Origin of the sequence: Candidatus Nitrotoga arctica (assembly GCF_918378365.1) — a bacterium.
GTDB classification, from domain to species: domain Bacteria; phylum Pseudomonadota; class Gammaproteobacteria; order Burkholderiales; family Gallionellaceae; genus Nitrotoga; species Nitrotoga arctica.
The window spans coordinates 748,103-863,445 of sequence record NZ_OU912926.1; the positions used below are offsets into that span (position 1 = coordinate 748,103).

The following is a 115,343-nucleotide window of genomic DNA, read 5'->3' on the forward strand; positions in this document are numbered from 1 at the left end:
CCTATTCCCATCAATAGTTTGAGTGCCTCAGCGGCTTGCATGCTACCGATAATGCCGACTAGTGGGGCAAACACCCCCATTACCGCGCAACGTGTTTCTAAAGCATCAGATTGTTCTGGATACAGGCAGTGATAGCAAGGGCTGTGAGGATGGCGCATATCAAACACGGCTACTTGACCGTCAAAGCGGGTAGCCGCGCCGGATACAAAAGGCTTTTTTAATTGTACGCAAACTTGGTTAAGCGCATAGCGCGTGGCGAAGTTATCGCTGCAATCCAGTACTACATCGGCTTGGTCAATTAGCTCAAATAAACGTGTTTGATCTGCGCGTTCATTCAGGGCTATGACGCGAACATCGGGATTGATTTCAGCGAGCAAGGTACGGGCAGAATCTACCTTAGCTATTCCGATGCTGGAAGTGCGGTGTACGATTTGGCGTTGCAGATTGGTCAGGTCTACAGTGTCACCGTCGCACAGAGTCAGGGTGCCAACGCCGCTAGAGGCAAGGTACATGGCAGCGGGAGAACCTAGTCCGCCAGCACCTATTATCAGTGCGTGCGCATCCCGTAATTTCTGTTGCCCTTCGATGCCAATGTCAGGCAACAGGATGTGGCGGCTATAGCGCAGTAACTGTTCGTCATTCATGCGATATGGAAGAGGAGTTATTGTTACTCGCTTACTTCCCTTGCAATATATTAATACCCTTTAACAAATTTATAGCTTGATGTAACTGGTAGTCTTCTTTTGATCCGAACTCGAGCATTTTTGGTTTTGTTGCATCACCTTCCTCGCGTTTGGTCGGTGACTTAGCTGGCGTAGCCGGAACTGCGGGCTTTACGGTGACGCCTACCTTCACATCAACAACCTCCTGACTGTTGCTCAAGTGACGTTCCAAATCGGCCTCGCGCATGCGGAAAGTTTGATCTTCGACCGTTGCCGGATCTTCCACTACGATATCAGGGACGATACCCTTGGCTTGGATAGAGCGGCCGCCAGGCGTGAAATAACGCGCAGTGGTGAGCTTGATTGCGGTATTGTTGCCTAGCGGCAGAACTGACTGTACTGAGCCTTTGCCGAAGGTTTGGGTGCCCATGATGACAGCGCGTTTATGATCTTGCAACGCACCTGCGACGATTTCTGAAGCGGAGGCAGAGCCGCCATTCACCAGCACTATCATCGGCACTGTTTTGACTGCCGCAGGCAGATTTTTCAGGTAATCTTTCTCGTTGTTGCGCAGATAGTCATTAGGAACGGCGGTCAGGCGCATCTTGGCATCTGAGTTACGCCCTTCGGTATATACCACTAGAGCGTCTTTGGGCAGGAAGGCGGCAGATGCTGCTACTGAACTATTGAGCAAGCCACCTGGATCGTTACGTAGATCCAATACCAAGCCTTTCATAGTGCCTTGGTTCTGTTTGAACAGGTTGTTAAGCGCAGTGGCGAGGTTCTCGCCAGTGTGTTCCTGAAATTGGGTGATGCGAATAAAAGCATAGCCAGGTTCGACCAGCTTGGATTTTACACTTTGCACTTTAATAATGGCGCGAGTTAAAGTAAAGGTCAACGGCTTGGGCGCGTCCTTGCGAATCACGGTTAAGATAATTTTGCTGCCTGGCTTGCCGCGCATGCGCTTAACTGCATCACCTAGCGTCAGGCTCTTCACCATCACGTCGTCGAGTTTGATGATCAGATCGCCGCTCTTCATGCCTGCATGATAGGCAGGGGAATCTTCAATTGGCGAAATAACTTTCACCAGTCCGTCTTCCATCCCTACCTCAATGCCTAAACCACCAAATTCGCCCTGTGTGCCGATTTGTAGTTCTTTGAACGCATCGGCATCCAGGTAGGCGGAGTGCGGATCCAGGCCGGTCAGCATGCCGGTGATGGCTTCGGTGATAAGTTTTTTGTCGGTGACCGGTTCTACATAGTCACTCTTGATGCGGCCAAACACCTCTGAGAAGGCACGCAGCTCTTCAATCGGTAACGGCTCAGCGCTGTCCTTATCCGCGATGGCAGAGAATTGCAGGCTGATCAACACACCTGCGATCAGCCCTAGTCCGATTAATCCAGTTTTTTCAATACGACTACGCATGTCTGACCTCTAAAGTTGTTTTGTTGCAACATGATTCTTCATGAGTAATTTCATCGGGCTATCCACTTTATAGGGTCTAGAGGCTCGCCCCTGTGGCGCAGCTCAAAGTATACACCGGAATCTTCATTTCCGCCGCTGTTGCCAACGGCCGCTACGGTGTCGCCCCCGCGCAGAATGTCGCCTACTTGCTTGTATAGCGTTTCATTATTGCCATACAAGCTCATGTAGCCTTTGCCATGATCAATGATCAATAAGTTCCCGAAGCCGCGTAACCAATCGGCAAATACCACACGTCCGGCCGCTACCGATTTTACTGGCTGACCGTTTGCTGCGCGCAATAGTAAACCTCTCCAAAGTACGGTACTGTCTGGACGTGCGCTGCCGAATTTATTGACCACCTCACCCATTACGGGCAGCGTCAGCTTGCCTTTAAGTTGCTCGAACGGCTTGCCGTCGAAGCGATTATCAGGCAATTTATCATTGTTGAATACCCCTTTGCCTTTTTTCTGCGTCAACATTTTGGAGAGCTTGGCCACCAGTTGCGACAAGCGGTTTTCGTCGCGTTGTAGGCGACCGATTTCGTGGCGTTGTTGTTTGAGTTGCTGGGCGAACTGATTGATTACTTGCTGACGCGCAAGCTTGTCTTTTTCCAATATTTTCTGCTGCGCATTTTCTTCTGCTTGCAGCGCCGCAATTTCCCCGCTCTTTTGTTGAGTGAGTTGGACGACCTCGTTCAGCTGCGCAAGATTTACGCGTAACATATTGAGCCAAGTCGAACGGCTGCGCGCGATATATTCGTAATAGCGCATTTCACGTGCGGTTTGATCGGGGTCATGATTGTTGAGCAACAGCTTGAAGTATTCTTGTTTGCCGCCCAAATATTGCTGGTAGAGCAGCTTGCTGAGCATGGCCTGCTGACTCTGCATATCCCTTTCTATTTGCTGCCCTTGCTGTCGCAGTTTCTCCAAGGTGTGGTCTGCAGCACGGTGTTGCGATGACAACTCAGCGAGCTTACGCTTGCTATTACTGATAGTGCGTTCTGATTCACGAAGCTCGTCTGCTGCTTCGGATTGAGATTCAGTGGTTTTTTCCAATTCCTTCTGCAACACAGAGATGTGTTTGCGCAGGTTATCCAGTTCTTCCTGCTGTAAGGCATGAGTGCTGTTTATGCCTGCCACCAAGCAGATACACAGCAATAACGCGTGGCGGATCAGTACGGTCACTGGATTGAGATAAGCGGCTGACCTGTCATTTCAGGCGGTTGTGGCAGACCCATCATGGCGAGCAAGGTTGGGGTAACATCCTGAAGCGAGCCACTGTCAGCTATATGCGCCTTACGGCCGACATACAACAATGGGACCAAGTTAAGTGTATGTGCGGTATGTGCTTGTTGCGTGGTGCGATCCAGCATTTGTTCGGCATTGCCGTGATCAGCGGTAATTAGCACCTCACCGCCATATTCCAGCATGGTGTTTACTACCCGTCCGATACATACATCCAAGACTTCAATGGCCTTGACTGCTGCTTCCATAATGCCGCTATGGCCGACCATGTCGCCGTTGGCATAATTACAGATCATGGCTTGATACTGCCCACTACGAATGGCCGCTTCCAGTTTGTCAGTGACCTCAAAAGCACTCATTTCTGGTTTGAGGTCGTAGGTTGCCACTTTGGGAGATGGCACCAGGATACGATCTTCGCCGGGATAAGGTTGTTCCTTGCCGCCATTGAAGAAATAGGTGACATGTGCATACTTCTCCGTTTCTGCGATACGTAATTGTTTCAGCCCCAAGCCGGAAAGGTACTCGCCAAAACAATTGTGGATAGTTGTGGGCATGAATGCAGCTGGGAGATGGAAGTCCTCACCGTAGTTGCTTAGTGTGACAAAGCTCGCCAGCTTGGGAAAATATGCACGCGTAAAGCCGTCAAACGTCGGATCGGTCAGTGCGCGGGTTAATTGACGCGCGCGGTCCGCGCGGTAGTTCATGAACACCACGACATCTCCATCTTGCATGATAACGGGTGATTCGGTGGGCGAGGTGATGATAGTTGCTTTAACGAACTCGTCATTTTCTCCGCGTGCATAGGCTTGCTGCAATCCATCCTGAGCATCAGATGAGCGGAACTCAGCCTTGCCTTGAGTCAATAAGTCGTAGGCTTCCTGTACTCGCTCCCAGCGGTTATCCCGGTCCATTGCATAATAGCGGCCGATAATGGAAGCAATACGTCCAACGCCCAAGGCGACAAATTTTTCCTGTAGCTGCTGTAGTGAATGCGCGGCGCTTCTCGGCGGTGTGTCACGACCATCGAGAAAGGCATGGATAAATATTTTGCGCAGTCCAGCGCGCGCTGCCAGTTCCAGCATGGCGTGGATATGATCTTCGTGACTATGCACCCCGCCGGGCGACAGCAGCCCCATGATATGTAGCGCAGTGTTGTGCTGCTTGGCATGTTCAATCGCTTGCATGAACGCCGGATTGCTGTAGAAGCTTCCGTCCTGAATGGCTGCATCCACCCGTGAGAGTTCCTGATACACCACGCGACCCGAGCCGATATTGAGATGGCCAACTTCAGAGTTACCCATCTGGCCTTGGGGAAGTCCTACTGATAATTCAGACGTACTAATTAGCGTGTGTGGATAATCACGCCATAGCCTGTCCCAGTTCGGTTTGTACGCGTGGGCGATAGCATTGTGGTCAGTTTCTTCACTGTGGCCGAAGCCGTCGAGGATTAGTAAGAGGACAGGGGTGATTTTCATACCGGACTTTGGGGAAGTTTAAATATTAATTGGTTACTGATTGAAGGATATCATTTTAGCTGATTTCTGGACTGTCAGGCTTCTGAGCATCGCACAATGCCAAATTAAAAAATAAAAGAATAATGGTAAAAAAATTTTTGAAAAATTAAATAACTACTAGGGTGACGATATTTTGCCAGCCTAGTTAAATTATTGTATTGGCGGCCCGCCCTCTCAGCTGACAGGAATGATTCGCGATGTATTTTGATCGGCGGGTTTCATGCGTGTATTCGGAGGGTAGTATTTTGAAGTGTGACGACATATAGTCTGTCACCTTACATAAGTGGAGCCATATGCACCATTACAAAATGCGTAAAACAGTGCGATATAGTATCAATATGGGGTTTTCGCAATGAATCTTAATATTTATTTCACTAATCGGTTGCGTTTGGCTTACTCCAAATCCTCCGCACTGCTCGCCAAGTTTTGGCAAAAAAAATTCTATCTTTATCTTGCAGCACTGTTCACGTTGTTTGCCGTGCTGGATACCGTGCAATTGCATATCATTTCTGGTATGCGTCAGCAGGCTTTCGATGCGATGGTGCGCTACCGTATCATTGTGCCCAAGCCTGATAGCAATATTGTAATCGTGGACATCAATGAGGCCAGCCTTGCCGCTATGGCCAAGGACTACGGGCGTTGGCCTTGGCCGCGCCAAGTGCTGGGGGAGTTTATCGAGCAGGTCGAAAAGCAGCAACCTAAAGCAATAATATTCGACATTTTGTTCAGCGATGCGGACATATACAATCCTGACAGCGATGCTTATTTCGACTCCGCTGTTGCTGCCACCAACAATACTTATTTCCCCTTGCTGCGTCTTGATCCGTCAAGCGATCCCTTGAGCCTGGTGAAGCCCGCCATGATTCCTGGTGTTGTGCCATTATTCAATGATGCTCAGCCGGAAGCCACCGTCGCTGTGGTACTACCACAGTTCCCGGCAGCACTTAAAAGTGGGCGTCTTGGATTGCATAATATCTATCCCGACGCGGATGGCATTGTGCGCCAGTATATTGTTTACCGCGACGATTATGGATGGAAACTGCCGTCATTGCCAGCGCGAGTGGCGCGTGATTTCGGCTGGTCTGAGCCTGCTGCACAAAGCGTTCTGCTCAATTGGCGCGGCCCGCCATTCTCTTATAAATATGTCAGTTTCCACGACGTGTTCATGGACGGGGGCAGTAAGGAAAAAAAGCGCCCGCAAGACGAATTCAAAAACAAAATCGTCATTATCGGCTCCACTGCGCCCAGTTTGTTCGACATTAAACCCACGCCTATGAGCAAAATGCACCCGGGCGTGGAAATTCTTGCTACCGCCATAGATAACTTTAAACATAATGATTACCTGCGTTTTCCTGAAGCACGCGTGGTTTATTTTTTGCTAACACTGTGCATTATTTGGGCCACAGCTTGGGGCTTTTATAACAACGTCGGGCGCAGCAAAATAGACGTATTATTTGGCGCGTCGCAATTTATATTGATGGGTATTTCTTATGCCAGTATTAATTTTGCCGATACTTATATCAACATCACTGGGCCGGTGACATTAGGGCTTATTTATTTTGCCATCGCACGTGTGTATTCTGCCGCCACTGGCAAGATGCTGGAACAAAGCATGGTGCGTTATTCCACCGAGCGTGAGGGTGAATTACATGCCACGTTGTTATTAATTCGCCTTGACGTAGCTCAAAATATACTGACCGATGCAATGATGGAAAAAATCCGCTACGGCCTTGAAAATACTGGAATTGAACAGAAAAGCGTGGAAGTGCTGAGGGGTTATCAAAAAGGCTTGTGGGATTTATTCGAAAAGACATTCACGATTTCCTGGATAGTGAATCAGGAAGATGCGAATGGCGCTGCACGGGTGACAGAGGATGTTGCAGCGGTGATCGCTGCGTTCCCGCAACTGTTAAGCAAATGTATAATTGCCCCTGACATTGCGGTTAGCTGGTTTGTACATCAAGGGAAAATTTCCGGGGGCAAAGAGGCGCGCGATTGTTGGCGCGTGATGTTTGCTGAAGCATTGCTGCGTTGGAATGAACAACAAGAGAAGGCACTATGAGTTCGATCAAGTTAGGAATTGTTCTAGTCGCTGTACTGGCTATGCCTGCATTTGCCGCTGAAACAGGAAGTGTGATCAGGGCCGATGGAATCAAGGTCGAGCCGTTCCGAGATGCTAAAACAATTGCTACGCTATCGGTGGGCGATAAAGTGGAAATTGTTAATAAAAATGGTGGCTGGCTACAAATAAAAAGCCCAAAGGGCAAGGGCTGGGTGCATATGTTGAATGTTCGCAAAGGCGATATGCGTAAGGATTCTAGTGATATAGGCGGACTCTTGGGCATGGCGTCGGGGCGTGCAGGAACAGGAAAAGTAGTTGCCACTACAGGTATCCGCGGACTCGACGAAGTAGAATTGCAATCCGCTAAATATAATGAGACCGAACTGAATCTGGTCGAGTCGTATGCCATAAACCGAGCTGAAGCCCAAGTGTTCGCCACTCAAGGGAAGCTTGTTGCGCGTAAATTCGATTACCTTCCTTCCCCAGATGTCTCCCCAGAATAAAGGATCGCTCTGATGAAAGCGATAATGAAATACTTGTTGGTTACGATATTGACGTTTCTTTGTAGTGCTGTTTGGAGCTTTGATTTCGAGGAGGAATTCAAGAAAGTTCTTAAGGATGGCGTGCAAAAAAAGATTGAAGAAAAATCTGACGCCGCAACAAGTAGTGCATTATTAGTGGTTGTCGGGATTTCGCAGGAAGAGGAAATTACAATAGGTCGACAAATTGCGGGCAACTTGCTGGGTGCATCCGCGCTTGTCAAAGATCAGAACTTGCAGATATATGTCAATAAGGTCGGGCGTTGGGTGGCAAATCAAAGCGAGCGTCCCGATTTGACTTGGCATTTCGGTGTGATTGAATCGAGCGATGTTAATGCTTTCGCCGCACCGGGAGGTTATATTTTCCTGACTCGCGGGCTGTATAGCTTATTGCAAAATGAGGCAGAACTGGCCGGGGTACTGGGGCACGAAATTGGCCATGTTATCCGCAAGCATCATTTAAAAATTTTACAGAAAAGCAGCCTGGTAGACTTGGGCGGAAAATTAATTTCCAAGCGGATCGGCGGCAATGACAAAGTACAGAAACTGATTGGTAACGGTGCGGAAATTGTGGCACGTTCGCTCGACAAAAACGCCGAGTTCGAGGCTGACCGCATCGCGGTGGTGCTTGCCGCGCGCGCCGGTTATGACGCCTTTGCTTTGCCCGAAGTGCTTCAGCAAATAGGTCATTTTTCCAAAGATGACGGCAGCGTGGCGCTGCTGTTCAAAACACATCCCCATCCAGATGACCGATTAGAAAAGTTGGGGCTTGTCATGAATGCGCGCTTAGAAGATGTAAAAGGGAAAACGCTGGAGACGCGATTTTATCGCATCAAACCTTAGCTCCGCTTTGTTTATATTCTGTTCGTTATGCCATCCATTAAATAGAGAATGAGGAGATCGTTTGCCCAGTATCGCCCACATTAGTCTGACATTTGTCGGGTTAATGTGGGTTTTGCCGTTTTTGTATTATTACCATGCCTATCCGCTCACTACGTTCTATCAGGAATGGAGTGCCGCTGTTCTTGGGCTATGTGCCATGCCTCTGCTGGTGACAAAACGTTATTGGCTACAACCGGAACTTCCGCTCATCGTTTTGTTGCCTATAGGGCTGCTGCTGGTAGGCATGATGCAGTTTGTGTTGGGCAGGGTGAGCTATTTTGATCAGATTTTGTTGCTCGCCCTGTACTTGCTATGGGCGGCGCTACTCATGATGCTCGGTCAACGCCTGCGCGAGGAATTGGGTTTGCCTACATTGGTGACAGCGCTGGCTTCATTCCTGCTGGTGGGGGCTGAACTCAATGCTGTGGCCGGCATATTGCAACATTATCGCTGGCATACTTTTTTGGATGCTGTGGTTACCGTCAAGATTTCCGTAGCTGTTTATGGCAATGTGGCTCAGCCCAACCATTTTGCCAATTACATTTCACTGGGGTTAATCTCATTGGGTTTGTTGCACGTGCGCAGCCTGCTACGCGCCCGGTATGTTGCGCTGTTGGTCATGCCACTACTATTCGTTTTGGTATTGAGCGGCTCGCGTAGCGTCTGGTTGTATTTACTGCTTATGGCGGGTATGGCCTGGTTGTGGCAGCGTAGCGATAAATCTTGTTTGCCCCTTTTGCGTTATACCTTGTTGCTGTTGCTGGGCTTCGGTTTGATGCATGGAGTGGTGCAAATTCCTTGGCTGGAAGGGGCGGCCGGCAGTATTACTACGATGCGGCGTCTGTTTGGTGAAGGGACTGGCGGCAGCATCCGGTTGTATTTGTGGCGAGAAGGATGGCAGATATTTACCCAGTTTCCTTTGCTGGGGGCGGGTTTTGGCCAGTTTGCATGGCAGCATTTTCAGCTCGGCCCGGTTTTGCAGAACACCAGCATTGTCGGTCTATATAATAATGCGCATTCATTGGTAATGCAGATTGCCGCAGAAATGGGCTTGGCTGGCTTGCTTATTCTATTAGGTATGCTGGCGATGTGGCTAATTCAATGTGGTCGTTCACAGCGTACCGTTTACCATTGGTGGGGATACGCCTTGCTTGGCGTGTTGGCAATACACAGCCTGTTGGAATATCCGTTATGGTATGCCTATTTTTTTGGGGTGGCGGCGCTTATTCTGGGCATGCTGGATACCACCATTTTTCGCTTGAAATTACGCGGTATGGGACGTCTGGCGCTGGCGGCCATACTGTTGCTGGGGGCGTTCTCTTTAGTGCACCTGTTGCAGAACTACCGTAATCTGGAAATGCTAAGGGAAGTGAGGCAGGCCGTAAGCAAAGACGGTTATTTTTGGCATGAGGATCTAATGGCGGCACATGTGCAAATCCCGTTACGCCCTTATTTTGATTTGTTCAGGAGTGGAAATATAAAGGTGGGCGCCGACGATCTCGCTGACAAGCGTATATTGAATGAGAGAGTGATGTCTTTTGCACCGATTAGTTTAGTGGTGTACCGCGAGGCACTTCTGATGGCAATGTCCGGTGAGCAGGCGGCGGCACAATTGCAGATGGAACGTGCTATCTGGTCATATCCCGATGATTTCCAGGCGATGCGTAAAGAGTTGAGTGCGTTGGCACAGAAAAGCCCCGAGAACTTCGCTGCTCTGCTAGAATTTGCCCTCCAAAAATACGAGGAGCGGCAGCATGCAGTTCATGCAAGATAATATCTGGATGATTTTAGTGGCGGTGAGTAGCGGTTTGCTGTTGTTATGGTCGTTTATTGGCAACAGCATACGGGGGGTAAAAGAAGTAAGTAGTGCTGCCGCCCTGCAACTGATCAACTACAAGAATGCATTGGTTCTGGATGTGCGCGAAGCGGGAGAATTTAATGCCGGGCATGTTCTGAATGCGAAACAAATTCCGTTGGGCAAGCTTGATGAGAGTATTGGAGAATTAGAACGCTATCGTACGCAACCCATCGTAGTGATGGACAGCAGTGGTCTACGCTCGTCTGCAGCATGTGTGTTGCTAAACAAGCATGGATTTGAGTTGGCGTATAATTTGGTGGGTGGCGTGTCGGCTTGGCAAAAGGCTGGCTTGCCATTGAAAAAATAGCGATGCCCAAGGTATTAATGTATTGCACCGCAGTATGTCCGTATTGCGTGCTGGCCGAGCGGCTGTTGCGCGCCCGAGGTGTAACGGAAATCGAAAAAATACGTGTGGATCTGCAACCGGAGCAGCGTCGGCTAATGATGGAAATTACCGGGTGTCGCACCGTGCCGCAAATTTACATAGGCACACGCCTTGTTGGTACCTACGATAACTTGGTGGCGTTGGAGCATAGTGGTGAATTAAGTCAGTTATTGAATAGTTAATTTAAAAATGAAGGATAAATATAATGAGTGAAGAAGCAGCATCTGAACAGCAACAACCCCTATTCAATATCGAGAAACTGTATGTGAAAGACCTGTCGCTGGAAAGCCCTAATGCGCCGAGTATTTTTTTGGAACGCGAAAATCCGAAAATTGACCTGCAATTAAATACTCAGAGCCATTTTATGGAAGAGGGTCTATATGAAGTAACCGTCACTGTTACAGTTACCGCCAAACTACCGGAAAAAGACAAAGTGATGTTTTTGATCGAAGCCAAACAGGCCGGTATTTTCCAAGTGCGCAATCTGCCCCCGGAAGAGCTGGAGTCGGTATTGGCGATCATCTGCCCTAATATTCTTTATCCCTATCTTCGGGAAGTGGTATCGAATATGGCGATTCACGCCGGGTTTACGCCCGTGTTGCTCAATCCGATCAATTTCGAAGCGTTGTACCAGCAGCAGAAACAGCAGCAAGCACAGGCACAGGCCGCAACGAATACCCAGCATTGAAAATGAAACTGTCTGTCACTTTAACCCTGTTTATTGCTTTAGTTACAGCAGCAGGTTCCGCGCGTGCGCTGGACTATGCGTCTGTCGCGGTCAGTTCCGCCATTCTTTATGATGCGCCCTCGCTTAAAGCAAAAAAAATCTTTGTGGTTAACCGTTACTTGCCGCTGGAGCAGGTGGTTAGCTTGGATGATTGGGTTAAAGTACGTGACAGTTCCGGTAGCTTGGCGTGGATAGAAAAACATGCCTTAAACAGCAAGCGTTTTGTGGCAGTGATAACACCACTTGCCACGGTGTATCAGTCGGCAGAGACGGATGCGCCGGTAGCGTTCAATACACGTCAGCAAGTAGCGCTGGAATGGTTAGAGAGTTCGGGCAATGGCTGGGTCAAAGTACGTCATCCGGATGGTATGACAGGCTTTGTGAGGGCGACCGAAGTGTGGGGCGATTAGCCGTCTCCGTATACGATGAACATTACTATACTCGGTGCTGGCGCATGGGGCAGCGCGCTGGCTATCAATTTGTCTGCGCGTCATTGTGTCACATTGTGGGCGTGCGACGCGGCGCAAATCGAAGCAATGCGTGCCACCGGCTACAATCAGCGTTATCTGCCGGAAATTTCATTGCCGCAGGAACTGAACCTTACTGCTGACTTGCATGCCGCATTCACGAGTGCGGAATTAATATTGGTTGCTGTGCCCATTGCTGCACTGCGCGCCACGCTACAGCAGATCGCGACAATTTCCCTACCAATCCCGGTAATCTGGGCATGCAAGGGATTCGAGGCGGGTACCACACAGCTACCGCATCAAGTGGCCGCAGAAATCTTACCGCAAAATTTTCCCCGCGGCGTGCTGTCCGGGCCGAGCTTCGCTTTGGAAGTGGCGCGCAGGCTTCCCACGGCCATGATTTTGGCATCTATGGATGGCAAATTTGCCAAGCAGGTGGCGCAATCCCTGCATCATTCGTCCTTGCGTATCTACTCGAGCACCGATGTGATGGGTGTAGAAGTGGGGGGTGCTGTCAAGAACGTGCTGGCCATTGCCGCTGGTATCGCCGAAGGCATGGGTTATGGGCAAAATGCACGTGCCGGGTTGATTACGCGCGGGCTGGCGGAAATGACAAGGTTGGGATTGAAAATGGGTGTGCGTGCGGAAACCTTGAGTGGGTTGTCTGGCGCCGGGGATTTGATTTTGACTTGCACTGGACACCTGTCTCGCAACCGACAGGTGGGCATTTTGCTGGCACAACAGCAGGCGTTGCCGGATATCCTGAGCCAACTGGGTCACGTGGCGGAGGGAGTCTATACCGTTCGTGAAGTGCATCACCTGGCGCAACGCCTGGGCGTATACATGCCGATTTGTGCGGCGGTTTACAGCGTATTATATGAGCAGGTTCCGGCAGCGAGCGCGGTCGAGGCCTTGCTCAATCGTGCGCCCAACTCCGAATTTAACTCACTGCTGTCCGGTTAAACGAAAGGGCGAATCGCTGAAAGCCATGATGGACTCAGAATTCCAAGCAATGAAGGGTGTTTCCGATTTGAACGGCGAAGAGCGGTTCTAGTAGTCTCCCAGTTTTTCTGCCGGAGGCTGCCAGGAATGAACATCGACAAAACGCTGTTTGCTCAACTCATGGACTTCCTTCCCTGGAAGACCTTTCTTGCACATAGAAAGAATATTCCCCGGAAAAGCTATGCGCTATAGTAAGCTTCCTTTAGCCGTTGTACTTCGAACTTGAACTCATAGGGTAAGTTGAGAGCGGGTAAAATTCAACGCGCAGCTAGGCTTAGATTTATAATCTTTCAGCAACCAATCAATTTATGGAACGATCATGAACAAATACTTTACCGCCATTCTAGTCATGATGATCAGTATGTTGGGTGCTGTGGCATATGCCGCACCTGGTGAATACTGGGAAATCTCTTCCAAGATGGAAATTCCTGGCATGCCTTTCGCGATGCCCGCCACTACGACGAAAGTGTGCCTAGCCAAAGGTGGGGAAAGCGATCCCAGAAAGACCTCTGGCGACAAGAACTGCCAGATGACTGACATCAAAACCGTCGGTAATAAAGTCTTGTGGAAAGCACGTTGCGACCATAATGGTGAGGTGATGACAGGCAGCGGCGAGCAAACTGCTACCCCCAACAGTTATGCAGGCAAGATGCAGCTATCAGGCAAATCAGGAGGTCAAGACTTTAACATGAACATGGCTTTCAGCGGCAAGCGCATTGGAGGAGCTTGTGATTCGGAAGAGATGCTTGTTAAAGCAAAAGCGCAAATGTGTGACACTTCAGCTTACGACAGCACGGCTGCCTGGATTGGCAGTGCTGATCACATCTTTTCCAACTGCGCCGATCAGCGCAAAAAATTGTGCGATATCGTGCGCAAGGATGTCTCCAAAGATGCGCAAACCTATGCCCTACTACTTCAGCATGATCAACAATCAAAAAGCGCTTCTATCGCCAAAGAGTGCAAGCTGGATATGGCTGCCACCACCAAGACGATTTGCAAGGGGCTCAACAGCAATAATTATCAGCAGCTATCTGCATACTGTCCGGCAGAAGCCAAGGTTTATCGCGAGGAAAAACGCCGCAAAGAATGCGAGGGCCGCAGCTATACTGGCAAGACCAGTGCTGAGAACATTCGATTATGCATGAGCGGCATGAAAGACGTTGTGGATGACAACAAGCCAAGTGAAGCGGATGCTTCCCATGACTTGAGCAAATCCTCTGCAAACAACCCAGTCAACGACAAGTCCTCTGCAAACAACCCAGTCAATGGTATGTTGGAAGGTGTCAAAAAATTGAAGGGTATGTTTGGCTTTTAAAGCATGAAGTATCTGGTCGGGCTGCTACTGTGGTGCCACATCATGGCTGCACAGGCGCAGCCCGATCCTTTTCCACAGGCCGCTAATGCCTATCTCGTCAAAGTGGATGGTGCATCTATTTGGGAACATCGTCCCAATGACCGCTTGCCGCCTGCCAGCCTGACCAAGTTGATGACCGCGTTGCTGGTTCTTGAACAAGGACAGTTACAAGAAGCGGCGTCGATCAGCCTGGCATCTACACTTGAAACGGGTTCGCGTATTGTGCTTAAAGCTGGCGAACGCTTCCGTGTGCAAGACCTGCTCGCCGCTACGATGATCGCGTCGTCCAATGATGCCTGCCATGCGCTGGCCGATCACTTGGGCGGAAGTGAAGCAGACTTTGTGGCTCGAATGAATCGCCGTGCAAAAGAGCTTGGTATGCGCGACACACATTTCACCAACGCCTGCGGGCACGATGCCACCCAACACTATTCCAGTGCACATGATCTTGCGCGGTTGGCGCATGAGTTGCTTAAACACCCCTCATTGTTCGAGATTACCTCGCAAAAAAACTTGCAGATTGCCACGTTAGACGGCAAGAAGCTTTACACGCTGGTAAACAAAAACGCGCTGATCGGTCGCTACGATGGCGCAATCGGCCTCAAGACGGGTTACACACCCAATGCCGGCAAGTGTCTCGTAGCCTTTGCCAAACGGAGTGGCCACGAGGTGCTGCTCGTGATGTTGCATGGCAAAGACCGTTGGTGGGATGCTGTGGACATCCTCGATCTCGCTTTCGATCATGCCCGCGCGGCTCCCTGAAACGCACTTCGGCGTACTACTGTGGCTCATGCTGGCGGTATCAATTTGCTACGCGAATGCACTTAACGGCACATTCCAGTTCGATGACTACAACGTTATCGTCAACAATCCGAGCGTACATTCTTGGGCAGGCTGGGCAGAAGGCTTGTCTATCGGCATCCGACCCCTGCTCAAGTTCAGTTACACACTCAACTGGACAATGGGCACGGGTGTAATCGATTTTCATCTCACCAACCTGCTGATCCATCTGACAAATGCTTACCTGGTCTATAGGTTAGCGCAGGCCTTTGTGCAGCAACAATGGCAACAGGATAAACTCCAGCAAGTTCCGATTTTCGTCGCATTGCTGTTCTCTGCTCACCCCGTCTATACCGAGGCCGTCACCTATATATGTGGTCGTTCCACCTCATTGATGACGCTGTTCTATCTGGCAGGGCTGCTCGCTTACATCAGCGGACGCACGCAGCAAAACAGCGTCAAAGTGTATGGGCTGACTCCGCTGCTCTTCGTCATTGCCCTGGGCGTCAAAGAAACCGCCGTGACGTTTCCGCTGGCGCTGTTGTTGTGGGAATATTCTTGTGGCGGTAAATGGAAACGTGCCCTGACGCCGCAATGGCCGAGCTGGCTAGTACTGATTCTGGGCGCACTCATTTTTCTGTTCAACGACAGCTACCTGTCGCATATGGAACGCAGTGCCCAGCTCAACTCCCTGCAAGGCAATATAGCAAATCAAATTGCTGCCTTTTCCTATCTGATGCGGCAATGGGCTTTACCGTTATGGCTGAACATTGATCCGGACCTGTTGCTGCAAAACGATTTTTCCGCCATTTTGCTGCCACTGGTCTTTTTCCTTGCGCTATTTGTGATCATGGTAGCCTGCTGGCGTGTACGCCCGTGGATCAGTTTCGCCTTGGCGTGGGCGATGTTGCAGCTAATCCCGTTGCATCTGTTTCTGCCGCGTATCGATATCGCCAACGACCGTCAGATGTATCTGGCCGGATGGCCACTATCTCTTGCTTTGTGTATCGAGCTGAGGTTGTGGACGGACGGAACGAGAACCCAGGCTTTTGTTGCGTTACTGTTGCTAGGCTTGGCTTCCCTTACCGTTCTGCGAAATCAGGATTACGCTAGCGAGATCCGCTTGTGGGAAGATACCGTGATGAAGTCGCCTGACAAGGCACGCGTACACAATAATCTTGGTTATGCTTACCTGCTAGCCCGCCGCAATGATGAAGCACGGCGGGAATTCACTACTGCACTGCAACTCGATCCGCGTCTCTACAAGGCGCGTTACAACCTTTTTCGGCTGGATAAAAAAGTCAACTTGAGATAGTCCGCGAACGTGTCGCTATTTGACATCCGGTCGACATCCCTTGTCGTGGGAAGAACAGCGCATGGGTATTTATTGGGTATCTCGCCACCTAAATTCGCTTACCAAGGTTGCACTTCAGAGTTGAATCCGCCCAGCATAAAGACGTGAGGTCCGCTAAGTTTTTCTTAATATGTTATCTCCACGGAAGCGGTAACGATACTCCAAACAAAAACCCGGGCACCAACGTACAATCTCCGACGTTAATAACAAGGTGAGAGAAAACTAATGAACACACTCGCAATTGCAGCATCCGTAGCGGCATTGACATTGCCCTTAAAAGACCTGTATGAAACGGGGAAGCACAAATTTCAAGAGCAATTAGCCAAATGGAATAATGCGAAAAATATCAAATCTCTAGTCTTAAAAGTCACAGCATACGAACAAGTTATGACGATTTGGCAACGTGAGAAAAAAGTTAAGCTCTCTAATTTTTATTATCCTTCGAAGGTTACTTTCAGTACGGGAGTTACTAAAGCAATAACAAGTCTCAGAGACCTTCCTCAGAAAGGTGCATTAGTCATACAAGGCACGGTCGGACAAGGGAAGTCCATATTTTTACGTTATCTTTGTATTCAAGAATTATCCAAATCTACTGGACGAATCCCTATATTTTTTGAATTAAGGAAATTAGATCAGGGTTTAGATATTGAAAAAGCACTTCTTAACACACTGGAATCTTTGGGGTTTGAAGTAACGGACGCTCTATTTGATCACTATGCTGCATCAGGGAAACTCGTAATTCTATTGGATGGGTTTGATGAAATAGAAGAAAGTCTGGTTAAGAATGCAATCACATCCTTAGAATCATGGGCAGTTCGTTATCCCCAAATGCAATTCATTATCACCTCTAGACCCGGAGGAGAAATTCAAAAATCTAGTTACTTCTCAATTATTCAGCTTGCTCCTTTAAATGCAGATGAACATAAAGCATTTTTAACTAAAATTGGAGTAAAAGGTCCAACCTTAAATCACCTTCTGGTTGCAATTGAAGCGAGTCCAATTGAAATTCGTGGATTGCTGACCACCCCACTTCTACTAACATTATTAGTACTAGTCTATCAAAGTGAAGGAGTCATCCCCAACGAACTTCCAGAATTTTTTAACTTATTGTTTACTACAGTTTTTGTCAGACACGACCGCACGAAGCCAGCATTTACCCGTAAGCATAAATCTGGGCTAAATGATAAAAAATTAGAACAATTTTTTGAGGCTTTTTGCTTTGCAGTAATGAAACAAAAATTTACTGTAAATTTAAAAAAAGAACAATTCCAATTGGCATTTGACGATGCCATAAAATTTTCAGGAAAAACTTGTGTAATTGATGGTTTTGTACACGACATAATAAAAGTAGCATGTTTGCTTCAAGAAGACGGTTTATATACAAGCTTTGTTCATAAAAGTTTGTTGGATTACTACCCGGCTGCATTTATAAAAAGCTGCACAGATGAACAATCAATCAAAATTTATAACGTTATTGCACCCTTATGGCGGCAATGGCAACACGTACTCGGCTTTCTTTCCTATATCGATAAATATCGATTTACAAAATATTTTGCAATACCTACTATTGAGACTTTTCTAGATTCATACGGTGTAGTTAATGGACAGGTAACATTAGAAAACGCAAACACATTTATTGAAAAAACTTTCACCACCGAAACGCATTTCAGTTATGTCCAAGAAGCAGAAACTAAAGAGTTCGTTCAGAAAACTTTTGGACAATTTTTTCCTCAAGAAATGTATTTTCTAAAAGATATACATTGGTGGGTACTTGAAATCCATTTGTTACACAAACTGCCCATGCTCGAATGTGCTTTCACTAAGACTGTAGAAGATGGTGAGGAACGATTTATAGTCTTTTGGAAAGATTTATTATTAAAGCCAAATATGCTAAACAAGCTGGAACAAAAAGCCATGAATTTATTGAATGAACTTAATTCATTCCTTAATGAATATAAAATATTTATTAAAGACGAAGCTGATAAAGCTGATTTGTTATCCCAGTTTGATAGTTTGATTTCAGCTAATACAGTTTCCAAAGGAAATATGTCTCTTATATAAGTATAGCGGGCTACTCTCGCTCTCTTGCGCCCGAGCAAGTTCGGCCGCAAGAGAGCGGCTAGCAGGAGCGATCATTCGGTGGTCACACCAAAGACAGCTTGCAGGGAGTGGGGGGCTGCGCCAAAAAATAAATAAATGGGGGTCAGACTCTGAGGTCTCCCCTCAAAGTTGCAGCGCAGGATGCTCATAACGCAACCGTTCAAGGGCTGCACCCAACTCGCGCGGCGGGAATGCCGCCATACCATGTTGTATAAGCTGCAATGCCAAAGTAATCACAGAGAGAACCGGGCGCGAACGTCGCGTGTTGCTTTGGAATCTGAACTCCAACTGTCGCGCTTTACCCACCTCGCCAATCAAGCGCAGTACAAACGAGGCAAGACATGCGACCAGCAGTAACACACCCAAACGATTTTTCTGTGTGGATCGGCTAGCGGAGAATCCCAATCCAAAACGCTCGCTTTTCAAATCGCGGAATGACTCCTCAATCTGCATCCGTTGGGCGTACACGGCCACGACAGCTTGAGCACTCAAGGGATTAAGTTTTGGGCTGACTGCCAACAGCCATGGTTCGCGTTGCGCGCGGGCATTCTTCAGGCTACGGCTCGAATGGTCCAGCTTACCCAGGCGACTCTTCTTATGGCGCTTTTGATTTGCGTGTTTGATCAACACCAGACGGCATGGCACAGGATGATTTCGCACATAGTTGAATTGACCGAGTGACCTCGCTTTTGCTGTAGCAAATGGATAAAGTGTTTTGCAGCCAGCCCACGTATCAACATCTGCCGGACTGACCATGTCGCGGTTACGAATACGACCGATCCAATACCAGCCCATGCGGTTGACCAATCTGAACCACGCGCCACGAAAACCGGCATCGGTAATCAGAATGGGTACACAACCTGTCGGCAGCATGGTGGCGAGTTGCGTAAGAAACGCCTGATGCACGCGCGGTGATGTTGCCTGCGATTGCGGGTACAACTGCTCATACAGGGTTATGCTACGGCCTTCAACAGCAATCGAAGCGCGCAACAATTGCCATTGTCGATCAGGCGTTAAATCCGACCAGTCGATGATGATCAGCGGCATAGATATTCCATTCAAGCACTACCGGACAAGTGCCTCGTACAACTTGGATATTTCAGTGTGCAGCAAGTCGTTGCCGAGCAGCCGGTCAATGCGTTTGATGTTGTGCTTGACGGCGACCGAGCCGATCAGCCCGCGCCCCATATCGCTTAACGTCAGCCGACTGCCCGTTACCACCGCCTCGACAGCAGCCAGTAGACTGGCTAAGCGTTTGCGTGTATTACTGCGAAGCTGGTGGAAAGAATGCGGTGTAAGATTGTGATCGCATGCATGGTGGGTTCTCCTTCGGAGTTTGGTCGCTACGAAAGAGAGAATAAACCTGCCATGCATGTGCCGTTTTGAAGCAGAGAGTACGCCCTACTTATTGAAATGCAACGGAACTTTTAAGGGAGACCTCAGAGTCTGACCCTATTGTTTCTCAACACGTAATTTAAGGGAAAAATATGATTCGCCTCACATGTTCTGCGGTAATTTTATGTGCGCTTACATTAACCATTCCTGGTTGTATAAATCCGAGTGAAATGATATTGCACACACTGCAACATCAGACATTGCAACAGCAGACACTGCAACAGCAGAAAATGATACAACAAGCATTGCAACAGGAAGATAAAAAGAAAGAACAACAGGAGAAAGCAACGGTGGAACTAGTTATGCTGGAAACGGCAAAGTTGCAATCTTTGCTTCGTACCTGTGAAATAAATGGGGAAATACTACTTCGCAAAGACGGTGAGCTGATGTCTCAATGCCAAGCTATTAAGCTATTTATAGGTAAATGGCAGGGTACGTTGAAGTTTCAGGATGAATTGACTATTAATTTAGATATCTTTGGCCTTAAAAACGCTACCAAAGATAAAGTTATCTTCACAGCGAAAGCTGTAGTAACCAGTAATAATCCGAATACGGTTTACCAGCAGACTGCACTTCTTCTCAGTGGCATCTACGACTTTTACTTCTACCCCAGTAACGGTTTCATTCGCGCTCACATTCACAATTTTGGATCTCGATCTACCGGGTCTTTTCTTTCGTATTTCAATATGGGGCTTGCTCGCATGGATGGGAAGAATTATCTGTCTGGACATGCGTCAGTGTCTGGAGGTACGAAGATCCCCAACGGTTATCAGGAATTTGAAACCGAAGCCGAAGTCAGACTAACGCATTCTGTCCACCAGATTGAACAAATACCCGCTATTAGAGCCGATACAATCCTTGATCGCGAAACACGTCAAACATTTATGCTTTCCAAACAAGGGATCGCTTACTGGTTTAAATATGTCGAAAATCTGATTGGCGACGACATTGAAAAGCGCCTCTATTTGGCAAATAGTTTATTCGATATGGCTGAGGGTGGAGGTTGCGACCAATGTTATCACGGTGCAATAAGAAACTACTTGATCGTTGAAGGCAAGGTGCCAAGTGCCAGAGTACAACTCAGAATAAGCAAAAGCTATGACGGATTGGGAAATGTCAGCCTTCAGAAAGAGGCAAAACGTTGGAGAGATATGGCAGCGCCTGTGATGGCACAAGCGCAGGCTATATGTATGTCGCGGCCAGCAGTGGGATTAGCTACCGAGCGCTTGGATGAAATGAATTACCAACCGAGGGATAAATCTTTTAATGATGGAAGCGTTCACGATCACGCTGAGACTATTTTAATACTACTGAGTAGGCATTGGAAGTTTTCGAGCATATCGCCAGCGGAAGTTAGCGTTTTGAACGAGCGGTTCGTTTGCAATTACACAATGAAACGTCCAGCTTGGGATTATGAGACTGGTGAACTATCTAGGCAACCTTTCACTCTTGAGCAGAATTTCGATTACCTTACTTTAGGGCTTACTATAGTTCCGGAAGGAAAGCAGCACTATACAGCCAGTTGGGATGACACGTCTTCTCCTTCTGTAGTTTTCGATTTGAGCAAAGAGCGAAGGTAGCACTGCTATTGATCCGGCACGAATTATTCATGAAGCCGCGTAGGCGACTTTTGGGTCGCGGAAATAACGGCGCACGCGTTCGGGGTTTTGCTCAAGCATGGTCATGTGATCAGTCGCAGCAGCTCTGAGTTTTGCCTTGGTGCGCACTGGCACCTTTGAAGTGATGACGTGCTTGAGATCTGCATTCAGTCTTTCTTCGGGGTTGAGTTCAGGGCTGTAGCTGGGCAAGTAGAACAACTCGATTTTCTGTGCGTTCTCGGCAGCCCAAGCCTTTACAGGTTTGCTGTGATGAACTCTCAAGTTGTCCAGTATCAGAAACACCTTGCGGTCTGTATCCTTGATGAGCGCCTCCAGAAATTCAATGAGCTTGTCGGAGTTAAATGCCTCATCAATAATCATCCAGCGCGTTTTACCCTGATTGGTTACCGTCGCAATCATCGATAGCTTGTGGCGCGTGCCGCCTACTGCGAACGTCACAGGTGTCTTGCCCACCGGCGCATAGCTCCTGCCTCTGACATCCGTGTTGACTAGCGCCGTCTCGTCGCCCCAGTGAATTTCCGCACCTTCTGTTTTTGCTCTGGCTTCAATGGCCGGATATTGTTCATCAAGCCAAGCCTGGACGGCTTCAGGCCGCTGCTCGTATGCTTTTTTAATGGGTTTTTGTGGTGTAAAACCCCAACGTGCCAAGTAGTTGCCTACTGCCCGAATAGACAGCTTGATACTGTGCGCCAGCTCAATGTGCTGGCGCACAGCGGGCCTGCTCCATAGCGCAAAATCCATCTTGAGTTGTTCGGGGCGTCTGTCGCAGATGGTTTGTTGAATCGCCAGCTCTTGGCTAACCGTCAAGCGACGTCCACTGCCAGGTTTTTTACCCCGAACGCCGGGCTTGAGTGCCCCCGAACCTTCAGCCTTATACAACCGCAGCGCCGTATTGACTGCCGTCCAGCTCAGTCCCGTTTGCACCACGATCTCCATCACCGCCACACCTTTGCGGTGCATACGAATGACTTGCTTGCGTCGTTCATGCAGTACTTCTCGCGACTGCTTGCGGGCATCTTCTTTTTCCATACTCCATAGACATCGAAAACCAATAAAAATTCATTTATAAATCGTGCCGGGTCTATAGTATCAACATCTGCCGGACTGACCATGTCGCAGTTACGAATACGACCGATCCAATACCAGCCCATGCGGTTGACCAATCTGAACCAGGCGCCACGAAAACCGGCATCGGTAATCAAAATTGGTACACAACCTGTCGTAGTAGGGTGGCGAGTTGCGTAAGAAACGCCTGATGCACGCGCGGTGATGTTGCCTGCGATTGCGGGTACAACTGCTCATACAGGGTTATGCTACGGCCTTCAACAGCAACCGAAGCGCGCAACAATTGCCATTGTCGATCAGGCGTTAAATCCGACCAGTCGATGATGATCAGCGGCATAGATATTCCGTTCAAGCACTGCCGGACAAGTGCCTCGTACAACTTGGATATTTCGTGTGCAGCAAGTTGTTGCCGAGCAGCCGGTCAAGGCGTTCGATGTTTTGCTTGACGCCGACCGAGCCGGTTAGCCCGCGTCCCAGATTACTTAACGTCAGCCGACTGCCCGTTACCACCGTCTCGACAGCAGTAGCTTGGCTTCTTCTGTCATCCACTGCGTTAGCTGTTCTTCAAATTGCCCCAGCTTGGGGGCAGCGGGCTGTACCCGTACATACTTGGGTTCTTCAACAGGATTGAGATGCTTGCGCACCGTGGGTCGGAGAGTCCCATGTCGCGCGCGATTGCCGTGACCGTTTGTTTTTGTACCGAATGCCGCCTGCGGATTTCGTAAATGATGTCCATATAAAACACCCCAGATACCTTGCTGAACGCGCTAAAGTAGAAGGCGCTGAAATCCACTGGGGAGATGAAACTGGATTGCGCAGAGATGACGTGCGTGGACGTTCTTTCGCCCCCAAAGGAAAAACACCCGTGGTGCGGGTCAACAGTAAACGCGAGAACGTGGGACTTATCTCTACTATCACGAACCAAGGCAAGGTCAAGTGGAGGGTGCTGAACGGCGCGTTGGATTCAGATCAGCTCATCGTATTTCTGAAACGGTTGGTGAAAGATGCCAAGCGCAAGGTATTCCTGATTCTGGATAACTTACGAGTTCATCATGCCAAGCTGGTTAAGGCATGGCTCGCGAAACATCAGGACGAGATTGAAGTGTTTTATCTGCCGAGTTACAGCCCTGAATTGAACCCAGATGAAATGCTGAATGTCGATCTCAAACAGGCAGTGACGACCAAGGCACCTGCCCGGACAAAGGGGCAACTTCTCAAGACGACCACCAGTCACATGTGCAAGCTACAGAAAACACCCGAGCGTGTAAAAAGCTACTTTGAACATGCTCCTGTAAAGTATGCGGCTTAAGTTCAACAATTTATTGCCGGATCAATAAAATGACAAACCTATTGCTACCAAGCTACGGCAGTATCCTGGCTACGCGAAAACCAGCGAAGCTGTAACCAATCGGGGGCACGAGCATGCCACGCTCAGCCGCACGAGCGGAATAGTGCCACGCGCCGCCGCGAAGCTCATGCATCCCCCTGTGGCGAGGATGGTTACTGACTTCCAGCCATTCCATTACGTTGCCACTCATATCGTACAAACCAAAAGCATTGGGTTGTTTGCGGGCGACTGGATGAGTGGTATCTTCACTATTAGCGTCATACCACCCGACTTTATCTAAAATGTCGCTACCGCAATATTCCTGCTGTTTCCCAGCACGACAGGCATATTCCCATTCCGTTTCGCTCGGTAGACGATATTGCTTGCCGGTCATGGCGTTCAGCTTCTTAATAAATTCTTGTGCACTATCCCAGCTCACCTGCTCCACCGGGCAGTCATCGCCGCAACTGCTGAATTTGCTGGGGTTGCTGCCCATAACTGCACGCCATTGGATTTGTGTTACCTCTGTCTTTCCCAAGGCAAAAGCATTGACACTCACATTTCGGCCGGATTTTTCAATAGAACTACGATAACCCATCTTGAACTCGCCAGAGGGAATTACCACCATTTCCGGACAGGTGGTGCAATCCTTAATTATCTGATGCTCATCCTTTGGTTGTTGTCCATCGGCAGTTAAACGCACGGTCAACGCAACTTCTTTATTTTTAACTACACTGTCGCCTAAACCCAAATCAATTATCTTAGAAGCCAGTTTGTAGCGGTGATCTCCTAATGGCTCTATAACGAATGATTGTTGTTGATATGGTGAAATATCGGACAGATGATTGATGACAAAGGCAGTACCCTCCATAACAATTTTATATGACTCATCCCTGATCCAAGTATGTTGTCCGTTATGGATTCCATCGTAAACATAACTATTCGCGCCCGAGGCATCTGCGCTTCTACCAACACTGGTACCCTCGACCAAACAGATAAATGGCTTATTGGCAGATACCACTCCAGATGCTGATATCTTTTCCACCCGCATACTCCCTGGATCTACATGGAGACCTGTCATTCCGCCCATTAACATACCCCCAACTTTCCCACTTACTACCTGTTGTGACATGATGCTACTAATCACAGCAATGGTCTTTGGTGACACACATACTTCTGCGGCAACACGGTTGGTTTCGGACGCTAATTCCATCCATTTCTTGGCTTCCGCAGGATTGACTGGTGTACCTAGACCATTGGCGTACATACGGCCTAGTGCCGCTTGCGCTCTAGTATCGCTGGCCTTTTCGATAGCAGTCCGATAATTTTGGAGTGCACGCCGGTAGTCATCCGGCGAATTCTTTCCCTGTTCTTCGTAAAATGTGCCAAGAAGATAGTAAGCATCGTCATACCCTTTGCTTGCGGCAACATTCAGCCAGTACTCCTTGAAAACCTTAGACTTAGTCATTGACCTACCAAATGCTATTTGCCCGGTGATCGCGGGTAGTTTACTTGTGGTGATTCCATTTCCGTTAACCAGTACGATATCATGACAATCTTTAAAGCCATCGCCTTCGATCACACCCACCCATCCTTTCCCATCCCCATCACGACCAACGTCCAGATGTAAAGAAATTGATGGCGGTATTGGCGGCAGGCCAAATTCAAACTCTATTTCGCGGTTGTATTCCGCTATGTAATGCTCCTCCATTTTTTGTATTACATCGGGGTGATGCGCAACCATTGAAGCATATGTATAGGCTCCATCAAACACAAACGCTAGCGCCTCATATTCATCTACTGCTCGCTTTCTCCTTATATATTCATCATCAACCTCCTGTTTAGTCAACGGCTTGCTGCTGGAATTTAAATTTAGAAATCCTCCTGTCATTTCCCCTTCCATGGGTGTTTCAATAGCTATTGAAGATGTATTGTCAGAAATACTGGACGATCGGAATGTACCATTGATTTTGAACTTACCACCTTTTCCAAGCAACTTGGTGAAGTTGACATCAGCCAGAATGCCTTGCGTTGGCATAAAGCCATCATCTTTTTCATGCAACTTGGTGATGTGGACATCAACGCTAAAATTTTTGTTACATGCGCTACCTTTCAATGTGCCGAGTACCACCTTGCTTGCAACCAGTTCATCGGGACTCAATTTTTCAGGGGCAATCGCTTGCGCAATGCGAGAGTCCTTTAAGGACCGCTTAGAATAATCTTTGTCCTGTTTATAAGCGAGATGCGCATGCTGCTCTTTGAGGAATTTTATGTTTTTCTGGCGCATATCCGACCTAATATCCGAATGCGAGGTTATACTTTGAGCGAACAATGACGTTAAATCCGGTTGTGAGGTACGGTTCTGAACGAACAATGACTGGTAATTTGGAATACTGCAGGCGGTGGCTATAATCGCCAGTGTGCTTAACGCTATAAATTTATTAACAAATCTGAACATTAGTACATTCCTCACCATTGTTAATAAAGGGCGGATGCATGAATCAACCACAACAATTCTGGCAGTGTTTGATTGCTGGAACTGATCCAGTTTAGAGCTTGTTCTACCTGTTAAAGCAGATCACCTAAAACAATTGCCTTGAAATCAACTTGGATCCACTCACCCCGTTGATGGTGTAGGTCAAAGTACCAGCGCTACTGTTTTGAAAGGCGAAGTTGACGGTACCGACTTTCGTCACCACCTTAGTGGCATCGTTCCATGTCACGGTTGGCGCAGAGCCGCCGGTGACTTGGTATAAATCGCCTGCGCAGTTATTACCAGATAAGGGGCAGCTGGAGGCAACATACCAAACAGGATTGCCGCTGGCATCATAGGTGTACATGGTGGCGAAGATCATTCCATACTGCTGCGTGATGGCAACGCCCCAGCCGGACTCATTCTGATTCCACCAGAGCGCAGAATAGTTGACTGACGGTTGAACGGAGCCGGTTGCAAACATTTGCCGGGTAATCTGTTTGGTTCCATTTACGCCATTTACCGAATAATTTAATGTCCCAGTATTGTTGTCAGAAAAAGCGACCGAGCCCGTACCGACCTTGGTGACCACTTTACCGCTTCCATTCCAGGGCACCCCCAGCGGAGTGCCGCCTACCACACTGTAAAGATCACCCGTGCAGCCACTCCCAACCAACGGACAGGACGATATGACAAACCATGTCGGTTTCCCGATTGAGTCATAGGTGTACCACGCCAGAAAAGCCATCGAATCACGCTGGGTGAGACTCATCCCCCAGCCGGATTCATTCTGGTTCCACCATAGACCGGTTAAAGGCGAGGCAGGTACGACGGGGCCGGGGGTCACACCACCGCCAAGACCTATCACATCAACTGGGGTTGAACGTTTTGTGGCGGAACCGTCGCCGAGCTGACCGCTTGTATTCAAGCCCCAGCACTTGACCCCGCCTGCTGTGGTAAGCGCACAGGTGTGAGCCCCACCGCCTGCAGCGATAGCCGACACGCCGCTGGCAAGGCCCAACACATCAAGTGGTATCGAACTGGAACCTTGTCCATGAACACTGTTGCCGAGCTGGCCGTACTCGTTATTTCCCCAGCACTTGACCCCGCCTGCCGTGGTGAGCGCGCAAACGTGCCAATATCCTGCATAAATGGCCGACACACTACTGGCAAAACCTGTAACGTCAACCGGTGTCAAACAATTCGAGAGCATATGAACGGCGTTGCACACGTTGCCCATCTCGCCACCGATAGCTACGCCCAAGCATTTGATCTCGCCTGCCCTAGTGAGCGCGCAAGTAAAACCAGAACCTGCAGCAATGGCCATCACACCGGTGGAAAGACCCCGCACTTCTTCCGGCGTTCCATAATCTAATTCACCATAGTTATCAATAATCTCGCCAAAAACATTACTGCCCCAGCACTTGACCCCGCCTGCCGTGGTAAGCGCACAGGTGTGAAGCCCGCCTGCAGCGATGGCCGCAACGCCACTGGCAAGTCCAGACACATCCACCGGTGTCAAACGATTCATGTAGGAATCGTCGCCGAGCTGGCCGAGGTCATTTTTGCCCCAGCACTTGACCCCGCCTACCGTAGTGAGCGCGCAGGTGTGATCATAACTTGCAGCGATCGCTGCTACACCATTGCCAAGTCCAGACACATCCACCGGTGTCAAACGATTCATGGTGGTGTTGTCACCAAGCTGGCCGTAGGTATTGACGCCCCAGCACTTGACCCCGCCTGCCGTGGTAATCACGCAGGTGTGATCATATCTTGCAGCGATCGCTGCTACACCACTGCCAAGTCCAGACACATTCACCGGTGTCAAACGATTCGTGGTGGTGTTGTCACCAAGCTGGCCGGCGCTATTATCGCCCCAGCACTTGACCCCGCCTGCCGTGGTAAGAGCGCAGGTGTGACGCCAGCCTGCAGCGATGGCCACCGCGCTGCTCTCGGCTGCATGGCCTGGCATGCTCCCCAAACATCCAATAAAGACGAGTGGCAGTGTGTAAAAAAATCTTTTCAACAAGTGCGACATGGAACCTCCAGTAGGATAAGCATTTTGCAAAACAACTATTCAGACTGCTGAAAAACTTTGAACTTTGGTCTTGTAGAAATTTAGGGCAGGTTCAAGAACCAACCCCACCGCTCCAACAATTTTTGATTGCCAGAACGGTTTCAGTTCAGAGCTGGTTCTACCTGTCACAACAGACCCTTAAAACAATTGTCTTGAAATCACCTTGGATCCACTCACCCCGTTGATGGTGTAAGTCAAGGTGCCAGCGCTACTGTTTTGAAAAGTGAAGTTGACGGTGCCGACTTTCGTTACCACCTTAGCCGCATCGTTCCATGTCACGGTGGGCGCAGACCCGCCGGTGACTTGGTATAAATCGCCTGCGCAGCTATTACCAGACAAGGGGCAACTGGAGGCAACGTACCAAACAGGATTGCCACTCGCATCGTAGGTATACATGGTGGCGAAGATCATTCCATACTGCTGCGTGATGGCTAGCCCCCAGCCGGACTCGTTCTCATTCCACCAGAGCGCAGAATAGTTGACTGACGGTTGAACGGAGCCGGTTGCAAACATTTGCCGGGTAATCTGTTTGGTTCCATTTACGCCATTTACCGAATAATTTAATGTCCCAGTATTGTTGTCAGAAAAAGCGACCGAGCCCGTACCGACCTTGGTGACCACTTTACCGCTTCCATTCCAGGGCACACCCAGCGGAGTACCGCCTACCACACTGTAAAGATCACCCGTGCAGCCACTCCCTACCAGCGGACAGGACGATATGACAAACCATGTCGGTTTCCCGATTGAATCGTAGGTGTACCACGCCAGAAAAGCCATCGAATCACGCTGGGTGATACTCATCCCCCAGCCGGATTCATTCTGGTTCCACCACAGACCAGTCAAGGGCGAGGCCGGTGCGGCGACAGGGCCAGATGTCACGCCACCGCTAAGACCTATTACATCCATTGGGGCCAAGCGATTGGTGTTGGTATTGTCGCCGAGTTGGCCGAAATCATTCAAGCCCCAGCACTTAACTCCACCTGCTGTGGTGAGCACGCAAGCGTGTTTTCTCCCCGCAGCAAGGGCTGCAACGCCGCTAGAAAGCCCATTCACATTCACCGGCGTTAAATCCTTTTCATCAAAGGATTCAGAATAATTGGTGGAGCCAGGGCCGCCTTTTATGGTGACAAGCTTAGCCCCCCAGCACTTTACCCCGCCTGCCGTGGTGAGTGCGCAGGTGTACTCATCCCCAGCAGCAATGGCTGCCACGCCGCTGGCAAGACCCGACACATCCACCGGTTTCAAACTATTAGTTCTGGAATTGTCGCCGAGCTGGCCGTAGAAGTTATCCCCCCAGCACTTGACCCCACCTGCCGTGGTGAGCGCGCAGGTGTGAGCCCAGCCTGCAGTGATGGCAGCCGCGCCACTGGGAAGCCCCGTTACATCCACCGGGGTCAAATGCTCAGTGCTGGAATTGTCGCCGAGCTGGCCATCATGGTTCACGCCCCAGCATTTGACCCCCCCTGCAGTGGTGAGTCCACACGTATGAAAAAACCCTGCAGTGATGGCCGTCATGCCGCTATTAATATCCTTTACATACACTTCCGGAGTGGTGGCGAGGAGGGGGCTGTAGACGCCCCAGCACTTGACCCCGCCTGTCGTAGTGAGTGCGCAGGTGTACGCCCCACCGGTCACAATGGCTACCGCGCCACTGGTCAAATCCGGCATATCCACCGGCGTCAAATGCTTGACACCATTGTAGTGTAGAGGCTCATAAAGCTCACCCCAGCACTTGACCCCGCCTGCCGTGGTGAGCGCGCAAGTGTGCCGATACCCAGCAGCAATGGCCACAACTCCGCTGGCAAGACCTACCACATCCACCGGCTTCAAACTATTAGTGGTGGAATTGTTGCCGAGCTGGCCAGATTCGTTATTCCCCCAGCACTTGACCCCGCCCGCCGTGGTGAGCGCGCAGGTGTGATCATATCCTGCGGCGATGGACACCACGCTGCTCTCGACTGCATGGCCTGGCATGCTCCCCAGACATCCAATAAAGACAAGTGGTAGCGTATAAAAAAATCTTTTCAGCAATTGCGACATGGAACCTCCAGTAAAGTAAGCATTTATCAAAACAACTAACAGACTGCTGAAAAAACTTTGAACTTTAATCTTGTAGAAACTCAGGACAGATTCAAAAACCAACCCCAACCGTTCCGGCAATGTTTGATTGCCAGAACGGTTCCAGTTCAGAGCTGGTTCTACCTGCCAAAGCAGACCCCCTAAAACAATTGCCTTGAAATCACCTTGGATCCACTCACCCCGTTGATGGTGTAAGTCAAGGTGCCAGCGCTACTGTTTTGGAAGGTGAAGTTGACGGTACCGACTTTCGTTACCACCTTAGCCGCATCGTTCCATGCCACGGTGGGCGCAGACCCGCCGGTGACTTGGTATAAATCACCGGCGCAGCTATTACCAGACAAGGGGCAGCTGGAAGCAACGTACCAAACAGGATTGCCACTGGCATCGTAGGTGTACATGGTGGCGAAAATCATTCCATACTGCTGCGTGATGGCAACGCCCCAGCCGGACTCATTCTGATTCCACCAGAGCGCAGAATAATCGACTAACGGTTGAACGGCGCCGGTTGCAAACATTTGGCGGGTAATCTGCTTGGTTCCATTTACGCCATTTACCGAATAATTTAATGTCCCGGTATTGTTGTCAGAATAAGCGAAGGTGCCTGTCCCCACTTTGGTCACCACTTTACCGTTGCCATTCCAGGGCACACCCAGTGGAGTGCCGCCTACCACACTGTAAAGATCACCCGTGCAGCCATTCCCAACCAGCGGACAGGACGATATGACAAACCATGTCGGTTTCCCGATTGAATCGTAGGTATACCACGCCAGAAAAGCCATCGAATCACGCTGGGTGATACTCATCCCCCAGCCGGATTCATTCTGGTTCCACCACAGACCGGTCAAGGGCGAGGCCGGCGGCAAAATAGGATCGGGTGTCACACCTCCGCCAAGACCGATTACATCCACCGGGGTTGAACGATCCGCAGTGGAACCGTCGCCGAGTTGGCCTGCACCGTTCCAGCCCCAGCACTTGACCCCGCCTGCCGTGGTGAGCGCGCAGGTGTGTGCACCTCCTGTAGAGATGGCCGACACGCCATTGGCAAGACCAGACACATCCATTGGCGTGACACTGATAGAGACAGAATTGTTGCCGAGCTGGCCATTGAAATTCACGCCAAGGCACTTGACTCCACCCGCCATGGTGATCACGCAGGTGTGACCACCACTTGTATCGATGGCCGCTACGCCGCTGGTAAGGCCCGGTATATCGATGGGGGAGCCATTATTATCCCAGTATTTGACTCCACCTGCCGTGGTGAGTGCAAAGTTGAAATCAGCCCCTGCGGAGATAGCCGCTACCCCGCTGGAGAGTCCCGACACATTCACTGGAATAGAATTAAAACTAGGCGTGTTGGAAATATCGCCGAACTCACCCCAGCACTTGACCCCGCCTGACGTAGTGAGCGCGCAGGCGTGAGAAACACCTGCAGTGATAGCGGTCACGCCGCCGAGCCCTAGCTCAACCAGTGTACTGGGCAATATGGTGTTGGGGACGAAACATTCTACCCTGCCTGTCGTGGTGAGCACGCAGGTTTGACTAGTGGATGATGAATCAATGGACACTACGCCGCTGGTAAGACCAGGCCTATCTATAGGTATCAAACTAGCGTTCCCCCAACACTTAACTCCACCTGCCGTGGTGAGCGCGCAGGTATGTGCACCTCCTGTAGAGATGGCCGCTACGCCGCTGGCAAGGCCCAACACACTCACCGGTGTCAAACGATCGATGTTGGAGTTGTCACCGAGCTGTCCAGATTCGTTGCTCCCCCAGCACTTGACCCCGCCTGCCGTAGTGAGCGCGCAGGTGTGATTACGTCCTGCAGTGATAGCCACCACGCTGCTCTCAGCGGCATGGCCTGGCATACTCCCCAGACATCCAATAAAGACGAGTTGCAGTGTGTAAAAAAATCTTTTCAGCAATTGCGTCATGGAACCTCCAGTAGGATAAGTATTTATCAAACATCTATCTGTGCTTGCGCGTAAATTATTCGTCATCTGGATCTCCGATATTGATAGCAACTGCCATAAATTAAACACATTGATATCGGGTGATGGAATGCACAAATGCATAAGGTCAGATACGATTACTGCATTCGCCAATCCCTCCCATGCGTCCCTCATCAATACATTATGCAAAATTTAAATAATCAAGCATAATTCATGCCTAAAGTCAATATTAAAATATAATCACTATCCTTACATGCCTTTAGATATTTGTAGCACGGGTGGCAAACACTGGCAGGAGAGGTATTAAAGCGTAGGTGTAAAATTTTTCGACACCCGAAATATGAGGTTTATGGTATTAACGCTCCAGTTGCTTCAGGAAGTGCCAAGTTGCCAAGAAGGATAAATCCCTGAAGATTCGGCTATGAATATGTAAACAAATCCCTATAGGTCGTCAGTACAAAAAAATTGATACGACAGAACATAATCCAGTTCAGGCCTTAGGCCATTAAAAAAATCGAACATTCCCACTTGTGAAAGGGAGATTCTCTCTCTGCTAATGTTGTAAATAATCCGATTGATTCGTCCGCGTGTAAGCGATTGATCGGCATGATCGCTGAATGTGGCCTTTGCGGAGTTCGGTCTTGTTTCCGTGAACAAGGCCGAAGAGAAGAATGGCTCGGAGAGAGTGGATTGAGCAGTGAGCGGGCAGCCAAACCGCTTTGTGTTTCTGAATCCAAATCAACAAATTGCCGAACAAGACGAGCCAAAGGAGGAATATTTAGGCTCAAAATGGCAACATGAACGCAAGCATTCAGGCGGCATGATAGAGGGTGATCCAATGCCTAGATTGGCATTCGCCTCTGGGTTGATCAACGGGCTATTTATTAGCCCCCGCAAACCCGCACTGACGCCATGCTTCAAACACCGCTACCGCGACTGTGTTGGATAAATTCAGGCTGCGATTATTCGGTAGCATAGGCATGCGCAGGCACTGCTCCGGTGATAACGATGCCAATATATCCGCAGGCAAGCCACGAGTCTCTGGCCCGAACAGCAAGGCATCACCAGCTTGATAACATACCTCGTGATAAGACTGCTTGCCCTTGGTAGTAAATGCAAACAGACGCGCACCCGGCAGGGTTTGCAGGCAGGCAGCGAGGTCGTCGTGCACACGCAGATCGGCGTATTCATGATAATCCAACCCGGCGCGCCGCAGCTGTTTGTCATCCAGCGAAAATCCGAGCGGCCGGATCAAATGCAGTTGCGCTCCGGTGTTAGCGCACAGGCGAATGACGTTCCCGGTATTAGGCGGAATCTCAGGCTGGAAGAGGATCACATTAAACATTATGGGAGCCTCTGGTTTGAATAGATGCGCATCTAACTTTCGAATGATTGTGATATTTGCTGACAGGGGCTAGAAAACGCGTGACGAGCTGCTGTGGATAATAACCCTACGAAGCAGAATGCGGCAATGTCCGCGCAATGACCCAGGCACTGATTTCACGCGCGCCTGCTTTGCGTAAGGTTTGTGCCACTTCGTTCAGCGATGCACCGCTAGTCATTACATCATCCACTATGGCGACATGCTTGCCCGAAAAATCCTGCGTGCAAATGAATGCCTGACGCACGTTTTTATCTCTTTCTTTTCGTGACAACGCTGTTTGTGGCGGCGTATCGCGCCTGCGCTGGCAGGCATTCAGCAGGACTGGAATATCCATCTGCCGCCCAATATGTCGTGCCAGCTCAAATGACTGATTGAAACCGCGAGCACGTAAACGCACTGGATGCAATGGCATGGCAACAAGGCAATCAGGACGCACCGCAATACGCTGTGTCAGTTTGTCCGCAAGGCTGTTCGCCAGTACCAGTTTTTCATTATGCTTCAGCGCCTGCACTAGCTTGTTGAGCGGAAAAGCGTAGGCGAATATGGCCACTGTGCGGTCGAAATGCGGCGCTCGTTGTAAGCAATGGCCACAGGTTGCGCCGTCGTGCGTAGGCAGGGCACACACCGGGCAATGTGCCGCAGTTAAATAGGGTAAGTCAGCATCGCAAGCGGCGCACCATACACCATTGCGGCTGGCTGTGCCGCACAGAAAACAGGGTTGCGCGGGCAGGGTCTGCCACAATTTTGTGCGGATGTTCAGAAAATGGCGAGTCAAAATTGACAAGGTCGTGCCCTTTCACGGATGATGCCGGACCATTGTAATTCATTAGACTGCAAGCCATGACGACTCACACCGTACAATTTACCCGCACTTCCAAACCCTCGGCACTCGCTCAACCATCAAGCGAAGCGCAGTGCTGGAGCCTTGCCCAAGTTGAGGCGTTGTTCAGGCTGCCGTTTGCCGATTTGCTTTATCGCGCACAGCAGATTCATCGTGAGCATTTCGATCCTAACGCGGTACAGTTGTCCACTTTACTGTCCATTAAAACAGGCGGCTGTCCAGAAGACTGCGGGTATTGCCCGCAAGCTGCACGCTATGATACCAGCGTGAAAAGCCAGGCATTGATGGAGCTTAACGATGTGCTGGAAGCAGCCCGCGTTGCCAAATCCGCTGGCGCGACCCGCTTTTGCATGGGTGCTGCTTGGCGCGGCCCCAAGCAACGTGATCTGGAATCGGTTTTGACAATGGTGCGCGAAGTCAAAGCGCTGGGGCTAGAAACCTGCGCCACGCTGGGCATGTTGAAAGATGGTCAGGCTGAACAGTTAAAAGATGCTGGGCTAGATTATTACAATCACAATCTGGACACCGCGCCTGAGTTTTACGACGAAATTATTACTACTCGAGATTATCAGGACAGACTAGACACGCTGGAGCGGGTCCGCAATGCGGACTTGAATGTATGCTGTGGCGGTATCGTTGGCATGGGCGAAAGCCTTAATCAACGCGCCGGCTTGGTCGCGCAACTGGCCAACCTTGCCCCCTATCCTGAAAGCGTACCCATTAACCTGCTGGTACAGGTAGAAGGTACGCCGCTGGCCGACACCAAAGCGCTAGATCCGTTGGATTTCGTACGTACCATCGCGGTGGCGCGCATCACCATGCCCATGGCGCGCGTGCGATTGTCTGCCGGGCGACAACAAATGAGCGAAGCGGTACAGGCTCTATGTTTTCTTGCGGGCGCCAACTCAATATTTTATGGTGACCAGTTGCTGACTACCGGTAATCCAGAGGTGGAGCGCGATCGCGTTCTACTCAAAAAATTGGGTATGTATCCGCTTGCGTCAAAAACATAGAGTGTATTGATCAAACTATCTTGCTTGTGATGGAAAATTTCAATGCCTTTTGAAGTGCTGCAGCACGAACTCGATACCCGTGCAGCTCAAGGACTCCTGCGTCATCGTTGCTCGTTGCAAAGTGCACAAGGCACACGCGTCAAGGTAAGTGGCAAACCGCTGCTGTCTTTTTCTAGCAACGACTATCTTGGCTTAGCTTGTCACCCGCAATTGCTTGCCGCTTTGCAGATGGGTACGCAACAGTATGGATTGGGTGCGGGTGCATCTCATCTGGTCAGCGGTCATTTCAGCGCACACGACGAGTTGGAACACGCACTTGCTGAATTCGTCGGCAAGCCCGCAGCACTGTTATTTTCCTCCGGCTATCTGGCGAACCTCGGAGCGGTGCAAGCGCTGGTCGGCAGGAACGATAGAATCTTTGCCGATAAGCTTAACCACGCATCACTCAATGACGCCATGTTGTTGTCACGTGCGCAGGTGCGCCGCTACCGCCACAACGACATGGCACATCTTGCGCAATTATTGGAGCAGCCAAACAGCGGTCGCAAACTTGTTGTTACCGATGCGGTATTCAGCATGGATGGTGACCTTGCGCCGTTGCCGGAACTGTTGGCATTGTGTGAGCAAAATGATGCCTGGTTACTGGTGGACGATGCGCATGGCTTTGGTATATTGGGTGAACAGGGACGCGGCTCATTATTTCACCCGGCTGATAGCGATTTACCCGGTTTAGTCTCGCCGCGCATTATCTACATGGCGACGCTAGGCAAGGCGGTGGGCGTATCCGGCGCCTTCATTGCTGCGGAACAGGTGGTGATTGATACGCTGGTACAGAATGCGCGCAGCTACATCTATACAACCGCCAGTCCACCTGCGCTGTCCTGCGCGGTGTTGGCCAGTTTGCGCTTATTGCAGAAAGAAGAGTGGCGGCGTACACAATTATGGAAATTAATTGCGCAGTTGCGTGCGGGTCTGATCGGTCTCCCGTGGGTGCTGATGTACTCCGATACCCCTATTCAGCCATTGCTGGTCGGCAACAATAATGTTGCGGTAGCCTTGAGCGAAACGCTGCGCACACGTGGCATCTGGGTGCCAGCTATCCGTCCACCAACCGTTCCGCAGGGAACAGCGCGACTACGCATTTCGCTCTCTGCGGCGCATAGCGAGCAGGATGTAGCGCAATTGATTTCAGCCTTGCATGAGCTTGCACATTGAAAGTCGCGGTGCCGGAGCACCGCTGTTACTGTTACACGGTTGGGGTATGCACTGTGGCATTTGGGGCAATGTGGTGGCACAACTTGCGCAACACTTCCGCGTACACTGCGTGGACTTGCCGGGATACGGTGCCAGTTCGATCATCGCGCAATATGATTTAGATGGGCTGGTACAGCCGCTATCTGAGTATTGGCATGCTGAACATGGCGATGAGCCGCTGGCGCTGTGTGGCTGGTCGCTCGGTGGACAGATTGCGTTGCGCTGGGCGCTCCGTGCGCCGCACCAGATCGACAAGCTCGTGCTGGTTGCTACCACGCCCAGCTTTGTACAGCGTAGCGACTGGGAATGTGCGATGGCGGCGAATACCCTGCATGAATTTTCAGTTGCGTTGCTGGAAAATCATGCGCTGACATTGAATCGGTTTATTGCTTTGCAGGTGCGTGGCAGCGAACACGAACGCGAATTGCTGGCGGATTTGCGTACCCGCCTGTTCAGTCGCGGTGAACCGAATATTGCGGCATTGCGCGGGGGCCTGGAAATATTGCGTAATACCGATCTGCGTGCGGTGTTGCCGCAAATTACTCAAGCTGCCTTGGTCATTGCGGGCGAGCGCGATATGTTGACTTCACCCGCAGCATTAGGCTATCTCGCGCAGCAATTGCCCAATGCGCAGTTGTTCAAGATACAGGGCGCGTCACATGCGCCGTTTTTATCTCACCCGGATATTTTCGTGCAACGGATCGAGGCATTTTTAAATGGATGATTTCCTGATAGACAAACGCCAGGTGCGGATGGCTTTCAATCGTGCGGCCAAAGGATACGATACCGCTGCAGTACTGCAGCGTGAGGTGTGCAGCCGCATGCTGGAACGGCTGGATTATATAAAGCAGAAGCCAGCGGCTGTGCTGGATGTGGGCAGTGGGACTGGCTGGGGCACGCGCCAGCTGTCGCAGCGCTATCCGGCGGCGCATCTACTGGCGCTCGACATGGCAATTAGCATGCTCAATGTATCGCGCAGCAGGTTGAGCTGGTGGCGCAAGTTATTCGATACTGGCAAGCACAGTTATGTATGCGCTGATGTCGAAGCCTTGCCGTTGGCAGCCAACAGTATCGAGCTGGTATGGTCGAATCTGACCCTGCAATGGTGTAACGATCTGCCCGCCACACTTAGCGAGTTACATCGCGTATTGAAAGTGGAGGGTTTGGTGATGTTCAGTACCTTTGGCCCGGATACGCTCAAGGAACTACGCAGCGCGTTCCATAGCGTGGATGACTACAGACATGTAAATCGCTTTGCGGACATGCACGACATCGGTGACATGCTGAAGGCCAGCGGGTTTGCCGCACCGGTAATGGACATGGAAATTATCACGTTGACTTACGATAATTTGAAAGCGGTGATGCAGGATTTGCGCAATATTGGCGCACACAATGCCACTGCCGGACGTGGGCACGGCATGATGGGCAAAGCTGCTTGGCTGGCACTGCAAGAGAATTACGAACGATTCCGGCAAAATGGCAAGCTGCCCGCGACTTTCGAAGTGATCTATGGCCACGCGTGGAAACCAAAATCCAGGGTGACAACGGATGGTGCGCATATTATTCAGACACCATTTAAGCTATGAGGCTGAGGCGAATCAGAATTTTAATTCAGATTTTTAAGGGTGTTAAAAAATTAGAAAGTGAGCTGTAGTAACATCAGCTTACATCCATGAGTCGCAAGGGAGATTGACGGAGCAGCGCACCGTTAAATGCTTCTGGGGCACGTTCAAGAACAAGTAGGTTCCTTCTATGGATATTCATGTAATTATCTGTGTTTTCGTCATCATTGTTTTACGAGCACCACGAAACTATTGGCAGGGATCGTTACATTGAGACGACCTTGATTGGAAGGGATAGTGGCACCGCCATTACCCCTATTTTGGCCACCATAGATGGTGGCATCACTATTGAATATTTCCTTCCAGCCTGCATTGGGGATGGCCAGCAAGTCCTTTTCGATGATGTAACCGTCGGTGAAGGCAGTATTGTTAAAGCTGGCGACGATAATGACTTCCTCATCCCCGTGCCACCGCTTGAAGGCGATCACTCGGTTGGAATTCGACAGGTGGAGGATGTCAATGTCCTGGTTGCGGATCGAGCGCAGTCGGCGATTGAGACTTATTAGATCTTGATAAAAGTGAAACATTGCCTTGCCGTTACCAATCCGTTCGCCGATGATATTTTCGCGGTTCAACAGAAAGTGATCGAACGTATAGCGTTTCTGTGCCCCGATCTCATCGCCCATGAAGAACATGGGGGTGCCCGCCGAAAGCAGGGACAGGCCGAAGCATACACGCGAGCGTGCCTCCGCCGCGCTGCGCGTGGCACCAATGACAGGCGCACCATTGACGGCCGTTACCAGGGTCCGCGCCGTGCCACCGGCATTGCCGGCTTCGTCGTGAGATTCGTGGAACACGACATGGTCAAAACGGCTGTCGTAAAGGGCGCTGGCAAACCAGTCCATCTGTAGCGGCTCGTTGCCGCCGAATCCAGCCCGTTTCAAGAGGCGCGCCCGATTTCCAGCCATGTCGGAGTCGCCGATCAACTGGTGATAGAACGCCAACTCCCACTTTGCGTTGAAGCCCAGCCCTCCTTGCGCCGGTGGTTTCGTCACCGCGTCCCATCCTGTATGATCTTCTGCGATCAGCATCACCGTAGGCTTGATCATGCGCAGGGTGCGGCTCCACTCCCGCAGGAATTTTTGCCCGAAGACGTTGGCGTTGCCCATCAACCGTCCATCGGCATGAAGCGCGTTGTCGCGGTGAATCGCCTGGGTCAGATCCACGCGCAGCCCATCGACGTGCATTTCTTCAATAAGAAAGGCGGCACTGCTGATGAACTGCTGGTGCACAATTTCTTCCGAAAAACGCGGGGTGAAGCCGGTAGAGCCGTTATCAAGATAGCCGCCCTCCGGAAACGGGCTGCCATCATTTTTTCTGTAGTCGGACGAGTGCCCTTCATACCAGTAATAAATATTTTCTTCGGGCATGGTTGAATCATATTGCCACTGGGCGCGTTCTGCTTCGTTGTCATAATGGTTGTAGACCACGTCCTGGATGACTGCGATGCCACGCCGGTGACACTCGCGCACGAAATGACGGTACTTGTCGCGGCCTCCGGCGCTGGATTCGATACAGAAGTGGTGACTGTCGCCATAGCCCCAGGCGGCATTGCCAGAAAACTCTGCCATGGGCAGCAGTTCGATGGCATTCACACCGAGTTCAATGAGATGGTCCAGGAATTGCAGCGCGTCACTCAAATCGCCGGGGCCGGGCTTTCCGAACCCCAATGATCCGACATGTAATTCGTAAATAACCAAGTCTTCGAGGTGCGAAGGTACCGGCAGGCCGGGCGTAAATTCCCTTGCCCAGAATTCCTCTGAGGGAATGGTGTCCAGTTTCATTTCACGAGGCGTGGATTCAAAATTCCGGCGCATCACGTCGGCATCAATGACCACGCTACAACTCACGGACCCGTCCAGAGTTTCAACCGTCCCCGGCCAAGCAGTTTTGGCAGGGTTGATATTGCCTCTGCCGATCTGGCTACGGGAAAAGATGTCGGTGCGATAGACGTGCTGCCCTTGTGCGTTCAGGATGCGATACATATAAGGCAGGCTTTTGAAAGTCTCAAAACCCCCCTGTGGCTCGCCTTCCCAGATGCCATCGGCCAGGCGAGAAAGAGTGACCATGGGCTGTGCCGAATTCACTCCGGCGTTATCGTCGGCTATGTAGCCGCTGGCCGGATTTCCAAAGACCACTTCCACATTTTTGGCATTGGGAGCCCAAATGGCAAAACGTAGACCGGGTTTGGTGCTTCCAGCGGCGAAGTGTTTGTTGGCTCCCAAGTGACGGTTGTAAGTGAAGTAATAGCGTTCGATCTGGGGCATGGTTGCCTCGCGGATGAGCCGAAACTGGCGATGGCGCGCAACGGAATTAACATCCTGCACCTCAGTCGGAATGCCCCAGAAGTTGGCACCCTGAGGCCCGTCAAGGATAACCCCCCACTTGAAGGTATTATCCTGATCGGCAAGCTGAAGTGAGATCGAGGTCGTAAAGATTGGGCAGCCATCCACGCCGCTTTCCTCCTGCATCGGAGATTCCGTCCAGTCATCCGAATATTGGCCGCTCTCGTCCCAGCTACCGCGCAAGCGAGCGTTGCGAAATATCGCCCGTTTAAGGCCGGTGACGAATTGAAATTCCACTGTCTGTATTGTCATAATGATTTTTTATTCTTGACGATCAACATCCAAGTAATATCAAAGGAGCCAAGCTCAAGTTATTCCTCACAGACAAAGCGAAATTCGCAAGGGATGATCAATGGTGAATCGAATGGATTTGTGACCCCCAACCCAAGCAATTCCAGCGTTCTCGGCTCCGACAGGCTGCTGCTAGAGAGAACCTGAGAATGCCGAGACGCATGGCATCGAATCTGGCATCGTTGGCCATCAGGGTCAGCGCATCACTGCAGGCTTGCCTCTACGCGGGACGTTTTTCGGGAATGAGCTTCAGAACGCCGATGTCCGGATCGGCCTTCGTCGACTCGAAATAGTGTGGCATTGTTGCCGCGATGCCAGCCTCAACGAGTGTCTCCGCAAAAGAGACGATATCGGCCCGATACTGCGGCAGCAGATCAAAGCTGCCGTGGAGAATGAGCACTGCTGGACGTTTGCCCGACGATGCCGGTAGGAAGACTTCCAACGACACAGGTTGGCCGCCACTCGAAAAACTCTCGTTCGTCATTGCCATGAAGACCTCCATATGAGTGTTACGTTCGCCTTGGATGTAGTGCCCCGCGCGCACAGAGAACTCTCGTTCGATACCTCTCGCGTTTGATGGTCGATGTGACTTCATTAGAAGATGCGGACCACTAGCGCGTACGACTGCGGGAACTGGGCGACGCGGAAGGCGCGCACCCGAATGTTCACCTTGCCCGAAGTGGGGTGGTCCCATACGACCTGCTCGACGTTGTTGGTGCGGTCGAACGCGGTGGCGTTCGCAGGCTGGTTGCCGTGCCGCTCCACCCCGCCCGCGCTGCTAACGATCAGATCCAAATCGTTTTGAAGGCCCTCGCCTGGCGGGTCCGTCCAGACCAGCGTGACTTTGAGCGAAGTGGTTCCCACGGGCACGCTGACGGTAACCTTGTGCTCCTCGCCGGTGTCGAGGACGTCGGCCTCGTCCTGGACCATCAACTGCTCGTTGGGACCGAGAGGGCCAACGATTGCGGCGACATCGACGCGGCCGAAGCCCTGGTTGACGTTAGGAATCACCCCGGCCTCACTGGGAACGTACTGCCCTCCGATGTTGTGAGCGCCATTGATGAGCATGGCCTTGACCAGCGCAGCGCTCGGTTTCTTGATGGTCTTCTGCTTGATCGCGAACTCGCGCAACACCGCGGCACAACCCGCTACCAGCGGCGTCGCCATGCTCGTCCCGCCTTCGTAGAAGTAGAGGGGGTCTGCCGATGCACCCCAGCCGTCCCCCGACGAATCGCGCGAGTGGGTGGAGAGAATGAAGGTGCCGGGTGCCACTACATCCGGCTTGATCCGGTGATCCAGCGTTGGCCCGCGGCTGCTGAACGCCACCATACCCTCCGGGTTGTTCGCCACGCGGTCGATCGAGATTGGGTCGGCCGGGAAATCGCTCGGCCACGCGCTACCGTAGGTCAATGTCATGGTCGGGCGGTTGTTCTCCGTCGCCCCGACCGTGATGCAGTTCTTCGCGGTGCTTGGCGGCTTGATGGAGTTGGGATTGATCAAACCGTTGGCGTCAGAGTCCACGCCCTCGTTGCCTGCGGCGAAGCAAATCACCATGTCGCGATGGTTCCAGACGAAGTCGTCCAGTTCGTGGCACTCGGAGTTGTACTCGCCGTCGCCAGTCGTGTTGCTCCACGAGTTGTTGTGTACTCGCGCCTTGTCGGTCGTGTACGGCTTCTGGAACAGCGTCCGAAGGTCCGCCGGCAGGCCATTTAGTCCGCCGCCTGAGTCCAGAACGGACTGCAGCACAAGTTTGGCCTTGGGAGCGGTACCGCGTACCTTGATGCCAAGCGTCGGCGAGTCGCCATCTCCGAGAACGGAACCCGCGACGTGCGTGCCGTGCCCATCTGGATCGTTCTTCTTACCCGGCCGACCTAGGGCGTAGAGCTTGGTGACGCGACCCTTGAACGCGGGGTGAACGTCGGTGGTCGACCCCTTGTCTAGACCGGTATCGCACACCGCCACGACTTGGCCCGCGCCTTCAAGGACGGTCGTGTCGGCCAGCGGCAATCCCACGCGGAGAATGCCGCGCGCCACATCGTTCTGCAACTTCTTTGGCGACACCTGCTCAATGCTCCGGACCTCGTCGATCTCGGCCAGTTTGGGCAGAAATCGGGTGGGAACGGTCAGCCGGACCTTGTTGCCCGTGAACTTGATGTCGTCGGCGTCCACTCCGGCCGCGGAGGCGATTTTGGCGCGCACCGCCGCCGCCGTGGCGCCTTGGTGCAGGACGATGTCCACCAGGTAGGGCCTTACGATCCAGTGTACCCGACGCCGCAGCGTGGGCCGCCAGGAGGCCGCGCGTGGGCCGAGTATCGGGCGTAGAGATCAGCGCCGGATGGATCTTGAAACCGCGCAGATAGGTATTGACCCACGTCACGAACGGTAGGTCCCGGATCTTCTTGAGGTCAGTGCCAGGATTGTGGCAAACGTAAGTATCCTGCGGCACGAACTCCAGGATTTTCGCACCGGTCTTCTCGAGGACGGCGCGCTGTTCCTTGGTGAGCGGACCTTTGGTCTGCACCAGCAGGTAGTCCGAGTCGTGTGCGTCGGCAGAGAGCAGTTTCGCGGACTTGAGTGCGACCGCTTGGGCTGCGGGATCAAGCGTGACGCCGTTGATGGTAATTGTCGCCATGTGTGTTCTCCTCATTATTAATAAAATATGACGGTTCGCGTTCGGCGCGACCGACGGACAAGCTCCGATCTCAAGCTAAAACATACCGTTCCACTAGCCACATCTTGTCGATCACAGTCTTCATGTCGTGAATTGTGATCTGAAAGTCGCCCATGGGAGCTTCAACGTCATTTGCCACAAACGAATTCATTGTTCCTACGGATTCTCCAGGCGTGAATGGTAAGTCAAGCCCACCCTGGGTGACCGCAATTAAAGACAGCGGGAACACGGTCGGCACCTTTTTACCCTGCGCATCGCGAGTAGAACCTGAGACAAATAGATAAATGTTTTTCGCCAGGATATTTTTCTCTGAGCGTCCTTTGGTAAATACTGGCAGCTTCTCGTTCAGCTTGTCGATTGTCAGCACCCGCTCGGTTGCGCCCACGGCCGGATGGTTGGCGTTGTACCACTCGTTGGGGAAATCGTTCTTCAAATCGAAGACGGCGAAAAGCCCCTCCTCGCGACTAAGGTCTTCAACGCTCTTGATGTAATCCTGCACTGAGTCAGCCGCCGGAGCCTTGAGTTTGTCTCCGCCTTCCACCGACGTGTAGCGCAGGCGCATGACGACATCCGTGATCGTGTCGTAGTCGAACTGTTTGAACTTACTCGGCAACTCGATGCGCCACTTGCTGATGACGCCGGCGCCCTCGAACGGCAGGTATCGCTCATCGTGGAAGTTCAGCTCGAATACGCCGTTTTCGTCTTCCAGCGAGCTTACGGCGATGGAGCTGATGGGCACATTGACGGTGCTGAACCGGTCATCGGCTTGATCGGTGTGCTCGGGATAATCGCTTTTGCCCTTCGCTATCGCATTGATCCGGAACTTGTGCTCGAGCAGCCGGAGCGTGCAGTTCAGACTGGTATGTGCACCCAGGATGCAGGGGATTCGCAGGCTGACGGACTTGAGACGGCGCAGGTAGTGGCCGGGATAGTCCATGTCGAAAAGCACTTCGGGTAATGCGAATTCACAGGTTCCGGTCTCTTTCAGGTCGATCAGCGCCTTGGGGTTGATCTGGCGCAGCGAAATCGACTTCGAGACTTCGAAATCGTGACCGCGCTTTTCCTGATGCGCCGCTTCGAGTTGCTTCAGGCCGGTATACAGGCGTTCACCGGAAAATAGGCCGTCGTACGCGGCATCCCAGTATCCGTATTGGATGAAACTGGACGTAGTGAGGCCGCGCTCGAAGCGGAACACTTTCTCGACGCGCTTGGCCAGATCGTAGGCCAAGTTGTATGCCTGATGGTACAAAGTCCTTATCTGGCTATCCATCCATGAGTACAGGTCTTGATTGGTGTACTTGTTGCGCAGGAACTCTTCGACTTCCAGCGCGTTGTCGATCTGCTGTTGCTGGTTTCGCAACTCCTGGTTTGCCATACTGATGCGAATTTGCTGGGTCAGCATTTGCTTGTCGATGTTCTTGACTTCATACCCGGCAACATTGGCTTGCTGTATCCGGTCTTGCAGTTGCCGGAGGAAGCCGGCCTTGCGGCCCGCATTCGACGATTGATACGAAAGATGGTCGGCATAGATCCGCAGCCCCCGCGCCGCCGCCTGGGTCGCATTTGCCAGATTGGGAAACCCCCAGACGACATCCAAACCGATACCCAGTGGGTGTCCGTCGACATGCATCGTCGGCAATGCATGAAAAACGCTGGCCAGCGTTTCGACGATGCCGATCCCGGTTTGCCAGTCGGCGGCTGCGCTGGCCTTGTCCAGTTCCTCCTTCTCGTACGCAATCAGCTTCAAGCCGCTTTCGTCGACCGGCTGCTCGATCTGGTCAGGCACTTCCGAAAAGTCGGCATCGCCGTCCGGCAACCGGCCCAAGTCTTCGCCGATCAGCTTCAGGTAGTGCTGCAGCCGATAGACCGGCCCTTTGCGGCTTTGCTGCAGCGCCTCCAGCGCCTTGGCGGCTTCGTCCAGTTGCAGATTCTTCACTTCCAGCACCAGCTTGTGGATGCTGCTCTCGTGCCTGGCGCGCAACTGCGATAGCGCTTCCGCGTCGCCCTTCTCCTTCACCGACAGGAAGGCATTTCCGAGCGACTTGACCTCCGAACAGAGTTCCAGCGCCTTCTGCAGCAGATATGCGAAGCGGTAGTTCGGCATCGGGCTGTTCAGGTCATTGAGCACGCTGGACAAACTGAGTCCCTGGGCGGCCGCCTGGACCAGCAGCGCCGGATCGATGGGCGGCTCGAACAGCGGCAGATGACGAATCACGCCGTCGATGTCTTCGCAGTGCCGGATCTTGAACAGCCGGTCGTCGATGGTGTTGCGCAACGCCTGCAACTGCGGATTGTCCGGAATGCAGAAATAAAGCGTGCTCGCAAAGCCAAAGACATTGGCCAGCCCGACCACCCCGTTGCTCGAACCGGTGAGCAACGAGGTCTGGTTGCTGAATGGGAACACCAGTTCCAGTTCGACCATCGCATTGCCAAACGCGTCCCACTTGTCGAGCAACGAGTTGTAGGTCTGAGGCTGGATCTTGCCTCGCTTAGGGATCTTTTGCGCACGCGGCCCGTAACAATGCGATGCGAGGACGTAACATTGAATCGCCAGCGGGATGGCCTCGAGCGTGTTTTGGCGAAAGTAATAGTCTCCGTACGCGACAAGAATCTCTATGTACTTCATGGCCACCCACTTCATGTACGCGGATGGCCGCGAGCGGGCAATCGTGTGGGGCTGGAAAGGCTTGTTGCGCCATTCGTCAATCTGGCCATGGGCCGCGTCTGGGGTGTTCGACTGCAGGTTCAGGAACAGGTTCTCCAGTACATTGGTGGCGTCGATCTCCTTGAACGGCACGAACTGCCAGAACCGCTTGTCATCAGTCCCTTTCGCATACGGATTCATCACGTAGTGGCACATCTTCAGCGCCAGGTCGAATTGCTGCGCCTTGAGCAATCGGTCGGCCAACTGCATCGGCACGTGGAAGACGGCTTCCCAGTTGTACAGGGAGTTGGACCGCTTCAACTCGTTGTACAACGGCTTTCCGTTGGCTGATCCATATTGCCCGTAGGCTTCTGCGGGATCCTGCGTCAACTTGGCCGGTTTGCCGGGGTCGGTGTTCTCAACGTAGTAGCTGAACACTGCGCCGAGGTCGCTGCCTCCCAGCCGGCCCAGCAACTCGTGGACGAAGGGGTGGCTGAACAGCCATTGACTGGTCTTGCTGTCGACCTTGGCCTGCACGCTCGTCGTGTTGTCTTCGAAGAACGGCTCGGTGGTCGACAGAAACGGGTCGTTGGAGGAGCCAACAGCGACGATCGATTCCCGCAGAGAATGAATTCGCCTTGTTCCCTGTATGTAGTGGAAGTCGGTCAGCGCGCCGTTGAACCGCTTCGGCTCCGGTTGGACGTGGAGTTGGCTTCCGGTGAAGTGGAAGGCCCCTATGGCGTCTTTCTGAATGTAGGCCTCGACGATGACCTTGGGGTTGGCATCGTCGACGATCTTGTAGAGAAATGTGAAGAGTTCGATCTGCCAGTGTGCGGAGTAGATGCCTTGCGTCGTGACGCTCTTCTGCGTCCACTTTCCGTTCCTGTACTCGCTCCACGCCAGCTTGATTTCCCAGCCTTCGACCGGCTTGGCAACCGGAATTTCCTTGTTGGGATCTATCTTCTGCGGCGGCTGCGGGGGAACCGTTTTCTTGACGAATTGTGGGAAGAAGATCAACAAGCGGTTGCGCCACACCACAGGTATCAGATACGTGCCATTTTCGACGATGACTTCGGTTCGGTTGCCCTTGCCGTCGATGGCCTCCGCGTCGTAACTCGGAATATCCACCTGGACCTTTTCCCACGGATACCAGTTGCGCTCGGCGGTATGGAAGTAGCGGTAGAACAAGAGATGGGGCGCATTGCGGGTCCGCGCAAAGACGTGCAGCCTGGCGCCCGGGTCGTCGAGAAACAGGCCCACGACCTTCAGATTGGCCACCTGGTCTACCTTGAACAAGTAGCTTCTCAATGCATCTTCGACGGTTTGCGGGCTGATGTCCTTTTGCAACAGTTCCGCCTCGAGCTCTTTGTAGAACAGACTCTTGTCGTCGCGTAGTTCGGACTTGATCCAGTTTTCCGGATAAAGAAATACCTTGCGATTGGCCTCCCAGACGCGGTACTTCTGCATCCATTCCCATCGGCTGCGGCTGAGGACGTCGGTCGCTACGCCGTACTGCGCTTCGAGTCCCAGCATGCACCGTTGCACAAACAACTGCACCGTCGAGATCGCCTGCTTGATGCGCGACGTTTCCATGCAGGCATCCATCTGCACGTCGATCAGGAAAAACTCGAAGAGACTGTCGGCATCCACCACGCCCCAATCAATCAGGTCCGGCTGCACCAACAGGTAACTGATCAGCGCCTGCTTCTGGTCTTCGCGAAGTTGGTCGTTCAGTGGCTTGACGACTTGCTCCCAATCCTCTTGGTCGTAGCGGGCACGCAAGGTGGCGCGGATGCCTTCCGCAATTTGGTGGCAGACCGAGAACCTGGAAACCGGATTGGCCCACGCAAACAGCCGATCAATATCGGTGCCGATCGCAGCGGCAACTTGCAGCGCTTTTTGCAGCTTGAGCAGGTTGACTTCATTGCGGAATGCGTCAGGGCGATTGAGATCGAAATGTTCCGGAGCGATCAATTTTCCGATGTCACCCGGTTCCCATTGCGTCGCTTCGGCGATTTTTTGGCTCAGCGTGGTCGCATCCGGCTTGTTTGCCCACTGGAACAGACCCAGCAAACTGATTTCTGTTTTTGGCAATTTGTCGCGCAGGCTCGCGTATGCCTGTAGCCGACGCCAGTGTTGCAGCGTTACTGCGTTGAAGTCGAAGCCATCAAAATCAGCCGCGTGGCCTTGCCAATAACTCACTTCGTCAACCGTCAGGTTGAAACCGTTGACGACCAGGGCGGCTTTAAACAGCTTGATAAACACGTCCTTCGTACCGCTTGAAGAATAATCAGGCAACAAGACGGAGGCAGGGATAAGCGCCTTGGGCGAGGACGATGTTCTCCACTGCAAGTCGGTAGCAGGCTGACCCTTCACCTCCAGCCAATACAGTTGCCCGCTTTTGAGTGCTTGCGGGCTCACGGGGGCTGTGAACCAGACATTGGTTGGATCTAACTGCTGCACAGTAAACGGTATCGACTGGCCATCAATCACCATGTCCGGTGGTTGCTTGTCGTCAACCAGGCTGGTCGCGGCAAAGGTGTAGGCACCGTCTACTGTCGGAATCAGGTAGCCTTTCCAATCTTTGCCACTCGCTGCGGGTTTCTGATGAATTTGCTCCAGCACGTCGATGGCTGGTTGCCTGGATGCCCCAACCCACAATATGTCGGATAACAGAATATCCGTGACATCCATCGGCAAGCTTGCCGCCCCTGAAAGGTTGCTGACAATCAACCGATGCGCCAGACGCTGCCGCAGGAAGGGCAGGAAAAACTTGAGGAAGTAGAAGCGTTTTCCCAGTGCGGTGTTCGCATTGGTTACGGCAGGGTTGTTGGGGTCGGGCGGCACGTTAATGTCGCCTGCCAGCAAATTGACTATCGCGTCGGCGGAGTTGGAGAAAATCCCAAACACGTTATCGTTGAAGAATTGCTGCGCTTGCTTACCGACCCGATCAAGAGCCGGTGCCCAGCCGGCGTTGTTTGAAAACGTTTTTGCCTGCGTCTTTTCTGTGTCGGTCAGTATGCCCGTGACTTGAATCGCCGCACCGGGCGGTTTTGCCGGGTCTTTCTGCATGCTGTATTTAAGCTTGGTGAAAGTCTCCGGGATCACGATGGCCGGATCCACTGGGGCATTGGTTGTGTAGACGGTCGTTCCCTCCAGCAGCCCGATGATTTTCTCTACTGTGGCGGGTTCATACAACAGCCCGGCCTTGGCGCGAATCAGGTCAGCGGTTGCCTCGTCTTTCTTCTCTGGCGGCACATCCTTAACATCCTTATGTTCCTGGTCGATGGCGTTCAGGCCGTCGTAGAGCGTCTTGCTGATTTGCAGGATGGCCTTCTTTGCCGGGGCGAGCGGGCGCTTTGGATCGTCATGATCCTGAATCAGGTAGTTGAGTTGACGGAAGGTGAAACCCGCGTCCTCCATGTTTCCCCAGTCGCGCAGAAGCGCCAGCGTGTTTTCTGCGCTCGTGAATGGATCAACAAATAGGTTGAACACTTCGGCCAGGTCCGCGACCGGCACATGCAGTATTTTCGCGAGCAGGCTGTGGCGATAAAGCGCGGACACATTGTCCAGGGTCAAATCGTTGGACAGTGGGCGGGACGGGAACGCGACGATCGCCGTCACGTCGTCCGCCTTTATCTTCAATGCGGCCATCACCACCGGCATATGGTCGGATAGCTTGGCGGCTTGCGTCAGGTAGTTGCCGTTCGCGTCCGATTTGAAAACCTTGTCGATCCCAAGCAGGTTGTGCGTCAGGAACAGGCGGGAGTACAGCGATTTTTCACCGGCGGTGTTGATGTCGGCCCAGAATGACAGCAGCTTGTCCAGCGGCAGCCCGGTGAGGTCTAGCAGCTTCCGGATGGCGACCAGTTGATGCAGGAAATCCGTCGAGATATTTTCAGACAGCTTGGCAATTTCAGGGCATTTGCTGTCGTCATGGTGCTCCGGCGGGTTGCGGCAAGCGCCTTCGTCACCGTCGCCCACATCGCTGCAATCGGGCTGAAAAACATCGAACCCAATGGAGCTGCCATTGCCCGGCACCAGCGTTACGCCCGAACCAGGAAGCGAACCGATCAGTGCTCCGCCTCCCAGCCTTCCGGCGTTGGCAGAGCTAGCCGTCCCGATCAGCGCCAAATCGGTTTCCGCAATGGTCCAGCCCAGCTTGTGCCATAGACGGATAAAGCGTTGCATGCGGTCGTATTCATCGACCGACAGGACCGAGCCATCGAGGTGGGTCAGGCGGACTTTGTCGAGATTGCAGGTGTCGCGCGTTGGCAGCCAGTTTACAGCTGGCTTTCCATCACCCCGAACAGCTGTATCAACACGTCCTATCTTATTTCCATCGTCGTCAAGTATCCATAGCCAACTGGGAGTCGGGCCCGGGTCAAAAACAAAAGGCTTTCCAGCGATATCGAGGACGGGTGCGGCGTGCGCAACGGGCTGCTTACTCTGGTCGAATCCCGGCGTGACGCCGACATGTCCGATGACCGTTTTTCCCGTCGTATCGACGATACTTCCATCTATCCGCAAGCGACCGACTTCCTTTTTTTCGTCGTGATTGCTGACGAGTTTTCCCTCAATTGGCAACTTTGGCCCTTCACCAAATTCCAGGACGATCAGTTTTCCGATTCTCTCGAAGTAGCAGTACACCCAGTTGTGAAAATCCGTGTGCGGCAAGCAGTGTTCCGGACTCTGTTGATGACAAGGGTCTGGGTGCAACAGGGTGTCGATTTGAGGAACTAATGTTTGCGGTTTGTTCAGGAACTCAATCAGCTGGGCAAAGCGCACTTTGGGGTCGGTGCTGTCGACCACCAAGGTCTGCAGAAAGCGGTAGCTGAATCGTATGCTTTCCAATATCGCCAGCGCTCTGCCTTGAGGGAAAGCCGGATTGATAAAGCGCGTTTTCAGCAGTTCGACCAGATCGATGTATTGAATTCCGGTGCGTGGCAGGAACTGTTTCTTCACAAAAGTTAGACCCAGCATCGAGGTCTCGTCGATGCTGAGCATGTCCGCTTCGGCGCTGGCGCCGATGTAGCCGAAATACTCGGGCACCGGCCTGACGCCTATCTTCTGCTGGTATTCAATGTCGGTATGGACCTTCTGAAGAGTGAAATCAAAATAGGCTTTCGGCCAAAACGCCTCCCGCGTCAGGATAATGTGTTCTTCCTGGGTGATGCCGAGAAACTCCGCGTCCGCCGAGCGATCCAGAACCCTCGCATGCAGCTTTTGTAGTTCCTGCTGCTGAGCGGGTGTAAGAACCAGGGAAACGGTTTCGGTAGCCGTGAGGAAAGTATCCAGTAGTTCGTAACGACTCGTACCAAGATACTTCAGCCAGATCCGAATGACATCAATAGGTTGGTGGTACGGCAGCGTGAAGGGGTAAACCGCGTCCTTAAGAATGCAATAAGCCTGGTAGTTTATGTGTTGCGGCGATGCCAACAACTCGCTGGTGGTTTCATCCAGTACGTTGAAGACCTCCAGCGTTGCTTGCTTGGGCACGTTTGGATCAGTATGGTACTTGTCGAGGTGCACGACGAAGCTCTCCATCACCTCGTTGACCAGATCGATATAGGGCAGCACAGTGAAGGTGTTTTCGCAGGTGAGTTCGAGGCAGCCTAAATCTGGACGACGGCGAAAAAGCTTTTTAAGCGGTGTACCTTCAATGCCGGACTTGCCCGTATTCGGTTTGTCCGGATCAAGATTGTTGTTCCTCAGATACTGAAGTATCTCGACGAAATACGCGGCCGGGCTGTAGACGGACAGACAGTCCTCGCACTCGCAGAAGTCGATGCTGCCGAACAGCGCTTCCAGGTTCAGTGGAACTGCCTTCTCATCGGCCACCCCTTGCAGCTTGGCCATGCGCTCCTCCATCGGCTGCTGGCCATCGATGATCGCCAGGCCCGTTCCTCGCCACGCCTCGCGCATTGTCATCAGCGCGTGCTCGTTGCGGATGTGGGCGTTGATCGCACTCGTATAAACCTGCTTGGCCGCTTCCACACCCAGCATCGGCCCGTGAGCGCTCAGGAACGTGGATTCCGGTATTTCGGCGATCCGAAATGCCGAGGTCAGGTTAGCCTTCATCAACACCGGTACGGCGGCGGGTATGGGGCTGATCGCCTGCACGCGTTGTAGCGTCTTGAGGTGCTCGATGACCTCCGAACGATGCTCGTCGGCGATACCGTTGAAGGCGTCGGGGTGTTTCAACGCGGTGTAAACCGAGGTCGTGCGGATGTTGAAATCGGGTTGGTTGTTCAGAAAACTGCCGATGCCGGCGCGTACAGTCTTGTTCGCGATGGGCAGTTCCGCGTCCTGCACCATCCGCTGCAACACGGCGGTGGGTTCGGCGGTAAATAACTTGTTGCGCAGAATTGTCGCCGAAGCTTTGGCCTTGTTATGTGCCTGGCTGCCCTTTTTCGCGGTCGAGTTTACAAGTTTTGTAAGCCCTTCCAAGTTGAACTGTAGGGCCATGTCACGAAGGTTCGTCACTTTTGGATCTTCGACCAGAGCCTTGACCACCTGTACGTTGTCGTCGGACAATTCTGCGAGCGAGTGAGCGAATTTGAGTTTATTCAGCAAAGCTGCAGAGAGCTTGGCTTTTTTTAGATCTTTTAGCGCAACCGACCAATCGCCGCCCGCATCGGTAAGCGCTTTCCCGACCAGCTTCTGGTCGCCTTTGTCGGCTAATACGACGTTAAGTGCTTTAATCCTGGTTTCGACGTTAAAAATTGGCGTTGGCATGGCGTTACCTCAAAATGTTTGTTGTAGTGTTCAGATTTTTTGTTGCCCCGCAGTCATGCGGATTTTTTTCTTTTCATCTCAAGCAATTGTCGCGATATTCTTCCAACTCAAGGCCATCGGTTGTTTCGCCTTTGCCAGCCCAATGCAAAGGATAAAGGCCGCGTTCGACGTAACGATGGAAGGTCGAGTAAGGCCAATCCGCAACCTGTTGTACGTAACCGTGTTTGAGCGGATTGATGTGGCAATAATCAATGTGTGTCGCATAATCACGGTCATCGCGAATCACATGTTCCCAAAACCGGCGTTGCCACAGGCCGCGTTCACCGCATGCGATGCGCACCTTTGAACGCCGCTCGGTAATGGGCAAGGCTTTCGAAAATCTTTGTTTGATCAAGCGCCAGCGGTTGGAAAAATCATCATCGCCGGGCGGCAATGTCCACACGCAATGCAGGTGGTCAGGCAATACCACCCAGGCATCGATATGAAAGGGTCGTTTTTGTCGTACCTTAGTCACCACAGAACGCAGCAAGTCAATATGTCGAACCAGCAAATCGTTGGGGTAACGCTCCAATAAGTTAACGGTAAAGAAATACGTTCCACCTGCCACGCGATAACGTCAATAATCCGGCATGCCATTCCCCATCCATTTCGTTATTTCGTAGGGAGGAATAGCGATAGCGTATTCCGCCAATTTCAATTCCCCAGCCATACGTAAAGCAGATTGCGCAGTAATGGAATATTCACCGCTTCCCTTCACCTTCGGTGCAATACGCTCACGCTATTGCACCCTACGTCATTGCGCCGTACGCGGTACTTATTGCGCCGTACGCGCGGTGACCCCATTGATTTCGATCGTTCGTCAGCCACCGGTGACGACCCGGCAGCGATGCCGGTGAGTCGTAGACTTCGCGAAAAACCGAGTCGCTGACGGGAGCCCTTGTTTTCTGTTTCATTTCTACTCTCCTTAGCTAAGGAAGCGCTGATTAATTCGCGTTTAAAAATTTAACATATTTAAGAATCAATTTGTTACGCTCGAAATTCCGCGAAACTTTGAATTAATCAGCGTCTCCCTAAGTCATTCCTTGCACTTTCTACCTGGTTCGCCCTGCACCGTTCGCTCGCATTCAGGCTATTTCCTTCCAGTTTTCAGCTGGCTGTCCGTTGGCCATCGCATCCACTCCTTCCCAGTGAGATCTTTGTAAGACAAGTCGTAATTTTCGCCGTTGGGATCGAGAACATAAGTCGAGCCAGGAGTGCCTTGATTTACTTTGATCTCGCGGCCGTGAAGCAGCGCCGTACCAGTTCCATACCAATGTCTCGGCGCCACTAGAGAGTCGATTCCTTCCAACGCTTTATCAACGTCTTTGGTCACTTCCACTTCCTCATTGAATGCGTCTTTGCCCAAGCTCAATCTGTCGACATCACCAAATGGCTTGCCACTAATAAACTTCTGCTGCTTGTGAACGAGCTCGTGGAGCAATTGCGTGGTTGGACCTAACGCAGCTTTCGCGCGTGAAGAACTCGACTGCATTGCATCCGTCAAGTGGCCGCTATCTTTTACAGAAAATGTGTACGGATTGGCGACGATGTCAGGAGACTTGGTTACTCCAGCCCCACCGATTGCGACATTCTTTGTAAAGAAGCCCATTAGCGTCTTTCCGTTCAACTGCGTTTGTGCCGTGACGGTAACGTCCCCCTTCAAGGCTTCCAGCAGATAGTTTCTTACGGCCTCCGTCTTTTTTAGTTTTTCGTCAACGAGTTTCGAAATGTCAGCAGCAGGAAGGGTTGAGTTCGAGCGCTTGACTGACTCCGTCAGTCGTGTCTTTAGGGCATCTTTTGCCTTTGCCTGTGCCTGCGGATCAGACAGTGTGAGCCTGATTTCCTTGGCCCCGGCAGTTCCTGGGTTGCAACCGCCAGGATCATCCAGTTGTCCTGTTGTATGAGCCATGTCCGTCGCGATACCAAAATAGTCGTGCAATTCCGTTTTGGTTCTGTTCGCCATCTCGTAGGTCGCCGACATCAAGTCGGCTTCGCTGCTATCCGCAGTAGCACCGCCAGAAACGAACTTCAATCCAGAGTGCCCACTAGGATCGACTAGTCGAACCGGGTTGTCGGATACATACATGTACACATTTGCGCCGTCGGCGATTCCCAAGGGATCAGTCGAAATCCACCTACCAAGCCACGCCGCGTAATACCTTGCTCCGTGATACGTAAACCCCGTCTCCTCATCCCGCTCCTTCCCCGTATACCGGTACCGTTTCGCTGCCGCTTTAATACTCTGATCCACCGCCTGATACGAGGTGCTGCCGTACGGCGTGTACTCCTCATAAGAAATAACGCTGCCCTTGTCATCCAACTCCAAACTGGCCGACCCCAGGTGATTGCCGAACTGATAGCGGATGAGTTGTGGCGGTGAGCCGTCGTTGCCTTGAGTAAGGGTCTCCACCAAAGCAATACGCTGCTTATCATCCATAACATGCAGCGTCTCGCGTTCAAGCGTAATGCCAGTGCCATTGCCGTCGAACTCCCGATAAATCTCGAACCCCCCAAGATAAATCCGCTCTGCCTTGCGCGACCCATTCTGCCGCTCGATGATCTTGCGTAAGCGCTGCCCGCTGGAGTCGTACACATAGAAGGTTGTCTCCGGCACTTTGTCCGGTGGCGGAGTCGCATTGACGACCTGGCGCGACGTCGCGCTCAACTGATCTCTGAAATCCCACTGCATCAATGTGAGATGCGGCATACCGGTCATATTGCCGTGGGCATCGTAGCTGTAGGGCTCTGCCGTCGGGCCTACGGTCGTACTGCTCAGACGATTGCTCTTCTTGGCGGCCTCGATCAGGCTCGCTTCGTTATAGGCATAGGCGCGCGTCCAGTTGCCAGTGGCGGCCTGATGGATCAGTTTTTCGAAATTGCCGACCGCGTCATACAGATATTGCTCGGTGTAGTTGCGCATCGCCTTGCCGTCGCCGGGTTGGGGCAAATTGACGCGGAACTCATCGTTCCAGCTGGTTTGCGGCTGCGCGAGTTGACCGATGTGCTCGCGGCCGGTTGCGTTGATCAGCCGGTAGATAGCGTCGTAGGCGTAATCGCACTGTGGCGGTACGACTTGACCATTGAAAATAATCTTCTGCTGCGCGTCGTCGCGAATATGGGTGATGTTGCCGGCGGGGTCGTAGGTGTAGAACAAGTCCTGGAATATCGCGCTTCCCGGGGGCGCGGCCGCGCGGCTGGTCTTCAGATGGATCAGGCGGAAGGTTTGGTCGTCATAGGCATACTTGGTCAGCGCGCCGTTGCCGTATTCGATCCGAGTGCGTTGTCCCTTGGCGTCGTAGTCGATGTTGGCGACGGCATGTAGATTGGCCGACGCAGGATCAAGCAAGACGTTCGGTTCGGCGGCTTGCCCCAGCCAGGCATCCATACGTTCCAGTAAATTGGCCTCGTTGTAGCCTGGGCGGATGACGTTGATCTTGCTGTTGGCTTGGTTGCTGTGCGGCGCAGTCATCTGGATCGGCCGATTGAGCGCGTCATAGCGGGTGCTGCTGGCGAAGATTTCTGTTTCCAGAACAGGCTGTGGATTCTGCGACCAATCCGGTGTGGTCTTGTAGTCCTGTACAAGTTGCCGGATGCCGCGCAACAGGTTGCCCTTGAAGTCATGCGCCTCGCTGATCACGACACCGGCAGTGTCGTAGTGCTTGTAAGGCTTGCCGCGTAGATTGGCTTGCAGGATCTGGGCGGCAGTCAGCCCGCTACCGGCGGCTTCGCCATAGACGGTGTCCTCGAAGCGGATTTCGCGCGCTGGGTTCAGCACATCGGCGCCAATGACGAACGAGCGCAAGGGGCGGCGCAGCTCGTCGTATTCGGTGCGCAACCTGTGATCACGGCTATCCCAACTGCGGATCGGCTTGCCGGTGACATCGTTCAGCATCCAGCGCCGGCCTGCCTCCATGCTGGATTGATGGATGCGGTTGCCGAGCATGTCGTAGTCGTAGCGCATGACGATGCGGTTGTTGGCATCTTTGACTTCGCGCTGATTGCCTTCGATGTCCAGCGTCACACGGGTGGCATATTTCTGCACCGCGCCGCTGGCATCTTTGCCGTTGTCGGCGACCGTCAGCATGGGGCGACCCAGCGTGTCGAACCAGGCCACGGTGGGCGTTGCGGCGTGGGCGGCTGCTTTGTCTGCTGCGGCCTTTTCGTCCGGGCCCTTCTGCCCGTTGCGTCGCTGGTCATACCAGGTGGGCAGATAGTCCGCAGCGGGGAGAAGCTGAAAGAATTCGCCGACATCGGGATCGGCTTTGGGGTCGGATAGTGTCACCGTGTCGTTCACGTCCCAGGTTTCTTGCCGCCAGGGATCGAAGACGACTTTCTCGTAGGTGTGATTCGGATGTAATGTGGCGACCACCCGTTCCACGGGATCGTAGAACAGGATCGGCGTAACGCCGGTATCGGTCATCTCCGGTTCGGCTTCATACAGCTGTGTGCTGCTGAAGAACGACTCGTACTGTTTGACCGGTTTGCCTTTGTTGTTGTAAACGGTGCGGCCCTTGCCGACCCAGCGGGGATTCGCTGCGCCCAACACGGGCACGCCGTTGTTGAGCGTCAAGGCGCCGGGGCTGACATCGCCGCTAGTCAGCAGTACGTTCTTGGCGCGGATCGGTGCATCATCCGGCTCGGCTTGAATCTTCGATTGAAGTTCTCGCCCGAAGCCGTCGGAATACGCGAAGCTGACCTGAATCTGCAAGTCTTTGGGCGACACCGCATCGCTGACATGGGTTTCGCGCACCAGCGTGGCGGCGAAGGGCGGTTCGCCGCAGCGGCGGTAGCGATCGAGGTCGTAGACGAAGCGGCTGGTGGCGCTTTTGAGCAGCGCTGCCTTGAGGTCGGCGGGACGCGCGACAAAGTTCTGTAGTTGAGCCAAGGCGGGGTCGGCATCGAAGTCGTCGAAATCGTCCAGCGAATCGCCAAGCGTCTCGCTGCTTTTACCACGAACCGCCGTGGCGACCGCCAGGCCGAATGCATCGAAGGCCGCGAAAGAGCGATTGCCATTAGGGTCGGTCAGTTGCTTTGCCTGCAAGACCCGGTAGTCATGCAGTGCTTCAATGGTGTTGCCGAGTGCGTCGCGGGTTTTTGCGGGAAAGAGATCGTTCTCATAATCCACAAAGCTGCTGTGCGTAAACGGATTGCGGAAGCGCCGCGGCAGGAAGAAGTGGCCGGTGGCTTCCACCAGCTCATCTGCGGCGGTGGCAGTTTCGGTCGGATGGAAGAACATGCGCCCCGAAGGAATCCACCAGCGGCCATCGCCATCGAGATCGACATAGCCGCCACGGTCGGACGCCAGGCTGGTGTCCGCCAGAAGAACCGTGCCTGGATTGGGCAGCAGATTTTCCGTCGCCAGGCTAGCGTGCGGTCGCTGGTAAACGGTGCTCAATAGCCCCGGCGTAAGGGCCAGCTTGTAGCTCTCGCCCGGCAAGGCCAACGCCTGCAAAGTCCGCAACGGGAGCAATTGGCTCAGGTTGTTGCTGCGGTAGCGGGTTCGCAGGTCTTCGATGGGGCGCCGGTAGACACCGGCACCCATTGCACGGGTAGCCTTGATATCCTCGTAGGGAAGATCGTGTGCGCCATCACCCGCCTGAGCGACGAGGGCAAGCAGTTCATCGAAGCGGAACAGGTTGGTGATGTCGGGTTGTTGTGAGGCCGGACGCAGCTTGATCAACTCGTAAGTCTGTGCCTCGGCCGGTAGCGGGGTGCGATACGCGTCGACGGCAAGGACGGCGTTGGTAAAGCTGACTTCGGTGAGTGTCACGAAAAGCTGCTTCTGTTTTTTGCGGTCGGCATCGGTCTGCACCGGGTCGGTATCGTCGAAGCGGCGGCCATAGGCAATCGCTACGGACTGGCGCACGTTGCCGTAGTCGTCCACGTCCAAGGTCATGCTGTGCGTGACACGGGGATCGGCCAGCCATTGGGTGCCTGAATTCGAGGCCGCCGTTACCGCATCGACAATCTGGCCGTTCAAGACCGGAAACAGCTTGCGCTCGTAATGAAAGTCGATGGTCTCGCGCGCGTGGGTGAAGATGATGGAATGGCGGTTCGCGCCGCGCGGTTGCATGGCCTGAATGGTGTAGTTGCGCTCGGAGACGGAATACGGCCGGTCGGACGCGTCCTTGTCGTCGAGCGCGTAAATCTCCTGCCGTAAGATTGCGCCCTTGAGCGAGCGAATGGCTTCACGGGTTTCTCCGATTGCGAGGCCTGATGGAAGCACGGTGTCGTCGAGCAGCATCGCCTCGCGCTGAGTCAGGCTCAGTTCGCTACCGGGCTGGCCGGGGTCACCTTCGCGGTAATACTCGTCTTCGAGGTAACGCGAAATGCGCGCGCCGGCAAAGTAGGCGCCGGTATGAAACCATGTCTTGGTGAGCGTGGGCGGCACATGGAAGGCGGCATTGAGGTTGGTGGCTGGTGTAGCAACTTGAGACAGAACGCCAAACTCTTCGGTATCCCATTGATCGACGCGGCCAAAGCCGCGGAACTCTCGCTCGATGCCATCGAAATAACCGTGGTGGTAGGCAGAACGCGTAACGAAACGATTGCCGCTGATGAGATCGCGGGTCTCGGTCCGAGTCACGACGTGGACTGGGAAGGGTAGACGCGTGATCCAAGGCGTTCCGGCGGCCTTGTCTTCAAGGTAGAAATGCGTGGACGATGCGTATTCAATGTGCGTTTCGGCGCCAAGGTTGTTGCGCACCGTCGTGAGCAAATGTGGCTTGATGCCGCCCATTAGATCCAGATAGCGCAAGGATCGACGAGTATCACCCGATAAGGAAGACGACCAAAGCAGACAGGCCGTTCCTCGCCCAAGAAAATCAACCACGGAGACCGCTGTTAAATTATCGGTGCGCGGTACCCGGTTCAGTAGTCGCGCTTGGGACAGGCTGTTGCCATGTTGATTAAGATAGATACGCACACCGTCACGACCCAGATATACGATATCGGTGGGACCGGAGCCGTCGGTATCGGTGAGATGCACACGACGCTGGTCGAAGGAAGTGGGATCGTCGAACCAGGGTGCATTGTCCAGCGTGACCTTCGCACCGAAGCGGCCATAGCCGAGGTTGGGCCAATAGCAGACTTCGCTCACCTGTATCCGCACCAAATCGGACAGACCATCGCCGGACATGTCGGCGAGATAGATAGACTGCGTTCCATCGGCGAAGACCATGCGCGGCCCATCTTCCTCGTCGACCGCGAGTGGCACATGGAGGGCTGATCCGAATCCGTCCTCCGCATAGGACTCATGCCAAGTAGCGAAAACCTGATCATCTGTCACAAGGATATCGGCATGACCATCACCGGTCAGGTCTACGAAGCGCAGGTTTGGATCCTGCCAGTCAATGTTCGGTAGACTGAGGAAGGTGCGGAAACGGTCCCAGCCGGCATCCTCGGTACGCGAAAAGAATCCTGGTGTCGGTGCCTCGAAATCGACCAGATCGAGGTTGCCATCGCCCGCGAGGTCGAGGAGCTGTTGCCGTCCGCGGCTTAGCGCAGCCAGCGAGGGCCGGGGCGACACACATTCAACCGGACCGAACTGGCCTTCGCCAAGGTTGGGTTTGTAAAACCATGCGTCGGCCTGTTCGCTGAACACACCTGAGATGCCTTCTCCGTCCAGATCGACCCATCGATAACTGCTGCTGTCGATGCCGGATGGGAGGTTCTGCAGACTCAGTTCATCGACTTCCTGCAGCGGAAGTTGGTCGTAGGTCAGGTCGTCGAGCGGGCTGACCGAATATTCAAACTCAAGAGGGGGCAATGAACGCTTGAGGTAGCGCGGAGTGGGCTTAACAATCCGTTTGAAACCAGACTGTAGCGCCTGAGTAATGAAAGAGCCGTTGGGCTTTTCCTGGTAAGCAAACTCGGTGGAGCGTACCAGATAGTCGTCGATACCCAACTCGTCCGGGAAGTGATGGAACATAAGCACCCGCCGACACAGGCGGTAGCTACGTACCTCAAAGCAAGACCGGTAGGTAGAGAACGGATCGAGGCGCGTCGACCACGTTCCGCCGATGGGTGGCTTTAGCGTAGCCGTCGCGAAAGTCCGGCCATCCGCATCCGCTGGCATTTCCTGATAATGACCCTCGCCGTAGTCGAAAACGACCTCGAACATCCAGCCCGCGTTGTTGAAATCTGGCGCAGGTACGTGGGTCTGACGGAAACTGGGCTGGGTCGGGTCGACAAGCAGCGGCTGCCGGTTTCCATAGCGGATGGTTTTCAGGTAGCGGTTTGCCGAGCGCACGCGATTGCGCTCGTTGACATGGGAGAGATCGACGTTGTCATCGTTCTCGGCAACATACGCGTAAACAATTGCGTTGCCCTTGTCGTCATAGCTCTGGCAGATCAACCAACTGAAGACATGATCTGGGTTGGCTGGGTCGGCAATGCGCGATTCGGACGTGCTGCCATAGACAGTGAGGATATTGTCCTTAGAGATTGAGCGCCAATGGGTATCGCCGTCGGCGATGCGCGTCCAGCGTTCGATGCGGGCGAACAGTCCCTCGATGCGGGGCCGGTAGCGTTTGACCAAATAGCCGTTGCGCGAATCTTCGTCGTAAATCAGATTTCCTTGTGGGTCGTGAGTCCAGCTGCCATCGGGGTTCCTTTTGTAGACCGGCACCAGATCCTCGGCCCCAGAGAGGATAAAGACGTCGGACTCTTCGGCGTCCCGGTACTGTGGCAAGCCCTTGTCCGTCTTGCGTGTGATAGCAGGCAAGGACAAACTCCAGCCAATACCAAACGGACCGTTGCCGGCACCAGAATCGTATGAAAGACCCAACTGGGGGCCAAAACCGGCGCGCCCAGGTGAGGTGGCAATTGGCACGCTCAGGGAACCGGTGCCGGTAACGGGATTCGCCGTGAATTTTTCGCCCATGCCCCGGATGGCGCCGCCACCTTTGGGAAGCGAGACTTGCGGTGCGTTTACCGCAAACTTGTCGTCCGACTGGCTTTGCTTGTCGCCGGATGACGGTTTTTGTTCTTGCATCATGTTCCCTTCGCCAATTTTTTAGATTGGTTAGGTGCTTAGATTGATTAGGTGCACTGTACCGAACTACGGTAGCCATTAGCCGCATTGTGGGGTAACCGTCATAACAATAAAATAAGCAAATTGCTTATTTTTGATTAAGAAAAATCCTTAAAATATGCGGCGTATTAAAATTTTTATTGCTCCTGGCCTTACTTCGATGTACATGATGTAAACCCGCATTTACGCAGTGAGGGAAACGTGTCATACGACAATAGATATATATATGGCAACCTCCTGGAGGACAGTGCTTCCATTCGGTTACATCCGCGTAGAGCAGACGTGAGGGCGGTTTAGGTGGTTACGCTTTTCTTCCCAATTCTGATGGTCACAATATCGAGGTAAAATATTATGTACCGGAGTAAAAAATTGCCTATTGATCCGGCACTGTTTATCCAAGAAGTCGTTCGCATTGAGCTTGTCGAAATGTGAATGGCTTCTTATGCTTCGACAAGCTTGTATGGTGTTTCTGGCTCCTTCTTGAGAGACTGGAAGGAGCCGGGGTGGAGGGACATCGACAAGCCTCTGCCGTGCAGCGGACAGACTTAGTGAGAACTCTCCCACCCACACCCCGAACGTCGATGAAGAATTTAGCGGCTGTGCATTGACCGCCGATTTGAACGCAAGCTAACGTAGGTGTGTGCCACTCCAGCGTTGTTACTTTACTTCTGGAGGCTACTATCATGCAAACCTTTCCGAACATAGGTGTGGATGTTGCCAAAGACGCAGTCGTTGTGGCTTGCGCCGCGCAAAGTTTTTCTACTCACAGTGTTACAAACCAGCGCACTCCTTTGCTGGCATGGCTGAAATCTCTGCCCACAGGCAGCCGCATCGGCCTGGAATCCACGGGCGGCTATCACGAATTACTGGCCGATCTGGCACACGCGCAAGGCCATGTCGTATTCCTGCTCAATCCGTTGGATACCAAGCACTATGCCCGCGCCATGGGTAACCGCGCCAAAACAGACCGAGTGGATGCCGAACTGATCGCCCGTCTCATCGCTCAAGAACATACGCGCTTACGCCCTTACGCACCCCCTACAGCCGACCAGCGCAAGCTGGATCGCATGATCCGGCGGCGCGCCAATATCGTTCGCATCAAAAGCTCGCTCACGCTGACGATGAGCAACCTGAGTGGCTTTACCACCGAACTCAAAGCTGTCTCGAACAAGCTTGATGCCCTGATTGCCAAGATCGATTCCACCATGACCGCGATTGCGGCGCATTCCCCGCAACACAAGGAAGCGCAACAGCGTTTGCAAACCATTGCAGGTGTCGGCCCCGTGGTGGGCATGGCGCTGACCAATACGATGGAGCGCGTGCCTTTCCGCAATGCGGATGCATTCGTCGCATTCACTGGCTTCGACCCGAGAGCCAACGACTCCGGCAACAAAATTGGCCGCAGGCGCCTATCCAAACGCGGCCCCGCCGAGTTGCGTCGCCTGCTGTTTAACGCTGCAATGGCCGCCGCCAAATCCAAAGCTTGGAAACCTATCTATGAGCATTACCGCGCCCAAGGCTGGGGCACTACCGCAGCACTGGTAATCATCGCCCGCAAAATCGCCCGCGCAGCCTGGTCTATTCATCATTACCATTCAACTTTCGACCCGGAAAGGATTACAAAAATGCTTGACGCGAACCATAGAATCTCAGCACGAACGGCAGTCAAGTTCAATTCGTGCCGGATCAGTAATAAGGCAATTTATCGAGCGGCTGCGGCATTCAGTGATTTTTGACGCTAATGCGCAAACTTAGAGGAGTTATCCAAGTGAGTTTGAATTACAGGTGGGTTATATGGGTAGTTGTGGCGCTGCTCCTGACTTTTGTAGCGTTGCGAGTGTATTTGCACTTTTCCCCGGGCAGCAATCTTTATGTTGGTACATACAATATTCACCATCTTTTTATTGGTTTGCTTAATTACATTCGCGGGTTTGCCTCTTGTCCTGTTTCATGGTAATAGTTGAAAACTTGACGTAGCGGCTATAGCTTTTGGGGCAGGGCTGAGTATGGCTCTCGACGAGTGGGTATACCTCATTACCACCGATGGGAGTGACGCTTTGTATCTCCTGCCGATTTCCTTATGGTGTGGGGTGATAATGATAGGTTTGGCTGCAAGTTATGCGCTTGGCTTAGCGTTTTTTGCTCATCGGTGTGAACGCGCTAACTTGGCGTTCAATTCGGATGTGCAAAAAGGGCACGCACGTTAGCACCGCATTAATCATATGTAATAGTTATCTGAAAATTTGCCAGGCGAAATTGATGATGGTATTCAAAATTGGATTATTTCCTATTATATTAAGTATTATTTTGCTGGGTTTCTTTGCGGCCAAAGCGGCAAGAATGCGTGGCAAAAATCCGTTGCTGTGGGGAAGTTTCACCGTTGCTGTGATCACCGCGGTGACATGGCAACAGCTGCCAGTATGGGCGGAGACTATTTTTTATCGAGGAACGACAAAGCAATCGACTATCCCTCAACGGAAGGTTATCAGACTGGAAGAGGCTAAAAAAATCAGTATTCGCGTAAGTATGGATGGCGTTAATTTTGATGTACCGCTTGTATATAACTTTAATGGGTACAACCCGCAATTACACGGCTGGGGAAGTGTGCCGCAAGGGCAGATTGAAGGTAAGAAAAGGCCAATTGTAGATTTCATCAAAATTGATGCCATATTGCCGGAGCTTTCTCCGGTAAGTGATGAGAATCTAGCGCAATTTGAAAAATTAGCATGGGGACAAAACATGCACGCTTCTATTGCGCATATGAGACCGTGGGATTATTACTTTAAATATTTTTTCGAGAGATTGCAGCGGCAACCCGATTTGCCGAAATTGCCCGGGATGTTGCATTACTACGACCCATCAGGCAAGGCAGATATATTCTTTAGCCATGATCACCCTACGGACGAACTGGTGCGTATCCGGTGTGTTGATGAGAATTTTTTTCACAGTGCATTTCCAATTTGCGTAGTTGAAACCTCTTATAGTCCTGCGCCGGAAGTGGCGCTATCTAAGTCCGTAAAAAAGACGGTTTTCTATCTGAGGTATGAACTGCCCAGCCAATACATTGCACAATGGCAAACGATAGGTCAGAAGCTTAAATCTCGGTTTGATCAGATGGTTAGCATTAACGCTACATCGTTACATTGATTTGTGGCGAAAATTACGAGGCGAGTGGGTTACGAATACAGGAGGCTGGCTACGGCTTACGCTTAGTCTCATTAGAAGGGACTACATATGAATCCAACGTCAATTCAGGGTACCTCGTACCGCTATGAAGCTGTAGTATAATTTTTAAAGTTTTATCAGTTGCATCCATAATGAGTAAATATTTGTAATAACAAAGTATTTACCTAACATTCAATAATACAAAAAAATTAAGGGGAGGTAAATTATGAAGACTGTTTCTTTTAATTTCTGCCGTACAACCACTGTAGCGGTTGTTTCTATTTTCCTGGCGGGTTGTGCCAACATGCAGATGGGGTCTCAGGAAGCGAAAACAACTGCCACAGGCTCTGCGGGTGGCGCAACATCACAGAATGCCAACAGCAAGCTTGAAAAATGCACTGAATCGTTGGGTACCTTGGCAGTCGTCGAGGATACCAATGCCCCATGGTATGGCATCTTAACTGGGCAAATGAAACTAGGATCCACTACTCCCGTACTTAAGATGCTTGTTCAACAGTCTAACTGCTTTGTGATTGTAGACCGGGGGCGTGCGATGGGTAATATGATGGGCGAACGTGCACTGGCGGAATCGGGAGAATTGCGCAATAACTCTAAGTTCCAAAAAGGGCAAATGGTAGCGGCTGACTTTTCTATGAGTCCTTCCATCACTTTCAGTAACACGAATGCCGGCGGTGCGGGTGCTGCTATTGGTGGTCTTATGGGGTCATTTGGCGCTTTATTGGGCAGCAGTATTTCTGCCAAAGAATCCAGCACCATGTTGACCTTGGTAGATAACCGTTCTGGCGTTCAGTTAGCTGCCGCTGAGGGTAGTTCGCGCAATATGGACTTTGGATTCATGGGTGGCTTATTCGGAAGTGCGCTTGGTGGGGCAGGTGGAGGTTATTCCAACACTGCAGAAGGAAAGGTTATCGTTGCCGCCTTTACCGATTCCTACAATAATCTGGTGAAAGCCGTGCGTGCTTACAAAGCACAAGAGGTTAAAGGCGGGCTTGGAACGGGCGGTCACCTTGGTGTTCAGGGCGGAGGAAGTTAGGAAATAAATTTGTACTAGGAAAATTATTCTAAAATAAGTTTTCTACATGCACATTGCGATCTATTCAGGTTGCGATGTGCATAAATTAACGCTATGTAAAATTAAAGAGATAAGGTGTTAGTAATACAGAAATACTAAATAGCGTAATACAAAATGCGTCCCTTTTTGCATTACGCAGGGAAGAATCAACGTGCGTTACACCGCCGCCTGATAATACGTCAGGCAGCTTCATTTCGGTTTCGAGCTTGACACAGTTACCACACTCATTCTTTGGTTATAGGTGAACGTGATGGTTAAGCTTCTTGCCCTCATCATTAATTGCAGCCCTAATAGATCTCGCTGGAACCAGTTATTATGACCCTCCTGTGGCAGTTGATTTATCAGCGCCAGCCTGTTATGCATCGAATTACCCCAACCTGAGTGCAGGAAACCTGGAGATTAAGAGACAGGAATGAGTTATTTTATAACAGGCACTGATACTGGAGTCGGCAAGACGCTGATCAGTTGTGCACTGCTGTACGCTTTTGCTGCGCAAGGACAGCGCGTAGTCGGCATGAAGCCGGTGGCGGTGGGGTGTGACGACAACGGGCATAATCAGGATGTGAAACAATTGCAGGCGGCCAGCAATGTACTGGTGAGCTATGGCCAGATCAATCCCTATAGTTTTTTAGATGCTATCGCGCCGCACATTGCTGCGCGGAATGCAGGTGTGCGCATCGATTTCGCACGCATCCTGACGTCCTATCACGAGTTGGCATCACAAGCGGATATGGTGATCATAGAAGGCGCGGGAGGGTTCAGAGTGCCGCTGAATAACAATCAAGACATCGCCGATCTGGCTCTGCAATTGGGTTTGCCTGTTATTTTGGTGGTGGGCATGCGTTTGGGCTGTCTCAACCATGCGCTGCTGACAGCAAGCGCGATTGAGGCATGTGGATTAAAATGTGCCGGATGGGTGGCCAATGTGCTGGATGCCGATATGCTCGCGCTACAAGCCAATATTGTGGCGTTGCAGCAACGTTTGGTCGCACCGCTGCTTGGCGTGGTACCTTGGCAGCCGCAGCCGGATGCGAGGATGGTGGCCTTGCAACTCAAATTCGAATTGCTTGAGGAAATATAGCGGTTCAGTTCAGAGTTGAGAGGCTGTAATGAAATTGTTATTCCTTCAGAAGCAGCATGGCCTGTGGGCCGAATTGCATGCGCAGGCTAAAAATTGTTACTGCACATGGCGCGCCAGGATATCTTGAGCCGAGAAGGTTTTCATCTCGCTGTAAGATGTGATAGTCAAAAAATGGGGTATGAACGCACTATGGCGTTATTGAGTAGCAGGCTTGAAAAAACTTCTCCGCTATCAGGTCGGTTGGCTGCATTGCTGCGCGAATCGCGCTTGTTGCTGCTGGTTGCGGTGGTAATTTATTTAATCCTCATCCTGTATGGTTATGATCGGAACGATCCTGCCTGGTCGAATAGTGCCAGCAATGCTGTGCCACATAATTCGGGCGGCGTATTTGGTGCTTGGCTGGCGGATGTGCTGCTGTATGTATTCGGTCTTTCTGCCTGGTGGTGGATTGCATTCCTGTTGCAGCAGATATGGGTGGACTATCGCGGCATATCGCAAAACAGCCTGTTCGATCGCCGTGCCTTATGGGTAGCGCTGATCGGCTTTGTCGTGTTATTGCTGGCCAGCAGTTCATTGGAAGCGCTGCGGCTGCATACCCTGAAGGCCGCACTGCCACTCGCGCCAGGCGGTATGCTGGGCATGGTGCTGGGTGACGGGTTGGCGCACTTGCTGGGATTTACCGGTGCCACCTTGTTTCTGCTGGTGTTGATGGCCATCGGGTTTAGTTTGTTTAGTGGACTGTCGTGGCTGCGGTTTACTGATCGATCAGGGGCAGCTCTTGAAGCTTTTTATTTCTGGACGCAGAACGCTTGGCTGACCTGGCAGGACAAGCGTGTTGGTGCACAATCATTGAATGAGCGTCAGGTGGTGGTGGAAGAAGAAAAAAAACGTGTAGAGAACCATCTGCCGATTTATATCGAGCAGCCCCTGATTGAAGTGCGACAGTCTGCGCGCGTGTCGGAAGAGAAACAGGCGCCATTGTTTCCGGACATGCCTGATTCACCGCTGCCACCGCTGCATTTGCTGGATCAGCCGGTGCATGAAGTTGAAATGTTGTCTGCTGACACGCTGGAATTTACTTCACGTTTGATTGAACGCAAACTTAAGGATTTCTGTGTGGAAGTGAAAGTGGTGGCGGCCTATCCGGGGCCGGTCATTACGCGCTACGAGATCGAGCCTGCAGTGGGGGTCAAGGGCAGTCAGATCACCAGTCTGGTGAGAGACTTGGCGCGTGCACTGTCAGTGGTCAGCATTCGCGTGGTGGAAACCATTCCGGGAAAATCCTACATGGCGCTGGAATTGCCCAATCCGAAGCGGCAGATGGTGAGGTTGTCCGAAATTCTCAGTTCGCAGGATTACGCGGGCATGAATTCGCCGCTCACTATGGCAATGGGCAAGGATATTTCCGGCAAACCCGTAGTTGCTGATCTGGGCAAGATGCCGCATGTTTTGGTTGCAGGTACCACCGGTTCCGGCAAGTCGGTGGCGATCAATGCCATGATTCTGAGCCTGCTCTACAAGGCCACGCCGCAACAGGTACGGCTGCTGCTGGTTGATCCCAAGATGCTTGAACTGTCCGTGTATGAAGGCATCCCGCATCTGTTAGCTCCCGTGGTGACTGACATGCGCCAAGCTGCGTCTGCGCTCAACTGGTGCGTGCAGGAAATGGACAAGCGTTATCGTCTGATGTCGTCCCTTGGTGTGCGCAACATTGCCGGTTATAACCAGAAGGTGCGCGATGCCATTAAGGCGGATCATCCGCTGACCAATCCATTTACGCTTACTCCGGATAACCCCGAAGCGGCGGAAGAATTACCGTTCATCGTGGTGTTTATCGACGAGTTGGCCGACCTGATGATGGTAGTAGGCAAGAAGGTCGAGGTGTTGATTGCGCGTCTGGCGCAGAAGGCGCGTGCCTCCGGTATTCACTTGGTATTGGCGACGCAACGTCCCTCGGTGGACGTTATCACAGGCTTGATCAAGGCTAACGTGCCCACTCGCGTGGCGTTCCAGGTATCCAGCAAGATCGATTCGCGCACCATCCTTGATCAGATGGGTGCGGAGGCATTGCTTGGCCAAGGCGACATGCTTTATTTACCACCTGGCACCGGCTACCCGCAGCGAGTGCATGGTGCCTTCGTTTCCGACCAGGAAGTGCACCGCGTCGCAGAATATCTCAAGGCGCTCGGGGTACCGCAATATGTCGAAGGCGTGCTAACTTCGTTGGATGAACTTGAAGCGGGCGGTGAAGTCGAAAGCGGAGGAAGTGTAGAAGCCGATGCACTATATGATCAGGCGGTGGACATCGTGCTGAAATCGCGCCGCGCTTCTATCTCGCTGGTGCAGCGCCATTTGCGTATTGGCTACAATCGTGCCGCGCGTTTGGTAGAACAGATGGAGCGCGCCGGGGTGGTGACGCCCATGCAGAGTAACGGCAACCGTGAAGTGATTGCACCTGCCAGGCAGGAGTAAGCAGTTAAATTCAAACCCACCTAACATCTCCCGACAGGAGAGGTCAATGTAGAGAGGAATTCCACATGTTCAAGTTTTTTATTTTTTTATTTTTTGTTTTGCCTCTTTCAGCGTATGCCGGAGCCACCGATAAACTGAAAAATTTCATTGCGTCTACGCATTCAGCACAGGCCAATTTTACTCAAGAAGTTTTGGATAAAAGTGGCAAGCGCATTCAGTCGGCTTCCGGCACCATGCAGTTTGTACGACCCGGAAAATTTCGCTGGGTCTATCAGAAGCCTTTTGAACAATTGATCGTGGGCGATGGGAAAAAATTCTGGTTGCATGATGTGGAACTTAATCAGGTCACAGTGAAAAAAATAGATGCTGCGTTGGGCAGTAGCCCGGCGGCCCTCCTGTCCGGTAGCAATGAAATTGAGCGCGGTTTTGAGTTGAAAGACAATGGAACCAAGGATAGCCTGGAATGGCTGCAAGCTACGCCCCGCGCTCAGGACACCAGCTTTGAGAAAATTCTCATGGCGTTTAACGCGCAATCCGAGCTAATGGTCATGGAATTGCAAGATGCCTTTGGCCACACCACCGTGCTTCGTTTTTCGAAGCTGCAACGCAACCCGAAACTATCACCGCAGTTGTTCAAGTTTGTGCCGCCTAAAGGGGCGGACGTATTGGGTGAATAAGTTTTTCCCCGACTTGGCTTATTCGGGGAATAAGATCATTTTGTTATTTCCGGATTATGTTCCCCACTCGCGATAACCTGTTCGATTCTCCTGCACCCGCCGCGCCTTTGGCCGAGCGTCTGCGCCCCAAGCACATCGACGAGGTGATCGGGCAATCCCATCTGCTGGGTCCGGGCAGGCCACTGCGTTTGGCGTTTGAATCCGGCAAGCTGCATTCCATGATTCTGTGGGGGCCACCTGGAGTGGGCAAGACCACCTTGGCCAGGCTCATGGCCTCGGCGTTTGATGCCGAGTTCGTACCGCTATCAGCGGTACTGTCCGGGGTGAAGGACATTCGCGATGCTATTGCGCAAGCGCAGCACACCTTGCAGCAGAGCGGGCGCCACACTATTTTGTTTGTGGACGAGGTACATCGCTTCAATAAATCGCAGCAGGATGCGTTCCTGCCTTTCGTTGAACAGGGCTTGGTCACCTTCATTGGCGCGACCACCGAAAACCCTTCATTTGAAGTGATTAGCGCGTTGTTGTCACGTGCCCAGGTTTATGTGCTGCAGGCCTTGTCCGAGGCGGAATTGAATCAACTGTTCACACGCACGCAACAGCTTGCCTTGCCGGATTTGGAATTTGACGATGCGGTACGTGAACGCATCGTCGGCTATGCCGATGGCGATGCGCGCCGCTTGCTCAACGTGCTTGAGCAGTTGCAAACCGCCGCTCAGACCGCACATATTACGCGCATCGATGCCGACTTCCTGGATAACGCTTTGGCGCAGAACCTGCGTCGTTTCGATAAGGGTGGCGAAGCATTCTATGATCAGATCTCCGCCTTGCATAAATCGGTGCGGGGTTCCAATCCCGATGCCGCTCTGTATTGGCTGGTGCGTATGCTGGATGGCGGTGCCGATCCGCGTTATCTGGCGCGACGCATTGTGCGTATGGCATGGGAAGATATTGGTTTGGCCGATCCGCGAGCGATTCAATTAACGCTGAATGCCGCCCAGACTTACGAGCAACTGGGCTCGCCGGAAGGCGAGCTGGCATTGGCGCAAGCGGTGCTATACCTGGCAGCTGCGGCCAAGTCGAATGCGGGTTATGTCGCGTATAATGCCGCCCGTGCCTTGGTCGCCCAAGATGGGTCGCGTCCGGTACCGTTGCATCTGCGCAATGCGCCAACCAAATTGATGAAACAGCTTGATTACGGCAAGGACTATCGTTACGCACACAATGAAGTGGAAGGCTATGCAGCAGGTGAAAATTATTTTCCGGAAGGGTTGCCGGAGGTAAATTTTTACCAGCCTGCTGACCGAGGCCTGGAAGCGAAAATCGCAGAAAAACTAGCCCACCTCCGTGAGCTGGATGCTGCGGCAAAGAGAAATGAAAAATGATTACAGCATGTAACCACATAAAGGTTACATCGCGTTGGAGGGGAGCATGTTAGATCTACAGGCATTACGCAATGATTTGGACGGTGTGGCGGCACGCCTGGTAACACGGGGTTACCCGCTGGATACGACTCGATTCGGACAGCTGGAGAGTGCGCGTAAAACAATTCAAACACGCACGCAAGAGCTACAAGCCAAGCGCAATGCTACCTCCAAACAGATTGGTATGGGCAAGGCCAAGGGCGAGGATGTGTCGGCCATCATGGCGGAGGTGGTCGGCTTGGGCGATGAGCTTAAGGAACTTGAGGCGCAACTTGAGCATATACAGCAAGATTTGCAGGCTTTCCTCTCAGTCATTCCTAACATACCGCACATCAGTGTGCCTGTAGGTAAATCAGAGGCCGACAATGTTGAAATGCGCAGCGTAGGATCACCGCCTGAATTTGATTTTGAAGTTAAGGATCACGTCAGTTTGGGCGAGGACGTGGGTGGGTTGGATTTCGATACCGCAGCCAAGATCAGCGGCGCGCGTTTCTCGCTGCTGAAAGGGCCGCTGGCGCGGTTGCACCGGGCGCTGGCGCAGTTCATGCTGGATACTCACACCGAGCAGCACGGCTACACGGAAGTTTATGTGCCGTATCTGGTGAATGCAGACTCCATGCGCGGCACCGGGCAGTTGCCGAAATTCGAGGAGGATTTGTTTCGATTAAAGCAGGCCCCCGCAGGATCTTCCAATACCGTGGGAAGGCTTGACTTCCCCGATGGATTGGATGGGCTAAAAGAGGCGATTGATAAAAGAAGCTTTGAAGATGTTGTGCATTGGTTTGATGATTGGTATTCGGCTCAAGGAGGGTTCTATTTGATTCCCACTGCCGAAGTGCCGGTGACCAACATGGTGCGTGACAGCATCACTCCGCTAGAGAAACTGCCGCTGAAGTTTGTGGCGCATACCCCCTGCTTTCGCAGCGAGGCCGGTTCCTACGGGCGCGATACGCGTGGCATGATCCGTCAGCATCAATTTGACAAGGTGGAGTTGGTACAGATTGTGCATCCTGAGCAATCCTATGACGCGCTGGAACAATTGTTAGCACATGCCGAAACGATTTTGCAAAAACTGGCTTTGCCATACCGGGTAATGAAACTGTGCACCGGTGATATGGGTTTTTCTGCCGCAATGACTTACGATATTGAAGTTTGGTTGCCGGCCCAGAACGCCTACCGCGAGATTTCTTCATGCTCCAATTTTGAAGCCTTCCAGGCACGGCGTATGCAGGCGCGCTTCCGAAATGAACAGGGAAGGCCAGAATTGCTGCATACCGTAAACGGTTCTGGTCTTGCGGTAGGGCGTACATTGGTCGCTCTCCTGGAGAATTACCAACAAGCCGATGGGAGTATTGCTGTACCTGAGGTGTTACGGCCTTATATGGGAAAACTGGAATATATCAGGGCGTCGTGATGATCATTGTCGCAATGAGGATGATGTGATCTACCTATCGAAGAGGTGGGAGAAGGTGATACCAAGAGGTGGATACGCCACTTATCCGGTGGATGGTGCTACGCTTTCTCGCCTTGTCGAGCTATACTGAAAAGTTTTGAAAATTTAAAATGTTGTAATGTATATTTTAAAAAATGTGTCTACCTGAAAGGTAGGCGTTGTTGTATGAGCACAAGGAGATAGAAATGGAAATACCGGGAATTTCAACATTGAGCACCATTTTGAAGCGCCCCATTGAGCTTAGAAATGATGCTCTTGCCCAGCGCAGAGAACTGGCAGCTGAGTTGCAAGAAAACTGCCAAAAATTGGCGTTATTTTTGAAAAATGCGTTCCGCATTGCTAAACAAGTGAATGAAGTGGATTCTGAAGCCTCTGAAAAGAAAATCATGAATCTGATAGATGATTTAAAGCATATGGATAGCACATTTATGGAAGAGGAGAGTCCGGTTCTTCAGCATTTGGCAATCGACATGCGATTCAAGGATTTCGCAAAAAGTTGCGCAGACTTTTACCAGTCCGCTCTTAACCTGAAACAACTACTCAATGAGAATATACCGGATTCGATTGCTCTCAAAGCTCTGTGTAAAGAGGAAGGTTTGTTAAAGGTGACAGGCGCTTGGCAAGGTGAACTTGAAACAATGCTGGCCCGTGTCAATCAAGAGTACATGAAAGTTATGGCTATTAAGTTCTCTTGGTGAATCGTGAAGTGGTATGAAAATCTGGAAGCGGGGCGAGCTGAATTAGCGCGCGGGTTGCACCCCGTTTCTTGCTGGGTGATAGATGCTAAGAGATTGACTGGGCTCAGATAGATTATTAATGGCATTTGAGGATGAGAGGCGCGGTGCTTCATTCTTGCTCTTTCCCAGTATCTTATAGTCTTGCGTCGGAGGAATCAGTCGCGGCACGCTGCCTATTGGCAGGCTATTCAACAGGTCATGGTTCATACGCACCATCTCAACCAGATTGACCGCTTCGCCACCGCGCGCATAACCGTATTTGGTCTGTTCAAAATAGAGTGGTTGCGCCAGTAGCGGCATCACTTTTTTCACATCTGCCCATTTGTCTGGATCGTGGCCTTGTTGTTGTGTCAGCACGCGTGCATCCTCCAGGTGCCCATATCCTTGGTTATACGCTGCCAGTGCTAGCCAGGTGCGATCTGGTTCATTAATGCGTAATGGCAATTGTTCCTTCAGCAACAGCAGGTATTTGGCCCCGCCAATAATGCTTTGGCGTGCATCTAGCCGGTTGGTTACGCCCATACGGTCAGCTGTGTCTTCTGTCAGCATCATCATGCCGCGCACTTTTGTAGGCGAAGTGGCAAGCGGATCCCAATGCGATTCCTGGTAGGCGAGAGCGGCGAATAGTTGCCACTCCATCCCGGTTAAAGTAGCTGCTTCTTCAAACAGACTTCGAATATGTGGTAACACAGTTCGCGCCTTGGTGATAAATGCAACCGCGTCATCCGATTCCAGCTGTTTATTGTGTCCGTAATAGTGATCTAGCAGGCGGTGCAAAGTGCCATCTTGTTTAATGAGAGTGAAAAACTTCTGTGCTTCTGCCAATAACTCAGCGTCGGCGTCCGGCGCAAATGCCCAAGCTAGCTTGGAAGGTGTAGCGATATCGAGTGTGGAATCCAGGTTGGGATGGTAATTGCGGGCCAGCGCCAGTTGTTCCTCATTGGCGACTGTGCATTCCAGCTTGCCCTCCGCCACCTCTTCCAGTAGCTGTCCAACTGACTGATTGCGGCGTATGTGCCAGTGCAGCGCTGGAAACTTCTTGTGGGCTTCATGCAAGGCAGCTTCTTGTGCGGAGCCGGCCACGACAGCGATATTTTTTTTAAGGAGCCCCTCCATGCGTCGTAGCGGCACGCCATTGCATACCACCTGCTCACTTACAGTTTGATAGGATGGGCCAAATCTTATGCTCTCACTGTCGTTGCTCCGTGATCCAGATGCGGCGAAATGTGCATTGTTCGTCACAATGGACTGCATCACTTGATCCAGCGGCAGTGGCATAAACTTTATCTTTACGTGTAATTGTTCGGCAAAAAGATTAACGAGCTGGAGCTCGAATTCAGAGTCCACACTATTCTCACTTGGCACCACGATGACCGTTAACTCTTCTCGCCATGGTTTTTTGGTTGGTTCTTCAGGCGCACAGGCGGTGAACAAAGCAACACTCAGCCATGCAAGTGTGAAGAGTTTTGCTCTTGAAAAGAATGAATGTATAGACTTGATCATATGAACATTCTGCCTGATTTTATGCTTTGATGCTAAAATCAACTCCTGCGGAGAGGTGGCAGAGTGGTCGAATGCGACAGACTCGAAATCTGTTGTACGGTTTTCCGTACCGTGGGTTCGAATCCCACCCTCTCCGCCATCAATATAGACACATCATCAGTGTTGACTTATTCGTTTCTTACCTAATATATAAAGAGCAGGCCATAAGCCATATTAAAGATAAGTTTATTGTGAGCTTAAACAGATTGCCTTGGAATATATCGAGGTATCTTATGTTTGTATCCGATGCCATGTGAAAATGGGCAATTGAAGTATTCTACGATTTTGCTAATTAGTTTTCGGCCAACAGCTACAACCTGCGACATAATCCAATAAAGTACCCATTTACTAGCGTACTTGGCTACGAACCAAGGGGTCGGGCGTTCGAATCGCTCCGGTCGCACCAATAAATCAAAGGCTTACAGATAAAGCATGTAAGCCTTTTTATTTTTTACTACTTCGCGTCCTGATGTCGTCCTAAAAATCATTTACGCCTACTCAGCTATAACCTTTAATCCCTTAAAAGCGTTTTTCAGAAATATATGCTGTAATAAATTGCACAAGGTAGTGGTTCGACGCTGTCCTAGGCATAGAACGATGATGTTAACCCTAACACTACGATGTTCTACAGGACCACTCCACGCCGGGCCTTACACATGTGATTGAAGTATCGGACAGCCCAGTTGCTAATCTTTCCATTTCATCAATTCAAACGTCGCTATATACGCGTGGCATTCGGGTCTGGATGTAGAACTAATATAAATGAGCATGGCTCACATTCACCATTCTATTAGTCAAGCTATCCTCCACCTGGACGTTCAATAAGATATTGTTCATTGAGGACAATTTGGTCGACCGTCGCCCTTGGATCGACGGTGTGGGGCCAGCGATAGAAGTGATCCTGATGGACGCCAAAGCAGACGGCCCTGCCCGATTTAGAAAGCCGTGCGGTAATCCAAACTATGTTTTTGTAATGATTTGGTCGCAAATTTTCCATTCACAGTTTGAGTGTTGCGTCCTAAGATTGATCATGATGTTATGCCATTTTTAGATCACTAATATGTAAGTGCATGACTGCTTTTTTGCCATAGCGATGGTTGGATTATGGTTCCGAAAAGCGGACCTTCCCAAATCCCCGAGGATTTCGAGCGATTGTCCGCATTGGCCGATAACCTGACCGCCTTTTCGTCGGTCTTAATAGAGTGTGGCAATTTTTAAATACTATCGGTATAGACTGCTGTAATGAGTACTTCAACTTTTACGAATCGCCCCTTTCGACTTATTACACCAACTTCCCATTGCGGCTGTTTTTGGATTTTGCGCTTTTTCGTCGCTTACGTGCGTGCCAACCTGAATCCACCTAGCACGAAATTAATGGCATTCTTTACATCCGACGCAAAGCACAGTCTATCCTCATTCTCCTATCTTCGAATCGGGACACTCTTTTCACCTCCCCATGCTAAAAACAAACCACTTTATTAGTCTGCATATAACTTATTGATTATTATTGGGCGGTTGGCGACCCATCGCGGACTTCGACTTCACTTACGAAAGAAGATAGAAGAGAACAATAGCACTGAGAGAGTGGAATCTGAATCTGAATAGCCGAGAACCGAACGGCAAAGTCTGCAAAGCTACAAACGAGCTGGCACATGTACGCACGCGTTTGCGTGAACAAGCAAAAAAAACCCCAGCCGAGAACAGTTGGAGTTTGTGTATTGGTGGTGGGGCAGCAACCCGCGTCCAACCACGTCGACTCAACTCTCGCTAATTGATGACAGCCACTGCGATGTTACGAAAAGCATGCGTTAGGGACCTAATCCATCAGTGCCCATTGCTTGATAAATGTTACGCGACTGTTCGATTCCGTGTTTTGCAATCGAACAGCGCGGCTAGAGCAACATGCAGAACAACATTCTTTACATTCAAGCAAGCTAACTTAGCTCTGACTGGGTTTTACCTGTTGGGCAAACACGGTCGAATCAGGAATCACCGCATAATGCACCGCATGCGTAAGAAGTGTTGGAGATTTATTCACTGGGACCTCGTTATTGCTCCCATGGAGCCAGGCCTTGGTCTCACTTCTTTACCCTCTGAACATTACTGTCTTATGAGCTCGGTTCGAGACGCATAGCGGCGCAGGTGCAATTCTGCGCCACTTCTGTTTACTTTAAACGTGTTAATGGATCATGGCCCAGTTGAGTTATCTGTAAGAATGCCCGGAACACCACCAGCTAGCGAACAGTCAACCGTATAGGCTATAACTCTATTAAACTTATCGCCACCTCCCTCATATTGATCAAGAGCCCAAATGGTAACGGGCTGTTTTAGCGTGCGCCCATTAGTATTGCTACAGACTTGGTATGGATCCGACCATGCCTTGTTGGCGTTGAAAGATTCGCGAGTAAATTGATGACACTCACTAGGAGTATTGACTGCCTTTGACGCAAGTGCGCTCTTACCTGTGTTTTGTGCTGCATCTCGATAGTGAACAGAGGCCAAACAGGTTGCAGCAGACGCGCTATTCGCCGTCAACATAAGTACTGCAAAAGCGATTTAATGATGTATTCAAGATTTTCGAAAATTTCATTTCGTTCCCCTATGTGTCAAACCATACGGATATCGTGTGGCTTAGACCCCTAATAATATTTTGAGGGGCCATACAGTGCAATATACACTTCGCGTGCAGATGTGCAATAAAAATAAGAGGATAACTCCGATGTAGCGGTGGAGGTAATAGGGGGAAGTTGCTTTTCCTACTGACGGTTGTTTGAAGATTGGTTTTTTGCTGGCTTCATAAAAGCGCCGATCAATCTTGTGGCTCAGCCGCTCCGACTCGCCAAGCAGTTCTTTGTCCCTGACCTGCGGCATGTCAGAAGTTGGTGGCTACCGAGTGAGCCTCGCTTCTGGCGTCGGCCCATCGCTCACGCCTGCACGCGCTTTCAAAAGATCATCGAATCCCAATAATAGATAACTTCGAAGACACTAAACGGGCCGCTATAAAAAACGCCCCCTCACCACCAGCACAAAGCACGACCCCATCATTGCCTTCTGCTAGCTCTGTCGTGCCTCCGCCACCTCCTGCTGGGAGGCCTTCCTCCACTGCCTGCCTCCGGATGTTTCCGGAGCCCCTTGAGGACGGCTGATCGATGTAGTACGGGTCTATTCCTAAGGTAGGACTGATGGGGAACGGATCAGCATCTTTGATTCCGGACGTTGACCGGAACGCTGCTGGACCGAATGACTCATCATGTCCCCTTTCAGAAAATGGATGGCAATAGGCACCAAGCGGGCTCTGGCACAAAAAAGTGCCCAACAAACCAGTGTTATTTCAAGGCCTGTGGATTAGCCAGTGAGTGGTGTACCGAACTAAAGAGGTGACGGCCATCGCCCCCCGATGCCTCATGGTAAATCCTGTCAGATATTCGATCCTTAGAGACCGTGCTATAAGGTAGCATTTTTAGCAGGCAAATATGTTGATCACGACCTTACATTTGGTTTAAATTGACCTGAGGACATTTTCTGTCTGTTATCCAGAATCTGGGCCTGTTGCAATGGCGAAGTTGCCTGGCTCAGGATGTGGCTCCGCCAAAGCGCCATCGGGCGTCATCTTGGCTCTCAGATCGACATTGGCACCGATGCTGTCCACGACATCACGTATTAATTCGCTGCGAACCGCAACATCCAATGACCCGCCCATGTGGCGGCCCAGCAGGTCTGCCTTGCCGTCCACTGCTTGGGTTTCATTTACCTGCAAGGTAAGCAGGTCATAGCCGACGCGCGATGGATGCGGTACACGGCGTAGGATCAGGCCACGTAAACGGGTGAGGTTCTCAATAACTTGCATGATGGGATGGGGCTGAAGTGGCGCTGCCCAGCAAATCGGCTAGCGCCAGGCTGATCGGCAGGCCGGTGTGGGATTCGTAGTAGCTGTAGGCCGGCATGGGGTTAACCTCAAAGCACAAATATTGTCCGTCGGGCCGCTGCCGCAAGTCGATTCCGGCCAGCGGCAAGTCAAGCGCTTGTGACAAGTCCACGCAGCGCCTTGCCACGTCAGCTGGCAATTGATGCGTTTGCAGCAGCGTTTGCTCGCCACCGCGGACATAGCGGTAGTCGGTAGCGCTGGAATGGATCTCCGCAGCGAAGCAGCACATGCCTACCACATGCACTCGCAAATCCAGGCCAGGCACATAAGCCTGAAACTGCACCGGCAAATCGCGCAGTATCGGCAGCCGAGCGGCGCTGATCTCGTCCAGTTCCCGCACGATGGATCGCACTCCGCTAATTGACTTAAAAATTACCCGTCCGTATGCACGCAAGAAAGCGCGAGCTTCATCAGCGGAATTGGTGATCAGCGTATCTGGCACCATAAAGCCGGCCTCGCCGATCCACTGGGCTTGCATAGGTTTGGAGTTGTTGGAGTTCATGGCGCGAGGCCGATTCACTACGAGCGCCGGGGCGACGTCGAGCCAGGCAACAAAAGTGTCGAACATCTGGTTCGCACGCTGCGCGGCGCTGGGATCCTGCCATTGACGTCCGGGCGACAAGGGCCGGGCATAAACGCTGCTGATCGACTCCAACGGTAGGGTCTCTCCAGCGGAGTGCAGATAGCCGGTCAGCCCCATCGCTCCGACATCCAGCTGCAAGCCGTCCCGATCAAGAGCGCGCAGATCGACAAAGCGGTAAGGCATCTCCCGCTCTTGCAGGGCTTGCAACACGAGCGTGATCGGCGGGTCGTCTTCCTGGCCAAGGATGACAATCATGTCAGCGCCTCTGCCGCGGCTCGTGCATTGGGACTTGCCACCGCGTTAACGCGGTGCGTCACCCACCGCGCGACCGCCCTCACCTCACCCAACGATGACAGGGCTGGTTGCGCGTCGACGCTACATAGAAGCGGCGCTGTAGGGGTGCCCCGAAATCCTAAGGACAGCAAGGCAAAACCAAGCTTCTCCGCCATTCCGTGACACGCACGCACGAACGGTGCCGGCCAATTAGACTTGACTGACCCCCATAGTTCTATCGGCGTGCGAAGTACTGCGAAGTCTTCCGGTGCCGATGGCCCCGTGGCCAGGGCGAACCCACATTGTCTTGCTACGGCTACCCAGTGCAGGTGATGTAACGCCGGGATCACTGACCCATGGCGGCACATCGGGGGCTCGGCGCGCTCGCCCAGTTCGGCCAGCCAGCTTGCCACCAATGCATGCAGCTCGGCGGCGGCATAGTCTCGGTCTTGCGTGGTGCTTGCCCTAAAGGCAGCTTGCGGCAGCAGCCGGATGCGATTCCACACGAAGCCGATTTGGTTGCCTTCGAGACGACGATCACCATGCCATTGTAGAAGTGTACGCGCGCGGCCCTGCTCATCCAGTCGCTGCGACCAAAATGCCTGACCTAACCACTCAGGACGAAGTACCATTAGGCGATGATCTAAGATTGGTGCGAGTACACTTGCGACAGCCTGAGCCCCTGCATCCAACGCGTGCGCCAAGATCACTAATTGCATTATGGCAGGTTGTCAAATGCGACTTTGGCGTCGCGATCCCCATCGGCCATTCGTAGCTGCAGTTCAGCTACCGCCGGGTTAGCCTGCGCCTGCCCGACCAAATCGGGTCGCAGTTCCGCACCAATGAAAGGTTGCGCCGTTCCGCCTGCCTGGCCCATTTCCAGTGTGAGGAGGCGCGCTTCCAGCATGGCCAGATGCTGTTGCAGCAACTCGTTTTCACCGTAAAACTCGACCCCGGCGCCGGGATCGCCCGGCATACTCATACCCCTATTTCCCAAGTCACCTAGACCGCCTGGGCGCTCGAATACGTCCTTGCCGCCCTTGCCCTCCGAAACGTCCTTACGGTCCTTGACTGCTTCCTTGACGATTTCCTTGCCATCCTTTCGCAGCTCCTTGCCTTCTTTGGCGGCGTCCTTCCGCTCCTTGAGCATTTCCTTCATATCTTTGCGGGTATCCTTCAGGTCCTTGCTCAGTTCCTTGCTGTCCTTGATTTCCTTGCGGACGTCCTTCAAATCCTTCGACACCGCTTTGCAGGTCACTGCGATCTTGGCCGTCATGGTCGGGCCTGACGCAGAAATTTGTGTCACCGAGATACAGGTTACCTGGTTGGCGTACGAGTTAGAGTTGGGGGCGCTTCCACCACTAAAGTTGCCATTTGCGCTGGCGCCCGGGTAGGGGTCACCAGCGTCGCCGCGGTTATGGGCCAGTTCCATATCGCGCTTGTTGTCAGCTTGCACGAGACTCACCTTGTAGTGGTTCTCGTCGGTATTGCCAGGCTGGGCCTCGTCAATGTGCCAGATCAGCAGGCCCTCGCCCGGCAGCCCGGCGTCAAAGCCGACGCGCTGCCGATTCTCCAACAGGAAATACTCATTGCCACCGCCACCGCTCTTCCACAGGCGGTACACGCTGCGAGCGGTCTTGACATCCGGGATCGACAAGGTACTGCTACCGGTGACGTTGTTGACCGAAACCCAGCCCTGATTGGCCTTGCACCAGGCGCTCGGATGGGAGGGAATATCGCCGCCACCGTTCCACGAACCACCGGCCATCAGGCACCAGTCGCCAATGCCCTCAGATGTGTCGTCGGTATCATAGAGGTCAGGAAAACCGAACAACAAGTGACCCAATTCGTGTGCGCAAACGCCCAGCTTGGCATCCTGCGGGATCGTCAGATAAGCGAATATTTGCTTGCCATCCACGGCCATTGCTGACGGCAGAGTCCATTTGTGCGACCAGATGTCACTGGAATTGCCAGTTTGTTCGCCACCGGAGCCGGCATGCACGATAATGAAGGCATCAACGAAGCCATTGCCATCGTTGTCATAGAGGCCAAAATTGACGCTAGGGTTGGCTGCAGTGGCCGCGTCTTGCGCCATGATATTGGCGCGTGGCGTGCCGCTGGGGCGGCCAATGCCGAAGTTGCCATTCGCGTACCAAGCCAGGGTTTGCGGTAAAGTGAACGGACCGACTACCTCGCCGGCGATATCGACCAGACCCCCACTGATATCACGGTAATACTCCTTGACCGATCCATGTGGCATCACGCTGGTGGAGAAGAACAAGTCATTGAAATACGCTGCGGTGCTTCCAAAGGCATGATCGGAGAACTGGACCAACACTACAATCACACGCAACGTGCCACGTAACGGCGCGCGCTCCGCCGCCGCCGAGCGGATCGACCTCATGGGCGTACCGAGCGGGTACTGATCGGGCGGAATGATGACCCCATCGTCGAATCCCAATTGCCGCGGGCCGCGGCTTAATCCCATGACCGCGCCAAGGACGCCCCCCGCTTTGCCGCGCGCCGTCGCCAGTTCGGCCTTAAGCTTTTCACGCAGTTCGGGGCTGGGCGCGACGGCGCAGAAGTCCGACCACACGGCAGACCATGACGCGCAACATGCAGCGTTCTTACGACCGTTGTTTTTATCCATGACTGTCATCTCCAAGAGTGAAATGGCGTGCAAGAGGCGCGCCGGTTAATAGATTAAATAAACTGGCTGACTTAAGTCTCAATACAGTAAAGAACAAGTAATTCAAACATTCTTAAAAATCCTTTAACGGCTCAGACGGTTCCATTAATCACCCGGTAATACTTAGTAGCTGAATGGTTAATTTACGCTTGTGTGAAACTTTGTATTGTTCTATTTTGAAGTCCCTAAAATAAGTAGAATTCGGTAACCGTCCTACTGCTAATTTTCCAATCACTTTTTTCATAATATATTCCCTTGATTTTAAGCTTTAGACAGAAACGAAATATTTTCAATGTTGTATTCGATTATGAAGTGATCTGAAAAAAATAATATAAGCAAAATCTTTATTTTTAACTATTACATGCAAGTTGTTCTCACTTTGAACTATTGATCCGGCACGAATTATTCATGAAGCCGCGTAGGCGACTTTTGGGTCGCGGAAATAACGGCGCACGCGTTCGGGGTTTTGCTCAAGCATGATCATGTGATCAGTCGCAGCAGCTCTGAGTTTTGCCTTGGTGCGCACTGGCACCTTTGAAGTGATGACGTGCTTGAGATCCGCATTCAGTCTTTCTTCGGGGTTGAGTTCAGGGCTGTAGCTGGGCAAGTAGAACAACTCGATTTTCTGTGCGTTCTCGGCAGCCCAAGCCTTTACAGGTTTGCTGTGATGAACTCTCAAGTTGTCCAGTATCAGAAACACCTTGCGGTCTGTATCCTTGATGAGCGCCTCCAGAAATTCAATGAGCTTGTCGGAGTTAAATGCCTCATCAATAATCATCCAGCGCGTTTTACCCTGATTGGTTACCGTCGCAATCATCGATAGCTTGTGGCGCGTGCCGCCTACTGCGAACGTCACAGGTGTCTTGCCCACCGGCGCATAGCTCCTGCCTCTGACATCCGTGTTGACTAGCGCCGTCTCGTCGCCCCAGTGAATTTCCGCACCTTCTGTTTTTGCTCTGGCTTCAATGGCCGGATATTGTTCATCAAGCCAAGCCTGGACGGCTTCAGGCCGCTGCTCGTATGCTTTTTTAATGGGTTTTTGTGGTGTAAAACCCCAACGTGCCAAGTAGTTGCCTACTGCCCGAATAGACAGCTTGATACTGTGCGCCAGCTCAATGTGCTGGCGCACAGCGGGCCTGCTCCATAGCGCAAAATCCATCTTGAGTTGTTCGGGGCGTCTGTCGCAGATGGTTTGTTGAATCGCCAGCTCTTGGCTAATCGTCAAGCGACGTCCACTGCCAGGTTTTTTACCCCGAACGCCGGGCTTGAGTGCCCCCGAACCTTCAGCCTTATACAACCGCAGCGCCGTATTGACTGCCGTCCAGCTCAGTCCCGTTTGCACCACGATCTCCATCACCGCCACACCTTTGCGGTGCATACGTATGACTTGCTTGCGTCGTTCATGCAGTACTTCTCGCGACTGCTTGCGGGCATCTTCTTTTTCCATACTCCATGGACATCGAAAATCAAGAAAAGTTCACTTATAAATCGTGCCGGGTCTATAGCTCTGATTCACGAATGAGGAAAGCCGGAAGAAATGGAGTCCAACGTTTCTGTAAAATATAAAGGGGAGGATCGAAATGGAACGAGACACCATAGGAATTTACTCGCGGGAATTTTGGGCGCAGGCGGTACGTCTGCATGAGGTGTAAATTCAACCTTACATTTGTACTAGCTCAGACATGACTTTACAGTTACCGAATTCTAGTGAGTTTTATTATTTTAATAGTTGAGCCATTCGTCTAGATTTTTATGTAAGGTTTCTATATCAGAATAAAGTTTTTGGAGGTTGGACCAACATCCCTATCGCCTAACCAACCCTCCTAATAACGTATTTGAAATAGATAATTGAGATACTAGCAGGGATATCACGCCCATCTCGTAACGCTGTTCGTACAAGTACATAATGTAAGTGTTGTACAAAAAAACCGCTTGCTTACTATATGAGTAATGTCACGCCAGTTTAATTTTAGTATCAGGACTTTTATTTAATCCACGACGCTTGCGATTAATAAATTTTGGAAAACCATAGGTACACAGAGTTCCTGATAACGACAAAATGACGATCGAAATGGACAAATTAGAAGCGGTTTTTCATCTGTAGCTAATGACTGCTTTTCGGTCAAAACCAGCACTGAATGATTCAGTTTCTACTTCTGCATCCGACCCGAATTTAATCCATGGGGCGTGGTGAGTTGGCGTTGCTGTTTTGAGTTGATTGGTTACTTGAACCCCATAATTGTCACTCCTTTACTGGGAGTTCAAGGTGTCTCTATCACATGAATTTTGTTGATTTTCAGTAATATGACATCTGGGGATACTGCATCTAATAACCAAACTTAATAATCAAACGGTTAATAAAAAGTGACACGGTTCATTATTATTAATAGTACTGACCGATGGGTCTGTATATAATTAAACTAGCCCTTGAGAACTCAACCTACCGTGATCGCTATGAAAAAATTTTCCGAACGCCTTAGCAATTTTGGTTTGTTTTGCTGCTTGCGCTCTTTATTGCAACCACATCTGATGCGGAGGAGTCGCCCCCATGGAGCGAGGCAGAAAGCCTACCAGCTTTTGTATCAATAGAAACTTTTTGTACTAATAGGACTGAACGAGCATATCTATACAGGCTACATCTCCGTGGATATGAATAACAGCATTTCCTTGCAGGAGACAAAAGAGACATTCGCTGGAAATGCGATGATGGATAAAAGCCACCCATATAGTAATTCCTTAACGAAGAAAATTTCTGCCGAACTTGATCTGAGATACGACTTATTATGGTGATCGGAACACACGAGGTAGCTTGGTCCTACTGCTTGATGGTAAACCGGTTACGTCACCGCGTATTTCTAACCGCGACCACAATCACAAGTGGCCACCGGTCTATAAACTTGCCTTCCAGTCACAATAATCCGTGATTTGTTTTTAAAATTTCTGGCATACAAGAAAGGCGGACCATCTTGAATATTTTGACTCACCTAAGTCGACTAATGCTAATTGGGTTGTTTCTTTGTGGTCATTCATTTACTGCGCTTGCACAGTCTGCATCTTCGAAATCCACTATCGAAGTCAAACATCCACAATTAGCGCTACAGACAACGCACAATGGCGATGTCAACTTCGCTGCCCCAGCTCCTAATGGATACGCTATCGCCACCGCTGGAGAGGATTGGAACGTAAAGATATGGGACGCCCTAACTGGTCGCGTAAAGCAAACACTGATTGGGCATACCGCACCTGTAATAAGTGTGTTGTTTTCACCGGGCGGCAATCAGCTCGCTAGCCTCGACATTGGCGGCATCGCAAACGTGTGGGACACAACGAGCGGAGCCATTATCTTTTCGCTCATCGACCCAGAACGATTTCCGGCGTCGGCAATTGCATACTCAAATAGCGGTGATCTAATTGCAGTAGCAGTCGGAAATGGTAGAGAGTTTCCTGGGCTTATCAGAGTATGGGATGCAGAGAAGCGCGCAGTGAGGTTTACGATAGATGAAGGTAGTGAAGGAATCAATTTTATTATCTTTTCTGCCGAGGATAAATTTCTCTTTTCGGGAGGAAAGGACAGGATGGTCAAAGTATGGAATGCACACACTGGGGAGAGGGTTGCGCAGTGGGAAGCGCATTCTGATGAAGTATCATCTATTGCGCTTTCAAAAAGTGGCGATCTACTTGCTACGAGTAGCCCTGATGGCACTGTAAAAGTCTGGACGGCAAGTACTGGTGTGCTTCAACGATCTATTGGTGGAGAAGCTGGCATGAAGAACAATGTCAGCTTTTCGAAGGATAGTCGTAATCTGGCCGTCGGAAATTCTGAAGTGCGAATTTATGATTTGGCGAATGGCGCACTGAAAGCCACCATGGAGAAAAAAACGCTATCTTCAACAGGCATTTTCTACACACCATCAGGCAATATGATTGGCAATATTGGAGTTGAAACTGGCGATGGTGTACCAAGTACAGAAGTTTTTCTATGGAATCCTGATTCCGGCAAGTTCTTGCAAAAATTGGATGGCTACCGTTTAGGTATTGTCTCCGTCCTTGCTTTACCCACTAGAGATGTATTCGTTAGCGCGAATGTTGACCGAGAAGTTGCGTTTTGGAGCCTAACTAACGGCAAGAAGGTGCGGACAATAAAAATGCCAGAAGAGATCAAGTCGCTTGCACGTTCACACAATAGCAAGAGTCTTGCGATAAGCGGCGGTGATTTTGGAAAGACGGGATCAATATCTATCCTAAACGTAGCGACCGGTAAGATAATAAGATCACTTAACGGGCACTTGGCACCTGTCCGGGAAACAGTATTTTCGTCAGATGACAGCCGGCTAATCAGTTGTAGCGAAGACGGCTCAATCAAAATATGGAACGTCAAGCAGTGGACGGAGGAAAAAACAATTAAACTTGGCACGTCGCCCGTGCTCTCGGTTGTACTATCCAGTGATTCTCAAATTCTGTTTGCGGGCAGCCTAGATGGGACAGTCAAAGTCATAAATATGGATTCTGGGGAAGTGGTCAATACACTGAGAGGCCAGACCTCCGGTGTCTATACCGTTGCCATATCCCCAAACGGAAAGATTTTAGCCTCTGCTGGTTCTAATACAAGTAAAGTAAATATTTGGGATATTAGTAAGGTCGCTAAACTTAAGTTGGCTATCAAGGATAGTTTGTTTAGCCCAACTTCAATACGGTTTCTTGGTGACGATAACATAGCAGTGAGTAACGCAAATGGGAGAGTGTTACTCGTAAATGTTGAGAGTGGGCTCGTGCAAAAGCTTACAGATCATGATCTGAATGCCTCATCCGTTGTGATGGACGGCAGATACGTTCTTACAGCTAGTCATGATCGCACTATTCAGCTAGTAAACATAACGAATAGTCGCACACTTGTTACTTTCTACGACCCGCCGCATGCTGGTGTAAATGCTGGTTCATCATTGAAAAGTAACGAATTTCTATCTATTGACTCAGCCGGCTTCTATACCGCATCGCGTGAGACAGAAAAACATTCAGTAGTCAAAATTGACGGGGAGCTATCCTCTATCAAAGAATTGCATTCGAGTAACTTTCGGCCTGCGCGAATAGCTAAGGAGTTGTCAAAACGTTAAGTGTTGTCTCGTGCCACCACGGCTCGTACCCTTTCATAGTCAAGGCAAAATTTTTTATAGCAACAACGATGGTTTAAAAGTTTAAGCAGTAACGATAGTGAGGCAGCAGCAATAGGTTTATTTTCTCAAATAGTGCCATCTGAGCAGCGCCCTCTTTACCACGGCATTGTCACACGTGGCCATGCTCTTCACTTTCCCAAGCCTTCGGCTCAGCGAAACCTGGCTGGGCTGACTCCACCGTTAGGACGAGCCGTGTCCGCCACCACGCCTAAAAGTAAGGAGGTTGCAAGCTTTTGCTCAGTGCCTCGTGACTGGGTGTGTTTATACGCCATCAAAAGGCGGAGCCGAACACTTTACCGTTAGGGCCTTTATAAAAAACAACGGGAACCCATCGGAATCATCGCAGGTTGAATTAAGCAGGTTCTCATATGAGTTTGGCAGAAACGCACCGGAACCATTGTTGGTGCTAACGCTGTAGGAAAGTTCTTGGTGTCCGGCTATTACCTGAGTGCAAGATTGCGAAGTACTAAAAGCAAGTGCCCGTGGCTTTAGCGCTTCCTGATGTTTTATGATGGGACGTTAACCGTTAAGAAACAGTTGGCGGCATTGCTCAAAATCTCTTTCGGCCGCGACGGCAGAAGTAGCTGCTACTCCGAATAAAAGAGCAAGGCCTGCCTTCCGGCAAAGTATCTTCATCTTTTCAGCGAGTGAAACGTCATACTCACAGTGGTGCCAGCGTTTCCAACTAGCGGCCATTCTAGGATGATACGTTCCAACCAAATGTTTGAACTGACCCCCGATGCAACGAAATTTCGACGCTGCTACCCAAAATAGTGACTCAACGACAACCTTTATAGGCATATCTCAGTTGATTCGTGAACCAATGTTTGCCTGTACTGCTTCCAGGTAAGCACCCGTTTCACGATAAATTCAATTGAGGACGGGGCTGACTTGCTCTAGAAGTACAGCTACTGACCTGAATTGCTGATCTGATCCAGAATTTGTCAATGAGGCTGCAATAGGTGTGAGTGCCTCTGCAATCTTGCGTATTCTTGCGTATCCATTGTTCAAGAGGCAGGTGAGTAGCTGACTCCCCGGGATACAAAACTGTACCTTTCTTGCAGGTTACAACATCGCAAACAAAACGCTTAGCATTGCGCTCAGCTTTTGATTTTGGGGTGGGAAATTTGGTAGAAACAAATGAAAGGTGTGGAGTAGGTTGACTAATGAATTCACGTTTGAGAGCTTTTGCTTGCCATGAATTCGCCGCCAGGCTAAGTTAATCTACGCTCCAATAAACCGAGCCATGTGTTGAGAGCTCTCGAAACCTTGTCAGTCAAGATTTATTTATTCGACATTCAGACACTAGTTCGGCAGATTGCCAGGTTGCTACTCCTGCCATCAGAAGACCACCGAAGATAGTGGTTTCATTGGGTGAGCATGGAAACGCATTTTTAAATTTCGCGCCGGTCGAGCAGAACGTCAAATGCTAAATTGGGCCCATTTAACTCTTTAAGCAATGGCCACCATTTAAACGCTTCCCTCAGAAATTTTATCGATGCCTCTCGAGCAAGGTAAACGGCGATATCATACTGACTTAGGTTCTCAAGATTGGCGACTTTCACCTTGCCACTGGTAGTAGTTGCATTGTCTTTTGCTAGGTCGGCATGAGACATGGAGCCTAATGGGCAAAGTTGAGGGAAGCCCCAGAAGACGAATCCAGATACCAAACCTTTCCGCCCATCTTGGCGAAGTTGATTGATACGTGCCTTTCCTTCCGACTGCCACGGAGCAATGACGTCCAAATCAGTTATCCGATTTACACTCTGTTCGGTCAATTCGACATAGTTTGAGTGCGCGTAAAAATCTTGGACGGCATGAAGCACCTGTCCGATAGCGAAAAAAGCATTATGTGCAGCGGCTTGGGTTTTAGCGGAATCGCCTGCTTTTTTCGCTTTTTGCGCACCATTGACATGTCCGTTTACCTGATCGATCAGCATATCTATATAAGCGATAGCTCCATCAAAATCACAGTTATCGAAGTGGGCTTTGGATTCGAATTGATGCAATGAATCCTGCAGATATAGTGCCTTGCGGAGTTCTCCGATGTAAGAATTATCGACTAGTCCTTTCAACACTTTTTTGTGCGTGGCTGTGTCGAATGGCTCGGAGCAGTCAATGCATACCACCGTTGGTTTGACTCTGCGTAGATCTGGCACAACTTCGGACGGTACGGGAGGTTTAACAGGTTCAGCTATACACTCAACTAATTGAACTAAGTGGGTGATTAACCCAAAACTCAAAACAAGGTGCTGTATGGTTTTTCTTGTCAAATTGACCTACTTTCCCCAAAGAACTATTCTGACAAATATTTAAGACATCATTTATTATACTCATGTCCCATTATCTATCTAGTTTAGGCTTAGTCTCTCTCCTGATCTGTCTTCAGATTACAGTAAGTGAAGCTAAATTAAACAAAGATATTAAAGATGTCGTTATAACGCGGGGACTTAGACATACTAATCAAGATCAGCAGATAGTAGCCAAAGCTATTGAACGAGCTAACCTCTTTCTGGAAGAAAGGAAAATTCGATTATCTCCTTCTTGGAGCAATGTCATTAAGAACAATTCGGCAGACGATGATGTATCGGTCTACTTGGTGGAAAAACGAGGCGATGACACGACAACTCCGGCTTGGGTACCAAAAGATTGCCATTGCGTCTTCGTGAACCCCAAATTTCTCGCATCTTGGGCTGCTAATAACTCAAAAGGAATCGGACGAATGTCGATCGACCGAGAGTATTTTCTGACTTATATTCTGCTCCATGAGGTTGGGCACATTTCAAAACACACCTCCGCAAAAGTGTTCGATGAAAGCACAATGAACTTATTAAATATTGATAAAACTAAGGAAAAAGCCAATGAGGAGGACGCTGACAAATTCGCCGCAGAATTACTGCGCAAGTACTCAAGGCAATCACATGTGAACAGCGCATCCCTTGAAGCGAACTGGGTGATAAGCGAATTGTCGAAGCTAAGCTGGAACATGCAGGCCTTCCGGACACTTGATGAATTTGGAGCTTTCGCTCTTGGCAAGCCCAGTGTGTACTTCGATAACGGTTATTCCCATCCAAATTTGGCCTGGCGCATTCTAAAGGTCAATTACCTAATTCAGCAAACCGAAGCTACTCAAGCTTTGTTGAACTCTTTCGAAGAAGCGCGTCAACGTGGCGCTAATCCTGAGCCGTTATACAACTATCGAGAATAATAGAAACGTTGTGTTTGCAGCTATCCTTTCGAGTATTAGGTAAAATTAACCACCTTTTCCAGAGCATGGTTAGATGTTCCGTCCCATGTGACCCTATACCCGTCCTTAGCTGGCCTGTTTTTAGCTCGCCAGTGAATGCGAGATAGTATTGAGTCATTACAAAGTGAAATGAAGTCATGAGTCAAGACCATCCATGCGCTCGGCAATTAATGTCTTGCCCATCCTATCGAGTAACCAGATTATAACTGTTGACATTTCCTAATGTTAATATAATCATTCGCTCAACTTACATTCTCGCCGAACGCGCGCCGTTCCGCATGCACCGTGCCAGGCTGCCGGCGAACTCCCCAGACATTAGTAGACTGGTACAAGTTGCTTAAATTGTTTTTAGAATAAGAATGCCGTTACAGAGTTCTAGACAGAGCCACGACGGGAACAAGCAGAAACGAATAAGTAACATGGGCAACGAAGGTTTTCGTCCCAAACGATTCCCACGCAGATGGGAACCAGCACCAGCAGAATATTGCTAAAGGGGAAGTCATAATGTCACCTGTAAAACCCACGATCCGCGTGGATTTCTGCCTGTGCGCACCAGTTTGGTTAGGTTGCAGCCATGTGTCGCAGGAGCAAGCGACGCTGCCTGCAAGATCAATTTCACTACGCCACAAAGCTACTCTCTCAGTTTTCATGCACGCTTAAACCCACTACTTATCCAATGTCGAGGTGATCCCATGCAACGCACAGCACGTTTTATTTGTCGCCTGATCCCACTGGCAATATGCCTAGTTTGTAGTGCATGTAGCTCCTTGAGCCACGTTGCCCAGCGTAATATTGCTGCCGGTGAAGGCGGCTTGGCAGGAACGATTTTTCCAACCACCGCACTGGAGCAAATTTATTACCTGGGCGTATTTGACCCACAGGAACAACTGCCGCCGACGATTTATAGGGTACGCGTTAAAGGCCAGTCCAGCTTCATTAATACTACACGTTATGCTTCTGGATGGGTGCCAGCCGCAGTCATTGATTCATTAGGATCGACGGCGCGTTTTGATAATGTGAATAGTCATGGCGTGACTGTTTCCAAAGCTGAGGAGGGCATGCAGACGAAATTGACTGGTCGCAGATTAGTGCTATTTGGCCCCGAAGGATTCCGTGAAGCACCGAAAGACCATCGCCTGGTTATTGCTATGGGTAATAGTCCCGAAAAATTCTTTCAGGCGGTCGATGAAGCGTTGGGGATCGTTGCTGCCGTAACACAAGGGGGTAGCGGCCCGGCACTGGAACAAGATTTGTTTAAAGAATTATTACGTGTAAAGACTGAACACGAACGGCTGGACCAATTAAATAGCGAAGCCAGTAATGACCTTATGAAGGAGCTATGAAAATGAAAAACCTTTCCAAAACAACAACGCTATGGACGCGAGGCTTGGCTTTTGCCATGGCATTTTCTCTCTGCGCCTGCTCTGTATTGAACATAGATGTGGATGAATATAAAGGACCGTTGTCAAATCATGAAGATATTCAATTGCAGCAATATGCCGCGCTTGCCATCTCAGCCAAACCGATCATTGTGGAATTACGCAGTCGTTACATATCTGATGAGGACAAAAAGATAAGAAAACATGACCAGGATTGCGAAAAAAATAACTATGATGAATATAGTGGATGTCGTTTTGAGCTCGAAATTGTTCAATTTTTAAATTCGATACTCGCGCTCTATGAAGATGAACATGGTGTTTTCCAAAAGGAAAGTGTTGAGGTTTTTAGAGAGGAAAACTTACTTATTGTTAAAGGACTGACACAACTCAGGAGCCAGGATAAGATTTATTTTTATGAAAAGGATCGGAGCGTTAAACAGAAATCTAGAGAAAAAGATTTAGAAAGATTCAGTTTTTATGAACGGCGAATTTCCAACAGTAAATATATCAAAGAACAGGAACAGTTGAGAGGCGAATTGGACAGTGAACTGAAGCATTTAGAAGTCCCCTCAAAAGAAAATAAGCTTGACGAGCTAAAATCATTCTTTATTCGTAATAGTATGTTAGTTAAACAACCAAAGACTTGGGGTATACAAAAAGCTAAAAATATCGAGAACGTTGTTAATACCAAAATTGCGAGCGATGATGATGAACCATTCGATTGCATCACTCAAAAAGAAAAACCATCAGATGTTCAATATAATGCAAGGGATGCTTGTGGAATTAATAGGTTGGCAACGAACTTTATTGATTCCATCAATAAAGCGAGCGCATCCCCTAATGAAGACCTTAAACATGAAGTCCTTGTTGCTAAAGAGCGTCTAAATGAATCGCTCATCCTTTTTGCTGAAAAAATTCTTTTTATTGTCAACAATCATGGCTTGGCCTTTGGTAACGGAAGTACAAACTACGACGATTCAGACAACAATCATGAATTTAACTTTGATACCGGCAATAGAAATCACGAAAAATCAACCACTAATGGTTATGCAAGAAAATTCGCGGTACTTCAATCACTGGGCAATACGCTTATTGTGCATGCCAATGATTTGCGGAGGCGCGCTACGCATGATCAGCGTTTAGTGGATCGCAAAGATAGCGAATTAGCCGCAGCGCAACATGCTTTTGCACCAGGAGCGCAAAGTGCATTTGATAACTTAGTAAAAGACTTAGGCGCGGCCATCAAAAAAGGAGGGGATAAGGAAGAAAATCTGCAAAGCGCAATAAATGCTTTCTCAAAAAGGAATATCACGGAAACAAGCATCACTTCATTACGAAACAAACTTACTGAGGATGTGGGAAAAGTACGGCCAAAGCTTGATGCCTATCGCACAGCTTTTAATGATTTTAATGTTAAGGGAATTATTTCGGCTGATAGTTTAGCTGCCGATGATCGAAATGAGATTGCTAAGTTATTTACCCAAACCAACCCAAAGGTAGCCGACCCAAAGGTAAAAATGGATGCTGTTCTTACAACTCTGAAATCATGGTTCGATGACAAAAGCAAGACCACACCTCAAGGCGTATTAAAGCCATCAGATTCAAAATATGATCGCCGAAATAATGCTCAAACTGTCATTGGTCAATTAACGTTATCCATACAGGATTTGGCAGTTGAGGGGACGGTAAAAGAAATATACGAAAAGCTAGGGGACAAGCTCCTAAGAAGTCTTAATGAGGATAAAATTAATCTCGAAAAGGAACAAAAAACGATAGCCGAACACGATAAAGCGCTCAAGACATTTGAAGAGAATAAAATTGAATTATCTAAGATGGAGAGCACTAACGGTGATTTGGTAGGCAGCAGCGAAATTATTAAATCAATAAAAGAAACGGTGCTGAAACGGGCAGAAACTGCCAAGGTCGTCGATTTCTCTGGCTTGCGCCACGTGTTGTTGCTTGAGCTTAATGAACAAAGTGCGTCCCCGGGTGAATCCCCGGCAGAGCAATCCAAGAATGCCAAGGCTCTTGCAGCACACAAATTGGTATCAGCGATGTCAATTCCAAAGTCGTTTCAATTTGTTGGTGGATCTAACGTAAAGACTCAGCGCGATGTATTGGACGATGTCATCGCCCAATTGCAACAACAACGTTTGGAAGCAGCCTCCAGAGGAGGCGACATAACCGCACTGAATAAAGCATTGGAACTGGCCTTTGAACAACGCGGTGGGCTTGCTTATCTTCGTACAGCTACCGCTTATTTGCGCAACGCTTTTGCCAACACTTCGATGCAGGAAGGCAACGCCAATTGCAGAAATCTACTGATTCCCTCTATCTTTTGCCAAGATGGATATGATGAGGTGTTCAAACAAACCAAGCTCGAAATCGACAAACAATTCTGGCAAACCATCAACACAATCAAAGTCCGTGGTGGCGGAGCAACCGACTTTGCAATCGTCAAAGATGATGTTGGCAACTGGTATGTCAAAGGACTGTCGTCCGACCCAGAAAGCATCATAAAAAGTGCCCAGAGTTTAGCTTTATTTAATATGGGCGGCAAAGTGAATCTCAATTTGCTGGGGCAGGTGGAAACCAGACGAAAATTGGCAAAATTAGATATTGGCGATCCTAACCGAAAAACTTTAAAAGATGAACTTAAAGAACAGCAGTCAGGTAGTGGGGCAAATACCGCCGGATTAGAGAAGGTTTTGGCTAAGTACCGTAATGAATACGTTAGCGCCACTACTATGAATGTCAATGGTCTGATCGGTAAATTGGACCAACTATCAAATGATATTACTGTGGCATGGAAGGATATTAATTTTGGTGAAACCAGAGAGGCCAATCTCGCGAAATTGAACGGTTTGCTCGTCAGTCCAGCTGAATTGGCTTCAGCTAAAAGTGCTCTTAAATCTGCGAGAGACGATCTTGCTAAGGCTACCGAGCCCGCGGCGCAGGCTTCGAATACAGTAACGGCCACGGCCGTAGCTTCAACTCAAAAGGAAGCTATGGCCGATCCCGCTAAGGTTGCCGCACCTGCTTCGAGCACGGCCAAAGTCGACATCGAGACGGCCAAGGCAAACGCTTCAAGTGCCATTATCAAGTCACTGACTGAAGTACGAAATATGCGCAGCAGGTTTGTCAAGGCAATTATCCAGGACGATGAGTTCATTGCGACCCAGTGGCGTGCCTATGATGACGCAAAGGCGAAATTTAATGCCCAGGATGTCGATGTGACTGTCAAAAAGAATGAATGGGAAAAAGCTAATGTGGACGTGTCAAATAAGCAGGCATCACATGATGCCATGACTGTGCCCGAAAAAATTACTGAAAAAAGGGCGGTATTAACCGCTGCCGAGAGCGAATTGAAAAAAGCACAGGACGCGTTGGATAAAGCCCGGAATGACTATGATAAGGACGTACGTATAGCGCGCGAAAAATTGAGTGGTGTTTTTAAACGCAAACAAGATGCACAAAACGATATCGCTGCTCTTACAGCTAAACCCCAAGACACTGACAGAGATAAACTATTAGACGCTGCCAAGATTAAACTTGCAGCGGCGGAGACAGAACTTGTAGCGGCGGAGAAAGCACTTGCCGACATCTCGATTCCAAGTCAGGAAGTAATTACTAAGACAGAGACAAGGGATAAAGCTACAAAAGACTTGGCGATTCAGCAGGGCATATTTGAGGGTTTGACTGCGTCATCAGAAATCGAAAGTGCCAAAAATAAATTAAAAATAGCCAAGGATGGGCTTGCCACTGCGAGGGGTGCTTGGGATGCGGCCAACGGCGAATTGGCTGTTTTACGTGCTTCTGCCAAAGAGAAAGATGATGCCTACATCTTAGCTAAATCCAATCGGCTTGCAGCAGCGAGAAAAGTGACGACATTGACTAATTCTTTAATTGAAATCATCACCACCAATCGGCTTGAGGCCGTAAAAGCCTACGAAGTCGCCATCGGTTTTGTTGGACAAACGGCAGGAGGGCAGTGAGGAACCGGCCAAGGATTTTTTGTTTATGTACAAAGTAAATACTGGATGACGCCGCAGGTACCCAAACCAAAAAATGGCCAACCGAAATAGTTTCATCAAAATAGGGAAAAGTGCGTGAACCCGGCATTTAAAGGCATTACGTTTGGAAACCAATTAACAGACAGTGGCCCCGTTAACGCCAAAGTCACCGTTGCGCCTGATGGCTCTGCGGTCAGTGTTTTATTTGACAAGATGCAAGCCCAAGCGGGTACGGCGAAGCGAAGCAGTAGCCACATACGCTGCAATTTGACGTTAAGGTTGGTGTCCCCTGTAGAAGCCGCGGCAGAAATTCACCTTGATGTGCGGGAAGCTATGATCAAAAGGAATTGTTCAACTGTTAGTTCGACAATCTTGATACATAAACGGGCGCGCCCACTAACCTTTAGCGACCCTGATACGCAAGGTCACTCGTGCTATGTAGTAACCTTGCTAAAAGTAACACGCAAGCTCAGCGTGAGTATTGTCGCAACGGCTAGGGCAAAGTACCCAGAATCGGCAATTGTAGCAATTGACTCGTTGGGTGTTATCAAATGATCAAGCCTGATACTGCCATATAGGCCTTAGATTGGGTTCCACCAACTGCGGCTAAATTGCTGCGGAGTCCGCGGAAATGAACCTGGAGGGTATTCCTTGCCGCGCCCCAGTATGCAAAAAGACATAACAGCCTCAGAAAGTCTTGTGCCATGACTGCGCCTTCGAATCTAGAGCCCACAATGACTGCAATTAACATTAAATTCGGTTTGCTCAGGATCGAGGTATTTTTTTTATTTCGCCATATCATAAAGTCGCTTCATTTCTTGTCGATTAGTGTACTTTTTCGTCGAAGGCCATGTCCGACAAGGGATACAGCTCCTGCGGATAAACAATTGTCCATTGGTCAATGCAATGTGAAATATCGTAATTCTCTCGATGGAGTGGGTATACGCCGTTTATTTTTTTTTCAATTCCACTACCGGCAGCGAGCATGGCAAGTGGAGCGTATACATATTTTTCATTAATAATAGCTCGTACAAGCATTGTGTGAATTTTTGGCGCCGATGTAAGTTTAGATAACGAGTCAAAAGCACTTCTTGCACCGCCAACTGTCAAGTCAGCCGCAGCATAAGGAAAAATCTTGGACCTTAACTCTTCTGCCACTTCAGAATAGTTCTGTTGTTTACGCGCTGACTTTACTTTATTTGGAAGTATATTACTTATGTAATCGGCCAAGTCACTCTTCAGGCTCCACTGGTAAATTCCACGTTCAGCCAAAGGCACATCGATAGGAGCCTCAGTATATTTCTTGACATCTACATAAGTCGCCATCCTAAGTAGGCCATCCTCAGTCCGGCGGTGCAACCTCCTCATCTCTCCAAGCACAAGCACCAGGAACAAGTTTGAGCATCGGCTATAACCAATGCAGAGTTTGAAAATTGGCATCACCCGAAATGAGTTTTGCTGCGAATTGAATTATAAATCGATACTGATCTCTATCAGTCACTTGGGACTTGACCGGTGCGAGCCTGTCTTGGCGAGATATCTTGTGCTACGTCTTGTCCGCCATCCCCAATTAGTGAGAATGGCCCCCATAGTGCTGGGTGCGAGTCATTATCGCGATCTCCATGGTCGAGCATCGAAAGGATCGCCTCACGCAGTGCATTAGCCTTCCCTTCACGAGGATGGGCGGCATAATATGCGAGCATTGATGTGATAAGCCGCTTGGTAGCACTTGATTCTACATACCAGTGGGAAGCAAGCACCGCTTTTGTCCCGGCGTGAAAAAAGGCCTTGGCTAGTCCGGATAACGTTTCCCCGCCGAGTGTTCCATCGGAGCCTGCTGTGTTGCATGCAGAAAGAATGACCCAGTCCACATGAAGAATCATTTTTGAAATCTCACTGGCGGTAAGCATGCCGTCTTCGTCCGCGGAAACCAGCATAGGCGGGGTTAGTACAAGCGCTGGCTCGGATAATCCTTTAATCTCGCCGGTAAGTAGGGCGTGAGTTGCAAAGTCAAGGACACGAATTCCCGACCAGTCTTTTGTTCGGACTGCCTTTTCTGTGGCTGCGGTACCTAGCAATAGATCGTCTCGCGACGCAAATAACAACTTGGCAATTTGAATGAGTTCGTCACGCGTTTCACGGAGACTGGGCAACTTGGAGAGTTCCTTGCCGCTTACATTGCCCTTCTCCATCAATACAGACCAGGGCCGGAGGCTATCGCGAGCAGATGTATCTTTAAAATGCGGGTCTCCGACACCGCCAAATGATTTTTTCCATATCTCCTGTGGTTCCTCTGTAGGCCGTCTAAGCGCCATTAAAGAAGAAATCGAGGGAAGTGTACTGATAGCAAAACGCCTAGCAAGCCATGCACTCTTTCGGTAGTTTTCGGAGCCAAGCGGAGGTGCCTTATTGATGAGTACGCTTAAAGGAAGGCTGCGAAGAGCTCCGTCTGGAATAACCAGTAAATGGTCCACATCCGTGAGGTCACCTTCGACATTAGCAAAGAGCTTACGATAGAGTTGATGGGCCAATTGAATGTTGAATTTCTCCAAGCGACCATTGTGTACCATCAAACCACGGCGCAAAGCTGTTATTGACTGCGCTAGCTGTCTACCTGTAATAGGCAGTGCAAGGAACTTGGCTTCACCATTTTTTTTAACAACCCATATGAAGCCGTCGTCATCGGAGAAATGGAATACGATAAGTGCTTCACGGCTCTGAAGAGCCACCTGCAATGTTTCCAGCGGAATTGGAGCAGAGCTTGTAAGTTTTCTATACCGAGGGAGTTCGCGATCCAGGAGCGCAACATCCCTTGCATACTGTTGTTGCAGCGCGGCGCGCTCCGCCACAAGCGAAAGCATTCGTTGTTGATGAGTTAGCACCGCTGGATCCGCAATCTGCAAATCTATCGCTCTCAACATCCGTGTCGAATCTTGATACCTGCGAAGCAATACTGACGAAGTGTTACTGCTGCCCATGCTACGAGCTGCCATTCTCACAATAGTTGCAGCTGTGTCACTTACATTAGCTAACTGAGCTACTTGCAGGGTTCTATCCTTGTTGGCCCCTCGCAGCGATGCCATTTTAAGGTATTTAGACAGTATCGGAAGAAACTGTGTGCGTACAGTTAACGTTTCGATCTGCAAAGAATCGGCAGTACTGAATATATTGCCCACTGCATCAATAGCCTGCTCAAGCGTATTATCGGCCTCTTGCTGCATGCCAAGTCGTTGCTGAGCCTGGGACAAATTGTACTTGGTCATGATTCCTGACGGGCCACCTCGTTCAACCAGTAACTCATATTTTTCGCGAGCTTGAGCGAAATGCTTGATAGCTTCAACATCATTTCCATTTTTTAGTGCTATTTCCCCAAGAATTCTATGAGCCGAGGCTGCTTGATGGCATCCGTCTTGGCCGATACTGTGAAAAAAAGCTAGCGCTTCATTGAGCTTACCAATTGCTTCGGTTATGCGTTTATCCGCGTAAAGAGCGTTTGCTATATCTATTTGAAGCGAACCCAGATGCAGATATTTGCTCGACATAATGAATCGATGAAGTGTAAGAGAGCGCTCGAATAGCTCCTTGGCTTCGTCGGGCTGACCCGCTCGCAACGAAGCATCGCCAGCTGACCATGCATATAGCGCCATTAGAAATCCATTAGGATCATGTTCATCTAAATATACGTAGGCTTTCCAAACTAGTGCATCAGCTTCATCATTTCGATCCCATCGTAAATAAAAAGCAATTAATCCGCGCTGAGCGAAAAGATAGTCCTGAGAGAATTCGCCAGCCACTTTAGACAAAATTGCCAGTTGCTTATGTATTGCCAACTCATACTCATCATATCGCCCAGTTTTCCAAAAAAAGCTGGAATATCGCCGCCATGCCTGAGCCACAGGCATAGCATTTAGCACAAGGGCAGTTTCGAGTATACGAATGGAGTTTTTGTAAGCTGCGTCAGCTTCCTCATCGCGATTGGCATTTGAGAGAGAATCAGCATACATGCTTAATGCTGTACCTACCTCGGCACTTGCATCGCCGTGACGAGCTTGTACAGCGTCTAAATAGCATTTGAAGTGCTCAAGAGCAGGTTCGGACCCTTCCAGGAGTCCAACGAAATACCCAACAGAAAAACAATAACGTTCGACCTCTTCGCTGTTATGGCCGTGCAATGCACGATTGATCGTAAGCAGGCGCAGGTTCACGCGAAGCGCATTCCTCATTGCCTCATCGCTCGCGTTCGGTCGCCCACCTTGATATAGGTGATCCAGACGTGTGAGCCATGGAACGAGCACATCTTGGTCTGTGGCGCCCAGCTTGTCGTATGTATTAATCGCTTGTTCTAAAAAGCGACGTTCTGCGTCGCTATCACCAACTCTATTGGCCTTGCTAGCGTCTAAAATGGCCTCTTCAAAGGCTTGCTTTTCGCCACCCTGTGCGAGACAAACAATGGAGGACAATAAGAGAAAGAGTGCGGCCACCAATGCGATCCATCTTATACCGTTGCGCGCAAAATGGAGCCTCACTTGGCAACTTTCAGCTAATTGGCGGCTGAAAACTAGGATATGACTCCGCATTTTTCACTTCTTGAAGGTCCAGTATGGCCGAGTTGAGGATGGTTGCATAAGACCAGCTCGCTGCGAAGCACGCAAACCTTGCTCAATTATGTATTGCCAATCGTTTAAAATCTCTCGCGTTTCAGCAAACGAAGAATGGCCGAGAAAGCTTGTATTGATTGCGGTTGCGTCAATCGTTTCTACGCCATTTACGACGACCATGCCTGGACCAGCGTCACCTGCGCGGGGGAATCCGTTTGCTATGTGCGCCAATTGTAGAGCCCTGTCTGTAGACGACGCGTAAAGAGTAATGGGTTCGCCGAGCTTCACCATTGCGGGAGCAATGTCCCGCTTGAATATCCCCGCATCAATATCGGGTGCTGCCAAAATCATTTCCTTGACTCTTGATCGAAGGGTTGGCTTTTCATTTAGCAGCGCGACAAACGCGGCGGTGAGAGCCCTGTTACCCATGCTGTGCGCCACGAGGTAAACATTTTTTGCTTTTGTTTTTGAGAGAAAGTCATCGAGGAATCGTTTCAAATTTTCCTTGGACCATTCGATCGTCTGCGAATCAGCCGAGTATCCCAAAGGCGTCGGACTACCCCTTGAAGGCCAGCTATAAAAAACGGGTGCCCCTCGGAATCCAAGATCGTATGCGATTTGTGCCGTACGTCGTGCAGCATTTTCGAACGAGACATTGAAACCATGTATAAAGATGAAGGCATCCTCTTTTGGTGAACTGGCTACTCTGTCTTGGACGGCTCGAAAGTACGCATCTTTGTCCATTATCTTTGTTTGCATTAGAAGTACATGCTTCTGCGCGTTCTCCAAGAAGCGTAACCGAATAAACGCGGACGGGGCCTCGAGGTATCCAGTCTGGTGAGTCGCTGGAATGCTTACACGCGCTAGTCCATAGCTAATAGTGTCTGAGCGAGAGGCGCTAAACATACTTTCTGGACCAGCCTCCGAAGTACGATTCCTATCTGTTGCGAAGAAAACAGTGGCGACGCTTGAAAGGTCCGCCAGAGTACCAGGCACAGGGTTGATGATGGCCTTGCCTCCAACCATACCACCTGCACCGGCGCACTGACATTCGCTTTTGTTAAGCATTGGATACTGGTTGAAGCAAGTGCCATTTGATGTTTGACATATCAAAGAAAGCCCGCCTGGCGAGCGCGCAGAAACTGTTTTGATGTCTGTATCGAACCCTCTGGTTTCAAGCGGTTGTGAGGCACAGCCAACCAGCGAGAAGCCTATGAATATTAAAAGGCCCATACAAAAAATGGCTGGTTCGATTGTAGGAAGCCTCTTAATTACGGGCTCATGAAGCGTACTCAATATCGCGGTTGACATGACAAGCCTCCCTTGCTATTGTGGAAAAGCGTCCTCGTAGGGTAACGTGCATCTCTCTAAGATATTCATCTGGCAGACTCTTCTAAGTACAACAGCTAACAGCAGTTTAGTGTAGTACGTTTTCAAGCCGAATAATACTCCATGCGGTTAACCTAGACCCAGAATTTTGGTCATTTTTGGTCGTTGGCTTATTCCGCGAGTACCGTGCACGAGCAAACAGGCCAGGCGTGGAGTTCATTGTGATCGAAGAGCCCGAAGCCCATCTTCATCCCAGATACAAGAGGCCTTCATACGGCAGTTGCCAGAGATCGTAAAAAAATTCTGCATTTTAGGAGGCGAGGACGTTTCATGGCCGGTGCAATTCATCGTCTCAACGCACTCTTCGTACGTCGCGAATGAGGCTCGCTTCGACACAATCCGCTATTTTCGGCGTAGCGCCGAAGAATGTGCCGGTCGGTGTACGCTGCACTCGCGTCAAGGACCTCAGTAGCGACGTCGCCGGATTAAAAGGCACTGCCTCTGACTTCCTACAAACTCAAGCCTGCGCTGACGAGGAAGAATGCGCTACCCGCAGTCCCGCTCATGCAGCGGCGGTTCGTGCCGCGCACGTCGAGCATGGCTACTGGCCGAGATCGGCGCGCACCTCGGGATTCACTATATGACAATCTGCAGCATCGTTAATCGATGACGAGCGACGCACTGCCATTTTGGCGATCAACACGCCAGATCCGAATCCAGTCGAGGCATGCGGAGCCGATCGTCCTGCGATAGCCGGACTAATTCGAGCGCGATTTGGAAGCGGTTACGAGGGTTACGTTATCTGCGGTATCTATCATCCTTTATTCGTTAACCGTTTACCTAAACAAAAAGCTTATTCACTAGCGCGAGATCGGGCTTCGAAATACCCTTAGGAGCAGCTCGGCTGGAAGTACCTAAGCCGGGGGTGGGGTCGCATTTGAACTCACCAGATGGTCAGATGGCGTTCTGCCCGTCTTTATTATTGACTCACCGCGCCAAGTCTTCGGTGAGTTCCCTGATGCCATACGCTTCCTTACGTACGCGCATATCATAATAAATAAGTATCGATACAATCGCCATAATCGGATAGAACAGCAAGGCAAATGACTCTGCAATGAAGGACCCAATTTGTTTCAAGTTTAAGAATTCAGGTGAGCCCAAGCCAAAACTGTGGCCTATAAAACTTACAGTTAACCCCAAAATATATGATGAAATTACAACGGACGCGATATATATTATGCACATTAGAATCATTACGCCCCAATTACGCCAATAAAAGCCCTTGCCGAGTTCTTTGCTTCTCTTCAACGCTTTCCATCCCGACAGGCGCTCAAGCAACACAACTTCCAGAGTTAGTACATACCACAAAGAAAAAAGAATACCTGGCACGACTAGCAATATAAAGCCGACAAGAAGTACTAACCCCAGAAGCAAATAGGTGACTAGAATCGTTCCCATTCCTTTTCTATACGCACAGCGATAAGATCGACCCACGGTCGGTCGTCTGCCAAGGCTAATATCTGAAACCGCGATTACCACAGCAAGGCTAGCGAATACTACTGTGAAGAGCTTGATTGCCTCTGCGATCATAATCAAAGGTTTCTGATCGATTTCTTTGGTATAAACCGATAGCAACAAACTAAGTAGAATTGGCAAACTAAAAATAAGAGACAAAGTTTTAAAGTTTGAGAGGTAGATTTCCAAGGAATGTCTGATGATTTTTCCAGCAGGCTGTTCAGTTAGATAGTTTTTCATTTTCTTTCCGCAGTTGGATTAGTACACTCTGATCCCGCAATAAATTGCTGAGCTTAAGCCGCATCATTTACACGAGCATGTTCAAAGTTTGCAGAGCTGCCGTTCAGAGATCACTTGATCGGACATTTCTAAGATTATCGATCTTGAAATAATGCCGAAATAGGCCTTGCCGTTTATTAGCGTCAACAAATCAGCAAAAGAATATTTACACATCAATCAATATGAATCTTTTCGTCACAATGGGAGGTTTCCTTAATAAATAGATTCTCAGTGTGTAAAACGTCAGGATCTATCCCACCAGGCAATCAAGTTGAACTCGAAATTTTGGATTATTGAGAATAGCAACTTAATATGTCAGTAGCTTTTTAAAGTGAAACTTGTCGTTTAATAAAATGCACCATCAACGGATCGCAGTTAAAAAGGTGATAATTGGATAGAAATAGCTTCCGAGAATGCATGGGATGGAAGCAAGATGTTCACGTCTACTGTTCAATATCACTGTCAATCAACTCTACCGACGGTATAACTTATACCGGCTATTCGAGCAGCCATCCTTCCTACGCATATATGCTTCTTGCTCATCACATTACTGAGAGGTAGCGCATAGGTAATCGGGTCTGCAGCCAGATCGCTGTCATCGAGGTCAAAATTTTGATGGTTAGAGACAATGCTAGCGATAGCTGTTGAGCTTTTAGTGGGTATTCAAGATTCGCAATCGTATTGTTATGTTTACTGTCCTGAAACTTAAGCTAGCAATATAGTTGATGTTAAAAGGCGAGTTCCTCGGGCAATCATTAGCCAGCTGGCCCAGCATTAGTACCTTTAGAGTCGGGTGAGTTATGGTCACCACATTTAAGCTTTTTAGTGCGGGAGGTTCAACAATGGACGGAACAGAACACTCTTTGATACTACTCAGATTGAATTTGCGGCGGCACGTGTGCGGTAGGTTTGTGGTGCGGTGGCTCCCCCATACCCCCTAGGTACTCCCGCACTAACCTCCCGCAGGTCGGATTGTGTGCGGGAGGTTGCGGTAGGTTCTAAAAACAATAACCTCCCGCAACCTCCCGCGAACTACCTATGGTTAAGCCAAAATATCAGCTTCTATTGCATCTTCTTCATGAATCCTCCACTCGCACGCCCTTTGATGCGACATGCTCTGGCACATCCATGCCAATAAAGCGCAATCCATCATGAGCAAGGGCCCATCGTTCTGCTTCATGGCGGTCCTTTTTTATATAGGTTTCGCGAACAATAAACCCCTGGCGCTCGCACTCTCGTATTACGGCCAGACAATTGGCCTTGTTTAGCCCCTGTGGGTAACTGGGCTCCGCTTTAAGTAGGGCGTGCGCATTTGTGCCTGGACTATTTGCTGACACGCTTATGTTTTCTCCTCGCACATAAAATTCATGTATGAGCTTCATTAATGGTAAGCGGTAGCCTTCGCGTAGCAGAGCATTGACTGAAGCCATGCCGTTTGCATGTCCTGCATCTAAAGAAATGATGCTCGAACCATCAACACGAAATGCAAGGTTCATGTCTGGTTGCTTTTTGCCCACATTATTTTTCTGATGCGCTAATGATAGACTGCCTGCTTCATCAGTAGCGTTCAGAAAAAGACGGCTTCGTGGGGCATTATGCCATGCGGCAGAATCAGCATACCCTTCACTGTCGGTCTGTTTTTTACCGGCTCTAGAGGTGACTTTGTTCACGTGCGATAACATCAATACTGCCCCACCTATTTTCCGAACTAAATGAACAAGTACGCGAACAAATTGCGTTACATGTTGCCGGTCTATTGGGTTTGCTCCAAAGGCATCGCTTGCATTATCTATAATCAAAAACGCTACGCGCTCGGCTTCAATCATCGCTTTCAGTTTGAGATAATGCTCCGTTACTTGACCACGCCTAACACCTAATATGTTCACCTCATGGAACAAACAAGGCGCATCAGTTGCATCTAGCACAATCAGATTGTGTTCCACCTTGGCAGGATCTAAACCATCAACTCGGCATAGCGATCCAAAGCGTCGGCGAATAGTATTCGTCGCATCCTCGGCACTAAAAAAGAGCGTTTTACTTTGCTCGGTTGGCAGACCTAAAAAATCAGCACCTGTTGAAACGTGAGCAGCAAGCTGCAAAGCAAACAAGCTTTTCCCCGTACCACCATGCGCTGCAAGTAGAGTCAGAGCCTCAGATGGAACACGCTCACCCCATATATATCGTTGTGGTGGAGGTGGATTAGTCCACACGTCAGCAAGACTAATGCGCTTAAAATGAGACTCTTTATCAGGAGTTGGCTGTGCCTGGTTCAACAAAATCTCTAGTACACCGGTCCCAAACTCCTGATAAAAGTCGTTGGCGTCATAGTTTCCAGGTCTGTCAACGGATTTTTGAGCTGTTATTTTATGAGAGCGGACAGAAGTATCCTCATGACCATGAATAATTTCAGCGGGTAGATTGGTCTCGTTCATAATGAGCATCTCCAGCCAAAGCACCCGTTACACACAACAGAAAAAAATCCTAAACCAGCTAAGTTCATCGCTGGAACAGTGTGCAATTTCGGCAGCACGGTGATCGAATTGTCATACAAGGGACGTGCGAATTGATAAGTCGCCATTTGTCTGGCAGCTTTTATTATGCTGTTCATAGCCTTCCCCCTTATGCTTTGGAAGAATTTATGCGGCTATCCAGCCACACATCGATGTCAGATTCAAGCCATCCAACGGCTCTCGTTCCAATCGGAATGGATGCTGGAAATGAACCCTCACTCATTAATTTGTAGATTGTGCTCCGGGATAATCCTATGTCGCATGTAAGCTTTGACATACGGAGAATGCGCTGGGAAGTCTTGCGTTGAATTAAAGCAGAGTTTGGAACTGGAGGTGAGTTAGGTTGGCGAGTTTTCTTTCGCCTGTCACTGTCGGGGTCGCCATCGCCGTCCCCATCGTCATCATCGCTGCTTGCTGCCTCTGGCGCACAATCTGGGCCTGATATTTCACAGGCAACATCATCGGATGACGCCGATACAGTAGGACCTGCTTTCTCATTGGCATGAGGGCTTTTAGCATGAGGAGAGGCTATAAGACTTGCTATTCTGCGCCTGTCAGATGCATCAACCTTGACTTTCGGCGTATTAAGCTTGTCCAGTGCATTAGCCGCAGCTTTCGACATACTCATTTTGTCGAGTGCATTAGCGGCCACTTTCGACATATCTAGCTTGTCGAGTGCGTTAGCCGCGACTTTCGAAATATCCAATTTGTCTAATGCATTAGTCATAACTTTTGATATATCCGGCATGCTGAGTGCATTAGCCAGAACTTTCGACATATTCAGCTGCCGATCTAATTTGGCAGCTTCACTTTTCAGTAAAGTTGCGATTTCGGATTTACCTACTGTACTTTGCGGCGTGCATGTCACTTGCCCGCCACGGTTTAATGAAAGGCTAATCATGATTTTTTACCCTTATCTGACGTAATGTCTTAGTTTAAGAATTTAGCCCGTTACGTACGGCAATGCCATAGTTCCAGACTGAATGATTGTATCGCTATTGATCCGGCACGAATTATTCATGAAGCCGCGTAGGCGACTTTTGGGTCGCGGAAATAACGGCGCACGCGTTCGGGGTTTTGCTCAAGCATGGTCATGTGATCAGTCGCAGCAGCTCTGAGTTTTGCCTTGGTGCGCACTGGCACCTTTGAAGTGATGACGTGCTTGAGATCTGCATTCAGTCTTTCTTCGGGGTTGAGTTCAGGGCTGTAGCTGGGCAAGTAGAACAACTCGATTTTCTGTGCGTTCTCGGCAGCCCAAGCCTTTACAGGTTTGCTGTGATGAACTCTCAAGTTGTCCAGTATCAGAAACACCTTGCGGTCTGTATCCTTGATGAGCGCCTCCAGAAATTCAATGAGCTTGTCGGAGTTAAATGCCTCATCAATAATCATCCAGCGCGTTTTACCCTGATTGGTTACCGTCGCAATCATCGATAGCTTGTGGCGCGTGCCGCCTACTGCGAACGTCACAGGTGTCTTGCCCACCGGCGCATAGCTCCTGCCTCTGACATCCGTGTTGACTAGCGCCGTCTCGTCGCCCCAGTGAATTTCCGCACCTTCTGTTTTTGCTCTGGCTTCAATGGCCGGATATTGTTCATCAAGCCAAGCCTGGACGGCTTCAGGCCGCTGCTCGTATGCTTTTTTAATGGGTTTTTGTGGTGTAAAACCCCAACGTGCCAAGTAGTTGCCTACTGCCCGAATAGACAGCTTGATACCGTGCGCCAGCTCAATGTGCTGGCGCACAGCGGGCCTGCTCCATAGCGCAAAATCCATCTTAAGTTGTTCGGGGCGTCTGTCGCAGATGGTTTGTTGAATCGCCAGCTCTTGGCTAACCGTCAAGCGACGTCCACTGCCAGGTTTTTTACCCCGAACGCCGGGCTTGAGTGCCCCCGAACCTTCAGCCTTATACAACCGCAGCGCCGTATTGACTGCCGTCCAGCTCAGTCCCGTTTGCACCACGATCTCCATCACCGCCACACCTTTGCGGTGCATACGAATGACTTGCTTGCGTCGTTCATGCAGTACTTCTCGCGACTGCTTGCGGGCATCTTCTTTTTCCATACTCCATAGACATCGAAAACCAATAAAAATTCATTTATAAATCGTGCCGGGTCTATAGTTCTCATCCATAAACACCCGAATTTTCAGGACCGCCCGCTGAGTATTTTGGTCAATCGCTGTAAATCGAGCACTTTCTTTCGTTATAGACAGACGAATATGCCACCTTGGTTCGTCCATCCTGTTTTTCACCGGATTTGGCGCGAGCTTCCCCGCGCCATGACTGGCATTTTCAAACGCCCCCCCACTTTGACGCGCTATAAACCTTGTCGCGACAGTCTGGCGAATAGTTTGAAATTATACGCCAGCACCGCCGACATCACGTAAGACCGGAGGTGCTCAAGCCCTCTCTATGTGCAGCGATTCAAACCAAACACCCGTTTCAGCATTGAGGTGTTGCCTTCGATCCCGACACGGAAGCGTTTGAGTTTCTTGTATATCCACTCGCTGTCTGTCATCTCTTCTACGTTCATGCCGCGCTTCTTGGGCAGCCCCACTGCCTTGATACCCAGTGTTTTGGCCTCACTGATGTTTTCTTTGCTTGCATAACCCGCATCCGCCGCCACTTGGCGTGGTAACTTGCCGAAGCACGCTTGGATGCGCTTGATCATCGGAAGCAATCGACTGCTAGCCGCCGGGTTGCCTTCCTCAATCACCACATCCAATACCATGCCGTGTTTGCCTGTGGTGAGATTGAGCTTGGTAGCGCGCCGGTCTTTGACGATGATGTTGGTGTGTGGCTCAAATACACTGACCACCTTGTCAGCAGCGGGTACGCGCTCTCCCTTGATAACACACCGCAGGGTTTGGTCGATGATGCGCAAAGTGAGTTCTGCATAGTGTTCAGCTCGTTTCATCCAATCCGTGTTTTGTTGTTGTGTCACCATCACACTATTCACTGCTCGCAAGGTATGCCGCACGTTACTGATGAGTTTGAGGTAATGCTCGCGCCGTTTCTCTTCCCCTTTGCAGTTGCAGATCGCCATAATCTGTTTCTTTACTACCCGACGATGACAGGTGTACCGCAGTTGCGGGCCGTGTTCGCAGGCTTCAATCATCAAGCGTTCCAGTATCTGTTCAGCATCGCCCAGTAGTGAGCTGTCCCATGGCTTGTGGATCAGTGTTTCTGTTATGGTGCTGTCGATTCGCGCTTGCTTGAGTGTCTCAATGCGACTGGCCAGTGCGTCTTTGACCAGTGCTTGGCTAATGCACTCCCAGGTCTCCCCACGGATCAGTGCAATCACGCTCTGCAGCGCAGAATCCGTCGGACAAAGGCCTCTTGGCAGGCGAGCAAAAGCATCGGCGGTTGCCGAATCAGTCAAGTGAAACGCCAGTTCCTCGTATGTCCATTGCCGGTGTTGCTGGAGCAGCCCGCAACGCAATATCGCTTCGATGCTCATGCGCCCAGTATCCTTGATCCCTTTCCGCTGAATGTCTTTCTCGACCCAGTCTAATGCTTCAACATGACGATCCAGCCACTCGGAAATGGCCTTTAATTCCTGTCCGATTTCGTGTTCCGCAAATGTCTCGTATATACTTATTTGGTGTGTGCGTTTTGCGCGCATTTTGGATTCCCCAATGGTTGGGTGTTTGTTTGCAATCAATAGCTTGACTTCAATCATACACATTTCCGTTGGGCTTTTCCATCAATATAATCGGTTTTTATTAAGCTAAATCAAATTGTTATGTTTATGGATGAGAACGAACTAGCATCCACGCCGTGGAACGAATCTGTATTCATAGTGCCAGCACAATGCGTTTTTGTTGCCACAAGTTGTTGACACCCCACCAGCGTTTCAGGTTGTGAAACAAGGGTTCGATTCCCCAGCAGCGTACGTACAGTCGAAGGATTTCCTCGGCACTTAATTCGGTTTCTGTCGCCAACAACAAGCGTGCTTTTGACCTGCTCTGTTTGTCTGCATTGAAGAACGAGCACCACACGGCTCGTACCAGCGTGTCTTTGAGAAAGCGCATCATTGCAACCCACGCTGCGCAGACTAATCAATTGCTCCTTGCCATACAGCGTGAGCTTGAGTTCGGTCACCGGCAAAGCCAGGATCGCATCGGCTGCCATTTTTACCCATATTTGGCGGGTCGTCCACGCCCAGGTTTGACCAGCACTATCGGTGGCATGAATAACGCAGTGTCGCGCCGCGCCTGACCAATTACCCGCATCTTTCGTGACAGCAGCGGCAACACAAGTCGCGCCCGCATGAACCATGCATCGAACAGCACTCGGTCGGGTTTTGTTGTCACCGGTGTCAGGCCATGCACCAGCGCCAGCGCGATGGTCAGTTTGTTGCGATTGCCTGAGGCTGGCACTAAACGGGACACAATCGGTAGCACATACGTCCTGCCACCAACTAACTGCCCAGCACACTCACTCCCTAGGAGATCCAGCATTGAGCTTGCAAATACTGCGGTCGATTAGTTTTTCTGGCGTGATCGTGCCGAATGATGTTGCCCGGTGCCGTCTCGGAATGGCGCGGTATCTGTGTGTCGTCGATCACCAGATTGAGTGTTTTCAGAGGCAGTACTTCGTTGATCAGTTCGAACGGTGCTTGCGCTAAGCGCAGCGTGCGAACGCTGCCGCGCTCCAGGAGTTTGTAATAAGTCGTTCAGTGTTTGCGTCGGGTGATCGCTGCGATGGCGCGTCACCCACTCCGCGGGGGAAATCAGGCAGGCGTAGAGTATTTCGCCAAAGGTTGCGCGGAAGGGCGGCGAAACGACGGTGAGCAGATGCGTAATCCATCTTGACAGGCATAGACTGACAGTTTGAACGTAGGACATGGGACACCGAATAAGAGTCAAAAAGACTCTTTGTGGTCGCCGCCCTGCACGCTCTAAAAATCTTCGCGTGCAGGGCGCACGACGACACAAACCATCCCTTCTGTCAACTGATTTTTACGCATTTGTGTCAATATCTTTACGTGCCCAATTGCAGCCCTATTAGGGCTGAATGTCTAAACTTGAGCATGTTGTTGTGAATGCTTATTTGTCATCGTTTCGCTCCATCTTTAATTCCCGTTCCGCGCGGAGCCAATCTTGAACGGTTTGGTTGTGCCGACGATTTTGTCTCTCTTACTGTTCATATACCCGCTTCGCGATCTGTGGCGTCGGGTCATCTCCTAATATCAAGGAGAGCTGGGCGGGGCTCACCACTCATCAGGCGCCCATACATAATCGTTACGCTTCGCAGCCTTTGCGCGAGCTCTTGGGTCAGTGCGCCATCTTTCAGACGCCATCGCCAGTTTCCTTTCGCAATTCCGGGAAAATTCATTCGCGCCACCGACCCCAGTTCCAGGAGGCCTTGCGCTGGAACGATGGCTGTGTCGGTCTGCGATGCCATCGCCTCACGGATCAAGGCCCAGATCACCTCCCGGCTGTTTGCTCCCAGCTGTTTTTGCAGGGTTTTGCGTTGCGTGCTTGGCAACTTCCGATACCAGCCTGCCGCTGTGTCGTTATCATGGGTTCCGGTATAGACCACTGATTTCACCGGATGCTGTTCTGGTGGACCTGAATTGCTTTCGAGATTTGAACCGAACTCGAATTGGAGCACCCTTGTGCCCGGGATCTGAAGTTGATTGAGTAAAGCCACTACTTCGGGTGCTTTGGCACCGAGATCATCCGCGATCAGAGGCAATAACCCAAGGGCTTTGCGGGCGGCTTCGAAAAAAGAAGCGCCTCTGCCAGGGTAGTATTGCCCGTTCACAGCCGTCTTGGCTTGTGCAGACACTTCATAGGTGCGGACAAAGCCGATGAAATGATCCAGCCAATTGACATCGAACCGTCCAAAAGCCGTCCGCAGGCGTTCGATCCACCAGCTGTAGCTCTGCTCTCGAAGCGCCTCCCAGCGATACACGGGGACACCCCACACCTGTCCTGTTTTGGAGAAATAATCGGGAGGAACTCCCGCAACCACTGTGGGGTTTCCAACGGCATCCAGTTTGAAAAGCCCGGGATGAGACCAGACATCGGCGCTTTGGTGAGCCACGAACAGGGGAACATCGCCGATCAGCCCAATTTCTCTGGAATTGCAGTAAGCCCTTAACTCATTCCACTGCACCGAGAATTGCCACTGGACAAACTTATGGTAACGTATGTCTTTGGCAAAGTATTTCTGCGCGTGAATGATGGCGTTTGGCTTTCACATTCGCAGCTCCTTGTTCCATCGGGTCCAATCCGAAGTGCCCTCTTTTCCCTGGATTGCCGAGAACAACGAAAAATCTTCAAACCATAAAGACTCCGCGCGTACAAATGCGTCGAGCTCAGATTGCCTGTCATCGTGCCTGTTTTTTTCGAAATTTTCGAACGCTTTTTTTAAGCATTGCAGCTTTAATCGTGCCGCCGCAAGATAGTTCACCTTTCCCTCGCTCCTGATGATAGGAGGCTCGATATCTTGGCGGCCAAGGAGCCCCTGCTCCACCAACCGATCGGGACTCATCAAGAGCGGATTACCCGCAAAAGCAGACGGTGATTGGTAAGGAGAATTACCTCCCCCTGCCGGACCGACGGGAAGCATCTGCCACCAACGCTGTCCGCTCTCGACCATGAAATTCACGAATGCAGTTGCCGCAGGCCCTAGGTCGCCGATGGGATATTCGTTGGCAAGGGATGTTGGATGGAGAAGTATCCCGGAGGAGCGTTGATTCATACTGCCCGCCCTCCCAAGGCAGATTCCTGCTTCCGTGCCAAAAGTATGGCGCTGGAGCGGGGACTCAAGTAGTAAGTTTGTGGATCTTCCCAAAGAGGTTCCTTGCCCACAGCAAATAGATCTTGTGGTGCTTCGCGAGAGGTGTCAACGGCCAGATGCCACCGAGTCCCCGGTAGTACAGGGGGTAAACCGAAATCGACCGCATCTGCGCTGGCATTGAAAATCAGGAAAAGTGCGCGCTGCTCATCTTCATGGATCAGGCAGCCAAACTGCTTTTCTTTCGGGTCAGCCCAGTTGGGCATTCCTCCTTGCGGGCCAAACCAATGTATATTGGCGTCCGTGTAGAATTGCTCCTTACTCAGAATCGGATGTGCACGACGAAAGTCGATCATGCCACGGGTGAAGCGGAAAATTTCCCGGTGCTGTTCCAGACAGCTCCAGTCATGCCAGCTCGTTTCGTTGTCCTGGCAGTAGGCGTTGTTGTTGCCGCCTTGCGTGCGGCGAAATTCGTCCCCGCTGAGCAGCATCGGCACGCCGCGCGATATCAGCAGGGTCAGCAGGAAGTTCTTGATCTGGCCTTTCCGCAAGGCCTCGATCCCGGCATCCGTTGTCTCGCCTTCGGTGCCGTAGTTCTCGCTGAAATTTTCGTTGGTCCCGTCATGATTGTTTTCTCCGTTTGCTTCATTGTGCTTGTCGCGATAGCTCACCAGGTCATTCAAAGTGAAGCCGTCGTGGCAGGTGACGAAATTGATGCTGCTCTCGGGGCCTTTGCCCGACTTGGTGTAGATGTCGGCACTGCCGCAGATGCGGCTGGCAAACAATCCGAGCATCCCATCATCGCCGCGCCAGAAACGCCGGATATCATCTCGGTACCGGCCGTTCCACTCCGTCCAACGCCGCTCTGAAAAACTACCCACCTCGTATGCACCGGCGGTATCCCAAGCCTCGGCGATGATTTTCGCGTCTCTCAAGATCGGGTCTTCGGCGATCCGTTCGAGAAGGGGGGCATTAGCTAGGAGCTTGCCGGTGCGATCCCGGCCGAGAATCGACGCAAGGTCAAAGCGGAACCCATCCACATGCATCTCAACCACCCAGTAGCGCAACGCTCCAAGGATGTGATCCCGCACCACGGGATGGTTGGCGTTGATGGTATTGCCGGTACCAGCGTAGTTCTTGTAATAGCGTTGGTCTGACTCCAGCATGTAGAAAATTGAGTTATCAATC

The 115,343-nt window shown here is 50.8% G+C and carries 73 protein-coding genes, 1 tRNA gene and 4 pseudogenes (2 of these 78 running past the window's edge); 36 read left to right on the top strand and 42 right to left on the bottom strand.

Features of this window, described 5'->3' with window-relative positions:
* The 4 genes in view from MKZ32_RS03470 to gpmI are tightly spaced (at most 50 nt apart) and all read right to left on the bottom strand, a layout consistent with a single transcriptional unit that may run on beyond the window.
* Nucleotides 1–644, bottom strand: partial view of a HesA/MoeB/ThiF family protein gene (locus tag MKZ32_RS03470; RefSeq protein WP_239795988.1) — the 5' portion only. Its footprint begins 106 nt before the window's first position; 644 of the gene's 750 nt are visible here — the first part of the coding sequence; its start codon is at nt 642–644; its stop codon lies beyond the left edge, outside the window.
* Nucleotides 645–675: 31 nt separating this feature from the next.
* The gene (locus MKZ32_RS03475; protein ID WP_239795989.1) at nt 676–2,088 is read right to left on the bottom strand and encodes a S41 family peptidase; all 1,413 of its coding nucleotides are present in this window, start codon (nt 2,086–2,088) and stop codon (nt 676–678) included.
* A 50-nt stretch (nt 2,089–2,138) separates the two neighbouring features.
* The gene (locus MKZ32_RS03480; RefSeq protein ID WP_239795990.1) at nt 2,139–3,311 is read right to left on the bottom strand and encodes a murein hydrolase activator EnvC family protein; all 1,173 of its coding nucleotides are present in this window, start codon (nt 3,309–3,311) and stop codon (nt 2,139–2,141) included.
* Nucleotides 3,308–4,846 carry a 2,3-bisphosphoglycerate-independent phosphoglycerate mutase gene (gene gpmI, locus MKZ32_RS03485; protein WP_239795991.1) on the bottom strand — a complete coding sequence of 513 codons (1,539 nt, stop codon included), beginning with the start codon at nt 4,844–4,846 and terminating at the stop codon, nt 3,308–3,310. Before gpmI ends, MKZ32_RS03480 begins: the two co-directional genes overlap by 4 nt.
* Before the next feature lie 391 nt (nt 4,847–5,237).
* On the opposite strand from gpmI, the gene MKZ32_RS03490 reads away from it, so the two are divergent.
* The 13 genes from MKZ32_RS03490 (at nt 5,238) to MKZ32_RS03550 (ending at nt 18,356) form a co-directional block, all read left to right on the top strand.
* Nucleotides 5,238–6,947, top strand: a complete 1,710-nt coding sequence (locus MKZ32_RS03490; protein WP_239795992.1) for a CHASE2 domain-containing protein — start codon at nt 5,238–5,240, stop codon at nt 6,945–6,947.
* Nucleotides 6,944–7,450, top strand: coding sequence for an SH3 domain-containing protein (locus MKZ32_RS03495; protein WP_239795993.1), 507 nt, complete (start codon nt 6,944–6,946; stop codon nt 7,448–7,450). The genes MKZ32_RS03490 and MKZ32_RS03495 overlap by 4 nt, the downstream gene beginning before the upstream one ends.
* A 12-nt stretch (nt 7,451–7,462) precedes the next feature.
* The gene (locus MKZ32_RS03500) at nt 7,463–8,329 is read left to right on the top strand and encodes a M48 family metalloprotease (RefSeq protein ID WP_239795994.1); all 867 of its coding nucleotides are present in this window, start codon (nt 7,463–7,465) and stop codon (nt 8,327–8,329) included.
* Between the two features lie 61 nt (nt 8,330–8,390).
* The gene (locus MKZ32_RS03505; RefSeq protein WP_239795995.1) at nt 8,391–10,142 is read left to right on the top strand and encodes a PglL family O-oligosaccharyltransferase; all 1,752 of its coding nucleotides are present in this window, start codon (nt 8,391–8,393) and stop codon (nt 10,140–10,142) included.
* Nucleotides 10,123–10,533 carry a rhodanese-like domain-containing protein gene (locus MKZ32_RS03510; protein WP_239795996.1) on the top strand — a complete coding sequence of 137 codons (411 nt, stop codon included), beginning with the start codon at nt 10,123–10,125 and terminating at the stop codon, nt 10,531–10,533. Before MKZ32_RS03505 ends, MKZ32_RS03510 begins: the two co-directional genes overlap by 20 nt.
* Before the next feature lie 2 nt (nt 10,534–10,535).
* Nucleotides 10,536–10,793, top strand: a complete 258-nt coding sequence (locus tag MKZ32_RS03515; RefSeq protein ID WP_173055794.1) for a glutaredoxin domain-containing protein — start codon at nt 10,536–10,538, stop codon at nt 10,791–10,793.
* A 23-nt stretch (nt 10,794–10,816) separates the two neighbouring features.
* The gene (secB, locus tag MKZ32_RS03520) at nt 10,817–11,299 is read left to right on the top strand and encodes a protein-export chaperone SecB (protein WP_239795997.1); all 483 of its coding nucleotides are present in this window, start codon (nt 10,817–10,819) and stop codon (nt 11,297–11,299) included.
* A gap of 2 nt (nt 11,300–11,301) precedes the next feature.
* Entirely contained in the window at nt 11,302–11,748 is a 447-nt protein-coding gene (locus MKZ32_RS03525) for an SH3 domain-containing protein (protein ID WP_239795998.1), read from the top strand.
* 15 nt (nt 11,749–11,763) lie between these two features.
* Nucleotides 11,764–12,768: an NAD(P)H-dependent glycerol-3-phosphate dehydrogenase gene (locus MKZ32_RS03530; protein ID WP_239795999.1), complete on the top strand. Its 1,005-nt coding sequence runs from the start codon at nt 11,764–11,766 to the stop codon at nt 12,766–12,768.
* Between the two features lie 358 nt (nt 12,769–13,126).
* Nucleotides 13,127–14,122: a DUF3617 domain-containing protein gene (locus MKZ32_RS03535; protein WP_239796000.1), complete on the top strand. Its 996-nt coding sequence runs from the start codon at nt 13,127–13,129 to the stop codon at nt 14,120–14,122.
* Between the two features lie 3 nt (nt 14,123–14,125).
* On the top strand, nt 14,126–14,923 hold the full coding sequence (locus MKZ32_RS03540; protein ID WP_239796001.1) for a D-alanyl-D-alanine carboxypeptidase family protein: 798 nt from the start codon (nt 14,126–14,128) through the stop codon (nt 14,921–14,923).
* Nucleotides 14,850–16,256, top strand: a complete 1,407-nt coding sequence (locus MKZ32_RS03545) for a tetratricopeptide repeat protein (protein WP_239796002.1) — start codon at nt 14,850–14,852, stop codon at nt 16,254–16,256. Before MKZ32_RS03540 ends, MKZ32_RS03545 begins: the two co-directional genes overlap by 74 nt.
* Nucleotides 16,257–16,520: 264 nt before the next feature.
* Nucleotides 16,521–18,356, top strand: coding sequence for an NACHT domain-containing protein (locus MKZ32_RS03550; protein ID WP_239796003.1), 1,836 nt, complete (start codon nt 16,521–16,523; stop codon nt 18,354–18,356).
* 162 nt (nt 18,357–18,518) lie between these two features.
* On the opposite strand, the gene MKZ32_RS03555 is transcribed toward MKZ32_RS03550, so the two are convergent.
* Entirely contained in the window at nt 18,519–19,442 is a 924-nt protein-coding gene (locus MKZ32_RS03555; RefSeq protein WP_239796004.1) for an IS4 family transposase, read from the bottom strand.
* 18 nt (nt 19,443–19,460) lie between these two features.
* A complete protein-coding gene (locus MKZ32_RS03560) occupies nt 19,461–19,769 on the bottom strand; it encodes a hypothetical protein (protein ID WP_239796005.1) in 309 nt (102 codons plus the stop codon).
* A 113-nt stretch (nt 19,770–19,882) separates the two neighbouring features.
* Here MKZ32_RS03560 and MKZ32_RS03565 point away from each other — a divergent pair, with 113 nt between their 5' ends.
* Entirely contained in the window at nt 19,883–21,370 is a 1,488-nt protein-coding gene (locus MKZ32_RS03565) for a hypothetical protein (protein ID WP_239796006.1), read from the top strand.
* Between the two features lie 27 nt (nt 21,371–21,397).
* On the opposite strand, the gene MKZ32_RS03570 is transcribed toward MKZ32_RS03565, so the two are convergent.
* From MKZ32_RS03570 to MKZ32_RS03580, 3 genes are all read right to left on the bottom strand, one after another.
* The gene (locus tag MKZ32_RS03570; protein ID WP_239796007.1) at nt 21,398–22,438 is read right to left on the bottom strand and encodes an IS630 family transposase; all 1,041 of its coding nucleotides are present in this window, start codon (nt 22,436–22,438) and stop codon (nt 21,398–21,400) included.
* 169 nt (nt 22,439–22,607) lie between these two features.
* Nucleotides 22,608–22,811 (bottom strand): hypothetical protein, encoded by a 204-nt coding sequence (locus tag MKZ32_RS03575; RefSeq protein WP_239796008.1) that lies wholly within the window; start codon nt 22,809–22,811, stop codon nt 22,608–22,610.
* Between the two features lie 11 nt (nt 22,812–22,822).
* A complete protein-coding gene (locus MKZ32_RS03580) occupies nt 22,823–23,023 on the bottom strand; it encodes a hypothetical protein (RefSeq protein ID WP_239796009.1) in 201 nt (66 codons plus the stop codon).
* Nucleotides 23,024–23,228: 205 nt separating this feature from the next.
* Between MKZ32_RS03580 and MKZ32_RS03585 the strand changes: the two are divergent.
* Nucleotides 23,229–23,783 (top strand): annotated as a pseudogene (locus MKZ32_RS03585) (IS630 family transposase); the annotation flags it as partial.
* A gap of 52 nt (nt 23,784–23,835) precedes the next feature.
* Here MKZ32_RS03585 and MKZ32_RS03590 read toward each other — a convergent pair.
* The 6 genes from MKZ32_RS03590 to MKZ32_RS03615 all read right to left on the bottom strand — a co-directional run bounded on the left by MKZ32_RS03590 (nt 23,836) and on the right by MKZ32_RS03615 (nt 34,547).
* Nucleotides 23,836–26,259 (bottom strand): SUMF1/EgtB/PvdO family nonheme iron enzyme, encoded by a 2,424-nt coding sequence (locus MKZ32_RS03590; protein WP_239796010.1) that lies wholly within the window; start codon nt 26,257–26,259, stop codon nt 23,836–23,838.
* Between the two features lie 124 nt (nt 26,260–26,383).
* Nucleotides 26,384–28,246, bottom strand: a complete 1,863-nt coding sequence (locus tag MKZ32_RS03595) for an RCC1 domain-containing protein (protein ID WP_239796011.1) — start codon at nt 28,244–28,246, stop codon at nt 26,384–26,386.
* 243 nt (nt 28,247–28,489) lie between these two features.
* Nucleotides 28,490–30,391 carry an RCC1 domain-containing protein gene (locus MKZ32_RS03600; RefSeq protein ID WP_239796012.1) on the bottom strand — a complete coding sequence of 634 codons (1,902 nt, stop codon included), beginning with the start codon at nt 30,389–30,391 and terminating at the stop codon, nt 28,490–28,492.
* A gap of 179 nt (nt 30,392–30,570) precedes the next feature.
* Nucleotides 30,571–32,361, bottom strand: a complete 1,791-nt coding sequence (locus MKZ32_RS03605) for an RCC1 domain-containing protein (RefSeq protein ID WP_239796013.1) — start codon at nt 32,359–32,361, stop codon at nt 30,571–30,573.
* A gap of 895 nt (nt 32,362–33,256) precedes the next feature.
* On the bottom strand, nt 33,257–33,724 hold the full coding sequence (trmL, locus tag MKZ32_RS03610) for a tRNA (uridine(34)/cytosine(34)/5-carboxymethylaminomethyluridine(34)-2'-O)-methyltransferase TrmL (protein ID WP_239796014.1): 468 nt from the start codon (nt 33,722–33,724) through the stop codon (nt 33,257–33,259).
* Nucleotides 33,725–33,830: 106 nt separating this feature from the next.
* Nucleotides 33,831–34,547, bottom strand: a complete 717-nt coding sequence (locus tag MKZ32_RS03615; protein WP_239796015.1) for a ComF family protein — start codon at nt 34,545–34,547, stop codon at nt 33,831–33,833.
* A 56-nt stretch (nt 34,548–34,603) separates the two neighbouring features.
* Here MKZ32_RS03615 and bioB point away from each other — a divergent pair, with 56 nt between their 5' ends.
* Genes bioB through bioC form a run of 4 tightly spaced genes read left to right on the top strand, consistent with a single transcriptional unit; the run spans nt 34,604 to nt 38,457 of the window.
* Nucleotides 34,604–35,617: a biotin synthase BioB gene (bioB, locus tag MKZ32_RS03620; RefSeq protein WP_239796016.1), complete on the top strand. Its 1,014-nt coding sequence runs from the start codon at nt 34,604–34,606 to the stop codon at nt 35,615–35,617.
* Between the two features lie 42 nt (nt 35,618–35,659).
* A complete protein-coding gene (gene bioF / locus MKZ32_RS03625; protein ID WP_239796017.1) occupies nt 35,660–36,832 on the top strand; it encodes an 8-amino-7-oxononanoate synthase in 1,173 nt (390 codons plus the stop codon).
* Complete coding sequence (gene bioH / locus MKZ32_RS03630) at nt 36,816–37,595, top strand: pimeloyl-ACP methyl ester esterase BioH (protein WP_239796018.1); 780 nt, start codon at nt 36,816–36,818, stop codon at nt 37,593–37,595. Before bioF ends, bioH begins: the two co-directional genes overlap by 17 nt.
* A complete protein-coding gene (gene bioC, locus MKZ32_RS03635; protein WP_239796019.1) occupies nt 37,588–38,457 on the top strand; it encodes a malonyl-ACP O-methyltransferase BioC in 870 nt (289 codons plus the stop codon). Before bioH ends, bioC begins: the two co-directional genes overlap by 8 nt.
* Before the next feature lie 200 nt (nt 38,458–38,657).
* On the opposite strand, the gene MKZ32_RS03640 is transcribed toward bioC, so the two are convergent.
* The 7 genes from MKZ32_RS03640 to MKZ32_RS03670 all read right to left on the bottom strand — a co-directional run bounded on the left by MKZ32_RS03640 (nt 38,658) and on the right by MKZ32_RS03670 (nt 62,219).
* Nucleotides 38,658–41,090: an alpha-amylase family glycosyl hydrolase gene (locus MKZ32_RS03640; RefSeq protein WP_239796020.1), complete on the bottom strand. Its 2,433-nt coding sequence runs from the start codon at nt 41,088–41,090 to the stop codon at nt 38,658–38,660.
* A 259-nt stretch (nt 41,091–41,349) separates the two neighbouring features.
* The gene (locus tag MKZ32_RS03645) at nt 41,350–41,619 is read right to left on the bottom strand and encodes a dienelactone hydrolase family protein (protein ID WP_239796021.1); all 270 of its coding nucleotides are present in this window, start codon (nt 41,617–41,619) and stop codon (nt 41,350–41,352) included.
* Nucleotides 41,620–41,723: 104 nt separating this feature from the next.
* A complete protein-coding gene (locus tag MKZ32_RS03650; protein WP_320412281.1) occupies nt 41,724–43,298 on the bottom strand; it encodes a S8 family serine peptidase in 1,575 nt (524 codons plus the stop codon).
* Nucleotides 43,195–43,575, bottom strand: a complete 381-nt coding sequence (locus tag MKZ32_RS03655) for a hypothetical protein (protein ID WP_239796022.1) — start codon at nt 43,573–43,575, stop codon at nt 43,195–43,197. Before MKZ32_RS03655 ends, MKZ32_RS03650 begins: the two co-directional genes overlap by 104 nt.
* A 256-nt stretch (nt 43,576–43,831) precedes the next feature.
* Entirely contained in the window at nt 43,832–53,182 is a 9,351-nt protein-coding gene (locus MKZ32_RS03660) for a Tc toxin subunit A-related protein (RefSeq protein ID WP_239796023.1), read from the bottom strand.
* Nucleotides 53,183–53,255: 73 nt separating this feature from the next.
* Nucleotides 53,256–53,789: an REP-associated tyrosine transposase gene (locus tag MKZ32_RS03665; protein WP_239796024.1), complete on the bottom strand. Its 534-nt coding sequence runs from the start codon at nt 53,787–53,789 to the stop codon at nt 53,256–53,258.
* Between the two features lie 522 nt (nt 53,790–54,311).
* Nucleotides 54,312–62,219: a SpvB/TcaC N-terminal domain-containing protein gene (locus tag MKZ32_RS03670; RefSeq protein WP_239796025.1), complete on the bottom strand. Its 7,908-nt coding sequence runs from the start codon at nt 62,217–62,219 to the stop codon at nt 54,312–54,314.
* Nucleotides 62,220–62,938: 719 nt separating this feature from the next.
* On the opposite strand from MKZ32_RS03670, the gene MKZ32_RS03675 reads away from it, so the two are divergent.
* The 9 genes from MKZ32_RS03675 to MKZ32_RS03715 all read left to right on the top strand — a co-directional run bounded on the left by MKZ32_RS03675 (nt 62,939) and on the right by MKZ32_RS03715 (nt 74,318).
* Nucleotides 62,939–63,991, top strand: a complete 1,053-nt coding sequence (locus MKZ32_RS03675) for an IS110 family RNA-guided transposase (RefSeq protein ID WP_239796026.1) — start codon at nt 62,939–62,941, stop codon at nt 63,989–63,991.
* A 523-nt stretch (nt 63,992–64,514) separates the two neighbouring features.
* The gene (locus MKZ32_RS03680) at nt 64,515–65,402 is read left to right on the top strand and encodes a hypothetical protein (protein ID WP_239796027.1); all 888 of its coding nucleotides are present in this window, start codon (nt 64,515–64,517) and stop codon (nt 65,400–65,402) included.
* Nucleotides 65,403–65,646: 244 nt separating this feature from the next.
* Entirely contained in the window at nt 65,647–66,474 is an 828-nt protein-coding gene (locus MKZ32_RS03685; RefSeq protein WP_239796028.1) for a CsgG/HfaB family protein, read from the top strand.
* 451 nt (nt 66,475–66,925) lie between these two features.
* On the top strand, nt 66,926–67,594 hold the full coding sequence (bioD, locus tag MKZ32_RS03690; protein WP_239796029.1) for a dethiobiotin synthase: 669 nt from the start codon (nt 66,926–66,928) through the stop codon (nt 67,592–67,594).
* A 189-nt stretch (nt 67,595–67,783) separates the two neighbouring features.
* On the top strand, nt 67,784–70,066 hold the full coding sequence (locus MKZ32_RS03695; RefSeq protein ID WP_239798089.1) for a DNA translocase FtsK: 2,283 nt from the start codon (nt 67,784–67,786) through the stop codon (nt 70,064–70,066).
* Between the two features lie 65 nt (nt 70,067–70,131).
* Nucleotides 70,132–70,743 carry an outer membrane lipoprotein periplasmic chaperone LolA gene (gene lolA, locus MKZ32_RS03700; RefSeq protein ID WP_239796030.1) on the top strand — a complete coding sequence of 204 codons (612 nt, stop codon included), beginning with the start codon at nt 70,132–70,134 and terminating at the stop codon, nt 70,741–70,743.
* 56 nt (nt 70,744–70,799) lie between these two features.
* A complete protein-coding gene (locus tag MKZ32_RS03705) occupies nt 70,800–72,128 on the top strand; it encodes a replication-associated recombination protein A (protein ID WP_239796031.1) in 1,329 nt (442 codons plus the stop codon).
* A 46-nt stretch (nt 72,129–72,174) separates the two neighbouring features.
* Nucleotides 72,175–73,581, top strand: coding sequence for a serine--tRNA ligase (gene serS, locus MKZ32_RS03710; protein WP_239796032.1), 1,407 nt, complete (start codon nt 72,175–72,177; stop codon nt 73,579–73,581).
* A 224-nt stretch (nt 73,582–73,805) separates the two neighbouring features.
* Nucleotides 73,806–74,318 (top strand): hypothetical protein, encoded by a 513-nt coding sequence (locus tag MKZ32_RS03715; protein WP_239796033.1) that lies wholly within the window; start codon nt 73,806–73,808, stop codon nt 74,316–74,318.
* Nucleotides 74,319–74,360: 42 nt separating this feature from the next.
* Here the strand turns inward: MKZ32_RS03715 and mltF are convergent, their stop codons facing one another.
* Nucleotides 74,361–75,860, bottom strand: a complete 1,500-nt coding sequence (gene mltF, locus MKZ32_RS03720) for a membrane-bound lytic murein transglycosylase MltF (RefSeq protein ID WP_239796034.1) — start codon at nt 75,858–75,860, stop codon at nt 74,361–74,363.
* A 49-nt stretch (nt 75,861–75,909) separates the two neighbouring features.
* Here mltF and MKZ32_RS03725 point away from each other — a divergent pair.
* A tRNA-Ser gene (locus MKZ32_RS03725) sits at nt 75,910–75,999 on the top strand.
* Nucleotides 76,000–79,428: 3,429 nt separating this feature from the next.
* On the opposite strand, the gene MKZ32_RS03730 is transcribed toward MKZ32_RS03725, so the two are convergent.
* The 5 genes from MKZ32_RS03730 to MKZ32_RS03750 form a co-directional block, all read right to left on the bottom strand.
* Nucleotides 79,429–79,746 (bottom strand): hypothetical protein, encoded by a 318-nt coding sequence (locus MKZ32_RS03730; RefSeq protein ID WP_239796035.1) that lies wholly within the window; start codon nt 79,744–79,746, stop codon nt 79,429–79,431.
* Nucleotides 79,733–80,662: an ATP-grasp domain-containing protein gene (locus MKZ32_RS03735; RefSeq protein WP_239796036.1), complete on the bottom strand. Its 930-nt coding sequence runs from the start codon at nt 80,660–80,662 to the stop codon at nt 79,733–79,735. Before MKZ32_RS03735 ends, MKZ32_RS03730 begins: the two co-directional genes overlap by 14 nt.
* Nucleotides 80,659–81,399, bottom strand: coding sequence for a hypothetical protein (locus tag MKZ32_RS03740; protein WP_239796037.1), 741 nt, complete (start codon nt 81,397–81,399; stop codon nt 80,659–80,661). The genes MKZ32_RS03735 and MKZ32_RS03740 overlap by 4 nt, the downstream gene beginning before the upstream one ends.
* On the bottom strand, nt 81,399–83,330 hold the full coding sequence (locus MKZ32_RS03745; RefSeq protein WP_239796038.1) for a M6 family metalloprotease domain-containing protein: 1,932 nt from the start codon (nt 83,328–83,330) through the stop codon (nt 81,399–81,401). The genes MKZ32_RS03740 and MKZ32_RS03745 overlap by 1 nt, the downstream gene beginning before the upstream one ends.
* A gap of 445 nt (nt 83,331–83,775) precedes the next feature.
* Nucleotides 83,776–84,816: an IS630 family transposase gene (locus tag MKZ32_RS03750; RefSeq protein WP_239796039.1), complete on the bottom strand. Its 1,041-nt coding sequence runs from the start codon at nt 84,814–84,816 to the stop codon at nt 83,776–83,778.
* A gap of 1,519 nt (nt 84,817–86,335) precedes the next feature.
* Here MKZ32_RS03750 and MKZ32_RS03755 point away from each other — a divergent pair.
* The gene (locus tag MKZ32_RS03755; RefSeq protein WP_239796040.1) at nt 86,336–88,480 is read left to right on the top strand and encodes a WD40 repeat domain-containing protein; all 2,145 of its coding nucleotides are present in this window, start codon (nt 86,336–86,338) and stop codon (nt 88,478–88,480) included.
* Nucleotides 88,481–89,934: 1,454 nt separating this feature from the next.
* On the opposite strand, the gene MKZ32_RS03760 is transcribed toward MKZ32_RS03755, so the two are convergent.
* On the bottom strand, nt 89,935–90,813 hold the full coding sequence (locus tag MKZ32_RS03760) for a Het-C domain-containing protein (protein ID WP_239796041.1): 879 nt from the start codon (nt 90,811–90,813) through the stop codon (nt 89,935–89,937).
* A 62-nt stretch (nt 90,814–90,875) separates the two neighbouring features.
* Here MKZ32_RS03760 and MKZ32_RS03765 point away from each other — a divergent pair, with 62 nt between their 5' ends.
* The 4 genes from MKZ32_RS03765 (at nt 90,876) to MKZ32_RS03780 (ending at nt 97,734) form a co-directional block, all read left to right on the top strand.
* Nucleotides 90,876–91,748 carry an ImmA/IrrE family metallo-endopeptidase gene (locus MKZ32_RS03765; protein ID WP_239796042.1) on the top strand — a complete coding sequence of 291 codons (873 nt, stop codon included), beginning with the start codon at nt 90,876–90,878 and terminating at the stop codon, nt 91,746–91,748.
* Nucleotides 91,749–92,479: 731 nt separating this feature from the next.
* A complete protein-coding gene (locus MKZ32_RS03770; RefSeq protein ID WP_239796043.1) occupies nt 92,480–93,130 on the top strand; it encodes a hypothetical protein in 651 nt (216 codons plus the stop codon).
* Between the two features lie 2 nt (nt 93,131–93,132).
* Nucleotides 93,133–97,161 carry an HlyD family secretion protein gene (locus MKZ32_RS03775; protein WP_239796044.1) on the top strand — a complete coding sequence of 1,343 codons (4,029 nt, stop codon included), beginning with the start codon at nt 93,133–93,135 and terminating at the stop codon, nt 97,159–97,161.
* A 114-nt stretch (nt 97,162–97,275) separates the two neighbouring features.
* Nucleotides 97,276–97,734 (top strand): hypothetical protein, encoded by a 459-nt coding sequence (locus tag MKZ32_RS03780; RefSeq protein WP_239796045.1) that lies wholly within the window; start codon nt 97,276–97,278, stop codon nt 97,732–97,734.
* Nucleotides 97,735–98,004: 270 nt separating this feature from the next.
* Here the strand turns inward: MKZ32_RS03780 and MKZ32_RS03785 are convergent, their stop codons facing one another.
* The 3 genes from MKZ32_RS03785 to MKZ32_RS03795 form a co-directional block, all read right to left on the bottom strand.
* Nucleotides 98,005–98,505, bottom strand: a complete 501-nt coding sequence (locus tag MKZ32_RS03785; RefSeq protein ID WP_239796046.1) for a hypothetical protein — start codon at nt 98,503–98,505, stop codon at nt 98,005–98,007.
* 167 nt (nt 98,506–98,672) lie between these two features.
* The gene (locus tag MKZ32_RS03790; RefSeq protein ID WP_239796047.1) at nt 98,673–101,660 is read right to left on the bottom strand and encodes a CHAT domain-containing protein; all 2,988 of its coding nucleotides are present in this window, start codon (nt 101,658–101,660) and stop codon (nt 98,673–98,675) included.
* 99 nt (nt 101,661–101,759) lie between these two features.
* Nucleotides 101,760–103,088, bottom strand: a complete 1,329-nt coding sequence (locus MKZ32_RS03795; RefSeq protein WP_239796048.1) for an alpha/beta hydrolase — start codon at nt 103,086–103,088, stop codon at nt 101,760–101,762.
* Between the two features lie 395 nt (nt 103,089–103,483).
* On the opposite strand from MKZ32_RS03795, the gene MKZ32_RS03800 reads away from it, so the two are divergent.
* Complete coding sequence (locus MKZ32_RS03800; protein WP_239796049.1) at nt 103,484–103,750, top strand: hypothetical protein; 267 nt, start codon at nt 103,484–103,486, stop codon at nt 103,748–103,750.
* 343 nt (nt 103,751–104,093) lie between these two features.
* Here MKZ32_RS03800 and MKZ32_RS03805 read toward each other — a convergent pair whose 3' ends face one another.
* From MKZ32_RS03805 to MKZ32_RS03835, 7 genes and pseudogenes are all read right to left on the bottom strand, one after another.
* A complete protein-coding gene (locus tag MKZ32_RS03805) occupies nt 104,094–104,861 on the bottom strand; it encodes a hypothetical protein (protein WP_239796050.1) in 768 nt (255 codons plus the stop codon).
* Between the two features lie 1,115 nt (nt 104,862–105,976).
* Complete coding sequence (locus MKZ32_RS03810) at nt 105,977–107,332, bottom strand: AAA family ATPase (protein ID WP_239796051.1); 1,356 nt, start codon at nt 107,330–107,332, stop codon at nt 105,977–105,979.
* Nucleotides 107,333–107,519: 187 nt separating this feature from the next.
* Complete coding sequence (locus MKZ32_RS03815) at nt 107,520–108,311, bottom strand: helix-turn-helix transcriptional regulator (protein ID WP_239796052.1); 792 nt, start codon at nt 108,309–108,311, stop codon at nt 107,520–107,522.
* A 116-nt stretch (nt 108,312–108,427) separates the two neighbouring features.
* Nucleotides 108,428–109,468, bottom strand: coding sequence for an IS630 family transposase (locus MKZ32_RS03820; protein ID WP_239796053.1), 1,041 nt, complete (start codon nt 109,466–109,468; stop codon nt 108,428–108,430).
* A gap of 254 nt (nt 109,469–109,722) precedes the next feature.
* Nucleotides 109,723–111,030: pseudogene (locus MKZ32_RS03825) on the bottom strand (ISNCY family transposase).
* Nucleotides 111,031–111,140: 110 nt separating this feature from the next.
* A complete protein-coding gene (locus tag MKZ32_RS15825; RefSeq protein ID WP_239796054.1) occupies nt 111,141–111,539 on the bottom strand; it encodes a hypothetical protein in 399 nt (132 codons plus the stop codon).
* A gap of 2 nt (nt 111,540–111,541) precedes the next feature.
* A complete protein-coding gene (locus tag MKZ32_RS03835; protein WP_239796055.1) occupies nt 111,542–111,868 on the bottom strand; it encodes a transposase in 327 nt (108 codons plus the stop codon).
* Here MKZ32_RS03835 and MKZ32_RS03840 point away from each other — a divergent pair.
* Complete coding sequence (locus tag MKZ32_RS03840) at nt 111,868–112,035, top strand: hypothetical protein (protein ID WP_239796056.1); 168 nt, start codon at nt 111,868–111,870, stop codon at nt 112,033–112,035. The genes MKZ32_RS03835 and MKZ32_RS03840 overlap by 1 nt on opposite strands.
* A gap of 421 nt (nt 112,036–112,456) precedes the next feature.
* On the opposite strand, the pseudogene MKZ32_RS15620 reads toward MKZ32_RS03840, so the two are convergent.
* The 3 genes and pseudogenes from MKZ32_RS15620 to glgX all read right to left on the bottom strand — a co-directional run.
* Nucleotides 112,457–112,543: pseudogene (locus MKZ32_RS15620) on the bottom strand (hypothetical protein); the annotation flags it as partial.
* Nucleotides 112,544–112,586: 43 nt separating this feature from the next.
* Nucleotides 112,587–114,119 (bottom strand): annotated as a pseudogene (gene malQ / locus MKZ32_RS03845) (4-alpha-glucanotransferase).
* A protein-coding gene (gene glgX / locus MKZ32_RS03850; RefSeq protein ID WP_239796057.1) for a glycogen debranching protein GlgX crosses the window boundary here: on the bottom strand, nt 114,116–115,343 show its 3' portion. Its footprint extends 947 nt past the window's final position; the window shows 1,228 of its 2,175 coding nt (coding positions 948–2,175); the start codon falls outside the window, past its right edge — the gene reads right to left on this strand; the stop codon is at nt 114,116–114,118. Before glgX ends, malQ begins: the two are co-directional and overlap by 4 nt.

Excerpts from the sequence above, each read along its gene's own strand:
- MKZ32_RS03475 (WP_239795989.1), bottom strand. The coding sequence starts at position 2,088 with ATGCGTAGTCGTATTGAAAAAACTGGATTAATCGGACTAGGGCTGATC.
- gpmI (WP_239795991.1), bottom strand. The coding sequence starts at position 4,846 with ATGAAAATCACCCCTGTCCTCTTACTAATCCTCGACGGCTTCGGCCAC.
- MKZ32_RS03490 (WP_239795992.1), top strand. The coding sequence starts at position 5,238 with ATGAATCTTAATATTTATTTCACTAATCGGTTGCGTTTGGCTTACTCC.
- MKZ32_RS03495 (WP_239795993.1), top strand. The coding sequence starts at position 6,944 with ATGAGTTCGATCAAGTTAGGAATTGTTCTAGTCGCTGTACTGGCTATG.
- MKZ32_RS03500 (WP_239795994.1), top strand. The coding sequence starts at position 7,463 with ATGAAAGCGATAATGAAATACTTGTTGGTTACGATATTGACGTTTCTT.
- MKZ32_RS03510 (WP_239795996.1), top strand. The coding sequence starts at position 10,123 with ATGCAGTTCATGCAAGATAATATCTGGATGATTTTAGTGGCGGTGAGT.
- MKZ32_RS03515 (WP_173055794.1), top strand. The coding sequence starts at position 10,536 with ATGCCCAAGGTATTAATGTATTGCACCGCAGTATGTCCGTATTGCGTG.
- secB (WP_239795997.1), top strand. The coding sequence starts at position 10,817 with ATGAGTGAAGAAGCAGCATCTGAACAGCAACAACCCCTATTCAATATC.
- MKZ32_RS03525 (WP_239795998.1), top strand. The coding sequence starts at position 11,302 with ATGAAACTGTCTGTCACTTTAACCCTGTTTATTGCTTTAGTTACAGCA.
- MKZ32_RS03530 (WP_239795999.1), top strand. The coding sequence starts at position 11,764 with ATGAACATTACTATACTCGGTGCTGGCGCATGGGGCAGCGCGCTGGCT.
- MKZ32_RS03535 (WP_239796000.1), top strand. The coding sequence starts at position 13,127 with ATGAACAAATACTTTACCGCCATTCTAGTCATGATGATCAGTATGTTG.
- MKZ32_RS03540 (WP_239796001.1), top strand. The coding sequence starts at position 14,126 with ATGAAGTATCTGGTCGGGCTGCTACTGTGGTGCCACATCATGGCTGCA.
- MKZ32_RS03545 (WP_239796002.1), top strand. The coding sequence starts at position 14,850 with ATGGCAAAGACCGTTGGTGGGATGCTGTGGACATCCTCGATCTCGCTT.
- MKZ32_RS03550 (WP_239796003.1), top strand. The coding sequence starts at position 16,521 with ATGAACACACTCGCAATTGCAGCATCCGTAGCGGCATTGACATTGCCC.
- MKZ32_RS03555 (WP_239796004.1), bottom strand. The coding sequence starts at position 19,442 with ATGCCGCTGATCATCATCGACTGGTCGGATTTAACGCCTGATCGACAA.
- MKZ32_RS03560 (WP_239796005.1), bottom strand. The coding sequence starts at position 19,769 with ATGCATGGCAGGTTTATTCTCTCTTTCGTAGCGACCAAACTCCGAAGG.
- MKZ32_RS03565 (WP_239796006.1), top strand. The coding sequence starts at position 19,883 with ATGATTCGCCTCACATGTTCTGCGGTAATTTTATGTGCGCTTACATTA.
- MKZ32_RS03570 (WP_239796007.1), bottom strand. The coding sequence starts at position 22,438 with ATGGAAAAAGAAGATGCCCGCAAGCAGTCGCGAGAAGTACTGCATGAA.
- MKZ32_RS03575 (WP_239796008.1), bottom strand. The coding sequence starts at position 22,811 with ATGCCGCTGATCATCATCGACTGGTCGGATTTAACGCCTGATCGACAA.
- MKZ32_RS03590 (WP_239796010.1), bottom strand. The coding sequence starts at position 26,259 with ATGTTCAGATTTGTTAATAAATTTATAGCGTTAAGCACACTGGCGATT.
- MKZ32_RS03595 (WP_239796011.1), bottom strand. The coding sequence starts at position 28,246 with ATGCCAGGCCATGCAGCCGAGAGCAGCGCGGTGGCCATCGCTGCAGGC.
- MKZ32_RS03600 (WP_239796012.1), bottom strand. The coding sequence starts at position 30,391 with ATGTCGCAATTGCTGAAAAGATTTTTTTATACGCTACCACTTGTCTTT.
- MKZ32_RS03605 (WP_239796013.1), bottom strand. The coding sequence starts at position 32,361 with ATGACGCAATTGCTGAAAAGATTTTTTTACACACTGCAACTCGTCTTT.
- trmL (WP_239796014.1), bottom strand. The coding sequence starts at position 33,724 with ATGTTTAATGTGATCCTCTTCCAGCCTGAGATTCCGCCTAATACCGGG.
- bioB (WP_239796016.1), top strand. The coding sequence starts at position 34,604 with ATGACGACTCACACCGTACAATTTACCCGCACTTCCAAACCCTCGGCA.
- bioF (WP_239796017.1), top strand. The coding sequence starts at position 35,660 with ATGCCTTTTGAAGTGCTGCAGCACGAACTCGATACCCGTGCAGCTCAA.
- bioH (WP_239796018.1), top strand. The coding sequence starts at position 36,816 with ATGAGCTTGCACATTGAAAGTCGCGGTGCCGGAGCACCGCTGTTACTG.
- bioC (WP_239796019.1), top strand. The coding sequence starts at position 37,588 with ATGGATGATTTCCTGATAGACAAACGCCAGGTGCGGATGGCTTTCAAT.
- MKZ32_RS03640 (WP_239796020.1), bottom strand. The coding sequence starts at position 41,090 with ATGACAATACAGACAGTGGAATTTCAATTCGTCACCGGCCTTAAACGG.
- MKZ32_RS03645 (WP_239796021.1), bottom strand. The coding sequence starts at position 41,619 with ATGGCAATGACGAACGAGAGTTTTTCGAGTGGCGGCCAACCTGTGTCG.
- MKZ32_RS03660 (WP_239796023.1), bottom strand. The coding sequence starts at position 53,182 with ATGCCAACGCCAATTTTTAACGTCGAAACCAGGATTAAAGCACTTAAC.
- MKZ32_RS03670 (WP_239796025.1), bottom strand. The coding sequence starts at position 62,219 with ATGATGCAAGAACAAAAACCGTCATCCGGCGACAAGCAAAGCCAGTCG.
- MKZ32_RS03675 (WP_239796026.1), top strand. The coding sequence starts at position 62,939 with ATGCAAACCTTTCCGAACATAGGTGTGGATGTTGCCAAAGACGCAGTC.
- MKZ32_RS03680 (WP_239796027.1), top strand. The coding sequence starts at position 64,515 with ATGATGGTATTCAAAATTGGATTATTTCCTATTATATTAAGTATTATT.
- MKZ32_RS03685 (WP_239796028.1), top strand. The coding sequence starts at position 65,647 with ATGAAGACTGTTTCTTTTAATTTCTGCCGTACAACCACTGTAGCGGTT.
- bioD (WP_239796029.1), top strand. The coding sequence starts at position 66,926 with ATGAGTTATTTTATAACAGGCACTGATACTGGAGTCGGCAAGACGCTG.
- MKZ32_RS03695 (WP_239798089.1), top strand. The coding sequence starts at position 67,784 with ATGGCGTTATTGAGTAGCAGGCTTGAAAAAACTTCTCCGCTATCAGGT.
- lolA (WP_239796030.1), top strand. The coding sequence starts at position 70,132 with ATGTTCAAGTTTTTTATTTTTTTATTTTTTGTTTTGCCTCTTTCAGCG.
- MKZ32_RS03705 (WP_239796031.1), top strand. The coding sequence starts at position 70,800 with ATGTTCCCCACTCGCGATAACCTGTTCGATTCTCCTGCACCCGCCGCG.
- serS (WP_239796032.1), top strand. The coding sequence starts at position 72,175 with ATGTTAGATCTACAGGCATTACGCAATGATTTGGACGGTGTGGCGGCA.
- MKZ32_RS03715 (WP_239796033.1), top strand. The coding sequence starts at position 73,806 with ATGGAAATACCGGGAATTTCAACATTGAGCACCATTTTGAAGCGCCCC.
- mltF (WP_239796034.1), bottom strand. The coding sequence starts at position 75,860 with ATGATCAAGTCTATACATTCATTCTTTTCAAGAGCAAAACTCTTCACA.
- MKZ32_RS03730 (WP_239796035.1), bottom strand. The coding sequence starts at position 79,746 with ATGCAAGTTATTGAGAACCTCACCCGTTTACGTGGCCTGATCCTACGC.
- MKZ32_RS03735 (WP_239796036.1), bottom strand. The coding sequence starts at position 80,662 with ATGATTGTCATCCTTGGCCAGGAAGACGACCCGCCGATCACGCTCGTG.
- MKZ32_RS03740 (WP_239796037.1), bottom strand. The coding sequence starts at position 81,399 with ATGCAATTAGTGATCTTGGCGCACGCGTTGGATGCAGGGGCTCAGGCT.
- MKZ32_RS03745 (WP_239796038.1), bottom strand. The coding sequence starts at position 83,330 with ATGGATAAAAACAACGGTCGTAAGAACGCTGCATGTTGCGCGTCATGG.
- MKZ32_RS03750 (WP_239796039.1), bottom strand. The coding sequence starts at position 84,816 with ATGGAAAAAGAAGATGCCCGCAAGCAGTCGCGAGAAGTACTGCATGAA.
- MKZ32_RS03765 (WP_239796042.1), top strand. The coding sequence starts at position 90,876 with ATGTCCCATTATCTATCTAGTTTAGGCTTAGTCTCTCTCCTGATCTGT.
- MKZ32_RS03770 (WP_239796043.1), top strand. The coding sequence starts at position 92,480 with ATGCAACGCACAGCACGTTTTATTTGTCGCCTGATCCCACTGGCAATA.
- MKZ32_RS03775 (WP_239796044.1), top strand. The coding sequence starts at position 93,133 with ATGAAAAACCTTTCCAAAACAACAACGCTATGGACGCGAGGCTTGGCT.
- MKZ32_RS03785 (WP_239796046.1), bottom strand. The coding sequence starts at position 98,505 with ATGGCGACTTATGTAGATGTCAAGAAATATACTGAGGCTCCTATCGAT.
- MKZ32_RS03795 (WP_239796048.1), bottom strand. The coding sequence starts at position 103,088 with ATGTCAACCGCGATATTGAGTACGCTTCATGAGCCCGTAATTAAGAGG.
- MKZ32_RS03800 (WP_239796049.1), top strand. The coding sequence starts at position 103,484 with ATGAGGCTCGCTTCGACACAATCCGCTATTTTCGGCGTAGCGCCGAAG.
- MKZ32_RS03805 (WP_239796050.1), bottom strand. The coding sequence starts at position 104,861 with ATGAAAAACTATCTAACTGAACAGCCTGCTGGAAAAATCATCAGACAT.
- MKZ32_RS03810 (WP_239796051.1), bottom strand. The coding sequence starts at position 107,332 with ATGAACGAGACCAATCTACCCGCTGAAATTATTCATGGTCATGAGGAT.
- MKZ32_RS03815 (WP_239796052.1), bottom strand. The coding sequence starts at position 108,311 with ATGATTAGCCTTTCATTAAACCGTGGCGGGCAAGTGACATGCACGCCG.
- MKZ32_RS03820 (WP_239796053.1), bottom strand. The coding sequence starts at position 109,468 with ATGGAAAAAGAAGATGCCCGCAAGCAGTCGCGAGAAGTACTGCATGAA.
- MKZ32_RS15825 (WP_239796054.1), bottom strand. The coding sequence starts at position 111,539 with ATGGCAGCCGATGCGATCCTGGCTTTGCCGGTGACCGAACTCAAGCTC.
- MKZ32_RS03835 (WP_239796055.1), bottom strand. The coding sequence starts at position 111,868 with ATGCTGGATCTCCTAGGGAGTGAGTGTGCTGGGCAGTTAGTTGGTGGC.